The sequence below is a fragment of the Marinicrinis lubricantis genome, assembly GCF_042658665.1.
Classification (GTDB): domain Bacteria; phylum Bacillota; class Bacilli; order Paenibacillales; family KCTC-33676; genus Marinicrinis; species Marinicrinis lubricantis.
Genome location: NZ_JBHSQV010000032.1, coordinates 1 through 88,175 on the forward strand (window position 1 = coordinate 1; position 88,175 = coordinate 88,175).

An 88,175-nucleotide genomic window follows, 5' to 3' on the forward strand; every position below is an offset into this window, starting at 1 on the left:
CGTACGATCCAACAAGAATTCAGAGGAAGAAGCGTCGGTAAAAAGTATTGAATCGTTTGTCTTGCTCATCGATGCTTATATTTCAACGTCATCCGAAGAAATAAAAGTCATCACGTTACTGACTAATATGAATCTCCGAAGAGATCCGCACAGTTTCACTCGTTGTTCAGTTTTCAAAGAACAAATCACTTTTTTCACCGAGCCGCCTTAACGGCCGGATTTATAGTATATCATGATTAGGAGCTTATTTGCAAGTGCAACTTTTTTCCAGTTCGTAATGTTCATCTCATCGATGCTTACCACCCGAACTCATTCCATCTGCTCTCAAGCTTCCTTTCCTAACCGCCTCATCAGCGGCAGGAGTTATAATATATCACGTCGAGAAGTCGATTTGCAAGTGCAACTTTTTCCAGCGCGTGATGTTCATCTTCTCGATGATCACCACCCGAACTTATTCAGGCTGCAATCGAACTTTTATTCCAACCGCCTGTCCAACAGCGGGAAGGTTAATTTATCACATTGGGCATCGATAAATCAACCGTATTTTTTTCCAAATAACGAAAGGGATTCGCCTACACAGGTAGTCCGTTTTTGGGCAAATCCCTTACTCATTACTTCGATAAATCTAACCTTGTGAATGAACTTCATCCCAGAAACTGCAAATGGTTATAAGCCCTTTGTCATAATTTTCGAGATGGAAATGTTCATTCGGAGCATGCATATTTTCGCCAGGCAGTCCTAAATCAAGCATAACGACAGGAGCATTTAACAAACGGGAAAACACCTCAACGATTGGAATGGAGCCGCCGCTCTGAATGAACACCGGTTTTTGGCCAAATCCCGCTTCATACGCTTTAGCTGCTGCTTCAATATAAGGATGATCCGGAGCAATCGTATAAGGCTTACCTCGATCTCTGCGAATCAGCTGAACGGTGACTCCCTCAGGCTTATGCTTTTCAATATGTGCTTCAATTAAATCAAAAATCTCATCTGGGTCTTGCTGATCGACTAGTCTGCAGGACATCTTCGCCAAAGCTGAGGAAGGAAGTACCGTTTTGATGCCTTCTCCTTGATAACCTCCCAATATCCCATTGAGTTCTAATGTAGGACGGAGCGTCGTTCTTTCCATGAAAGAATATCCCGCTTCCCCATACAGCTTAGGAACGCCCAATTCATCCGCGGTCTTCTGTTCATTATCCTGTAATGCTTCATACGATTTGCGAATGGCCTCCGAAGGAGCAGAAACATGGTCATAAAATCCTTCAACAGCAATGCTACCATCTTCATTTCTCATCGATGCAACCAATTGTATTAATGCTGTAATCGGATTTGCTACACCGCCTCCATACAAACCGGAATGGAGATCGGAACGAGGCCCCTTCACTTCAATTTCAAATCCGCATAGACCTCTTAAACCGATACAGATAGAGGGCTGCTCCCGAGAATACATCGGTCCGTCCGAAATCACAATCATCTCCGCTTTTAGCATCTCCCGATGCTTCTCAAGAAAAGGAGACAAGTTAGGACTGGCTATCTCTTCTTCGCCTTCAAAACAAAACTTGATATTTACCGGCAAACTTCCTTCTGCATTCAGATAAGCTTCAACCGCTTTAATATGTAAATACAATTGAGCCTTATCATCTGTAGCGCCACGAGCAAAAATTTTATTATCGCGAATTTCTGGTTCAAAGGGCGGTGTCTCCCATAAATCAAGTGGTTCAGCCGGCTGGACATCATAATGGCCATATACAAGTGCAGTAGGTTTCCCAGGCGCATGGAGCCAATCCCCATAAACGACCGGATGCCCTTCTGTCTCCATGATTTTGACGTTTTCAATCCCAGCTTGTTTCATCGTATCTGCAAGCCATTCTGCCGCTTTTCTAACATCGGGTTTATGCTTCGAGCTAGTGCTGACACTTGGAATACGTAAAAAATCCAGTAATTGCGAGAGATGCTGTTCTCTGTGTTCTGCTAAATATTGTTGAATGGACATAGCCAAATCTCCTTTATCGCTTTGATTACAAATAGGGTTCCCTGAACCATTGGACATCACACACCCCGATTTCAGTCACACCTATTACATTTTTCTTTATTTTACCATAGGTAATTCCTCCTTTCATGGTGCTCAATAAGGAAAGCCTGCACTGATCAACAGGCAGGCTTTCCTTGACTTATTTCACCATTTCATTAGATGACAAAACCTGCTCCCAAGATGATAACCAACAAGATGAACAATACTAATACGAATGAAAATGCGCGATATCCACCGTATCCTGCTCCTGCGCTCATGTAACACCCTCCTTTCTTGATGAAGTGTTGTTGATCACGTCTTTAATCCTGTCGAATGGATTAGATGACGAAACCAGCTCCCAGGATGATAACTAACAAGATGAACAATACTAATACGAATGAGAATGCACGATAACCGCCGAAACCTGCTCCTGCGCTCATGTGACACGCTCCTTTCTCTTTAAAAGATCATCGGTTACGCTTTATTCAATCACGAGTAGATTAAATGACGTAACCTGCTCCCAAGATGATAACCAATAAGATGAACAATACTAATACGAATGCGGATGCGCGAAAACCGCCGTAACCTGCTCCTGCGCTCATGTATGATTCCTCCTTTAATTTTTAGTTTACATCTCACAACTTACAACAGTGTGCTACAGTATGAAACCTGCTCCAAGGATGATCACTAAGAGAATAAACAGTACAAGCACGAACGATGTGGCATAGAAACCGCTTCCTGTGCCGCAGCCTGCAGCAATTCCCATCGTAGAAACCTCCTTTTTGTAGATTTCATTACATTGATATATTATGTACTGTTGCTTCAATCGATTGGACACCCGTCTATATTGAGGTTAAATTAGTTGGACGCCCAAAGCTGCTGTGACCGAGATATATATTGATTCACCAAATAATAAAAACCCTCTGCCCATGCATCTCATAAGATAAGCGGCAATTTCTCAAACGACCATCATAAGCTTGCTCATTCTGTTAACGCAGCCTTTTATCTCAAGGAATGGTTTTGGTCATTGTAGGTTCTGAGATGAACTTCATCATTCAATGAACGTAAAAAACGGGATCTCATTCATGAGAATCCCGCTGCTCTGACGTGTAACCCACCATTCGTTCTGGCTTCACATACTGATCGAATTGCTCTGAAGACAAGAGACCGCTGCGAATGGCAGCCTCCCTTAACGTGATCCCCTCTTCATGAGCCAACTTCGCGATTTTAGCTGAGTTTTCGTAACCAATATAGGGATTCAAGGCCGTAACCAGCATCAAAGAACGTCCCATCAGATGTTCAATCACCTTCAAATTGGCTTCGATACCAATTAGACACCGATCATGGAATGAACTCATGGCGTCTCGAAGCAGTGTAACGGATTGTAAAAAACTATAGATGATCATCGGTTTAAAAACATTAAGCTCGAAGTTCCCTTGACTAGCTGCAATTCCGATCCCCGTATCGTTCCCCATCACCTGGCAAACCACCATGGTCAGTGCTTCACTCTGCGTCGGATTTACTTTACCTGGCATGATTGAGCTCCCAGGCTCATTAGCGGGAATCGAAATTTCACCAATGCCGCTTCGCGGCCCGCTGGCAAGCCACCTCACATCGTTAGCGATTTTCATTAAATCCGCAGCCAGCGCCTTTAATGCGCCGTGTACATAAACGATTTGGTCATGGCTGGTTAAAGCATGAAACTTATTCGCAGCGGACTGAAATGGCTGGCCAGTTTCTTCCGCAATATACCGAGCCGCCTGCTCTCCAAAACCAGAAGGCGCATTCAATCCGGTACCAACCGCAGTGCCCCCAATCGCTAATTCCAGCATGGATGCTGTACTTACTTCAATCATCTTCCTGGTCTTCTCTAACATTTCTCTCCAGCCGCTGATTTCCTGACCCAGTGTTAATGGTGTCGCGTCCTGTAAGTGTGTTCTGCCAATCTTGATAATCTGGTTAAATTGCTCGATTTTTTGCTGTAGTGTACTCGACATTTTCATGAGAACCGGAAGCAGTTGGCCACGGATCGCCAATACACCAGCAATATGCATTGCTGAAGGAAACGTATCATTCGAACTCTGAGAACGATTGACATCATCATTGGGATGGACCTTCTCAGAAGACCCTTTCGATTGAAGAATTTCCGATGCACGGCGGGCGATAACCTCATTTACGTTCATGTTCGTTTGTGTGCCGCTTCCTGTTTGCCATACCAATAATGGAAAGTGCTCATCCCACTTCCCTTCAATGACCTCATCTGCGGCCTGTTGAATCGCTTCTGCTTTCAGTAGATCGATGTTTTCAAAATCTACATTTGCTTTGGCGGCCGCTTTTTTGATGATCGCGAGCGCTTTAACGACATCTAATGGCATTTTTTCTGTACCGATATGGAAATTGTTCAAGCTTCTCTGAGTTTGAGCCCCCCATAATTTGTCTGCGGGAACTTGAATTTCACCCATCGTATCTTTTTCCATTCGAAAATTCATTCTCATGCAGCCTCCCTTTCAACAACACATATGCACTATAAGTTATGATGCCTAGTTCGACATTAATATAGCCATATCCAACAAAAAACGGCCTAAACTCCATAACTAGACAGAGCTTAAGCCGCTTGTTTTATTCGCATTCATTATGCGGATTTCGCCGCTTTCAGGATAAAAGCTTTTCCATATTCACCATGATCATGCAGGAGCGGGTGTTCAATTTGGATCGTCGAATGGACGATATTGTATTTTTCCTTGAGCATTTCATTTACAGCAAGTGTCACGCAGAGAGGCTGAATATCCTTGGATACGAATACGTGGGCAGTCAACGAAGGCTGATCCGTCGTAATGGCCCAAACATGCATCTCATGAACGTTCATTACGCCTTCAATCGCCATGATATCCTTTCTAATATTCTCTAATTGAATATCGTCAGGTACCGTATCCATTAAGATTTGGAACGATTCTTTTAAAATCTTGGCTCCACCTGTAAAAATGATTCCCGCGATAACCATACTGATGATTGGATCGAAAAGCAGAATACCGGTCCAGTAAATAAGGAGCGCAGAAGCAATTACTCCAATCGAGCTGATTAAATCACCGATAAAATGCCAAAGCGCACTTTGAACGTTCAAATTTTTTTCTTCCCCCATGCTTCGGCTTAATACGATGGTTAGTACCAAGTTCACAACAAGACCAATACATGCAATACCCAGCATTAACCCTAGCTGAATGGAGGATGGATGGATCATTCGAACAATACCTTGATAAAAAATGCCGCCCGCAATCATGATCAGAGCTAGGCCGTTCAAGAAAGAAGCGATAGTCTCAAATCGTACAAACCCAAACGTATATTTACTGTTGGGCTTCCTTGAAGCCATATAAATCGCCGTCATGCTGAGCCCCAAAGCGATGACATCCGACACCATATGGGCCGAATCCGACAGTAGAGCAAGTGAATTCGAAAGCAGACCTCCTACAAGCTCTACAATCGTAAAAGCTAAAGTTAACAATAAGGTGATCCATAATGTTTTCTTCGATTTCATTTGTTCTTTCGAGTGACTCATATGATGGTAATCTCTATCGTTCATAAGAATGCAACTCCTTATTTATAATAATTATAATTTAAAAGTTATTATAATCATATACTACTTTTTTGATTTTAGCAACCGAATATTGTATGTATCCTGCTTATAATAATCATTATCACCTCNACAAAAAAAAGAAGCTTAATGAAAAGCTTCTTCCTCGTCGTGCTTCCTGTCGTTATGCAGTTGGAATTAAATTTCTAGCTAAAATTTCTCTTTCCAACGTATCTTTAAAACGGGAAAGACAATGGCAAGTGTAATCGTTTCTGCAAATTGGACAAGGAACATTCGGCAGCCTGGACAATTCAGAAATCGTCAGCTGGTCATGAGTGTCTTTCGTAAATACGACCCGGCATTTGGTTTGATGCTGCATCGTGACAACAAACTGATAAATTTCCTTTTCCAAATTACGATCCACTAATTCAACTTCTTTAATACTCGGTTTAAATGTCAATGTCATATAATCACCTATCGGTTTAAGGATGTTATTGAACATGCCTTGTTATCATACCCTCTACCTATAGAGCATGTCAAGGGCGGCTTAAAAGCGAATTCATTCATTGGATTTTAGCGAGGATTCAGTGTTTTGACATCTTTTCGAACATTATTAGAAGGACTTACCTAGATATAGCTTATTCCATTATAATGAAACCATAAATGTGCGAAAAATCACAAAGGAGCTGCTGTTATGCTAAAAACTGCGATTGGTCGATTCCGGATTACCGGATTCGTTGAAGGATGGTCTTACCTGATCCTGCTCGCGATTGCGATGCCGTTGAAATATTTTGCAGATATTCCTCAGGCTGTTTCTGTCGTAGGCGCATTACATGGTTTATTATTCGTGCTGTACATTATGACCCTCATCCATGTAGTTATTGAGCATCGTTGGGGTATTGTGAAGATTGCATTCGCTTTTATTGCTTCATTTATTCCATTTGGAACTTTCGTTTTCGACGCTAAATACTTAAGGGACCAACCATCTTCTTAGTTTCATTGTTTTCATTATTATTGTGCTTACCGACAGAAAATTTATTTACTTATCTCATAAAAATAAAGCCGCGGCTTCGCGGCTTTATTTTATGAACTGCTCGGATATCAACTTCAGAATACGATCGGTCTCATGGACTTCCTGATCTTCCAGCTGTATAATTCGAATATCCACTGGATCCTCTGGGTTCGAGTCACGAAAGATCAGTTTGTGAGCGTCTTGAACATCTGCATTATAGCCACAGCTTCGCAAAAAAGATTGAATTTGTTCCACTTTTGGCGGCTGATCGTTCTCTGTCACAATTAAACCTTTCAAATTTCGCTCTTCACCCGTCTCCTTTAAATGATCAATTCGAAATAAAAAGTTCCATTCCATGCCATCCCGTCCTAAACTCATGTAGTTATCACTTGACATTCTCGTTAGGATACGTTTTTCAAAATAATGAATATCCCCGCTGTCATCACAATGAAGCTGATGACGATGAACACCTTTAAAAGTAATGCCGACATTTTATAATTCCCAGGATGCTCACTCATTTTACGCTTCAAAAATAAAAAACTGACAATGCTGATAACGAACATAGCGTCGCCTATCAGCCAAGTTAAATACGTCATAAACAATTATGCCCCTCTACGCCACATTGTTTCTACTATAGCATCGATGATAATTCATTACAAACCTGCTCATCTAACGGTTTTATGCAATACATAAGAAGCTGCACGATTTCGATCCGCTGCAAGTCGCGCAGCAATTGATCTGTTTCCTCATGGTGCAGCGTGGTCTCCTGAAGCTCGATCAGTTGAATGAAGCGGAAAGGATCCCAACGAGTTGACGATTTCAGATTCTCGGCATATTCCTTCACAGGAACAGGCAGATGTTCTAGAGAAATCGAACGAAAGTAAGATTGAACGGACTGAAGCAAGCTTGGAAACGCAGGATGCTCTCCTACTTGGCGAAACCAATATCCCGCATTGGGATAATCCTGTTCCATCCGATGCATGATCCCATGCCAGTAGCTCCCTGTCGGATTGTCAATATTCTGCGACAGCGTATGAGACAAATCCAAACTTTCATTCCATAAGTGCAGCCCCGACTGTACACACTTGAGAAGCAAACGTTTCTCTAAATCAACGGAAACCGATTGCTCTAGATTTTGTATAGCCTCATCCCATTCCGTACTCCATGGCTGTTTTGGGGACAATTGTGGCGTTATGCCTTTTAAGGCATGAATTATGGTTAGAAGTTTCTGTTCCATACATCCAAACCGCCTTTCAACAAATTTTATATTTAAACAAAACAACCTGCTGTTAAACTTAACGCGCCCGTAAGAACGGACGCGCTGTCAACTTATTCGTTCCAATCGAGTCGGACTTCTTTTCCGGTCTTGGACGATTCATAAATGGCATCGATAATGCGGTTATTGATGTATCCAGTCCATACGTTCGAAATAGGCTCTTGGCCGCTGCGTATACATTCTACAAAATGTTTGCTAAGTAGAACTCGCTCGTTCTCTTCCAAATCCGGCTTAGCTAAATCTATATCGACGACTTCATCGAAAATCTCAGCATGCAGCTGACCTTGGTTGCCCTTAATCGTTGCTCCGCCATCCGTTCCCATCAATTGTATCGTTGGACTAGATTGGATTTCGGTATGTCCAGCCCAGCTCACCTCCAGGAACAACGTTGCCCCGTTATCAAACTTGATAAAAGCTGCCGCCAGATCCTCTACATCAAAATAGCCGTCCCAATTCGGCGTTCCCCAATTTCCAATCCCTTTGCGGTGAGGGCCCATCTCAGCATATGCTGAGCCGACGACAGAAACAGGCTTCGGATTCCCCATCAGGTACAATGCCAAATCCAGCATATGTACCCCGATATCAATCAAAGGTCCGCCGCCTGCTTCATCCTTGCGGGTAAACCAGGAACCCCATCCAGGAATCCCTTTTCTCCGCAAATAGCTGGCCTTGGCATAATAGATGCGACCCATTCTGCCTTCTTCAATAAGTCCCTTAGCTTTGCGGCTGAACCATTCCCAACGCATTTGATGTGGAATCATCATCACTTTTCCGGATGATTTTTGGGCCTGTACAATTTCTTCAGCCGATTGTAAATCAATTCCCATCGGTTTTTCCAATAATACGTGCTTGTTGTGCTTCAGTGCATGAATCGCATACGGTGCATGCCACTTATTCGGCACAGCGATAATCACAGCATCTACTTCATTGCTTTCCATTAAGCTTTCCGGATTCGGAAATACTTTGCCAATGCCGTACTCCGAAGCCGTCTTCTCCGCCAAAGGCAGAAATGCATCCGTGATCGCAACCAGCTCGACATCTTCCAATTTACTGAAATTAGAAGCGTGCACCTTTGCAATAGCGCCTGCCCCGACAATTCCGAGCTTCAGTCTATCCATCGATTTATTCCCTCCATAACATAAAAATAGAAACGATTATGATCGTTTAAATCCCCAAACGCCTTACAAGGATTATTCTCCGCAGTATTCCCCCACAATATATCAAGGTTTGGTAGCGAATACAATGTTCGATCATAATCAGTTTCTATTCATTTTTGTTATGGATGACATTTAATAAGGACAGCTGTTCATTTCATGATGGGTAGAGCTATACAAGGTTAAGGCTGAGAAATATAAACGTATAAAGTTGCGAATTCATCAGGACTCTTTCTTCATCCGTCCCTCTACAATGTACCTGTCCAGCTCCGGAAGCTTTCTGCCTGTAGACGTACTGCGTATATAATCCTCAATGGATTCATGGCCTTCTCGCAGCAGCATATCTCTAAACTCCAGCATTAATTTAGTCGAGCAGTTTTTGCACAAATATCCTTTATGAATTCGTTCCTCGCAAAAATAGCACGGATAATTCAAATTGGGATAGTCCGAGACGAGGATACGGCCTTCCATTAAGTACTTCTTCACCATATGAAGCGTCAAACCAGTCTCATCACTCAATTGTTCTAAGCTGGCGGACCGATTTTTTTTCAAATAGGCTGAAATGATCTTCATGTTCCGGTCCAAATCTTGATTGCAGAACGGACATAAATTTCGTTGATTCAGCTGTTTCAGCTGGCCGCATCCCTCGCAGTGTCCTATCGTTTCCATCTATTTCATCACTCGATTCTTCTAAAATGTTAACACAGCGAACAAAAACGGCGAACAAGTTCACCGCCTTTGTCATCCTTATATTCTGCTCATATTACGATCCTGAATTTTGCAAAGACCATTCTTCGACATTCCAAACCTTTGTGACCCAATCCTCATAAAAATCAGGTTCGTGGCATACCAGCAATACCGTTCCTTTATAGGCCTTCAGCGCACGTTTGAGCTCTTCCTTGGCGGTCACGTCCAGGTGATTGGTCGGCTCATCCAGCAGCAGCCAGTTGGACTCATGCATCATCATTTTGCACAAGCGTACCTTAGCCTGCTCCCCGCCGCTCAATTTATTGAGCGGTCTTGTAATATGTTCGTTTTTCAATCCGCAGCGAGCAAGTGCTGCCCGCACTTCATGCTGATTCATGAATGGAAACTCATTCCAGACATCGTCGAGCGGAGTTGCGCCCGCTGCCTTTACCTCTTGCTCGAAATATCCGGGGAATAAGAAATCGCCTAAAAATACTTTCCCGCTGTATGGTTTGATTTTGCCAAGGATCGTTTTGAGAAGTGTCGATTTTCCGACACCATTGCAACCAACGACTGCAATTTTTTGTCCTCGTTCAATTGAAATACTCATTTTCGGCAGCAGCGGATGGCCGTAGCCGATTTCAAAATCGGTTCCTTCAAATACGTAACGCCCGCTGGCACGGGACTCCTTGAATTCAAACGTCGGCTTTACCGCTTCTTCCGGACGATCGATCCGCTCCAGCCTGGATAGCTGCTTTTCACGGCTCTTCGCTCTGCCGGAGGTCGAGTATCTAGCCTTATTTCTTTGAATAAAATCTTCCTGTTTCTTAATAAATTCCTGTTGTTTCTCGTAAGCATCTATATGCTGATTTTTATTGATTTCGGCCATCTCCAAAAACTTCTCGTAATTGGCCGTATATCGGGTCAATTTCGAAAATTCCAAATGGTAAATGACATTGACGACTTGATTCATAAATTCGGTATCGTGAGAAATCAGCATAAAGGCGTAAGGATACTCCTTCAAGTAATCCGTCAGCCACTGGATATGCTCCACGTCTAAATAGTTGGTCGGTTCGTCCAAAAGCAGTACAGTCGGCTTTTCGAGAAGCAGCTTCGCCAGCAGCACCTTTGTCCGCTGACCACCGCTGAGCGCCGTTACATCCCGGTCTAGTCCAATCGCCCCAAGACCAAGTCCGTTTGCGGTTTCTTCCACTTTTACATCAATCATATAAAAGCCGCTGGCATCCAAACGATCTTGAATTTCTCCCATCTGCTCCAGCAGAACCTCAAGCTGTTCAGGTGTCGCGTCGGCCATCTGCTCCGTAATTTGCAGCATTTCTTTTTCAAGCTCAAATAACGGAAGGAACGCATCCTTGAGTACATCCCGAATGGTTTTCCCCGCTGTCAGCTGTGCGTGCTGATCCAAATAGCCATACTGAACGCGAGGAGTCCACTCCACTTTGCCCTCGTCCTTCAGCAGCTTTCCCGTCAATATATTCATTAAAGTCGATTTGCCCGCACCGTTCGCGCCGACTAATCCGACATGTTCGCCGGCCAACAGCCGAAACGATACGTCTTTAAAAAGCTGGCGATCTCCGTAGCTGTGGCTTAAGTTTTCCACTGTTAACAAACTCATCTGATTCAATAACTCCTGTCCGTGTGATATATCTCTCAATACTCTCAATAGGTAACATTATATCACCTTGGACTGTTTTAACCTACCTCTAATTTGCCTAGAAAATGATGTATTTGCAAAGAAAAGCCTCTAACAAGTCGGTCCGGGTACGAATGACCGTATGCTAAAGGCAGCTAAAGTAAGACTATTCTTTTAACAGCGCGAATTGCGGTGAAACACGTTCAATACAATCTGGACCATCATAGTTGGTATTGGTCACAACGGAGGATACAGGGTATATCTCGAATTCAGCTTGCTGCAGTGCGCCAAATATAGGACGAAGCGCTTGTTTGTTCGTTATGGTACGATCCAGCCAAACATCGACGCCTTCGTTTTCCAGTACAACGGGAACCCGTTCGATGTATTCCGATACCTCATAGCTTGCGGGTGTCGTTAATATCGTACAGGTTCGAACGATTTCCCCGCCTGCCGTTCTCCATACATCATAAATGCCAGCCATACCGAATACCTTTTTGCCTTTCAATACGATGCGCATCGGCTGTTTCACCTTGCCTTCTTCTCTCCACCCGAAAAGGCCGCTACAAGGAATGAGACAGCGCTGCTTTCTCAAAATCCGTTCAAATATCGGTTTATGCTGAATTTCATGGCAATCGGCATTAATGGAATCCCTGGCCCAATACGGAACCAACCCCCATCTAAATTCCTCCAGCTGCCTTCCGTGCTCGTGAGAAATCACGGCAGGAATCGTAGTGGTTGGTGAAATATTATACCGATGCTTGTAAGACAACGCGATAGAGTCCACTCGAAACAATTGAGTAATTTCATCCAGCTCTGCATTTAAGGAAAAACGTTCACACATGAAGAAAGACACCTCTTTTTTTACCCTAAGTATCTGCCCGCGATCGAAAATTATGCAGATCATCCTCCTTTTTCCTATTAACAAATAAAAAACCAACCATACGAAATGGTTGGCGAAGATTTCAAATCAGAAGATGAAACAGCAGCGGCTCGTGATTGATTTCCTGATAATCGATTTGATGCTCTTGCATTCTGCAAATCAGCGGTTCGTAGTCTTCCTTTCTCTTCAATTCAATACCGACTAACGCGGGTCCGCTGTCCTTACTGTTTTTCTTCGTATATTCAAATCGGGTAATATCATCATCAGGTCCAAGAACCTTGTCTAGAAACTCTCGAAGAGCTCCGGCACGCTGCGGAAAATCAATGATAAAGTAATGCTTCAAACCTTCATAAATAAGCGATTTTTCTTTAATTTCAGGCATGCGGTCGATATCGTTGTTTCCACCGCTGATGACACAGACGACATTTTTACCCTTTATCTCATCCTTATAAAAATCCAAGGCAGCAACCGAGATTGCCCCTGCCGGTTCGGCTACGATAGCATTTTCATTGTACAGCTCTAAGATGGTTGTGCAAATTTTGCCTTCTGGAACGATGACGATATCATCCAATACTTCGCGGCATATATCGAAGGTTTTTTCTCCGACTCGCTTGACCGCTACACCGTCAGCGAATTTGTCCACCTCATCGAGCGTAACGATTTCGTTGTTCTTCATGGACGTTTTCATAGATTGTGCACCGAGTGCTTCTACACCTATCATTCTCGTATTGGAATTGAGTCTTTTCAAATAGCTGCCGATGCCTGAGATGAGTCCCCCTCCTCCGATGCCGGCGAACACAAAGTCCACATCAAATTGGAGAGCATCATAAATCTCGACCCCGACCGTACCTTGTCCCGCGATCACTTTATCATCATCGAACGGATGGACAAAGCTTTTGTTCTCCTTTTGGCAAAAATCAAGAGCTTCCTTCAATGCGTCATCAAACGTATCTCCCGTCAGAACGATCTCTACATTCGAGCCTCCGTAACGCTTCACTTGAGCTACTTTTTGTTTCGGGGTCGTATTTGGCATATAAATATGAGCGTGCAGATTCAATGTCTTGCAGGAGTAGGCCACGCCTTGAGCGTGATTGCCGGCACTCGCACAGACGACCCCCTTGGCCTGCTCATCGGGAGACAGCGAACTGATGAAATTATGGGCTCCTCGAATTTTGAATGATCTGACCACCTGCAGATCTTCCCGCTTCAAATATACCTTGCAGTCATATTTTTGGGATAAGATCGGATTGAATTGAAGCGGTGTTTCGTGAATAATCGATTTCAGCTCTTTATGAGCCTGCAGTATTTCTTCTACTGGTATCATAGCTTCTCCCTATCCTTTCTCTATGGATCAAACAACGAATGACTCGAGACTGCGAAAATCTGCTCATTCGCAAGTGAACCTAAGATCTTTAAATGGATTTGCTCTGCCGAGATTATATAAGAAAATAATTTATCATAAAATAAAGCGTAATACTAGGCCAATTTTCAAAAAACATTCAATATTCCCCATAAAACCGTTTTTCTTGATAAGGCTTGTCAGGTTATAATCAATATATAGTATAAATAATCTCAATCGCATACAAGTTGAAAAGGTGGTGTTCTATGAATTTTAATACCGACGACGCTATTCTTTTGTTCGCCGTCTTACTGATCATTGGCGTATTAACCACCAAATTTTCCAGCAGGCTGGGTATGCCATCCCTTGTGCTATATATTGTGGTCGGCATGGTTTTAAGCCGATTCATTTATTATGACAATGCGCAGCTCACACAATTATTTGGTATTTTAGCGCTCATCGTTATTCTATTCGAAGGTGGAATGCAGACGAAATGGAAGCAGGTCAAGCCGGTAATTGCTCCTTCCATTTCGCTTGCAACACTGGGTGTTCTATTCACGACGCTTACAATCGGATTTTTCGCCAAATATATTTTAGGCTTAAGCTGGGTTGAAGGTCTTTTGTTTGGTGCCATTGTCGGTTCTACAGATGCGGCAGCCGTCTTTGCCGTCCTGGGAAATAAAAACATAAAAAAACGGATCACAAGCACACTTGAAGCCGAATCCGGAACGAATGATCCCATGGCTGTATTTTTAACCATTGCATTAATTGAATGGATTCAAAATCCTGATGCAGCGTTCCTCTCTCTCTTATTCAGCTTTATTTTACAAATGGGAGTAGGACTCATTGCGGGAATCGTCTTCGGTAAGATTGCAGTATGGAGCATCAACCGTATTAATCTCGACTCTTCTGGTCTTTACCCTGTACTTGCAATGGCTTTCGCCGTCCTTACTTACAGCTCAACCGCATTATTACACGGATCGGGATTATTAGCGGTATATATTATGGCCCTCATTTTCGGAAACGCTGATGTCACATATCGGCATTCCATTTTCCGCTTCAATGAAGGCTTTGCCTGGATGATGCAAATATTAATGTTTATCCTGCTGGGATTGCTCGTATTTCCACATGAGTTGACCGAAATTGTTGGAGAAGGTCTCATCCTATCTTTCCTTCTGATGTTCATTGCCAGACCGATTGGGGTATGGATCAGCACATTATGTATGGGCTTCAACATGAAGGAGAAAGTACTAATCTCTTGGGCAGGTCTTAGGGGCGCCGTTCCAATCGTTCTTGCGACCTATCCACTGACAGAAGGCTTAGAAAACGGGCAATTGTTCTTTAATGTCGTATTCTTCGTCGTGTTCACTTCCGCTTTGATTCAAGGAGCTACCATCTCTCCACTCGCTGATAAGCTTGGTCTGGCAGGTGAAGCGAAACAACAGGTACCTTACACGTTAGAGCTGGTATCGATCGGTAAAACAAATTCGGAGATGGTCGAGGTTCAGATTGAAGCACTTGCACCTGTAGTGGATAAAGCGATTCACGAGATCAAACTGCCGCACGACTCACTCATTTCAGCTATTGTACGCGGCGAACAGCTTATAACCCCTAGAGGAGACACGGTTCTTAGAGAAGGAGATATTCTGTATATGATTGTATCAAAACAATCTCGAGATGAAGCGAAATTGATTTTTGCCGCAGCTGATTCCGATTCGTAAATATGAAATGTATAAAGGTCCTGCTCCACAGATTACTGTGATAGCGGGACCTTTTCGTATTCTTATTGATATGATTGGGGCTGTCTTTGCATTTGATATTGCGATTGTGCCGTCATCGATTGAACACTTTGCTGAAGCTGATTGCAGACGTTAGCCGCCATGCTCATTTGTTGAATCGCTTGCTGATGTCCGTTCAGAGCCATTTGGATATTTTGAACTGCTTGTCTTTCTTTTCTGGACAGTTCCTCCAAAATTTGTGCATTTTGCTGCTCCTGTTGAAGCATTTGCTGATACATGCGGCTTGCTTGTTCCGTCTGCTGAATCAATTGATGCAGCATTTGTTCACATTGAGCAATTTGCTGATTCACATTTTGGTACATACATATCCTCCTAGTTTTGGAAAAGGTGCATTTGGATTTACAGTTGTATTATTCCGTGCTTCAGTGAAAATATTCCATCCTTCAGCATATTCATCGATTTTACTGATCCGAATCGGCAGTTGAACAAGCTTCATGACATCGTAGATCGCACCAAATGATACATGTTTATCGTTTAAAGATGTCATTACAGAGAAGGATATCCTTACGTAATCTATGCTCCCTGTACATTCACCTAAATTCGTCATCCCGCATATCTTAATATACAAAAGAAAACCCCAATTCTATGGGGTTTTCCATTCTTTCAATTTAATCTCTTGTTGCGCTGACCGAATCCAGCCACTTAATCTTAGGTGAGACATGATTGTCCCATTCCACATACCCTTCCTGTTTAAGAAGCGTGACATGTCTAGATAACGTATTATAAGAACGAATTCCAGTGATTTGCTTAATATCTTCTATCGTTGGATCATCAAGATGCTGTTTACGATACTGCAAAATCGCCCGAGCGATCTGTATCCTTTTTTGCTCACCTTTCGTACTAGGTCGGGGGCCCCCGTCCATAACCTCACTCCTTTTCCTACTGGAAAAAATCTAGAACTGTTAATATTATTTTAAGAGGTTCTATATCTAATGTCAAAAGAAGGACATGATCCTATTCCCGAAGAAACGATAGAAAGTGCCTATCCATGCGTTGAAATTGAAGGAAAATAATGCCGTGTCACGTGAAAACGCTTTACGTGAAGTTGAAGTCAAGCAAATCGCTTCATTTCAACAAAGAACTGCCCACTCTCGGCTTCGTCGGATCACAATTGGGATCTGGGATGATTCCGAGCTGGGACAGCTTTTTCAAATAATAGCATTCCTCTCTGAACATATGATCCGGCATCAGTGGATGAATTCGATCCAAAGCTTCATTCTTTAGCTGCATTTCCTCTAGTTCCTGCAGGAAACTCATAAATAAACGGATTTCCAATTCCGCATCTCTATTAAATTTCTGCAGCGCGGGAAAATGACGAAGGCCTGTTCTCAAATATCCCGCCAATTCGGTGGCCTTTAAGTAGTAACCTTCAAAATGTTTAGCGAATTCATCACTGCTTAGGATCAGCTGTTTTTCCGTCAAATCAAAATCCGATTTCAGTGAAGCCGCGTGTCCTGCCGCATCCAAAAGCCACAGCATATGATGATGCAGCGGATGATATTTCGGTACAGGTTTTCCTTCAAGCAGGGCAATCAAGATGCGTACATATTCCTCGAGCTCGTTGAGCATATGATTGATAAACGTCGGCGGAAGCATGATCTGCACCTTTCCTTCCAGAAGCTCAGCAAGCAGCTTCTTTTTAAACTGCTCCAGAATGCGCGTCTGCTTCAATGCCTCTTGTGTCAATGACTTTAGCTCTTCACCGGAAACGCCTCTTCGTGCGGTCTCCAGCAGGCTATCAAATCGTTCCATGAGCTGAGTTGCCGTACGAATATGATCCGTTTCTTGTGGAGAGAGCGTATTGTAAATGAATCGGGTATGATCCCCGAGAATTTGCAGCCAAAAACGATGTTCAAATAGTGCCTCGTTCCATTCATGTTTGATAGTCAAGAAGATACCTCCCCTTCATGATCTAACAAAATGTATGTGCATCATATATAAAATATGTTAATCATCTCGTTTTCGGCTTTTCCAAAGTATACAATTCGTCTTCCAGCGCCAACATCTTCTCTTGAATGACTTTACGGCAATCCTGTACAGCATAGTTATATAAAATTGGACCTAGCGTTTGCATCTGTGCTTCCATAATTTGTTCTGCCGCAATCATACCAAATTCAATGCCGTGCTCTACCTGAAAGTATGTCTGAATTTCTCGTATGACTGCATCCTTTTCTTCCTTGCTTAATTTCAAACGAAACAATTGAAACCCCTCCCTTTTATTTCCCAAACTCATCTATACGCTTAAACATGAGGATATCGTCAACATATTTCCCATTAATGAAAAACTCGTCAATCAATCTGCCTTGAATCTTAAAACCGCATGCTTGATAAAACTTGATTGCCGTATGATTCGTAGCAAGAACTCGCAAAGACATCTTTGTTTTCCCGTGCTGTCTCGCCCACACGGCCGCAGACTGCAGCAGCTTTTTACCAATCCCCTGTCTGCGGACGCTCGGATCTACGCCTAGAGACACCTCTATGACGTGCTGATTGGAGAGCAGCGGCGTCGGATAGCGAAAGCCCACATAACCGCACACTTTACCGTGAAAGGCCGCAACGATCTGAGTCCCCGGTGGATGCATCTGTGCATAAGCTTGCGCCGAATTCCAGTATAGGGGACCGGGGGCGTTGTCCGTATTCCAAATCATGTGATCCAGCGCTACAAGAGCAGGGATATCCTCCGGAATCGACAGCCGGATTTGAACATCTGTCAATTTACGATCCTCCTTTACATCGTTATACCCATGTATCGTTATACATTTATCGGTGCCGTCGAACTTTCTTGAACCTGGTCAAATCCTGCGCTTGCCCGGGAAATGCTATTTCCCGCATTTCTATTATTCATCCGACTGCTTCCAAGGCCAGAAATCAAGACCATATGTACGTATCAAATACATATACATCGCAGTGCCTGAAATGAGACTTACAAACAAGGACATGAGAATACACTCTTTCCAATCAAACGCTTTGGAAAAGTAGGTTAAGAGAAAGGTAAGCAGCATACAGATCGTTTCTGTTACTGCCGTAATTATCAATATTCGGCTTTTCGTCATACGTTTTAAACTCCTTCAAAAAGCTAAGTGTATGTGAGGGAAGCGTATAAAATTCCATTCACAACAAGGACTCCAACTCTGAACATTTCTTCCTGCGATACCAATACGTATAAATTTCACGGTAGCCAATCTTCTCATAGAGCGCTTCTGCGGGCCTATTTTGTTTGACAACAAGGATATAGCTTTGCTTCGCACCCATCTGCTTCGCCCATTTCAGTATATGTAGAATGAGCTGCATTCCGAAGCCTTGATTTCGGTAAGAGCTGTCTGTGACGATATCATATAACCCGACCATACCTTGATCCAATACTCCTATCCCGCAGGAAACGGGGACCGAACGGCAGTATAAGGTGAAGAAACCCTTCACGAAATAAGAATTCGCTGCAATGTACCTTGTTGTCTCTTGATCCTCTTCAGTTAAGCCATTCATTCTCCCCATGGTACTCAGCCACTCGGCGGAGAGATGTTGTTCCATCTGAATTTCTTGGTGACTTGGCTCCAAGACGTCTGACAGATCTAATATTTGTACACTCGAAGGATCTACAACTGCATATCCCTCCCGATCCAAAATGCCGTCCAAATTCCCTGGCTGAACGAACGGAGTCACTTTGAAAACAGTGTCTAACCCACAGCGAACATAAGCACGTTCACAATAATGAATTTTACGAATGATGTCTGTCTCAATTCCCGAATAGATTGGACTAACGGAATTGGATCTTTTGGTGTAACCTTTCGCAAAACGCAGAAGCCATCCATCATGACAAAACGATTGCAAAACAGGCCAAGCATTGAGTGAATGCTCCTCAATAAATTTGTACATCTATCGCACCATCCCTCAGAAAGAATAAATATACAAATTATATAATATATATTCAATTCTCGGCAATTGTTTTACCGTTTTGAGTACATAAGGTTTCACCGTGCTCCAGAATCTTCAATTCTTTCGGTTCCAGATTTTCTTGCTTCCATGCCGCTTTTAAACGATCCAATGCTTCCTTCGGTGTATCGTCTGCCAGTCGAAATGCGCCGTAGTGCATCGGGATGAACATTCTAGCTCCCGTATCAATATACGCCTGTACGGCCTCCTCAGGACTTACATGCTGCATCTTCATAAACCATTCCGGTTCATATGCGCCAATAGGAATCAGTGCAATGTCGATATCAAATCGGCTTCCAATCTCCTTAAAACCTCGAAAATACCCGCTGTCGCCAGCAAAATAAATGCATTCTCCATGATGGCGGATGATCCAGCCACCCCACCAAGATCGATTCGTATCTGTAAGTGTTCGCTTCGTCCAGTGCTGTGCAGGTACAAAATAAAACTCCACACCTCCGACTGCTGTCGAATCCCACCAGCCATACTCCTCTGTTGGTTCGAAACCTTTTTTACGAAAACTCCGTTTTAAGCCTTCAGGAACAAGGTAACGAGGATTCCCATTCAACTTGCGCAGCGTTGGGTAATCCAGGTGGTCATAATGACTGTGCGATATTAATACGACATCCACCGGCGGCAGGTCTTTCAAGGGAATTCCCGGTGGCGCTAGTCTACGCTCGAACCCCATTCGATTAGCCCATACAGGGTCGGTTACAATATTCAATCCTCCGATTTGTATAAAAAAAGTACTGTGACCGATCCAGGTGATTGTCGTCTCCGCTTGGTTCGAGTGCAGCAGATCCAGTTCAACTCGTTCACATCTAGGTATCACGAATGATAAATCCTTAACTTTCGCTTTCCTTTCTTTCCTCCACTGGATCATATCCTTCATACTTGTTGTATTATTTACTTGATCCATGTTCTCATAACGTTTTCGCATCGGATTCGAATCCCCTCGGCTGAATGATTAATCTACTTCTTTCATTGTACCTCCTTGGTTATTCTTTTCAAGAGGAAGCCATCTTCTACACTATACTGCTGAAAAGACACAAAAGCCCCGATTGTGCATATGCATCCAATCAAGGCTTTTCCAAGTTGTTAAATATCTCTTCGGAGAGCTTTCAATACATCGATTTTCGTTGCTTTCACAGCCGGCCGCATACCTGAGAGCACGGCGACGATGAAGCTGATTCCCACACAAATGAGCGTTAAGCTTAAAGGGATATCTGAGAATATGAGGCCCTCAGGCGGCTTCGTATCCAAAAACTCTCGCATCATCAAAGGGAATGCTGCATTGACCGCCATACTGATTCCATAAGAAACAATTGTCCCTATGCACGCCCCAATCAACCCGATCGTACCGCTCTCGATGAGGAATATACGCTTGATGGTCCGAGGATGAGCGCCAATGGCTTTCATAATGCCGATCTCCTGCGTTCTCTCGGTTACTGCCATCGTCATGGTGTTATATATTCCAATGGAAGCTATAATCACGGCAATCGTTCCTACAAAAATGAGCCCAATCTTCATAATAAGAAATATGCTGTTGATTTCCTTCATTTCGTTCACAATCGAGTATGTGCTGTAGCTGCGATCATCAAGCTGTTTTGTAATATGCTTCACGTTCTCCACATCGTCCGCATAGATATTCACTCGATCATATGCCGTATTTTCAATGACCGCGGACTGCTCCTCCAGTTCTACCTCCGGGGAAACCGAGATCAGATAGCTGTCGATTGCTGATAATGTAGATTCGCTCAAATAAATCGTGTGGTCTTGCAAATACTCCCTTGAAGGTTTCGTTAACACGCCCGCAACCTTCAAATTGAACACGGTATGCTCTCTAACTTCGCTTTCATCGTCTGTGTATTCCCCAAATACCACCAATTGTATTGGTTTACCAACCAATTCATCGATCTCGTCAATTTGTTGCTGCTGTATTAGTTGATCTGCAAAATGATAGCCTACCCATATTTCGTCCCCATCACTCGGAAGACCTCCCGCTTCTAACTCTACCGTTCCGTTCAGTTCCGAAGGAAAATCAACACTCACGGCCGATCCTGTTAACGTCACATCTCCAACCTGAGATTCAATTTCCGCTGACACACCTTTTCGTCTAGTAACAGACTTCACATCCTCCAACGATTCGAACCACTTCACATCTTCTCGCGTTAATTCATGATATGTGCCCTCTTCTATTCTTCCATACACTTCAATTTCCGTTAGCAGTGAATCCTCCGTGACCTCCGAGACAACCGATTTCTGCAATCCAAATCCGACCGAAGCCAAAACAATCAGAAAAGAACAGCCCATCGCAGCAGCAAGTACCGTCATAAAGATTCGAGAACGGTTTTTCTTCATGTTTTGCCGGACAAACCGGAATTGATCTTTCCATTTCATTACGAAATCACCTCCTGCTCTTCCGTTAGACCTGCGATCTGACCATTTTTCAGCAGGACAGTACGATGCGCAATAGAAGCGACTTGCTCATCATGCGTAATCATCAAGAAGGTGATTCCGTGCTGTTCGTTCAGTTCCCGGATCAATTGGAGGATCTGAAGTTCGTTTTCTGTATCCAAGCTTCCCGTAGGTTCATCTGCAAGAATGAGCCGAGGCTCTAGCACTAATGCTCTTGCAATCGAAATTCTTTGCTGCTGCCCCCCCGAAAGTTCTCCGGGGTAATGTTCTGCGTATTCGAGCATGCCTAGACGCTGCAGAAGTTCGTCCACCTTTTGCTTGCGCTTTGGTTCGGTCCAACCCTTCAAGGTTAATGGCAGCTCTACATTCTCAAACGCCGTCATGCTTGGAATCAATTGGAAGCTCTGAAACACAAACCCCATATGCTCTAATCTAAAATTCGCCCACTGACCTTCATTAAAATGAGAAACCCTAGTATCTTGTATCCATATTTCACCTTCGGAAGGAGCCATATAACCTGCGATCAAATTGAGCAAAGTCGATTTTCCTGATCCGCTCCTTCCAACGATCGCAACAATCTCTCCAGCACCAACTTCTAAATCAATATGCTGAAGCACCGGGACACTTCGTTCCCTGCCTTTCTTTCCAATTCGAAACTCATGGCTCAACTGTTCTATACGTATCAACGTTGTCCCTCCGTTTTTTTCTATTCATGAAAGTACAACGATTCCCATACGCAAAAAGTTGGCAAATAAATAAACAGCCCATCTCTGCTGACGAAAACGACTGCAAACAAAAGACTGTTTCGTCATATGGCGGATTTTTTAATATGGATTATTCTTCCCCGTGCGACGGATCATCCTTCTCCGTACGGTGCTCCTCGATCATTTTCATTTTCAATAAATAAGCCTTCTCACTTAAGCTGACCTTATAAATTTCAGGATTCAGCTGACGTGTATATTCAGGCCAAAACATCTGAAGCTGGGCCTGATGATGCGAACGAATTTCATCCAGCTGAGGCAAATCATACACTAGCTTGCCGTCCCGGTAGATGTCACGAAGCAAGGATACGGCATGATATCTTTTGATTCCTTTCGAGATGAACGGATACGTAGGATGATACAGCTTGATGGGTTTACTCTCTTCGACGTCCTGTTCGTCGATCAAGGTCATATAATCGGCAATCGCCTTATTCGTCTTTGGATCGAAAATCCGATACAGCTTTTTCTTACCGGGATTTGAAATTTTCTCCGGGTTTCCGGAAATTTTTATCGCGGGTACGAGCTTCCCATTCGACTCACGGGCAACCAGCTTGTAGACTCCGCCCAAAGCAGGCTGATCATAGGCGGTAATCAGCTTCGTACCTACCCCCCATGTATCAATCTTGGCCCCTTGCGCCTTCAAATTCAGTATCGTCGCTTCGTCCAAATCATTCGAGGCGACAATCTTCACATCAGTTAAACCGGCTTCATCAAGCATTTTACGTGCTTCGATCGATAGATATGCAAGATCGCCGCTGTCCAAGCGAATACCTTTTAACTGCTTTCCCTGTTGTTTCATCATGAGACCGACCTGTATCGCATGAGGGACCCCGCTTCGCAAAGTATCGTACGTATCTACCAGCAGCACGACATGGTCCGGCATCGCTTTGGCAAAGCGTTCGAACGCTTCCAGCTCCGATTCGTGGTCCTGCACCCAAGAATGGGCGTGTGTACCGCTGACAGGGATTCCGAACTTCATACCGGCAAGCACATTGGAGGTTCCATCGAATCCTGCCACATAAGCGGCACGTGTCCCCCATAATGCGGCATCCTCTTCATGGGCTCGGCGTGAGCCAAATTCCAGGAAGGTGTCCTGCGGGGATACTTGTTTAATGCGCGAAGCTTTCGTCGCGACTAACGTCTGATAATTGATAAAGTTTAAAATAGCTGTCTCAATGAGCTGTGTTTCAAAAATCGTCCCCTCTACTCGGACGAGCGGCTCGCTCGGAAATACGAGCGTCCCTTCTTCTACGGCAGAAATGCTGCCGCTGAAGTGAAATTTCTTCAATTCTTGCAAAAAGGACTCAGGATAATTCTCGGGCTGCGTTCGCAAAAAATCGATCTCTTCATCCGTAAAATGAAGCTGTGAAATGTAGTCGATAATTCTTTCCAGCCCTGCAAAAACGGCATAGCCATTCCCAAAAGGAAGACTGCGAAAATATACTTCAAAGACCGCTTTTTGTTCATGCGTTCCGTTCACCCAATGGGCAAACATCATATTGATCTGATATTTATCTGTGTGAAGCGCAGATATTCGTTCCACCAAAACCACTCCTCGTGCTGTCGCAGATCCCCAGTGTCACCTTTCTGCGATGGGTATATGTATGATTATGTGAATTTTGCAACACTTGTCAAGCATACTCCAAAAGGAAGAACGATTCAATTCATTTTCCATAAGTTGTACGTCAGTCTAGCAGATAAAGCTGATGTTTGAATTCATTGACCAATATCGCTTTCGCAAAACTCGTAAAGTCTTCGTTGAATGTAATAAATGCGCCTAATTTTTGTAATGATTAGCATGACCATGCTATAATGAATGTTCATGATTTCATCATTTTACTATATTTTACAACTATTATACATGCATGGAAGAAGGATTTTTTCATGAAAACTGATTTATTGCTGCTCACGAAGCACGACTTCTCCGCTCTCTCTCCATCCGAGCAAAGGCAATTGTATGAGACTTTTTATCATTTGGTTTATGGATATATATTTTACTTGCTGAATGATCACTTGGAGGCCGAAGACATTATCCAAGAGTCTTTTCTGAAAACCATCCTAAAGGCGCCGATGGTGAAGGAGGAGAGCCAGCTCATTGCTTGGATTCGAACGGTAACGAGAAATCTCGCCTTTGATTACTTAAGAAAAAACAGACATCATCGTCATGTCCCCGATCTGGAGTCGATTCTCCCTTTAGAGCACCTCTCAACTTCCGCTGAACAGGTAGAACAGGAGGTAGAGACGGAGCAATTGAAGCAGCTGATCTTAGATCACCTTGCGAATGCCAATCCTGATCACCGTACGCTCATTGAACTCCGATGGAAGTATGGGTTGTCTTATAAACAAATGGCCAGTGCAATGGAAACGAGTGAAAACAAAGTGAAGCAGCGATTGCATCGTGCAAGACAGAACATCCGCAAGAAATTGAAGAACGATTGGGGATGAGCCTCAATTTCTTTCTTTTCGGTAGATGAGCCATTTTCTTTTGGCCAACACCAGAACAAACAACAACGGTATGTATACAAACACCAGCCAAAACCCAAATTCCGAGAAAACATCAACAAATATCGAGATCTCGACCCTTTCATTTAACCACATAGCCAGTAAAAAAAGGGCAGCCAACATAAAGATGAAACTCACCTTCATTCGTAAACCGAATACCTTTTTTATTCCTCTGCCAGCACTCCATAAAGCAAGACAGATATTCGGCATCACGGTCAGCAGCCAGATGGAGACCGCGATGTATTCAAATCGTTGAATGAAAGGTACTTCAATAATTTTCACCATCGTCAAGGTAGGCCATATCGTGTGTGAGAGCTGCCCGCTGCTGAAATATGCGAAAGTCAGCACAACGAGCAGTGCATACATCAGCGTGCAGACCCCAACGGACAAATGGGCCCACTTCAATGCTCGCTCCGCTTTTTTAATATAAGGATAATACATGAGCAGCACCTCAAAGCCTAAGTATTCGAAAACCAACACTCGCATTGAGATCAGCTGATCGGTCACCGAATGATTCATCAACGGCAGCAAATTGCTGAAATTCGCGTAATGGAAAGGATAAATAAATAAAAGCAGCAGCCCCCAGATCGGAATGAAAACACCCCAAAAGCATATTCCAACGATTGTTCGGAATCCTCCAGCCAACACATAATAAATCAATGGAATCAGTATAATACTGGTCTGCCAAGTTTTCATCGTCGGAAACATCCATACCTGTACAATCTCGATATATGCTCTATAAATGTTAAAGGCGCCGACAAAAAAATACATACAGAAACATAAGGTGAGCGCCCCTCCAATCCACTTGCCAAATAACCAACGATGAATTTCTGTAATATCCTTTTGTTCTTGCTTTAATACATAAAATATCATTCTAATGATGATGTGTACTACGATGCCAAGAAGCACGACAGCAATCCATGAATCATATCCTGCTCCAATTAGCAAAGATCTTTGAAATGCAAGGATACCCATGCCGATGATCATCGAGGTGGTGATATAAAAAACAAAAAACGGGGAAACCTGAAATCGTTCACCCACCTGATTATTCATTTCAGGTTCCTCCTTCCGAATCGCCTATTCTCCGACACCAGTCTGTAATATATTGACGTTCACCGATACGTGAAATTGTACCTCTGGATACATCTCAGCATATTGCTTCGGATTCCAGCTGCGTACCTTCGCCCTAAATTTTGCACCGATCCCGACAGGATCTACTTTCAGCTGTTGGCAAAGCTTAAGCAATTTGACCGTTTCTTCCTCAAAGTGTTCTTCGAACTTCTTTTCGATCCAGTTGATGTTGTCTTCTTGCGTTAAATTAAGCCATGTGGGGGAATCTTTAATTTTGGCGTCAATTTCAATCATGATATCCATCAACGGACGTTCATCCGGGCGGTTTATTTGAAGTTTAGACTTCGAATTCAAGTTTTGCAGCAATACGTACCCGGTCTGATTTTCGCGCTTTAGATGTACTTGATAGCGACCACCTTTTGTTTCGTTGAGCAGCAGCTTGAGAATAAATGCCTGCCTTAAATTAATCGTTGAGACCAGCTTGTCTTTTTTGAACAAAGCCAACCCGTCTAATTTAACCGCATTTCCTTCTGCAATTAAGTACGGAAGATAGGAATCCATACCTTCTCCGTAGTAGTGGTACAAAAAAATGTGCAAATTATTGGCCGGTATGTTTTGATTCTTAATATTATGCTCGATTAATTGCGACAGATGGAACGGATCGTTCAGTTTTTGTACAGCCATCAAAATTTGCTCTGCCTTTTGTTCCGCCACAGCCAGATGGAGCCGTGTTCCTATGACGGGATCTCGCACCATACTGTTTACAACCGTATTAATGCCCTCCTCAGCGAATTCCTTGCCAAATATGACGCTTTTTAGCTGTCCTTGCTCAATCGGCATGGAGGATTTTGAATTCAGCCTGGGAAGAATGTCATAATTCGAGGCGGAAACCGTTGACAATATATTGACCTTCACATTTCCCTTTTCTTGATAAGTCGGATAAAGCGCAGTTCCTACATACTCTGTATCCTTCTTATCGTAGCCGAGAGTATTGGCTAATTGGATTTTGTCAACCAATTTATTCGAGGTGCATCCGCTTAAGGCGACAATCATTATCAATAACAAAAGACACAACCTCATCAACCGGTCCCCCCCCCGACTATTCATCAATATCCTTTTTTTGACCTGCCTCGCGCTTGCTGTACTTCCATTTACTTTTCGGTCTCGAATAACTAGGTCTGCCTGCGTTATGCGGTAGAGATAAGCGAATGAGCGAATCCTTGAAATCTCCGGCACGAAATGGGTAAAACGGAAGCATATAGGGAGTTCCCAATGATTCAAGGCGCATGAGGTGAACGAACATGAATATGATCCCCATCACGATTCCTAACCCGCCCCATAAGGAAGCCAGCAAAATAAACGGAAAACGAAGAAAACGAATTGTATTGGACATTTTATAAATCGGTGTTGTAAAAGAAGCCAATGCGGCCAAAGCAACGATGATTAACAAAATGTTACTGGTTAATGCCGCTTCTACGGATGCTTGACCAATGACGATACCTCCAACGATACCTAACGTTTGGCCGACCTTCGTTGGCAAACGGGAACCCGCTTCCCGCAGCAGTTCAATCGTAATTTCCAGGAACAGCGCTTCGAACACCGGCGGGAATGGCACATTCGCCCGTGAATAGATGATAGGACCCAGCAAGTCCTCCGGGATCATTTCGTAATGAAAGGTAAGCACCGAGATATAGATCGATGTTGCAAGGATGGAAAAAAACACGCCGAAGATCCGTATAATGCGCAAAAAGGATCCAATGATCCAAGGCAAGTAATAATCCTCGGGCGTTGAGAAAAAGTCTAGAAGAGTCACGGGTCCGGAAATAGCATAAGGCGATCCGTTCGCCATCACTGATACTTGACCATTGACGAGCGAATAAATGACGCGGTCCACCCTCTCTGTGGTAAGAAATAGCGGAAAAGGTGTGTTGCTGTTATCGGCTACGAGTTGATCCAGCAGCGATGTATCCATTAAATGGTCGAACTCGATATTTTCCAATCGATTCAGCATCGTATTCACATGCTGCGGGTTCGTAATATTCTCCACATAAAGAAGAGCGACGCGAGTTTTGGATTGGCTGCCAACCGTTAGTTCGCGTACCACGAACTTATTTGTGCTCATTTGCTGACGGATTAAGTGCAGATTCACATCCAGATTCTCTACCAGCCCGATCTTCGGACCGACGACGCTGTACTCATTCTCGGTATTATTGTCCTTGCGCAGCCCCAAATTATCATTCGCTGCATTAATCAGTGCACAAACTTTATCTCCTTCGTTTAACTGTAAGACGATATAGCCCTTCAGCATCTTTTCGCCGATCGTTTGGAGATTATCCGTAATTACAATATTAGGAATAGGCAAATGCTGCTTTACTTCTGCAATATGATGGAAGTGATGAGCCTTTAAGCCGCCTTCCTTAAACACTTTCATAATGTATTCCTTGTATATGCGATCATCAATCATTGAATTATAGAACGAAGCAATAAGTCTTCCCTTATCATTTGAAATCGATGTTTGTACAAAGTCGGAAGATCGCTTGGCTTGTTCAATCAATTCATAAACGGATTTATAGGCAGGCGAGAATTGCCCTTTATTCTCATCCTGACGACTCGCTTCTTGATGATGTTTCGCCTCAAGCTTCACCTTCGATTTTGATTTTCGCCTTTTAATAAAAATCATGGTCATCTCTCCATGCTCTGCCATCTTTTACTCTTTAGCATGTGAAAATAGAAACAGCTTATACATTCAGCCTCGGATACATTTTTTCTTCTCAAATTTGGAATGTCTTCGAAAAAGGTTTAATATGAAAGGAGAAACTGCTTGTCAGAAAGGATGATCTCACATGATGCCATTTACATTTCATAATCCAACTAAACTGATTTTTGGTGATGGACAGTTGGAACAGCTGGAGAAAGAAGTTCCGATGTACGGTAAAACCGTACTGATGGTGTACGGAGGAGGGAGTATCAAAGCAAACGGTCTTTACGACCGCGTCCTTCAACATTTAAATCGCATTCAAGCAGCGGTATACGAATTGCCGGGCGTTGAGCCGAATCCAAGAGTTTCAACAGTTCGCAAGGGTGTGCAGCTTTGCAAAAACCATCAAGTTGATCTCATCTTAGCCGTCGGAGGCGGAAGTGTCATCGATTGCTGTAAGGCCATTGCTGTCGGAGCAAAGACCGAAATTGATGTTTGGGATATCATCACTCGCAAAAGTGAAGCGAAGGATGCACTTCCAATCGGCACCATTCTTACACTTGCTGCGACGGGCTCTGAGATGAACTCTGGTTCCGTTATCACCAATTGGGAGACGCAGGAAAAAATCGGCTGGGGCAGTCCTTTAGTATTTCCGCGGTTTTCCATTCTCGAGCCCAAAAATACAGTCAGTGTCCCTGAAAATCAGACCGTATACGGTATTGTAGATATTATGTCGCACGTCTTTGAGCAGTATTTTCGCCATACGGATAATGTGAAGCTGCAGGATCGATATTGCGAAGGACTGCTGCGAACCGTTATCGAAACTGCACCTCAGCTTATGAAGGATTTAAACAATGCTAAGTATCGAGAAACGATCTTGTACTGTGGAACGATGGCGCTGAATGGAACGATCAGCATGGGCGCCGGTGGTGATTGGGCTACACACAATATTGAACACGCGGTATCTGCTGTGTATGATATCCCGCATGGCGGCGGACTGGCTATCTTATTCCCGAACTGGATGAAGCACGTCATGGATGAAGGCTTAGATCGTTTTAAGCAATTCGCGGTTAGAGTGTTTGATATTGATCCAACAGGTAAAACGGATCGAGAGGTTGCACTGCAAGGCATTGAGGCGCTCCGCAGCTTCTGGAACTCCATCGGTGCACCTTCCCGTTTGGCCGATTATGATATCGATGAATCCAAATTCGATGCCATGCTTGATCATGCGATGGCGAACGGACCGTTTGGCCACTTTAAAAAACTGGAGCGCGAAGATGTCCGTGCAATCTACACAGCTTCACTATAATTCCATGTAGTAATGTAGAAATTAGAAAACTCCATCTCTGCTGTACAGCAGAAATGGAGTTTTTATCATGAAATCTTTTCCTCTTTCATACTTGCTTAACCTTTCCATCGAATCATTAAAGCAGCCTGAACGAGACCCCCTCCAAAGCCATAGAGCATCATCAGGTCTCCATCCTTCACCTTGCCATCGTCCAACCCTTTAAGTATCGACAGAGGTATCGTTGCCGCAGAGGTGTTTCCGTAATATTCAAGGCTGTAGAGTGTTTTATCAAAAGGCATGCCGCTCTTTTCACAAATCGATTCGATCATCCGAAGATTGGCACTGTGAGGTACGAACCAACTGACATCGTCCATCTTGAAACCAGTCTGATCTAGAAGCTTGGACATTCCCTCGGGTACGGTCGTCACCGCCCACTTATACACTTCTCTTCCGTTCTGATAAATGAGTCCATCGAATTCCATTTTTTCGCCTGCAAGTGTATTGGATAGGCCGCTCCGGTAAACATGCTTCGCGCCGCCGCCGTTAGAATATAAATATGAACCAAAAATCCCCGGCTCATCCGTATACTCGACGAGTGCGGCTCCTGCACCATCACCGAACAATATACAGGTGCTCCGATCCTCGTAATTGGTTACCTTCGAGAGCGTCTCCGCTGCAAAAACGATAATTTTGTGGTGCAAACCGGAAGTAATCAGGCCTGCCGCCATATGTATTGCATATGTAAAGCCCGCACATGTCGCATTCAAATCGATTGCGCCTACCTGAGGAAGATTCAACCGATCCTGCAGCAAAGCAGCCGTGCTGGGAAAGGCATAATCGGGAGTTGACGTACTGACCAATATCATGTCCACATCCGATAGGTCACAGTGATATCTGGCGATCATATCTTCTGCTGCCCGGACACACATATCGGAGGTAAACTCCTGTTCCGACGTAATTCTTCGCTCCTTCATCCCCGTTCGCGTAGTAATCCACTCATCATTCGTATCGACTAACCGTTCCAAATCGTCGTTGGTTAATATCTTCTCCGGAACATAACCTCCGATCGCCGTTATAGATGCGGTGAGTTTCGCCGTAATGTGATTGTGCATTCCTTGCATTCTCCTCTCTCTTAAGCAACCAATCTATTTCAATTGGACATTTCCGTTTCGATTTATCCTTCATCATCTTAACAAGAGAACGGATATGAAATCAAATCATTCCGTAAGCAGCGTACATTTTCTCATCTATTATTCATACATATTTGGATTTCCCAATTCCATTCCTATTCACTGTCCCTCCCGATTCTGAAGTAATGGAGAATACATCATAAGCGCGTGGTTCTCCGTCACATACTCATCATCCAAGATTTCCCCTGCCAGGTTATATACGTATCGGTGGATCCTATTATGCCTCACATAGCCGCCCCAAGACTCTGCGGTAATACGGTGTTCCTTCTCATACACTTCGAAGTGGTAGAAAGGTTTCTGAGAACATCTCCATTCCCCTACAAGATGTGTGTCTGTCAAATACAAGTGAAGCTGATACACCGAGCTAACCCGATTATCAATCTGCAGATCCAAATAATTATAGGCACATGTTGCCCCGCTGCCGAAGGGCTGAGTTCGAGATGAATCTGGGAATACATCATAGCTGTGACGATAGCGTTCATGAATCGTAAGCGGCGTGTGAAGGGTCATCCAGTAGATGAGGTTGGACAGCTGGCACAGCCCACCGCCTATTCCTTCTTTGAAAGTGCCGTAAAATAGAACCATCCCTTTTTGATAACCCTTTCTTTTGGAAGGTCGGCCAATCTGTCTCCAATAGGAAAACCTTTCACCAGGCTGTATGAGAAGTCCGTTTAATCGTCCAATCGCCAGCGATAAATTAGCGACCTTTCCTCGCTGCAATCTCATGTCAACATCTTTAAGCTTCCGGTACAACGGAGTTTCGTGGCGGAATACGACAAAAGGAAGCATGTCTTGCGATCTCATCCTGGCATATCGGTTTCCTCCTGTGTACCAATGCAGGTATCTCTTCCATGTGTAATACATCTTCCCCAACCTGATACGAAAAGGCGAACGTTTCTTTGGTTTCAAAGATGCATTCAATCTCATGAGCCATTCCCCTCCATATAAGAAGTAGCCATGGTATTCATCATTCCGGTGCAATGAACCGAAAAAAGCAAACATCCCCTATTCGTCAGGGGATGCTGTCGCTCAGGAAGCCATTTATTTTTTATAAAACAATATCAATGCCGCTCCTAGGCAGACAAGTCCTGCCGCACGGCGCCAATCGATTGGTATATGTTTCCCGCTAATCAATCCGTAGTGATCAATCAATGTACTGGCGGCCATTTGACCGAAAATAATCGCTAGAATCGTCGTTGCTACACCGAGCTTCGGAGTCATCGTTACACTGATAAACACGTATACCGCTCCCAGCAAGCCCCCAGTCAGCTGCCATTTGGGCAGATTCAACACATGCAGCGGATTGCCTTTTCCTAAAAAGATCATACATAGAAAAAGTGCCACCGTACCGATTAAAAAAGATACGAATGACGCTTCGATCGAACCAACCTGCTTGCCCATCATCCCATTAACGCCTGCCTGAACGGCAATGCATATACCTCCAATGACGGCAAACAGCATATACATCAAGCTCACATTTTCACCTTCTGTTGTTATGTTGATCGGATATGATTATGAAATTATTCAATCAATACTACCAAATTCGCTGAGCGGCCATATTCGAAATATAACTCTCCCTTCAATATCATCCTCATGAATCGGACCCAGCGCTCGGCTGTCCAAGCTAATTTGCCGATTGTCACCCAACACGAAATAATGATCTTTCGGCACAGTGTATGGAACTGTCATTCCATTCGGATACGTAACGCCTTTGGCATACGGCTCTTCCAGCTGCTCGTCATTTACATATACGTTTCCATCCTTCATATCAATCACGTCGCCAGGCAAGCCGATTACTCGCTTCACTAATCGATGCTCATACTCCGAACCGCTGATTATGACAACATCACCCTGTTTTGGATTTTGGAAATAATATGTAATTTTGTCCTCTATTAATCGCTGGCCTTCGAACAACGTGTTTTGCATCGAATCTTGTTCGACTTGTGTTTGTGCCACGGCGTAATTTTGAATCAGGATAGCAATGATGAAGGCGGCGGCAATCGAGATGACCCATTCCTTAACTTCCTTCCAGATTTTTGGTGTTTCCCGTTTTACACTCTGGTCATCGACATTCAATTCCGTTAACTGCTTCTCATCCATCACTACTCTCTCCTTATAGCTGGGCTATGGTTATATCAAATACCAAAACATTTTTTCAGGCAGGATGTCCCTGCCTGATCGATTCTAATCCGCTGACGTCGTAATAATCGGCTCATCCTCTGTAATGATGATCGTATGCTCGAATTGAGCGACAAAGCTTTGATCCGGCAGCTTTAACGTCCAGCCATCCGGCATTTCAATTACGTAATCCGCTCCGGTGGATAAGAATGGCTCAATCGTTACAACCTGCCCTTGTTTAAAGCGGCGCTTTTCATGGGGATCATAATAATGGACAATTTGCTGAGGCTCTTCATGCAGTGACTTTCCAATGCCGTGACTGCACAAATTTTGAATCACGTTATAACCACCCTTGTGAGCTTCCTGTTCGATCAATCGTCCAACCTCATTCAACTTCGTCCCTGCTTTAATGGAGCGTATAACCTTCATCATCGTTTGCTGCGTATAATCACACAGCTTTACAATTTCAGAGTTCCCTGGAGACAAGACGAACGAATATCCCGAATCACCGTAATAACCGTCGAATTCTGCGGAAACATCAATATTGACCAAATCACCAGCCTTCAGGATCCGGTCCCCGGGTATTCCATGTGCCACCTCTTGATTCACACTGATGCAGGTTGCACCTGGAAAATCATAAGTCACTTTCGGTGCAGATTTCGCTCCATGCTCATTCAGAAAACGTTCCCCGATCTCATCCAGCTCACGCGTCGATATTCCGGCTACGGCATGCTTCTTCATTTCCTGTATGGTGAGGGCAACGATACGCCCAATTTTTTTTAACCCGTCAATATCTTGCTGTGTTTTCACGATCATAAAGCTTCCTCCTGTTGTTAATCTTCAACCATCCGAATTTTTATCACTTCACACTATTATATCACATCAGAGCTTCATTTGACTTCATTCCTTACATTGTTTTTGGGAAACTAAGCGAGTCAGCGGTCTAGCGTACAATATGATTGCAAGGGAAATCACGGTCTTTAAACCCGCACTAATCAACTCATCCGCCAACCCTTCATTTCCAATGCGGAATGGATCCAGATCTCTTTCTGCAACGATTGAAATCAAACTGGAAATCAGCTCCGGCAAGCCGCTCACCAGCATGACCAGCCCAACGATCATTAAACTTAGGGGATACAGCCCATTCATTTCTATTTTTTCCACTTCGTCCTCTTTTGCCGGAACTAATTTATAAGCTAACGGTTTAGCGAGAAGCCACAACAATAACGATACACCGATCATGAAAATTCCAGGAATCAGCTGGAGCAGCAAATAACGTTCCAGTTCATGATCCTCTTGTGAAATCATAACATAGCCTAACCATTGCTGAACAAGGAAGAATAACGCCTGTATTCCGAAATAAATGGACAACAACCGTATCGCAACAAACGCAGCCGTCTGGAGCTTCATCCTTGTTCCCCTTCCCTCTTTGACTTGCTCTGCAGCCCTCGGTAAACCGCCGTTCTAAGTTCGGCGGCATACGGTTCAAGCAAGGGCATTCGTTCATCTTTTGCGAGCTGAATGGAAAGCTCAATATCATAGGAGACTCTTGCAAACTGAATCGTGAATGGAGCGGCTTCCCTGCACTTATACTCCCCTTCCATAATCACGTAAGAAGCACTTGTCATATCCAACGGATTGCCGACACTGCCGGTATTGAACAACGTTTTTCCATCCATATGCTGCATATACGCCTGATGAATATCACCATAACCCGCAACGTCGGGTCCTTCAACATAACAGGAGGATGGAGTGCTGTCCGTATTGTCGAACATCGTAAGCCTGTCCTCCCATGAATCCCACGGCTGTATGCGGCAGTACACACTTTGCGGCGAAGCATGAAAAAGTCGAACCCTTCTGCCACTCATCCAGTAATCATAACAGAATGGCAGCTCAGATAAATATTTCATCCGTTCTTCTCCAAGCCGGTTCTGGTGCCACTGAAGCTCTGGAGACGTTTGAGGCTTTACGATAAAATCGTCCCAATTTCCTCTTATGACGATGTCGCAGACCTCGCGAGTACGATCCACTGCTCGCTCGGAATGAGGCCCTTTGCCGACAAGATCTCCTAAACAAAAAATCCGTCTTATGCCGCGCCGCTGAATATCTTCTAGTACCGCATCGTAAGCTGGCATATTGCCGTGAATATCCGAGATGATCGCAATCTGCTCCATTAATTCCCCTCCTCTTCTTTTCTCTAAAACATCCTCATTCTGTATATTTTAACACACGCTTACACTCCATTTCCTACAATTGTAACAATCAAGAAAAAACGGCGGACCGAATCGGTCCGCCGCACTATGTCATGATCTTGAACTCATTATTCAAATACAGGCACAACTGCGCCTTGATACTTCTCATTGATGAATGTTTTCACGGCTTCGGAATTGAGCGCTTCTGCTAGCTTTTGGATAGCATCCGAATCTTTATTATCCGGTCTTGCCACCAAAATATTAACATATGGAGAATCGCTTCCTTCAATGAACAGTGCATCTTCCGTTGGTACTAAACCAGCTTCTAAAGCGTAGTTCGTATTGATCAATGCCATGTCTACTTCTGGAAGCATCCTAGGCAGCATCGCAGCTTCCAATTCCGTAAATTCTAGATTTTTAGGATTTTCCGCAATGTCATCGATCGTGGCTTCGATTCCGGCATCTTCCTTCATTGTAATCAGGCCGTTTTCCTGAAGCAGAAGAAGAGCGCGTCCGCCGTTCGTTGCATCATTCGGAATAGCAACTTTCGCCCCATCTTCCAACTGATCGATAGAATCGATTTTTTCTGAGTAAGCGCCGAAAGGCTCAACGTGAACTCCAACGACATTGACAAGATCCATGCCTTGCTCCTCATTGAATTGGTCCAGGTATGGCTGGTGCTGGAAGAAGTTCGCATCTAATGCACCTTCATATACTTGAACGTTCGGCTGTACATAATCTGTAAATTCTTGAATTTCCAGGGTGATGCCTTGCTCAGCCAAAATCGGTTGAACCTCTTTTAAAATTTCAGCATGAGGAACCGCCGTAGCACCAACCTTGATGGTTACCGGTTCTGCGGCATCCGTGTTCTCAGCTTCATTGCTGTTTTGATTTTCTGTTGCAGCCCCTTCATTTCCCCCGTTAGATCCGGAAGTACCGCTGTTGTTATTGTTCCCGCCGCCGCATGCTGCCAGAACAAAAACAAGGACTAAGGAAAGTAATGCCAATAATCCTTTTTTCATGATGATTTCCTCCTTTTGTTTCATCTATATTTATTTTTTAGTAAAATGCCGGACCAGACGATCGCCTAACATCTGCAATATCTGAACCAGCACAACTAACAGAATAACACAGACATACATTACTTCAGGTTTGAAACGTTGGTAGCCATAGCGTATTGCCAAGTCACCCAGACCGCCCCCGCCGATCGCACCGGCCATCGCCGTATATGATACGAGTGTGACAGCAGTAATCGTAATCCCCGCTATAATCCCGGGACGGGCTTCGGGCAGCATCACCTTCCAAATAATTTGAAGCGGTGAAGCTCCCATCGATTGTGCGGCTTCGACGACACCTTTATCCACCTCACGTAATGATGTCTCAACCAGTCTTGCAAAAAATGGTGCAGCCGCAATGACAAGCGGCGGTATCGTACCTTTCACGCCTATCGAAGTATCGACCAGCATTCGTGTAAAAGGAATGAGCATGACCATCAATACTATAAATGGGATCGAACGCAATATATTAATAACAAATGATAGAATCGAATAAAACCATTGATTTGAAAACAATTGACCTTTCGAAAATAAAAACACAAGTACGCCCAACGGAAGTCCAATGAGGAGCGTGAACAAGGTGGACCATCCTAACATGAGCAGCGTATTTTGGCTCTGCTCCCAAACTTCGTCCCAGCGAACCTCTTTCATCAGATCCGACGAATGAAACCAATCCATCACAGCACCTCCACCTCCAATCCCTTCTGCTTCAACAGTTCCGCAGTTCTGCCTGCATCAGCTGCCTCGCCATGAAGCTCGATGATCAGCTGACCATACGGAAGGTCCTTCATTTTGGAAATGGAGCCCTGCAATATGCTGAAGGATAATCCGGTATCTCGGATGGTCTCGAATAAGACAGGTTGGTAAGTTGTTTCCCCTTTAAAAGAAATTTTCAGGAGCGAGTGAAGAAGAGAGCCCTCAGCATAGCTCCGAACCTCCTCATGATCATTCACCTGTGAAACGAATTGGCGAGTTACCGGGTGCTGCGGACGCAGGAACACGTCGACGACTTTCCCCGATTCTACGATTTTCCCTTGATCAATAACCGCCACTCGGTCACATATATCTCGGATGACCTGCATTTCGTGCGTGATCAGGACGATGGTGAGATTCAATTTTCGGTTAATATCCAGCAGAAGCTGAAGAATCGATTTGGTCGTTTCCGGATCAAGAGCCGATGTCGCCTCATCGCAGAGCAGCACATGTGGGTGATTAGCAAGTGCTCTGGCAATCCCCACGCGCTGCTTCTGTCCTCCAGACAGCTGGGAAGGGTATTTAGATAGGTGCGCTTCTAAACCGACCAGCTGGGCTAACTCCTCAACACGACGCTTTACTTCGTTCCGGTTCGTCTTGACGAGACGCAGCGGAAACGCGATATTCTCAAATACAGTAGCGGAAGAAAGCAAGTTAAAGTGCTGAAAAATCATCCCGATATTACGTCGTTCCGCTTGAAGCTTCCGGCCCTTTAATGCGGTTAGCTCGACCCCATTCACATATACACGGCCTTCGGATGGCTTTTCCAATAAGTTGATACAGCGAATCAACGTACTCTTGCCAGCTCCGGAATGTCCAATAATACCGAAAATTTCGCCTTGAACAATGTCCAAATCCAGTTCATCCAGTGCCTTCAGCGTCTGCTTCCCGCTTTGATATATTTTGGTTAAACCTTCTAGTTTTATCAACGAACACACCTCTATAGAATTCTAGACTATGAAAATCACATTACATCAGTCATCATTTCTCGACAAAAAAACCTATTTCAGGCATGAAATAGGGTAACCTTGAAGTTCACGCCTATCTCATCTTTCAGTTCCCAAAGGTTCTGAAGGAATTGGCACCAGACGTCTGCAGTAAGGATGCAGACCGGTTGCCGGGCATCATAGGGCCTTTCCCTCCGCCGCTCTGGATAAGATAGAATCCATTTGAAATTCGTTAAAATAATATCAACATATGATCGAAGTATATCGGATCGAGAAGAGCACGTCAAGAACTATCCTGATTTCATTATTAGACATTAATTTGCATTAATTTACATATCCAAATAATGGTTTGTTATAAAAAAGAGACACAGTATAAAACTGCGTCTCTTCCCTTTCGTTTAACCGGGTAAATTGGCACCCTTCGCTTTTTGTTTGGCCAAGTACACGCTTCTTGCAGCTCTTTTTTCCTTGATCTTGCTGGCAGCTGCATTGGTAGCGAAAATTAAAGCCTCTCCTAAAATGATCGCAATAATGAGATCCGGTATATAGTGCTGCTTGACGAATAAAGTAGATAAATAAATGGAATAACATAAAATATTAATGGCGAGACGGAGCAGTTTCGGCATCGCAACCTTCTGGAACGATCTCATCAAAAGCCATGTCGTCAACACATGAATACTCGGAAAACAATTGTATGGCAAGTCGTTGCTGTATATATACTTCACAAGATTCAATAAGAACGTATCGTCCGTAATCTCGGGACGAGGTACATGCGTTTGATAGTTAATATAAACAATATAACAAATGATATGCCCAACCACGGAATTGACAATATATTTATAATACTCTTCTCGATTCAGAAAGCACATGAACACGAGGCTGATAAAGATAAACGGTCCCCATATAATGTATGGAATAATAAATGCTTCCCAGAAAGGGATGTAGTCGTCGATTCCGAATTTAATAATATGGATAGGACGATCCGCGCTGTTGACCAGACCGTACGTCGCACTGCAAGCTGAAATGGCCAGCATATAAACTAAAGGAAAGAGCTCTCTCCAGGTCAATCTTTGAAGCCATTGTTTCATGCTTGGGTTCTCTCCCTTGATCTTTTTTTGTCTATTTTGAACAACAATACTACTCATTCTAATCGCTCTTTAACTTTCCCGCAACATTTTTTTTCAAAAATATCGAGATTTCCACATCATATGACAAGGATTCTCAGCAACAACTTCATCTTCTCTTCATTTTTTAATTACAATAGTATAACGGATTACAACCACATAAAGTTGTTGCTGCTCCGAAAAAACGCAAAAAAATACAGCCTGCTTTATGAAGGCAAGCTGTGCGTCTCATCATGCGAATTCAACTGTATTGAGTTCTATAATGTATCCCTCTCAATAGAGGATACGATTTTAGATATCACTATTTCACTCCCCAACATAGGCGATTCCGTATTTTCATTTTGAGATTTTGCTCCTCGATGCGCTTCTCTGAATGCATCGCTTTGCTTCCAGGCCTCAAAGTCCTCCAAGGTTTCCCAATACATATTGACATGAAGCTCATCGTGCTCCGTTACATTTTGCCTAAGTGTCACTTCAACCTTGACGAACCCTTTCATCTGCTGCAATGGTCCAGGCTTAGTGAATCTCGGCGCCATTTTCTCCGCAAAACCCAGCTTTGTACGTATTCGATTCGTTACAATATACATGTGTAGGATCCTCCTCGTTCGGTGGTGTGGAATGATGACATGCTCATTCAGTTCAAAGTATACCTCTGTATCATTATACAAATCAAAAAACAGGCATTTCTGCCTGTTTTCTGCAAGACCGATGGTTCATTAGCCGAGCATTAATCGCTCGTCAGCCAATTTTTCGCCCCGTATCGATTCAAATTCCTTCAGTAGATCATCAACACCGAGATTTTTCTTTTTCTCAGGCGGCACGTCTAAAATGATCTTCCCTTTATCCATCATAATCAATCGATTACCTAATCGAATGGCCTGCTGCATATTATGCGTAACCATTAATGTCGTTAATTGAAATTCTTTAACGATCCGCTCCGTCAAATCCGTAATCAACTCTGCACGCGAAGGGTCAAGTGCTGCTGTATGTTCATCGAGAAGCAAGATCTTGGGCTCTGTAAAGGTAGCCATGAGCAGGCTGAGTGCCTGGACGCTCACCACCGGACAGCAGCCCTACTTTCGCATTCAGACGATTTTCCAAGCCGATCCCTATTCGCTGCAATTGCTCCTGGAAATAAGCCTTCTTCCGCGATGTTAAACCAAGGCTCAGCTTTCTCCTTCTCCCGCGTAAATAGGCAATAGACAAATTCTCAGCGATCGTCATATGCGGTGCCGTTCCCGCCATAGGATCCTGGAACACACGGCCAATCCAGCGGCTGCGAGTGTGCTCCCCCAACGTGCTTACCTTATTGCCGTCAATCTCCACCGTTCCAATATCCGGCTGCAAAACGCCGGAAATCACATTCATTAGGGTCGATTTACCGGCTCCGTTGCTGCCAATTACGGTCACGAAGTCTCCCGGCTGAAGCTCAAGGTCCACTTGTGACAAGGCAAGCTTCTCGTCCAGCGTGCTCGGATTGAACAATTTAGTAATCTGCTGAAGTTTAAGCACGGATCCCGCCTCCTTTTTGAATCGAGTCGCCTGCTGTACTGCTCAATTGACGGCCGCGTTCAGCTGCTACTTTCTTTTGCTGTATCGATTTACGAATTCTCGGTATGGTCAAAGCTATGATGACTATTAACGCCGTAATCAGCTTCATATATGCCGGATCCATATTGTATTCCAGTGCCAGTGCCAATACGAAACGATATACGATCGCGCCAAGCACCACGGCCAAGGTCGTGCGAAATACCGTCTTCAATCCAAACAGCGCTTCACCGATAATGACAGAAGCAAGGCCGATGACAATCATCCCGACACCCATTTGCAGATCGGCGAAGCCTTGGTATTGAGCAACCAGCGCTCCGGACAACGCGACGAGGCCGTTAGACAAGCTGATGCCTGTAATAATCGTCGTATCGGTATTTACTCCAAAGCTGCGGATCATCTTCGGATTATCCCCAGTTGCTCGAAGCGCCATGCCGACTTCTGTATGAAGAAACCAATCCAAAAGCAACTTCGCGATAATGACGACAACGCCCATTACCCATATCAGTGCTGATTCAGGAATATAACTAATAATCGTATCTTGACCAAAAAGCGGAGTATTCGCTTGACCCATGATTTTCAGGTTAATCGAATACAAGGCAATCATCATTAAAATACCAGACAACAGATTGTTAATTTTCCCTTTCGTATGCAATAATCCGGTAACTGCTCCGGCAGCACAACCAGCCAAAAATCCTCCGAAAGTAGCGATATAAGGCGAATAACCATTCGTCATCAAGACTGCGGCTACTGCAGCACCCGTCGTAAAGCTTCCGTCAACGGTCAAATCGGGAAAGTCCAAAATACGAAACGAAATATATACACCGAGAGCCATGAATGCATAAAGCAATCCTTGTTCTACGGAGCCGTTAAATGCATTTAACAATGCGTCAAACATAAGTTTCCTCCTTCTAAGAAGTAAAGAGTGACCGCAGTACACAGTCACTCTCCGTGATGTTATTCAATGATATTTTCCGGCTTCAGCGTCTGCAGCAGCTCATCACTGAATTCAACACCCTGCTCTTTGGCGTATTTCAGGTTCACAACCAGATCAAGATTTTCCGGGAATTGAACAGGCACTTCCGAAGGCGCTTTGCCATTCTTCAATATTTCGACTGCCATTTCACCCGTTGCATAACCAATTTCAAAATAATCTACACTGAACGTAGCAACGCCACCCCGTGCAAGAGAGTCCTTTTCATTTGTAAAGATCGGAATGTCTTTATCGTTCGCTACCTGTACAATGGCTTCCAACGCCGAGATGACTGTATTGTCCTTCGTAGTAAAGAACGCATCGACTTTACCGGCCAGCGAATCGGCAGCCTGCTTTACTTCGCTGCTGTTCGTAATATTGGCTCTTTCCAGCTTAATGCCCAAGGCTTCCAGCTCTTTCTCCGCTCTCTCCACGGCGACTAAAGAGTTTTGCTCACTCTGATTAATAATGACACCGATCGTTTTAATCTCAGGAAACTGCTCAGAAATAAATTTCATCATTTCTTCGATTTCTTCAGGATGCGTGTCAGACATCCCCGTCACATTGCTCTCAGGCTGCTCAAGATTTTCAACGAGTCCAGCACCTAAAGGATCGGTCACCGATGTAAATAATACCGGGGTCTCTTTTACTTGCTGCTTCAACGCCTGTGCAATCGGGGTCGCGATGCCAAGGACGAGATCTAAATCTTGTCCAGCAAATTTTTGTGCAATCGTCGCACTCATCGTTGGGTCGTTCTGCGCATTTTGATAATCAAGCTCTAAATTCACACCTTCTTCAATGCCAGCATCTTTCAGTGCTTGAATGAAGCCTTCGCGGGAAGAATCCAAGGATGGATGCTCAAGCAGTTGGGCGACGCCTACTTTATAAACCGTTTCGTCCTGACCTTCATTCGCAGTGCCGTTAACAGGCTGGTTTGCCGAGTTTCCTGCATTGTTCGCATTGTTTGTGTTTCCCCCGCCGCAAGCAGCTAAGAAAACCGTCAAGAAACATACCATCATGATGATAAGTCCTCTTTTCATCACATCGTCCCCCATCTTGTATGAAAATTGTTTTTTTACGCCTAAAAGAACCAAAGATTTAAAGGGTTAAAGCGGCGCAGAAGTATATGATTTATGATATAATGCGCGGTTTTTAACGTCAACCAATATTTTTACAAGATGTTAATAGAACAATTATCCATTGGTTATTATTAACAAATCAAAATATTGACATGTAAATACCCCCCTCCAACTCCACAAATGGAATCGAAGGGGGGGGACGTTATCTTATTCAACTGCTCATCACAGGAGCGACGCTGCTGTGTATCCACTTCAACATTTGGTCGCTCAGGCTTTTCGCATCTTCATAGCCTTGCTCATACAATTGCTCCAATTTGGGTTGATCTTTGTCGATACGCCCTACTTCCACTTTACGGGAAGGACGTATAACAAACACCTTACCTTCTTGTTCAAGCTGCTGAATGAGGTCCATCGTCCGATTATAAACTTCTGCTCTTCGAATCAGCGCCTGAACCAGACCTTTATATTTCGGGTAAATCATTTTCGCCATGCGCTGCTTCGTAAAAGGCTTTATACGGTAGCTTTCATCCTTGGTCAGCACCACAACGACTTTCTGATTCCCGTCCTGCAGCGCCTTCTCTACAGGAATAGGGTCCGAAACTCCGCCGTCAAACAACAGCTGGTCACCAATCCGTACCGCTTTTGAGATAAATGGCAGACTCATCGATGCCTTAATCGCCTCCATGATATCGCAATCGATTCGCTTCACTTCTTGGTGTTCAAAGTAGACTGGTTCCCCTGTATACGCATCTGTCGTTACGACGACGAACCGCTCGTTGCTGCTTCGAAACGTATCATAATCAAAAGGCTCCATCTCTTTCGGAAGCTTATCAAACAAGAAGCTAATTCCGAACATGCCGCCTTCTCGCAGCAGGTTTCTGTAGCTGAAATAACGAGGATCGTTCACATAGTTGATCGATACCTTCCGGTTTCTACCTGGTTGACGGGAAAGGTAAGACGATGCGTTGCACGCTCCGGCGGACACGCCAATCACATAAGGAAAATAAATCTGTTGTTCCATAAACCAATCCAATACGCCCCCGGTGTAAACTCCTTTCATCCCTCCGCCTTCCAGCACAAGGCCTACATTCTCCATTCCGATCCCTCACTATCCATTGTCTCTATTTCGTCTCTTTGGAATCACAGTCATTGTCCTTATTGTACCATATAATAAATGGGATAAAGCAAAGCGAAATTTCTCGGAAAAATGTTTTATTTTTTGAAAATTTGGACGAGATAATAAAGCAGCGAGACGATGATGCTGATCATGATCGAGGTCGTAATCGGAAAATAAAACCGGACGTTCTCCTTCTCTATTCGGATATCCCCTGGAAGCCGGCCGAGGGGCACATTTTTGAGCCCCAGCTGCCACAGCACGCCTAATATAACGAGTACAATGCCGCCTATGATCATCCATTTCGCTGCCGGATTCATATTTATTCACGATCCTTCATGCACATTTCTATTTAGTACGATTCTGCCCATCTAAGGAATACTTCAACCGCCACCAGCTTTACTGGAGCTGCGGCTTCCACCTCTCCATATTATGCCCTCTGCGAGAATGCCTGTGCAGCTCAGCGTAATATCCATTCCGTTTCATAAGCGCTTCATGATTTCCTTCTTCCACGATATAGCCGTTACGCATCACAATAATCCGGTCCGCTGAGCGAATAGTCGAGAGACGATGAGCTATAACTAGGGTCGTCCTTCCTTTTGACACCTTCGCCAGAGCATTCTGAATGAGTCTTTCCGTATGTGAATCTAAATTGGCGGTCGCTTCATCTAAAATGAGAATCTTCGGCCGGAACACAATAATCCGCGCGAAGGAGATCAGCTGCCGCTCTCCCGCCGACAATCCGCTTCCCCTTTCAGATACGACGGTGTCATAGCCTTCTGACAATCTTCGAATCATTCCATCCGCACCAACGAACGTACAGGCTCGAATGACATCCTCGCGAGAAATATCCTCACGGAACAGCCTGACGTTATCCAATATACTCCCTGAGTAAAGGAAAGGGTCCTGCTGGACAAGTCCGACAACCTGGTGCAGTGCATCCTGCGGCAGTCTTCGGACATCAATGCCGTCAATTTGGACATTGCCTTCATCGACATCGTAGAACCTGGCCAACAAATTGACAAGCGAGCTCTTTCCTGCACCTGTCGTTCCCACAATGCCTACGAACTCCCCCGGTCTAATATGGAGATCGAGGTCGTGAAGCACTTCTTCCCCTTTCGTATAGGAGAAGCGAATATGGTTAAAATCAACGCGCCCTTGAATATTCTCAATCGGTTTGTTCATCGTTATTTCCGGCTTCGGATCTTGAACCTCCGGCTCCACGGAGAAAATTCGCCACAATCGCTCGACAGATACGATTGTCGATTGCAATGTATTCCACTGCTGTGTAATTTGGTTGATCGGTTGGAAAAATTGACGTATGTAACTGATAAAGGCATACAACACCCCAAACTCCAGCGAATGATCCAGCACTGCTCTTCCGCCTAACCATACGACGACGGCAATCGAAACGTTGCCCAATATATCAAATGTACGATTGAACATAATCGATGTACGCACTTCTCGCAAATTTTCCTTTAAATAGGCCTTATTTTGCTCTGTGAATCGTTCCTGCTGCTCCTTCTCCTGATGAAACGATTGAATGAGACTCATCCCCGCCAAGTTCTCGGCCACGAAAGCAATACAGCGCGACAGCTGTGCCCTGCTGCGTTGATATACCGAACGGAGTGTTGAGCGGAAGGCTGCTGCAATCAATGTAATGATAGGAAATAAAATGAGACAATACAGAGCCAGCTGCACATCCAAATAAAACATGAAGCCGATGATTAAAATGATGGATAAGCCATCGCGAACAAGACTAAGCAGAACGGACGTAAAGAACTGATTGATCGTTTCCGTGTCGCTCGATTCATTCGTTACCAGACTGCCGATGGAATTGCGATCAAAGAACGACATCGACTGCTTTGAAATATGCTTGAATAAATCTTTCCTGAGCTGGCCCACAATGCTTTGGCCTGCCCGCTGCAGCAAATTGGCCTGTAAATAAGAGAATATAAATGCGATGATGGCAAGGAGCAAATATATCGCTCCGATGAAGACGATTTTGGCAGTCCCATGTTCACCGGTAATCAAGTTCTCATCAATTGCGATTTTAACCAGGTACGGCTGCAGCAAATCCGCTGCAATCGCAAAAAATGTACAGAAAAAGCTGGTCATAAATACGTAACGATGGGGCTTTGCATAAGCAAGCATGGCTCGAAACGCTTTACGTCTGTCTACCCTTTCTGAATTATCCACCTTGCTGCTCAATGCTGTCATCTCCTTCCTGAATGCTGTGCAGAGAAGCATAGTAACCGCCAAGTCGAAGAAGCTCTTCATGGGTACCTCGTTCTGTGATACGCCCATCATCAAGCACAATAATTTCATCAGCGTGCTTCACCGCACTAATTCGATGTGCGATCAGGAGCGTGGTTTTTCCTTGACGCAGCTTCTTCAAGTTCGATATGATTTTCGTTTCTGTCACCGCGTCAACTGCACTGACACTGTCGTCCATGATGAGTATCGGCGCATTCTTGATCATGCCTCGGGCAAGACTCGTACGCTGTCGTTGACCGCCCGACAAGGTAAGTCCTCTCTCCCCTAAGCGAGTCTCGAAGCCTTTTGGAAAACCTACGATATTTTCGTAGATCTCGGCATGCTTTGCAGCCTCCTCTACCCTTTCCATAGATGCTTTCCGATCATAGAAAGCAATATTGTCGCGAATAGTTGTACTAAACAGAAAACCATCCTGCGGGACATAGGCAATTTGAGAACGAAGCGACTCTAGTGTAATTTGGCGTATATCTTTGCCTCCGATCATTATCGTATGCTCAGGGGCATCGTACACACGCAGCAGCAGCTTCATTAAAGTGGTTTTTCCGCTTCCGGTTTTTCCGATAATCCCCAGCGTGCTGCCTGCTTTGATGCTAATATGAATATCCTGCAGCGATGGCCTATTTGCCCCAGGATATTGAAATGACAGACCATGAATTTCGATATCTGTTGCCGCTGGCTGCAGAGGAGTGGCCTCAGCAGCTTCGCGAATATCCGGCACTTCGGATAAAAGACGATTCAAACGATCCAATGAAGCACGCGACCGTTGAATCGTATTAATGACATTCCCAATTTGTTGAAGCGGTTGCATAATCATTCGCAAATACAATGTGATGGCTACGAAATCCCCGAGGGAGAGCGCCGACCTGCTCACTAATATCCCGCCATACGTAATAGCGACGACCATTGACATCGCTCCGACAAATGGAAGCACCGATTGAAACAAGGAGGTAGCCTTAACGAGTCGAAGCTGATTCGCGCGTATGCGATCTACGGTTTCGCTGAACCGTTCATGTGCAATCTGCTCCGTGGCGAACGTTTTTGTCACTTTAATGCCGCCGAACTGTTCCTCTGCCGATTCGGTCATCACCGCTAGCGATTCTTGAACATTCTTGGAGCGTTCGCGAATCCTCGGCCCAAAATAAATAACCAGAAAAGGAATGGAAAGCAGCGGAGCTACACTGATCGCGAGTAATGAGAAGGGAATGCCGCTGATCGAGATCATTACTATGACACTGATCAGTAATATCGAGGCATTCGTCATCTGATTCACACCGTTGGCAATCGATTCACGAACGGAGGTTACATCGTTCATGACGTAGCTGAGCATTTTTCCTTTTCCGTTTCTGGAGAAATAATCTTCACTAAGCACTGTGAAATGTCGAAACAGCTTTTGTCGTGTATTAAATTCAAAATAGCGGCCCATCCGATGATTAATATACTGCCCGATTCCAAAAAATAAACCATACCCGACACCGATCGCCAAGAGCAGCAGGCTGTACTTGACTACCGATTGCTCTGTTAAACCTTGAAGCTCAAGCTCGTCGGTAAATTGCCCTAGGACCCTGGGGAAAAAAGCATAGATGATGTTTGCCGCAGCCATGATAGTGACTGCCACAGCGTAGTAAGGCCAATGAGCCCGGATATGATCCCGCAGCAGCTTCTTACCTTTCATCTTCCAATCACTTCCCGTCTTCTTGTTGATGCGCCTTCATGCAGACGCAAATACCGATCGATTCCCTTGACAATTGTTGATTATATGTGGCATGTGTCAAAGATAGAATCTTTATATTTAAAAACCGACCAAGGGGCCGGTGGTTCGTCATGTCCGCATCTAAGAACCATTACATCCTAGGGCAACAATTGTATAGATTCGGTGCACTGCAAAAAAAGTTAACAAATTGTTCACAAACTCTATTATCTATCAACTTATTTCATTCTTCAATCCTATTTGCACATTTACATTTCATTTTCATAAAAATAATGAAGACCTGCACAAATAACAGGCCGCCCGGTTATGGCGCCCTGCTTATGTGTTAAGATTATGGGATTACTTTACCAGAGGTCCTACGGAACGGAACGTGCCGGTTGCCATGGCAAGCCGTCTGCCATCCTTGTCTTTCACCTGAGCCTCGATCGTAAGACTTTTGCGCGTCTCATGAACGATATTCGCATAGGTCCAAATTTCACTGCCTTCCGCCTGCGCGAGAAAATGCAAATTGAGATGACTGGTCACAACCTTTTCACCCGGACGAGCCATCATAGCTGCAATCCCCATACAATTGTCTATTAAAGTCGAGATCACTCCGCCATGCAGAATGCCCATGACGTTCAAATGATGAGGTTCTATTTCGAGATAAAGTGTTGCACTTCGCTTGTCCGCATGCTTTAACTTGCATCCGATGTAGCCCCAGAACGTAGAAGACGCCCATTGCTCCATTGCCTCAATATCCATCTGTTCAATACGAATCGGTTCGTTTTTTGAAATTCCTTGATCGTTTTGCTTAGTCATGCTATCCCCCATCTGATTGTTGCTGCGTTTTTTGCTCAACTAATGCTCTCTTAAGCACTTTGCCTACCATCGTTTTGGGCAGGACATCTCTAAATTCATACACTCTAGGCACTTTATACGCGGCGAGCTTTCGTCTGCACCAGCGATCCAGCTCCTGCTCATCTGCCTGATGGTCCGCTTGAACCACGATGAATGCTTTCACCGTCTCTCCACGGTAAGCATCTGGAACTCCAATGACGGCAGCCTCCAGCACTGCTGGGTGAGCGTAAAGCACCTCTTCTACCTCCCTCGGATACACATTGAATCCGCCGGCAATAATCATATCCTTCTTGCGATCCACGATCGAAAAGAAACCTTCTTTATCCATTGTAGCCAAATCTCCAGTGAATAGCCAGCCGTCCCTAAGAACCTTTGCCGTCTCCATCGGCTTCTTCCAATAGCCTTTCATGATTTGAGGACCTTTCACAACCAGTTCACCGATTTCACCAATTTGTACAGCTTCTCCAGTTTCCGGGTGGACGACTTTGGCTTCCGTATCCGGAAAGGGTATTCCGATCGTCCCATTTTTTCTTTTCTCCCATATGTTGTTAGCGTGAGTTACGGGAGATGCCTCTGTCAATCCATAGCCTTCAATCAGCTTACCGCCCGTTAATGCCTCGAATTGTTCCTGCACTTCTTGGGGAAGAGGTGCTGATCCGCTGATACATATATTAATGGAAGATAAATCATACTTTCTTATTCGCGGATGATGGATCAGGGCAATATACATCGTAGGTGCACCCGGAAAAATCGTTGGCTTATACTTGCGAATCGTCTCCAGTATGACATCGGGTTCAAACTTGGGGATGAGCAAAAGTGTTCCCCCGGTATAGACGGACTTATTCAAGAGTACCGTCAAGCCGAACACATGGAAACAAGGCAGTGCGGCCAAATAAACCTCTTCGCCCGGTTTAGCACCGTAGCTCCAATGAACACTTTGCAGTGTGTTCGAAATCAAGTTACGGTGAGTCAGCATGACACCCTTCGGCGTACCTGTCGTTCCCCCCGTATACTGAAGCAAAGCCAAATCCTCTTCTGCATTCACCTCATAGATGACAGCCCGCGGAGTCGATTGCCACAGCATATTCGAGAAGGGCAGTGTTTTCGGCCCGTAATCTTTCTTCAGGCGAATGCCTTCCTTACGCATCTTTAAAGGGTACAATATGTTTTTCGGGAAAGGCAAATACTCTTTTAGCGAAGTGAAGACAACCTTCCTCAATGAAGTACGCGGCTGAACCCGAAGCACTTTCTCAGTCAACAAATCGAGCGTTACTAAATACGATGCTTCGGAATCATTAAGCTGATGCGTTAATTCGTCCTCGGTATACAGCGGATTCGTCATCACTACAATGCCGCCAGCCAGCAGGGTGCCGAAATAGCTGATGAGCATTTGAGGGCAATTAGGCAGCATGATCGCCATGCGATCACCCGCCTTGAATCGGCAGCCATCCACTAAATAATTGGCAAAGCGGTAAGCTGAATCCAGCAATTGTTCATACGTCAACGATGTATCGAAAAAAATGGCGGCATGTCTTGCGGGGTACCGCTGTGCCGTGTCCACTAAAAATTGAGCGACATTTTGGTTCGGGTATTCGTAAGTAGGCTTCACTTCGTAGGGATAATGATCCAGCCAAATGTTCGAGCTGCTCATGAACAACCCTCCTCACCCGATTAGGCCTTTTCGGCTTTTCACTATACGATATATCTCTCGCTCGAGAGGACACGATCCGCAATGCTTTTTTTCGTCGCGAGCAAATTGGAAGGCGTGTAACGTGTGCATTTTTTCAATATGGATAAGTGCGTTCTCAGCGTATCTCCTTTCGCTAAAGCACTGATAGCCGTTTTACAAAGCCGATGCATCTCTTCAAACGCCTCCTCGGCATAAACCTGTGTCATTTCCAAATACGGTACCGCTTTTGGCTTGCCATGAGCCTCCAGCTGCTTCTTCGTCCGAAGCCATGCACTTTCCATGGCGTATACGCGTATCATCATATCCGCGAGCAGGGCCAGTATGTTCTGTTCCTCTTCCAGCTTTGTTCCAAGCGTCTGAACCGCAAGGCCGCCGCAGTATAAAAACAAGTTTTTCGCGGACTGAACAAAATACGCGATCCATTCCTCGCCGCTTTCCATTTCATAAGGCGGCATCCACTGCAGCAGTTCTTCCTGAAGCTGCTGTATTTTGTCCAGCAGAGCCAGTTCACCCTTCATTGCTTTTTTCATCAGCATACCGGGAATTAATAGTCGGTTGATTTCATTGGTACCTTCAAATATGCGGTTGATGCGAGAATCTCGATATACACGTTCAATCTTATATTCTTGTATATATCCATAGCCACCATGGATTTGTACTCCTTCATCCGCCACGAAATCCAGCGCTTCGGTCGCAAACACTTTGTTGATCGAGCATTCCAGCGCATATTCGGCAATACCTTTCGCATAACTAATTCCGTCTTGGCCCGGCAGCTGGCGCAGCATTTGGTCGATATAGCCGGAGGTGCGGTACACCATGCTCTCCATCACATAGGTGCGTACATTCATATCTGCCAGCTTCTGGCGTATGAGCGGGAACGAGGAGATCGGCTTTCCAAATTGAGTTCTCGTATTGGCGTATTTTGCGGACAGCTCAATCGCTTCTTTGGCTCCGCCCAAGCACCCCGCAGCCAGCTTGAATCTGCCAATATTGAGAATATTGAAAGCGATGAGATGTCCTTTCCCTTCCTCCCAAAGCAAATTTTCAGCCGGTACTTCGACATCCTCGAAAAACAGCGGCCGCGTCGAGGAGCCCTTGATTCCCATCTTCTTCTCCTCCGGACCCATACTAAAGCCCGGCATGCCCCTCTCGACAATAAAAGCGCTGAAATGTTTCCCGTCCACCTTGGCATAGACGATGAATATATCCGCAAATCCCGCGTTCGTAATATACAGCTTCGAGCCGTTCAGCACATAATGTCTTCCGTCTGAAGACAGCACGGCCGTCGTTTTAGCCCCAAGTGCATCCGATCCGGAGGCAGGCTCCGTCAAACAATAAGCAGCAATTTTCTCTCCTGTGGCCAGGAGCGGCAAATATTTCTGCTTCTGCTGTTCATTGCCGAAGAAAACGATCGGCAGCGTTCCAATCCCGACATGAGCTCCGATCGACAAGGCGAATGAAGAAGCTCTGGAGAGCGATTCATTGATCAAGGTGGAGCTCACTTTATCAAGTTCCAAGCCGCCGTAAGCTTCGGGAATGTCGGCGCTTAATAAACCAAGCTCTCCAGCTTTCCGCATAAGTTTAACCGTCAGCTCATAATCCAGCTTTTCGATCTGTTCATCATGAGGCAGCACTTCCCGCTGTACAAAATCCTTCGTCGTCTCAGCGAACATGTGCTGTTCGTCCGTAAAATCCTCCGGGGTCACGATGCGATCCAGCTGATCCTCCGTCAACAGAAATTCACCGCCGACGATTCCTGCCTTATTCATTCATACCGCTCCCTTTCTGCGCTTTTCCATCTCCGTATACTTCAAATACGCCTGCTGCCCCCATGCCGCCGCCAATACACATCGATACCACACCTAAGCCGCCGCCTCTTCTGCGCAATTCATGAATCAACGACACGGACAGTTTCGTGCCGGTACAGCCTAACGGATGGCCTAAAGCAATCGCCCCCCCGTTGACATTGACCCGCTCTGCTGGGAGTGACAGCTCCTTGGTGATATGAAGACATTGCGAAGCGAAAGCTTCGTTGATCTCAAACAGATCGATTTGATCTAAATTTACTCCCGCCATCTTCAATGCATTAGGAATGGCCTTCACGGGTCCGACCCCCATGATCTCCGGGTCCACGCCAGCCAGTGCAAACGAACGGAAGGCGGCAATCGGCGTCAGCTGTAATTCTTCAGCCTTTCTGCGGCTCATCACCAGCACAGCCGCTGCTCCGTCGCTCATCTGTGAAGAATTCCCTGCGGTAACCGTTCCTCCGCGGCTAAACACAGGCTTTAATCTGGACAACGATTCGATGGAAGTATCAAAGCGAACCCCTTCGTCTTGAGTCAATACTTTTCGCTCCGACCAGGCTCCTCTTGTCTCGTTAAAGCCTTTGTTCACAACCTCAACCGGAACGATCTCATCACGAAAGGACCCTCTGAATAGCGCCTCAGCTGCCTTTTGGTGACTGGATAAAGCGAATGCATCCTGCTCCTCTCGGGTAATTCCAAAACGTCCGGCCACTTCTTCCGCTGTGTGGCCCATTGTCATATACAGCTCAGGCATATGTTCCAATATAACCGGATGCGGTGACAGCTTGAAGCCGGTCATCGGCACATGACTCATGCTTTCCACCCCTCCGGCGATGATCATCTCCGCGGAACCAAGCATAATTCGTTCTGCTGCCAGAGCTATCGACTGCAGGCCAGAGGAGCAAAAGCGATTGACCGTCATCGCAGGTACACTAGAAGGCAGGCCAGCATACATTGAAATGATTCGGGCGACGTTCATGCCTTGTTCGCCTTCGGGCATCGCGCAGCCTAAAATGACATCATCCATTTGCTCACCTTGAACTCCTGGCGCTCGCTCCAGCACAGCCTGAAGAACAGCTTTCCCCAAATCCTCCGCACGTGTCTGCTGAAACATTCCTTTCTTTGCTCTGCCTACGGGGGTTCTGACGGCCGCCACAATTACTGCTTCCTGCATACGAAATCTCCCCTCATCCTCCTATTAATTTCGCAGCGGCTTGCCTTTAGACAGCATGTGCTGCATACGCTGTTGCGTCTTTGGCTCTCCGCACAGACTTAAGAACGCCTCCCGCTCCAAATCCAAAATATGCTGCTCGCTAACCATTGTATTTTCCCCGACCGCACCGCCGCTGAGTACCGCTGCAAGCTTGCTTGCGATCAACGCATCGTGTTCACTAATATATCCGCCCCTCAGCATCGTCTGAACCGCCGCCTTCAGCAGTGCAGCTCCGTTCTCACCGGTAACACGGATCATCGCCGGGTACGGTTGCGAATAGCCGGCACGGTTAAGCTCAAGCACAGACTGCTTCGCTTCATAGATTTGGCGCTCCTGCTGCATCACGACACGATCTGTCGGTCTGGCATAGCCTAAATTCGCCGCATCGAACCCGCTCGAAGAAACTTTAGCCATCGCTATCGTCTCGAACAGTGATTGGAGCTGGGGGGTCAAATCCTGCTCCAGGCCAGCTAGATCGGACATTCTGCGCAGCATTTCCTTGCAGCCTCCGCCAGCTGGGATGAGACCTACACCGGTTTCAACCAAGCCGAAGTATGTCTCCGCCGCAAAAACGGTACGATCCGAAGGCAAACATACCTCTACGCCGCCTCCCAGAGTCATCCGATGCGGCGCAGCGACAACAGGCCGCTTGCAGTATTTCAATTTCGTCATCGTATCCTGGAAATAACGAATAATGCGATCTACCTCATCCCATTCCTCATCCTGCGCCTCCATCAGAAGCAGCATGATGTTCGCGCCAACGCAAAAGTTCCGGCCTTGATTGGCGATAACAAGTCCGGCGTAGTCTTTCTCGACAATGTCTACGCTTTGCTGAATCATCGATAAGATATCCGCACCGATGGCATTGTTCGGGGAGTGAAATTCCAGACAGGCAACATCATCACCGATATCAAGCAGACTGGCTCCGCTGTTTCCGAGAATGACGCCGCCGCTGCGCTTTAGACGCGGCAGATGGATCCATTCGGGCGGCGTGTCCAGAGGCCTATATCCTTTTCCTTCAGCAACCTGCAGTGCACCTTCCAATTCCCGGTAAAACGCTGCCGTCCCCGCTTCAAGACGTTCTTTCACCCAATCCGGCACCTTTAACCCTTCCTGCTCCATCCGCCGAACCGATGGTTCTACTCCGATGGCATCCCATATTTCGAAGGGCCCGAGCTCCCAGTTGAAGCCCCACTTCATCGATTGATCGATGTCCTCAATTCGGTCCGCAATTTCTCCCAGTTTCTCTGCAGCATATACGAGAACATGCTTGAGGACATCCCACGCCAGCTTCGAATATTTATCGCTCCCCCCAAGCAGTGCCTTTATTTTGCTTGCCGTACCTTTCGCCTGTTTCGCTGCCTGCAGTGAAGAGGAAACTGGATGTTGACGCTCCCGATACTGCATCGTCTGTAAATCCAGTGTCTTAATGACACTGCCTGAAGCACCTTTTACCTTTTGATAAAATCCAGATCCGCTTTTCTCCCCAAGCCATCCTTGATCGACCATTTTTTGCAGCAGCTCAGGAATGTCAAACGCTCTGCGCTCGCTTTCGTCTAATGCCCGATCCCTTACATTGCCGGCTACATGCAAAAACGTATCCAGACCGACTAAATCGAGCGTTCGGAATGTCGCGCTCTTCGGCCTACCAAGAGCTGGCCCCGTAACAGCATCTACCTCCTCGATGGTATACCCGTGGCTTACCATTTCCTGCACAGTCATCATGAGGCCGTACGTACCGATTCGGTTGGCAATAAAATTTGGCGTGTCCTTGGCAATGACGACACCTTTCCCCAGTCTTTTCTCACAAAATTGTTTCATATCTTGCACCAGCGATGAATCCGTCATATCGCCTGGTATGATTTCCAACAGCTTCATATATCTCGGCGGATTAAAGAAGTGCGTCCCCATAAAATGCTGCCTAAACGATGGAGAGCACGACTTGCTCATCTCCTGAATAGATACACCCGAAGTGTTGCTGGAAACAATCGTCCCAGGCTTCCAAACCTGTTCGAGCCTGCTCAGCAGCTGCTGCTTCACATCCAGTCTCTCCACGACCGCTTCAATGATCCAGTCCATCTCAGAAAGCCGCTCCCAATCATCCTCTACGTTGCCCGTCTCGATCCGATGGATGAAACGCGCATCATACAGTGGGGCTGGGTTCATACGGACTAGCCGCTGCTTTCCTTGCTCCGCCAGGCGGTTTCGAACCGCTGAATGCGAAATTGTTAGCCCTTTGCGTTCTTCATCCGGAAGAAGTTGATGCGGAACCACATCGAGCAGCAGGCAGCGAATGCCTGCACCTGCGAGGTGACCTGCAATGGCCGCTCCCATCACGCCCGCGCCAATGACTGCGGCACGATCAATTTGTACGGCTGACATGTTACAGCCTCCTTCTTGCTTCATATTCCTTATGTCCCAAACATCGACATCTCTACTATTTCAGCGATATCCTTTACTCTCACCGTATCGTCACGGTCGAGCTGCTTCGTCCCATCCTCCAGCATCGTTAAGCAGTAAGGACATGCTGAGCCGATCATCGTTGGTGCAGTTTCCAACGCTTGTTCCGTTCGCGCGATGTTCACCCGTTTTCCTCGTTTTTCCTCTGTCCACATCATGCCGCCTCCTGCACCGCAGCACATGCCGTTCGAACGGTTCCGCTCCATTTCCGTCAAACGCAATCCCGGCACTGCATTCAATATGCGCCTGGGCGTCTCATACACGCCGTTATATCTTCCCAAGTAACAGGAATCGTGATATGTCAACGTTTCCTGAACAGGATGGGACATACGGATTCGTTCATCCTGGATCAGCTTCCAGATTAGCTCGGTATGATGGTACACTTCTGCTTCGAGTCCGAACTGCGGATATTCATTTTTCAGTATGTTGTACGTATGCGGGCAGCAGGTTACGATTTTTTTCACACCGTAAGACTGGAACAATTCGATATTTTGCAGGCAGATCTCTTGGAACAAATACTCGTTGCCTAACCTGCGCACCGTGTCGCCCGAGCTGGGTTCCTCGTTTCCAAGCACGGCAAAGGATACGCCGCCCCGCTGTAAAATGCGGGCAAAGCTCTTCGAGATGCTCCGGCTGCGATTATCATACGAACCCATGGAACCGACGAACCATAAATATTCAAATTCCGGCAGCTCCTTCACCGTATGAATTGCAGGGAAATCATCATCCTTCGCCAAGTCCTGCGCCCACTGGAAACGGTCGTTCCGGTTCATTCCCCAAGGATTGCCCTGCCGTTCAATATTCGTCATCGCCCGCTGCGTATCGGAAGGCAGCTCTCCCTGCATCAGGACCAAGTGCCTGCGCAAATCAATGATTTTATCCACGTGTTCATTGTCGACCGGACATTGATCCTCGCAATTTCTGCAGGTCGTACACGCCCATATTTCCTCAGGAGCCATCACATCTCCGATCAAATCCAGGGACTGAATATTCTCTTCTTCCTGAATCCAAGCTTGGGACTGTGCTTGCATCGTAGCTTGAATGCTAGTAACAGGCGCAGGCTGAAACGCATTCAAGCGGTGCTCCCCTGCTTGCGGTTTAAATCGGTGAACTGAGGCGAACGAATGGGCGAAGGCCGGCACCCAGGGTGACTTGGAGGTGATGGCAGCCCCTTTTTCCGTTAAATGATCTCTCAGCTTCACAATCATGTGCATCGGCGACAACCACTTGCCTGTACCCGAAGCCGGACATACATTCGTGCAGCGCCCGCATTCCACGCAGGCATATAGATCAAGCAGCTGCTTCTGGCTAAAATCCTCCACTTTGCCGACGCCGTATGCTTCCAGCGATTCATCCTCAAAATCGATCCTTGCCGGAACGCCGACAGGTCCTTGTCTTCCCAGCAGCAAATTCACCGGTGCGGTAATTAAGTGAAAATGCTTGGACTGGGGAACATAAATTAAAAAGCTGAATAATATAAGCAAATGAGCCCACCAGCTTGCATAAAAACCGGCTTCAACTGCCACATTCGGCCACTCGTCCGTCAGACTGCTCAATCCGCTCGTCAATGGTTTCATCATGCTGTAAGCATCACCATGCCGTGCATGATCAAATGCGAGGGTCAGCAGGACGGACAGCATCAAGAAGAAAATAAAAAACAGAACAATACTCGGTTTCCAGCCCCTCTTCAAACGCGTAAGCTGTTCCGCGTATCTGCGGAATCCCGCGTACCCCACCGCAATCAAAATCAAAACCACAGTAAGCTCCTGCATCAGCTCAAACCATCCATAAGCCGGCAGCGGCAGTCCTCGTTGGAACACCCCTCTCCATATGAGATCGAGTGCGCCAAACTGTAAAATGATAAATCCATAAAACATCACCGCATGCATCATCCCGCTCTTTCGGTCCTTCAGCAGCTTCGTTTGACCGAAGGTCTGAATGACAGCTTTTTTCCATCTGCCGCGCCAGCTGCCCTCAAGCTTCACTGCATTTCCAAGCCGAATATACGCCAATCTGCGGCTGATCACTTGAATAAACCAGAAACATGCCGTGCAGGTAACGATAACAAACAGGATAAGATGGATCCAAGTGCCCCACAACAATCCCTCGCCTCCTTTCGTCGTCACCGGACAAGTTGTAATCGCTTTCATAAAAGTTCGCCGCTAAAACTTATCCGCTCCTTTCCTCTACGATCGAATCATGCTCATAATCCTCCACACCTTCATCATATGATGGAGTATCACACAAAATGAATGAATCCTCATTCAGTACGAACTGTAGAAATAGGCTATACATGATCTGAGACGCAGCTTCTGCGGAGAGGAGGGAATCCATGCGAAATACAGGGGAAAAAGATCGACTGATTTTAAGCGGTGCACTGCGGGTCTTTTCTGAAAAGGGCTTCCATAAAGCAAGAATTTCGGATATCGCGAAAGCAGCCGGTGTTGCTGACGGTACGATTTACTTATATTTCAAAAATAAAGAAGATATTTTAGTTTCGCTGTTTCGTGCACGTCTAGGCGAGTTAGTTGGCAAATTTAAAGAATCGCTCAAGCCCGACGCTTCGGCTGTTGAAGCGTTAAAAATCATTTGCGATCTTCATTTCAAAGAAATGGAGTCGGATCCGGCTTTCGCGGTCGTGACTCAAATTGAACTGAGACAAAGCTCTATGCAGCTGAGGAAGGAAATCGGGATAGCGCTGAAGCCGTATATATTGCTCATTGAAGGCATTCTGCAAAAAGGAATTCATCAAGGACATTTTCACCCCCATATCAATATTAAGCTGCTCCGTTCACTGCTCTTCGGCGCTCTGGATGAAGCGGTCACTTCTTGGCTGATCGGCGGCCAGAAGTATCCGCTCACAGCGCTTTCCGAACCGACATTGCGTTTTTTTCTGAACGGATTGACAGCTTCGAAGGAGGATGCATATGAACATTGTCGTGCTGCTCAAGCAAACGTTTGATACTGAGGAAAAGATTCCTTTGGCCGATGGTCAAATCGCTGCGGATGGGATGAAATATATAATAAATCCTTATGACGAGTACGCTTTGGAACAGGCCATTCGGACGAAAGAGGAGCTTGGAGGCAAGGTTACCGTTGTTACTGCCGGTGCCGATCGAAGCGAAGAAGCTTTGCGTACAGCGCTGGCTATGGGAGCGGATGAGGCCGTACGCATGGCGGATATCGACGAGGACGCGGATGAAAGCGTGATCGCAGCGGTGCTCTCTAAATATCTTCAATCGATCTCTTACGATCTCATTTGGGCAGGTCACTTCTCGGTCGACGCCGGAGGGGGGCAGGTCGCTCTGCGAACAGCTTATCGGCTGGGCATCCCTCATGTCTCCGCCATCGTCAGCTTCCAGCTGCAGGAGCGACTCGTCCTCGCAGAACGAGATTCCGAAGGGGATACGGAGAAAGTGAAAGTGCAGCTTCCAGCGCTGTTTACCGCACAACAGGGACTGAATGAACCGCGCTACCCTTCCCTGCCAAACATTATGAAGGCGAAGAAAAAGCCGTTAACTGTCATTACTCCTCAGGATCTCGGGATACCCGATGAAAACCTTAAACCGAAAACGATCGTCATCGAACGAAAACTTCCCGCTTCAAGGCAGACTGGGAAACGACTCGAAGGAGAGCTGCATGAGCAGGTGAAACAATTAATACGGCTTCTGAGAGAAGATCAAAATTTACAAATCTAAGGAGGAACTTGAAGTGAGCAAACAAATTCTCGTCGTGGCGGAGACGAAAGCCGGCAAGCTCAGACAGGTCACCTTCGAAGCAGTTCATGCCGCTTCACGTATGATGCAGGACGGTGATACGCTCTCCGCTGCACTCATCGGTTTTAATACGAAAGGTTATATTTCTGCTTTCGAAGGAATTGGCATAGATCATCTCTATGTTGCGGATTCCACAGAACTAGAGCACTACCGCTCCGATGCTTATTTCACAGCACTGCAGGAGATCGTTTCCCAAGTGAATCCCGATGTCGTTATTTTCGGACATACCGCGGCAGGTAAAGATTTAGCACCTCTTACTGCAGAGCTACTCCAATCAGGTCAAATCTCAGATGTCATCCACATGGAACCGGATGAACAGAAGGAATGGCTTTTCACCAGGCCGATTTATACCGGAAAAGCGTTTGAGACGCGGGCTTTTCAAGCTTATCCATGGGTGCTCACCGTTCGCCCCAACAATTTCCCGGCAGCTGTATCTCAATCAGGCTTGGGGACACCCGAGTTGATCGCTGTCTCGCCAGATCTATCTCGGGCAAAATCCATACTCACCGGGGTTGAGCAGCGCAATACAGGTGCAAAGGATTTATCGGAAGCCCGTATCGTCATCTCCGGAGGCAGAGGCGTAAAAAGTAAAGAAGGATTCGTTCCGCTGGCAGAATTAGCCGAAGTGGTGGATGGTGCGATAGGTGCTTCTCGCGGCGCATGCGATGCAGGTTACTGCGATTATAGTCTTCAAATCGGGCAAACAGGGAAAGTCGTAACTCCCGACCTTTACATCGCCTGCGGAATTAGCGGTGCAATTCAGCATTTGGCAGGGATGAGCCAGTCCAAGGTGATTGTTGCGATCAATAAAGATCCCGAAGCGCCGATCTTTAAAATCGCCGATTACGGCATCGTCGGAGATTTATTCGAGGCTGTTCCTGAAATGATAAAACAATTGAAAAAGTAATCTCAACATAAAAGACAAGTGGCTCTTCATTTGAAAGCTCCACTTGTCTTTACGTTTATTTTTTCAAATATATGATTCCTATCGTATGAGGACCGCAATGGCTGGATATGACGCTTCCCGCCTCCGTAATGTAGATCGGATTCGTCAAGCCTTGTGAAGAAAGCTGCTCCCTGAGCCACTCCGCCTCTTCCTTCATGACCGCATGCGTCACGAAGATCGCCGCATCAGAGATATGCTCTTTGTCCGCTACAGCGCGGTCAAGCAGACTTTGCATCGTCTTTTTACGGCTTCCTCTCAATTTATCGGCCATGAACATTTGGCCGTCCGCTACCTGAATGAGCGGATGAATTTTCAACATGCTTCCGAGGAATTTCTGCAAGCCGCTTAATCTTCCGCCTTTGTGCAAATACTCCAGCGTCTCAATGACGAATTCCACATGAACCTTTTCCGTCAGCTGTATCAATTTCTCCGCGATCGTTGCAGCACTTTCGCCTTTTTCCCGCATACGAACGGCTTCAGTAACAAGAATTCCGATGCCCGTCGATAAGTTTTTAGAATCAACGACTTCGACAGACCCTTCCGGAAACTCTTGTGCAGCGAGATAAGCATTTTGAAAGCTGGAAGAGAGCTTAGAGGATAAGCCGATATAAATCACTTGGTTCCCTTTGGAGACTTCTTCTTCAAATGCTTGCATATAATCTGCAGGCGGAACTGCTGAAGTTTTCGGCATGCTGCCTGTCCGTTCCACTTGTTCAAAAACACCCGCGCCATTCAGCTCGATGCGATCTTTATATGTACGGTCCCCGATCGTTACATACAGCGGTAAAATTCGAATTTGTTGCGATTCTACGTAAGTAATGTCCAAATCCGATGTGCTGTCTGTCATGATGGTGATCTTTTCCATTGCTTGTCGCCTTCCTTCACTATACTTTCACGTATTCCGTTGTATTCGCCTCAAAGTATATTACCGTATTTATTCATTTTTGTGAACCGTTCTCCGGTGCAGATTCATGCAATCATCATGAGTAAACAGCGAAGGACGCTTCACGAAGAAGCGCCCTTCTGATCCAATTAGATGACGAAGCCAGCACCCAGGATAATGACTAACAGAATAAACAATACGAGTACGAAAGCAAATCCTGATCCGTATCCGTAACCGCCACCGTAACCCATTTTCATTCCTCCCACTCAAAATTGAATTTCAATACAATGTTATAGTATGTGAAAACGGACTAGGGGAATGGTTAGACGTCTAGTTCACGGACAAAAAGGGTTCTCGCCTATTAGATATCATTGCGGCTGGTCTATAGCTGGTGATCCTGGCGAATTTTGCTGAGCAACCGATCACATGCGTCGTCAATCAAGCGATACACAAGCTCGAAATTCCCAGTATAGTACGGATCCGGTACGTCTTTGCTCGTTTCTTCGACAAGCAAATCCAGCAGCCTGATCACATGGGCTCTCTGTCCGCCAAATATCCGCGAAATATCCTTTGCGTTTTGAGTATCCATGGCAATAATATAATCAAATCGGTCTGCATCCATTGCCGTTACTTGCCTTGCACGGATTCCATCGTATGGCACCTTGTTCTGATCTAATATATTTCTCGTTCCCGCATGCGGAGGCTTACCAATATGCCAATCTCCGGTGCCTGCGGAATCAACTGTGACCGCATGTTCGAGACCTGCCTCCTTTACTTTATGGCGCATCACCGCCTCTGCCATCGGTGAACGACATATATTGCCCAAGCATACAAACAGCACTCGAATCATTAGAAGCTTCCCCCTGTATGAAAGAAATAAATTCAGCTCTTATCCCATAACCATACCGTAAGCGGTGACTAAGTTTCAAGATGAAGTATGTCATGATCGAATTGATTCCTGGCCTTTGTTTTTGCTTTAATAGAGTTAAGCCATGGTCTAATTATGGAACGTGTCACCGATTTGGACTGGCGATGAACGTATGTATCCGTCAGGCGGACAAGACCCCGTTGCTAATATAAGACGGAACAGAACACATAAGGAGGAACGACAACATGTCTTCATTGTTTTCACCGATTACCATCGGTCCCATGACTTTGAAAAATCGAATCGTTATGTCGCCGATGTGCATGTATTCTGCAGAAGCACAGGACGGTAAAGTGACGGATTGGCATTTGGTACACTATACTACTCGTGCAGTTGGACAGGTCGGCTTAATCGTCGTTGAAGCCACTGCCGTTGTACCGGAAGGACGAATCTCTCCCCAAGATCTTGGTATATGGGAAGACGATCAGCTGGAAGGTCTGACGGAATTAACCCGTCAAGCTCATTTGTACGGAGCGAAAATCGGCATTCAACTGGCCCATGCGGGAAGAAAGGCTAACCTTGAAGGGACCATCTATGCCCCTTCGGCCATTCCATTCAATGAAAAAAGTAAAACGCCGAAGGAAATGACGAAGGAAGATATTCAGCACGTCATTTCTTCATTTCGATCCGCCGCACTGCGAGCGAAGAAAGCTGGATTTGATTGTATAGAAATTCATGCTGCGCACGGATATTTAATCAATGAATTCCTATCCCCGTTATCTAACCAACGTACGGATGAGTACGGCGGAACTGCCGAAGGACGTTACTTGCTGCTAAAACAAGTCATTGACGAAGTACGCAGCGTATGGGACGGTGCCTTATTCGTGCGGATATCCGCTTCGGATTATCATCCAGATGGCCTCACGGCCGAGGATTACGTGCAATACGCGCAGTCCATGAAACAACAGGGCGTCGATCTCATTGATTGCAGCTCCGGTGCTGTCGTTCCCGCTTCCATCCACACTTACCCCGGATATCAAGTTCCATTTGCAGAGCGTATAAGGCATACAGGGATCATGACCGGGGCCGTTGGGTTAATTACAGAACCCGCTCATGCGGAAGAAATTGTTCAGAACGGAAGAGCAGATTTAGTGTTTATCGCCCGTGAGCTGCTCAGAGACCCATACTGGCCTCGTACAGCCGCCAAACAGCTTGGCGTACCATTGCAGGGACCAAAGCAGTACGAACGTGGTTGGTAATCATATAACACGTGACATCATGTCATAACACAACAATGACGAAGCGGAGGGTTTCCCCTCCGCTTACTGTTTTATATGGTAAGCTCGTCGCCGATGCTCATCGCGTGCCCCTTCATCCCTTTTCTTTCGACCTCTCGGGCGAAGGCTGCAGCATCCTGCTCAATGACTGGGAACGTATTATAGTGCAGCGGGATGACATGCTCTGCACCGATCCATTCCGCCGCAATCAAGGCATCTTTTGGGCCCATGGTGAAATTATCTCCGATGGGCAGCGCTGCGGCGTCAATTTCATGAAGCTCTCCGATCATTTTCATATCGCTGAATAAGCACGTATCCCCGGCATGATATAGCGTCTTACCGCCAGCAGTAACCAGCAAGCCCACAGGTTGACCAGCGTATAGCAATTGCCCGTCGACATTTAAAGAAGAACTGTGAAATGCCTGGGTCATCTTTACCGTGAAGCCTGCGGTCTCAAAGGTTCCGCCCGGATTCATAGGATGCGCTTTCACACCGCGCTGCTGACAGTAAATCGCCAGTTCATTCACGGCTACGATGAGGCAATCGGACTGCTTCGCGATTTCAATGCTGTCGCCGAAATGGTCGTCATGTGCGTGTGTAAGGAAAATCGCATCAACCTTCAATTCCTCTGGCTTGAATGGACAGTGAGGATTCCCTGTCAGAAAGGGATCAATGATGACTCGTTTCCCTTCCGACTCGAGCAGTATGCAAGAGTGACCAAGATACGTCAAGTGCATAAACAAACCTCCTCTTTCGATTTCAGTTCATTTTGGCTTGGAATAAGCAAGGCTCCCCATGTATCGTACCATGAATCCTAGACGGGTTTCAAAATATTGGGGCGACCATTAATCAAAAATCGAATTTCGTTCTTCCTCGGTCAGCCTTCGGCCTACCGCTTCCACGACAATTCTTCCGTCCTTCATACCAATGATTCGATCTGCGAATTTTTCCGCAAGCTCCAGCCTGTGCAGCGTACAGATCAACGTAATATTGGCCCGTTCCGTCATGTTTTTGAAATCCTCAATGACCTGCCTTGCTCGCAGAGGATCCAGCCCCGAAACGGGTTCGTCGGCTATGATAATCGTCGCCCCCTTCGCGGTCGCTTTAGCAATCGCTACGCGCTGCTGCTCTCCCCCGCTCAGCTTGTTGACTTTCTTGTGGGCTAAATCCAATAAACCGAGCTTTTCCAAAATATCCATTGCTTCCATATGCGCATCCTGTGAGGTACCGAACAACCTTCCCCAGATCGGCTTGGCCTCCTTCACTCCATCCTTTACATTTTGGAGTGAAGTTTTATTGGGATTCAATCCTAAAGTATCTTTCAAGTAAGCGATTTCTTTCTTGAGTATTCTTTTCGCTCGGTATGTATTCGGCGTAAGATCCTTTCCGTTCAAATTATAGCTTCCGTCATGCCACAGCGTATTCATCGTCAAGCATTCCAGCAAAAGCGTTTTGCCGCTCCCGCTTGGACCGATGATGGTGACCAACTCCCCTTTAAACACTTGAAAATCAATATGTCTGAGTATCGATTGATTGTTGATGCGTTTTGCAAGATTTTGAATGCGGATCATCCGTTCTCCTCCCCTTTTTACGTCTCCACTCTATGATTCAACTGATGATGCTCAAAGAACAGCTCCGTGTTCAGATATGACTCGATCTTCTCTTTCGCGAGCGTCCCGTAAGAGTGCATCAGCTTCACTAGCGCGCATTCAGCCGAAATATTCTCCATAGGAACCGCACCATAATCAATCAGCTCGCTAGTCGATGAATACAATGCACCGTTCGGATTTTTAATCGGTACCAGATACACCGGAATTTGCTCTTGCACGCAGCGGCGTACGAGATCCGCGTACGATTGTCCCTCGTCAGCACGTATGCTCCCGGTACCGGAATGGTACGTATCCAGCAGGACAGCTTTCGGCTTCTTGTCTCCCCATTGTATGTATCTCGCTTGAAAGCCGGGATACGGTCTTAAGAACACAATATCGGATGTGAAATCCGGTTCTGTCATCCACGATGAAACGACTTGCCTGCGGTACTGCCAATGTTTCAATTGCTCTATAGAAGGATTAAGATCGTAGTCATTCCACTGAAAATGAGAGGCTGTCATCACGCCGAAAGGCTCATTATATGTACTTTCGAAATCATCGGTAAAATGCCTGCACTGTTGAATGCGAGAAGCGAGATGAATCTGACTCTGCCCGTCACGATTCTCGTATATGGTAAACACTCCAGGAAGAGATGTCTTACAAATGAATTCTACTGCATGCGTAAAGTTGAGCAGCCCATTGCTCCTCTCATGGTCGAGCGGATAATTGCCTGCAATGAGGATGATGGGAACACTTGAATCCGCAAACATCATGCTGAATGCAGCAGACGTATACGCCAGCGTATCCGAACCATGCGTAATAATGACGCCATCGTAACTGGACCAATCAGCTTGCTGTAGAGCTTGATGCATTTGCTTCCAATGATGCGGATGTAGGTTCTCGCTCAGTTGATTCATAGGCTGGATCGTGTGAAATTCAATGTCATCCCGATGCTCCGTCAGCTGCTTGTACAAATCAAGGATAAAATATGACGAGGACTCTACGTCAATAATTTGATCCGCCGTTTTTGAACCGATCGTACCGCCCGTAAACATCACCAATAGCTTGTGCAAACGCTCATCTTCCTTTCTTGTTCGTTGTTTTAAATATATCCTCATTACATTTTGAATTCAAGGGAACGCAAAGAATTGCTCTGCATCATCCTAATTCAAATATGCTCTTCTTTTCACATTTACAAGCCAACGGCAATGATATACGATGAGTGTAATTGCTTTCGAAAGAAAGGGGAATTGAATTTTGATGAACGAACTAGCCGTCATCGGACAAGGTGCCACCGCGGAAGTTTTTGAGTGGACGAACGGGGATTGCCTAAAGCTGTTTAAGCAAGGATATGAGGACAGCGCCCGCCAGGAATTCCATGTATCCCAGCAGATTATGCGAACCCCGCTTCGTATTGCGAAACCCAAGCAGCTTATCCAATATCAAGACAGAATCGGCATTATTTATGAACGGATCAGCGGCAATTCATTCGGCTTCATCATCATGAACGATCCGTCAAAGATGAAAGCTTGGGCTGAGCAGTTTGCAAGGCTTCATGCTGAAATTCATCAAAGTCCACTGCCTGATCTCCCCTCACCAGAAGAGCAGCTGAACGGATATATAGCACACTGCAGCCTGCTAAGCGATATGCAAAAGAGCAAGCTCCTCTCGTTCCTATCCTCTCGATCTGATATAAAAGCTCTGTGCCACTTTGACTTCCATCCGCTGAACGTTCTTCGCTCGGAAGAACAGGATGTCGTGATAGACTGGAACAATGGGAAGATATATCACCCGTTAGCGGATGTGGCTTTGACGACGGTTCTATTGAAAGTATCCGGATTCCCGGAGCAACTAGCCCTGTCATTCTGTAAAAACTATATTGATGCTTATCTTCAGTTGTCAGGCTACGATCCTCAGAGTTTTCTTCACTTCCAAATCGCCGCCGCCATCGCCAGATTAAACGAGAAAAAAGCACATGAGACCGAAGCGATCGAGCGTATAATTCAACATAATTTACAGCTGCTCCTTATGTAACGATAAAAAACCCGCCTCTCGGCGAGTTATCGATTCCGGTGCTTGCTGATTTGATTTAAGCTGGGGGGGAATTCCTTCTGTTTATCCGGTTTTAACGTTGTCGCCTCTTCCTGCATGGAATCACGTCTTTCCCGCTCATTCAACGATTCACTCTTGTTGTGCGGCATATAACAGTCACCTCCCTACGTGGCTAGGATAACCAGCCCACATCGTTTCCATTCCAATATCCTTCATTGCATCATACCTGTCCTCACTCTTCTCAGCATTTGGAGTCTGAAAAAGTTGGTATCTCGCCCTTCCATGTATTACAATAGAAGAAGTAAACAAATGAGGTGATTCAACGATGGAATACAACTTGCGTGAGGAAATCGCGAACGCTATTAGTCACGGCATCGGTGCGCTGCTCAGTATTGCCGCTTTAGTCCTGTTGATCGTATATTCGAGCTTGTACGGAGATACTTGGCATGTCGTCAGTTTTACCGTATTCGGCGCTTCGATGGTGCTCTTATACTTGTGCTCCACCTTGGTGCACAGTCTTCCGAAAGGGAAGGCCAAAAATGTCTTTGAAATTTTGGATCATTCCGCCATCTACGTCTTTATTGCCGGAACCTATACCCCGTTCCTGCTCGTTTCGCTAAGAGGGACGCTGGGGTGGACGCTATTCGGCATCATCTGTGGATTAACGATAGCCGGGATTATTTTCAAAATCTTTTTCGTCAAAAAATTTATTATTTTATCCACGCTGCTTTATATCGCCATGGGATGGATGATCGTATTCGGCTTCGAACCGCTGCAGGCGAACGTTCCTCCTGCAGGAATCGCATGGCTTGTGGCTGGCGGCGTGCTGTACACGGTCGGCTCCATCTTCTACGTATGGCGGCGCGTCCCTTATCATCACGCCATTTGGCACACCTTCGTGCTGGCCGGAAGTATATGTCACTTCTTCTCCGTCTTGTGGTACGTGCTTCCAATGCCATTTGTAAACGCGTGAACAGAAAAATGAATCTGGGGAACATCTACTCGATCACTTTCTTCTAAAGTGCAGCTCAGAGTGTAACCCCAGATTCATTTTTTTATAACTGATGATTAATATCGACTCTTCATTTTTTTCCCAAAAAAGCATAAAGACAGAACCCAACATACAGTTCTGTCTTCTTAATGAAAAGATATCAATAAGCAATCAATATGCCGCCTTCTCCCGCATAAGTACCGATCACCGGTCCCATCTCCGAGAAAACAACCTCCTTAAACGGATACTTGCTTTTAATCATCTCTAACACTTGTTGCGCCTTGCTCTCATCATTGCTGTGGGCAATCGCCAGAACCGCCTTCTCAAAGTCGATTTTCTTCTCCCCTATTTTTTCGACCATTCGTTTAATCGCATTTTGCGTACCGCGGAATTTATCCATCACTTCGATTTGGCCTTCTTCACTGGCACGCATCAGCAGCTTAATATTCAGCATTGAGGCGATTTTCCCCTTCACTTTATCCAGACGGCCGCCTTTGATGACATTTTCCAATGTATCTAAGAAAAAATGAGTGCGTGTTTGTTTAATTTGCTCGATGACAAATGTTTTAATTTGATCCAGTGGCATCCTTTGACCTGCCAGCTTGGCTGCGTGCAGAGCGATCAATCCTAAGCCCGCAGATGCCGTTTTCGAATCAATCACTTCAACGCGAGTCTTGTTCCCTTCCTCTAAGAGCATATCACGAGCCATCAAAGCATGTTGATGTGTACTGCTGAGCTGTGAAGTCAAAGTAAGGACTAACACGTGTTCATGCTCTCCTTGCTCTTTCATCGCTTCATAAAATTGATGAGGTGAAGGGCTTGAGGTTTTCGGCAACACTGCCGATTTTTTCATACGATCATAAAATTCGCTGTTTTCGATGTCAGAGCTCATGACCGCATCCTCAAACTGCACCGTCAACGGAACCACCTTAATGTTAAGTGCTGTGGCAAGATCCTTAGGTAAATCTGCGCTGCCATCGGTAATTATTTTAACCGTCAATCTATATCACTCATTTCCGCTGATGTCTATCCCTATAATAAAGGATGATACTATTTGTGCTCAATATACATCATTACTGCTTCGGTGTTGCCGTCCAAATCCGCCTGAAAACCGGATGCTCATGAATGAGTCTGCGAATCTGTTCCTTTTCGTTCAAAGTAAATTGAAATTCGCAGTCACAATCTTCGTCTTGAGGAACGATCTCGATGATTGTGCCATCTCTCATACAGATAACAAGTGCGCTTAATTCGGTGGTTCCTTTAGGAATTGGTCCCGTCTTCAGCGTAAGCTTGCAGCGGATATCCACAAAATGTTCATTGCGAAAATCCACCGAAGGAATCAAGTTCTCGATGACCAGTTCATTCACTTTACTAGAACCGTACTGAATCATGTTGCAATGCCTCTCCTTTCATGATCCTCTTTTGTTCACGGCTGACAAAGCCTAAACCTGCAAAAATAAAGTACATGCTCCCAAGAAGTATAAACATACTGTATGGATGAATGTGACCGATGCCCCACCCTCCGATGCTGGGTCTCAAGACTGGTAATGATGACCGCGATAATTAAATACGAAAACGAAAAGGAGTTAAGAGGGTGGAGCTCATGATGTCGATCTACCTTTCTTCCAGTAAAACAATGATTGTAAAAAAATAAAACATAGACGATTTTGGCATAATTTACTTGCATGCTGGTTACGTTATTATTGGACTGTTTCAGTCATATCAAAGTGAATCTCAGGAGGTTCAATCCATGCATTCCATAAATACCATAATAGAATGGTGCGAAAGTCATCAAGGACAAACCATTCAAATTCAAAAAAGAGAAGATCAAGATCTCGATATCGTCGTAATGGAACTGAGCAAAGCAACTGCTGGAGCACTGGATCCCCATAATGTTGACAGCTATTTATCAGACCAAGCCATATACTTGCACGGCTCTGCCGCGATTGACGGATCTGCCACTGCACAGATGGTAACGACAGAGCTGCCGGGAGATATTTACGTGATCCCTCTGGAAGGAAGCTTTGAAGTGCAGCCGCTGCACCACCAACTTGTCATTCGCTCAGAACGAGCCCAATACATACTCAGCAGTACATATTAATTGTTTTTTCTTAGCGGGATATCCGCCAATATATAATCATCATCGATTTCTGTAATATAGAAACGCGTACTGCAGCAAGGCAGCACCATCCAATATTTTTTGCCGGTTTGAATTTCTCGGACGTTCTTTTTCTTCAGCGGAAGCAGCACTCGTTCGCTTCCACAGGAAGGACATTCCAAAAAATAATAATCTCCCATAATCAGCTCGTACGGCCATGTATGACTGTAAGGTATCATTTGCTGTGTCTCCTTCCCGATTGAAACTTTAACCATCATAGCACGTATGTACCTACAAATAAATGGCCGGCCTTTTTTTCCAGGCTGTGAAGGGAGCCGCGATATGGATCATTTTGAAGATTATTATGAAGGAAGGGTTAAGAGGGAACTTGCGGAATGGGAAAAATCGTTGTTCGAGGAAAAAGGCTTCCTCTTTAAAGCATCCAAGCAAATGAGCATGAAAATGAATCAAGCCATTCCCAAAAAAGCACAGCAAGCCATCACCTCAGCCGTGAAGGTGACCGTGAAAAGCGTACTGACCGGAGCTAAATTCATTCCTAAAAACCCCGTTATTAAAGAGGCGTCCCTGTATGAACGAGATCAGAAAGCCATCGAATTTATGGACAAATACCGTAAAATCGCGGTTGCAGAAGGCGCAGCTACGGGTGCAGGAGGGATTTTGCTCGGTTTGGCGGATTTCCCTGCTTTTCTAGCGATAAAAATGAATCTTCTGTTCGAGATCGCACATATATACGGTTATGACACGAGAAGTTATGCAGAAAGAGTATTTATCCTGTATTTGTTCCAACTTGCGTTCTCTAGCAATGAAACAAGAAGAATCAGCTATGAAATTATATGCAGCTGGAAGGATCGGCTAACTCGCTATGATGCTCCGCCCGTGACCGAGCCGGAGTGGGAAACCTTTCAACAGGAGTACCGGGATTCCATTGATTTTCGCAAAATGCTTCAACTGCTGCCGGGAATTGGTGCGATCGTTGGCGCATGGGCAAACAATGGACTTACGAAGGAGCTGGGCCATACGGCCATGAACGGCTACCGGCTTCGCTATTTGGCTGATCATCCGGTCAAACATTAGCTGAAAGATACCCCTCATCCATTCAAAGCCACGTTATTTCTTAGGCTATGTAGATTGATCTTGCAGGAACCTATCTCTTAGTCCTTGCTTTGAATCACAAGGAGCAGACCGTCTCTGATGTTAATCGTACCCAACTCTTCCAACAGCTCATTGCTAACACCGATAGATTGACCCATCTCTATTTCCGCGTCGTTGAGCGGATATTTAAAGCCAGTTAGCGTAATTCCCGTCACCTTCGTCGTGAGCGGCAGCAGCGTAACATATTTGTAGCCGTCTTGCGAGATTCGCAGCATTCCGCGAGTCAATTGAATCTGGTTATGTTCATCTGTAATTTTACAAGGGATCTCCGCTTCCAGCGCTTTCTTCAACAAATGAATATTCGCCAAACTGTGATCGAGCCGTGTCCCAAGCACTCCTAGCATCATGATACTAGAGGGTCCAATAGATAGTGCTGTCTCGAACGCCATCTCCGTATCCGTATAGTCCTTCCATACAGGATCGCATTCTACCAATCGCCCGCTTCGTTCCCTAATGCTTTCCATCTGTTCCGGCAAAACCGAGTCGAAATCCCCAATGGCGATCTCCGGTTTATATCCCTGCTCAATGAGCCATAAGGCTCCCCGATCCGCTCCAATGAGAAGATCATTCGGCTGGATCAAGTTTTTCATCGATGGAGATACGCTTCCACCGCTAACGATCACTGCTCGACGCATGTTCATTTCTCCTTGCTGTATATGTGTTCCAATTGAAATTGTCCATTGTCAATCTTAAGAATCCCACAGGAGTATTGGGGCTGTCTCCGCTTGTCGGTAGGTGAGCCGGGGTTAAACAAACGAATGCCGTCTCTTATCTTATCCAGCGGAATGTGAGAATGGCCAAACATAATGATGTCCGGCTGTTCACTAGCAAATGCATCCCATGCCCTCGTTTCCGTTGTTCGACTTTTGCCATGCCCATGGATGAGTCCAATACGAATGCCTTCCAGCTCTATTGACTTTCGTTCAGGAAAATAAGACACCACTTCTTCATCATCGTTGTTGCCGTACACTCCGTAAATCGGAGCGAAAGCTTCCAGCTGCCTTACAACCTCCATCGTATTAAAGTCACCAAGATGAAGGATGACATCAGATTGTTCTAAAATGCTGACTAGCCATCCTGGCAGTGATTTCGCCCTCGGGGAAGGAATATGGGTATCCGAAACTATCGCTGCTTTTAACATAGAGATCCCTCAACTTTAATGATCAATTCGATTCCCTCCCCAAGCTATGGCACGATCAAGAATTTTTGCAGTAAAGCTTTCTTTAGCCTCCTGATATTGTTTTACGTCATCCGGATACTTCTCTGCCAGCTCCAGCTTCAGCTTTCCATAAGCATCTGCTTCCTCAGGGTGTGCGGTCAAGTACTGCTTGAAGAGCAGATGGTTTCTAGCGTGCATATCTCCTGTCTGGAAGATGTGCAGATGATGTGACCGATCGGCGCCGCCCTTCGTAAAATACCTTCGCCCGGCTATACCGTTCTCGCCTCTAGCAGTATAACCGTTAAGCGAAAGCTCCTCATCGTATAAGTCGATAAAGGTTATATCCTTGACTTCGGCCAATATATCAATGATCGGCTTAGCAAAGCCGATCGCTGGAACAGAAGTACTTCCGATATGATGTATAGCCGTCAATTCTTGTCCCAGCAAGCTGCGAAGCAGCCGTTCTTCCGCTGCATATAATAGGCTCCAGTTTGGATCATAAGGCTCAATTACCGTTAACCGCTTCACGCCTAACTCTTCCCTTCTCCCGAATATAACTCGATGACCGCTATCTCCGGGCGGCATAGATATCGCAAAGGAAGCTTCGTCGTCCCGACGCCCCGAGTGGTGAATACATATTTATCATCATCTATCCTGTATAAATGATCGATATATTTACGCCCTAACGGCGGCACCACTAGCGCGCCTATCAGAGGGATGCGGATTTGCCCGCCATGACTATGTCCGGAGAGCTGCAGCTGCCACGGATTTCGTCCTACGTAGTCTCCGAAATCCGGTTCATGCATCAGAAATATGGTGAACTCTGCTTCAGGCACCATTCCCCACGCATGCATGGGTTCAGGACGGCCGTTTAGTCCATCGTCCAAGCCGACGATCTTAATTGGCACATCATTTTTAGTTAAGAGGATGGATCGATTCGTCATCATTTGAAATCCAGCCTTCTCGAAAAGGTCTGTGATGAAAGGTGGACCAATGGCATAATCATGATTTCCCAGTACAGCAAACCTTTGTTTCGTCGCGAGCTGAGACAATACGCTGACCGCTTCATCATAATACGTCTTGGCTTCGTTAGAACCAACGCTGTGATCCATGAAGTCTCCAGTAAAGCAGATCAGATCCGCTTGTTCTAGATTGATCTTTTCTACAACCGTTCGCAAACGGTCGATTTCCTGAAAAAATCCGAGATGAAAATCTGAAAAATGTGCGATCTTCAACCCGTTCCATACCTTCGGAAGCGACGCAAAGGTCAGCTTTATACGTTCTATATGCAGCCATTTTCGTTCCAGCGCATAGGCGTAGAGTGGATTAGCCGCAGCGAAAATACCGAGGCCCGCCATCAGCTTCAAAAACTTCCTTCGCGACCGGTTGGTTGACGGAGGTTTTTGTTTTTTTCGTGAATGGGTTATAAGCGATGGTTTCTTTTCCACGAAGATCATCCCTATCCTGTTATGGTTTCTCCTCTTGTTTTACATCAAAGATGTCATCCAGCTCACTGCTGTATTCGAATCTATACAAACTTCTATTATCATACCATAAACTGCGGGATGGCTAAAAATGACTCATAACATCCTAAGACCGTTTCACGAAATAAGCCAATTCATACCCATAAAACACACAAAAACCGCCCTAAAGGACGGTTTTTTTATGATGACCATTTACGGTTGATATCGATATTGAAAAGCGGATTCCTGTTCGGCCACGCGTCGCTGCAAAATAGCCAATGCCTGTGACAGCGGTTCTTCCTTCACCAACTTTTGCTTAATACTCCGCATCATTTCTTCGCATAGTTCCATAATCATCTGATATCCTGTTTCTCTCACTTGCTGTTCTCTTGCGGTCTCTTGTGGATACACATCAGAGAGCTGCTCATGCCACGCCTGTTCCCACTCATGATGCGCACCGTAATCCTCCATAAAATCTCGAATTCTCTCCATCAGCGACTTCGCTTGATATGGAGTCGAATCTTCTTCCTTGTACCTCGCGCACATCGCGCATATTTCCTCCAACTCGTTGCTTAAGGCAGCATGCTCCCTCTTCATTTGAATCCAAATTTCGTTCACGTCTACTTTCGTTCCAGGGTTCTCTTCATTCGGAACAAAAGGCTGTGTCATGATTCAATCCCTCCTTCATTTTTCACGGTGCCCTATCTCCATTGTACATCAACATTTCTCGAAAGTTTGTGACTTAATTCACAATCGTCATAGAATATCCCTGTTATGCTAATATCATTGAATGTTCGGAGGAGATACACAGATGCTGACAAATGCGAGTGATGCTCAAACACGAATGTACAATCTCCGCAGTCTATTGATCTTTTTAGTCGTCACCATGAACATGCTGGAGCCGATCGCGAAAAACCATGAATCGATCGGCGGGATATATACTTTGGTTTTCACATTTCATATGCCGCTTTTTGTGTTTGTCACCGGATACTTTGCAGGCAAACAAGCCTTAAGAAATATTCTGCCTGTCATTGCCTACCAGTATACTGTATTTCAAAGTCTATATTGTATCTTAGATCTTATTTTTTTTCAAATGCAGAAAGACGTTTATTCATACTTTATCCCTTACGCTTTCCTATGGTTTCTGTTTAGTCACATCGGGTGGAGAATCATGCTGCACTTCATTGAGAAGTTGAATCACCCCGTTGCGGCATCTATCGGAATAGGTCTAGTCAGCGGGTTTTTGCCGCTTCATTCGATGTGGATGAGTTTGTCGCAAATGCTGTTCTTTCTGCCTTTCTATGTGATCGGTCATCAAATGTCGTGTCACCCTTCATCAGTCAATGCTTTCAAAAGCAGGGCCATCCGATGGACAGCTCTTCCCATAATGGCGCTCGGCTTTGCAGCGGTCAAGCTGTCTTTTAGCTTTGCTGTTCTGTCATCCCTTACAGGCTTGGACTTCTACCATGAGGATCATCTTAGCTTCGCTTCGGGCATCGGTTTACGCAGCTTAACGTATATGCTGGAAATATTCATGTCTGCCGCTGTTCTTTCGCTCATCTCACACAAAAAATCCCGCATCACCGATGCGGGAAAACGAACATTGTACGTGTATTTGCTCCATGCATTGATCGTTCGAACTCTCATAAGGTTGCATATCTTCGAAACGTTCGACACCGTCTTGGAGTGGCTGTCCATCCCGTTGATCGCAGCAGCCATTGTTGCACTTCTTAGTTCCCGGAAAGTGGAATTTTTCCTTCAGCACATGATGGAGCCGCCTTTTCTTAAAGGACCTGTTCTAAAGAATTGGTTGGTTAAAGTGAAGCCTCACTGATCGCAAGATTTCAAATTCAATCAAACGTTCTCATGACTTCAGCAGGAGATTGAGCTTCCGCTTTTTTTGCTGGGATCAAAGTGCACAGTATAGTTAATACCACTGCCCCCAACTCGTACAGCGCCATTTTCAGCCATGGAAGTTCAATGCCAGAGCGAATCACTTCCGTATTACCATCCTGCATGAAAGCCTGCACCATTATAGCTCCTCCGTAGCTGCCAACGACAGCACCCAATGTCATACCGATGATCGCGACCACGCTTCCTTCCACGACGAAGGCCCATTTGATATATGTCGATGGAATTCCGATCGTCCGAAGCATGCCGAACTGCCGCCGCCGATCTCTAAACGTTCTCAGCAAGAGAATCATGAGTCCTGCAATACCAATAATGGCCGCCAGCGCATTGAAACCTTCAAACAATCCAAAGAACATTCGGAGAAATGCAGTACCATCGCTGTTGATTTCTTCCGGCAGCTGAAGTGGATAAATATTCAACGAAGTAAGTGCTTGCTCCACTTCTGCAGCCTCCTCTTCTACTAAACGAGAGTCTGCCCATTGGAACAACATCATCCGCTCGGAACCTTGCAGCAGCAGCTGCTCCTGTTCAAACATCTCAGCGGATACCCAAATCCCCCTTGCAGCCGGAAAGCTGGACATATTATCATGTACATCAACAACACCCGCGATTTTCTTCTGCAGCACGATACCGTCGCGATCGATGTGAAGCATCTCCCCTGCTTGCACATCCATTCCCATCGCATCCAAAAAAACGCTGCTGACCATCATCCAATCCGCTTCTTTGGCAACCGTGTTCCACGCCTCTGCCTTATCCGAGAAGCTTGCGTCCACTTCCAGCAGCTGAAGCTTCTGCAGCGCCGCATACTCTTCATCGATGCCATACACCGATTGGTTATAAACAAATGGAATTTCTTTTTTATATATAGTTACAGTTTCAGGCTGGTCATCATCCCAAAAAGGAGAATGCAGCAGCTGTTCTTTCAATTGACCAGGCGGCGCTTGCTGCGTGGTGACGGCATAAGCATCAAAGCCACCTGTGGCGTTTCTAGAATCGAACTGTCCAAAAAATCCGCCGGCAGTTTTACCGAAAACGGCTGAAAAACAAGTTAAAAACAATACGAATGAAAACATAAGCAGTACAAACATCGTTCTTCGTTCATACTGCATCGGGTAACGCAATGCAATATTCAGCATCCCTCTCCATCTGTTCAGAGGTGATGCGATCAATGAAATCACCTTCAATATGAACGGAAGCATGACCATGACTGTCACTGTCAATAAGACGAGCAGTAAGAAACAGAACATCATAATTTGCAGCGGATTGGCGGAAGGAAAACTAATCGATTCCATAAAATCATCCGTCATGGAATAAGCGATGATCCCAGCAAGTACCGCGACACATATCATTCCTATAATAAAGCGATTCCGCTCCGCGTTTCGTTTCGTTCTATTCTCCTTCCCCTGATTCACCTGCTCCGGCTTCAAAGCGTCCACGATAGACATTTGATTAACACGGCGGCTCGCCCAAATCATACAGAATAGAATCAGCAAAAATCCACTGGCGACTCCTAAAGCTAGAATAGAAGGCTGGACATAAGCTTTATATTCGATCAAGATCCCATTCTCATTCAGCATTAATGTACTGAACATTCGACCCAGTCGTCTTAACAGGAAGTGTGACAATATCATTCCTGCTCCTGTACCGATCACTCCGGATAGCAAAGCATACCAGAACCCTTCCATAAGGAGCAGCTTCTTCAAGTCACCTCGCGTCATTCCGATCGCTCTGAGCACACCGATTTCCTGTTTGCGTTCCTCTGCCAGCATATAGAAAACATTAATGGTGAGCAGCAGCCCTATGCAGACCGCTGTTATACTTGCGATCGTAAAAATCGGCATAAGTTTCATAGTATCCTGCAAATGATCATACGCAGCCATAGCCGTCCATTGCATCTGCCATGCAGATCCCAACATGTAACCGACCTCATAATCGATACCGTCTGTTTCATTTGCAAGCAACAAATATCGATTCACTTCATGGTCAGGAACGGTAAACCAGTTAGCTGCCTGCTCTGGATGAACAACAAGTGAGGAGCGGGTTTTCTCGCTTCCCCGATATGCTGTCATACCCGATTCCGGTATGAGCTTGCCAATGCGAACGGTAAACTCCTCTTGACCTGTACGAACGTGAATGGAGTCCCCGACCGCTACATCCATATTCGCTGCAGCAGCTTCACTTAGCCATCCTTCGCCACGCTCTGGATGCAGGGATCGGATTTGCTCCACATATTCCCTTACGAAGGGTCCATCATTGACTGCATAGATCTCTTCAGGGAAAGCAAAGACCATGGTCTTCGGCACCACCGCCTTCGGTATTCCCTGCTGATCCTGCAATGCCAAAGTCACCTCTCCCATAATGGCAGGAATATAACCGTTATATACAGCCCCTCCGTCTGCATCCACATCTAAGCGCAGCTGCTTCTCATCCTCGGCGGAGAAGGAAGTTAATCCGTGCGAAGCTGCTGATATTTCAGCAATGATTGGCCCGAATGCCTGCTCCATCTGACGATCTATACTCTGGGATAGCGAGGACTGTAGCTGTAATGAGCTCGTCACAAGAGCAATCCCCATCATACTGCCGATAACAGCGAGTGTCGTCCTTTGGCGATGTGTCCATAAATGCCGGAACGACATTCGAGCGAGATGAGGTTTACCTTGCATCAAATTCAAAATATATAAAATGACGATAAGTGCAGCCGACAAAATGATCCACTTCATCCCCATCACCGTTCCGTAACGGTCCGTTTTTCATGGATGATGCTGCCGCTGTCCATATAGATGATACGACCCGCACGGGCTGCCACGTGTGGATCATGAGTCACGATGACGAAAGTCATCCCTTCTTCTTTATTGAGATAATCCATTAAATCAAGCATTTTATCGGACGTTTGACGGTCCAGAGCTCCCGTCGGTTCATCCGCCCAAACGATGAGCGGCTTATGTACAATGGCCCTGGCGAGCGCTACCCGCTGCTGCTGACCACCAGACATTTGTGACGGCTTATGGTTCTGTCTGTCGAACAACCCCACTTTCCCCAGTGCGTCCAGCGCGATGGATCTTGATTTTTTTCTTGAGTAGCCTTTCGTCAGCATCGGCAGCTCCACATTCTCCACAGCCGTCAACACCGGAATCAAATTATAGTTTTGAAATACGAAGCCCATCGATTCTGCACGCAGCGCATCCTTCTCATCTTCCCCCATACGATGCACCGCTTTTCCGCGGAACCATATCTCCCCTTCGGTAAGATCGTCCATTCCGGATATACACTGAAGCAGCGTCGTTTTTCCGCATCCGGATGGACCCATGATTGCGGTAATTTCGCCCTGTGCAAGGTTCACATTGACCTGTTTTAGTGCTTCCGTCCGATGTTCTCCATAGCCGTATATCTTGCTAAGCGACCTGCAGTAAATCAATCCATTCGTTTCAGTTTCTGAATGAGTGTAGTTGTACATTTCCTGCATCAATTGCTTCCTCCCTTTTTCGAACTGCTCTCATCCTAACAAAACCTTTTCCAGACCTGATGAAGAAGTTGTTAAGAAAGTATCAAGATGAAGGAAACAAAGGCATGTGAAATCGAAACTCGGTATAATTCCCAAGGTCACTGTCCACGCTAATCCATCCATCATGTGCCTCTACGTAATGCTTTGCAATAGCAAGACCTAGGCCCATGCCGCCGCTGCCTCGCTGTCTGGATGCGTCAGCTCTGTAGAAACGTTCAAAAATATAAGGTAAATGTTCAAGTGAAATGCCATCACCCGTATTTCGAATATGAACCTGAAGCTTGTATTGATCCACTTTGGCTTTCACTACTACTTCCCCATTGTCTGGGGTGTAGAAAACTGCATTGCCGATTAAGTTCATGAACACCTGCTCTAGTCGCTCAAGATCGCCGTATATCTTCACCTGCTGCATATCTAAAAGCACACAAATGCCTTTTTCCTCAATATCCGCTGCAAAACGTTCCATCACCTTATGTACCAGATCTGCAACAGGGAACCAACTGTAGTTCAGCTTTAATTGACCCGATTCAGCAAGGCTAAGCTGACGCAAATCATAGATAAGCCTGCTCATTCGCGTCACTTCATCGTGCAACGGAAGCAGCTGCTCCGGCTGAAGCGGTATCGTTTCCTCCAATATACCTTCTATACGGCTTTTCATCACCGTCAGCGGAGTTCTCATTTCATGAACGGCATCAGCTAATATTTGTTCTTTTAAGTCCGAACTGTGCTGCAGCTGTTCCCAAAGCTTGCGAATTTGATTGACTGACCATTTCCATTCATCCTCCTCGGATGCCGGCATCCCTTCTGGATATCTTGTTAGCTGGCTTAATTGTTCGATATCGTCTCTCATGGATTGGCGCACTCTTCGAGAGGTTTCCAAAAATACTGCAAATAGAACGGCCAAGCTGCATAGAAGCAGCCACAGCTCCCACCGCATAAGCGGATGAAAGCCTGCTGCAGCACACCAGCGAAGCAGCAAAGCAACGCAAAGAATGGACAAAACCAATTGAATTCCCAGCACCGTCCAGTACCAACGCCTGATTGTATTCATTGGATCGCCTCAAACTTATAACCGATACCAAATACTGTCTTCAGCATTTCGGGTTCGTCTGGATTGTGCTCCAGTTTTTTTCGCAAGTTACGAATATGGGTATCAATTGTCCGTTCATATCCTGCATACGTTTCTCCCATTGCGTGCTCCAGAAGCTGCAGTCTGCTGTACACTCTTCCTGGAACCTTACATAGCACGCAGAGTATTTTAAATTCCGTTGGCGTCAATATCATCTGCTCCTCATGCACAAAAACAGCAAAACGGCCATGATCAATTCGAAGTTTCCCTCGCTCCCATATCGTGTCCTGATCATTCGATACGCCGTCGTTAATCTCTGTTTCACCCATAAGGTAAGCCCTGCGGAGCAGCACCTTAATTCGAACCGCCAGCTCCCGAATGCTGAAGGGTTTGGTTAAGTAATCGTCTGCACCTAATTCTAGTACAGAGAGCTTGTCCAGTTCTTCCGATTTCGCGGTCAAAAAAATAACTGGCGCATAGGTACGCTCTCTAATTTTCCTGCAAAGTTCCACGCCATCCATCCCAGGGAGCATCCAATCCAGCACGTATAAGTGAACGGTATCAACAGCAGCTGCGAGACGAAGAGCCTCTTCCCCATTCGCAGCTTCCAAAACGGTGTAGCCTTCTCTTCGTAAAAATTCAGCCGTTATACTGCGCAGCTGCTGCTCATCCTCTACCATCATGATCGTATACACTCCAAAACACTTCCTAACAAAATAAAAATCGTACAGCCCGTTATCAGCTATACGATATAATAAATAGACCATCTTGTCATCTAAATTCGTATCTTCTTCCACCTATCTGCACATGAAATAAGAGTTATACCCCTCTCTGGAAACCACCGGATCGAACCGTACGCATACGCAAGATCATCCATACCGGAATCCAAGCGATGATAAACAGCACGGCTGCTGTGATCGGCAGTGCGGACCACTCAAATATTGTATAACCTAAGTAAGTCTGCCAGCCCACGACGACTAAACCGAGCAAATATGCGATACCTGTTGTATGGATTAATATCTGACGAACTTGAGCTGAAAGCGGTCTTCTTTCTGCAAACCAAGCTACAAAAGGTACCGCCTGCAAGGCATGAAATCCAAGGCCATGAAGCCAGATGATGTTCCCTTCAAGGCCGACAATGCTTCCCTGATTTACAGATATCCAAATCCCCGCGGCAAACGACAAAAATGTGGCCGCCATCGCATATCTAATGCCGAGTACCATTCCAGGCCATCTCGTATAGGTCTTCCTCCGGAAAAATGAAATTGCGATTCCAAGATAAAACAAAACGAGCAGCAGGGCAACAAAAGCAAAAATATTACCTACAGCCGAATCGAACTTGCTGCCGTCCTCGACGAATCTGGGATTCACCCCTCGAAAATGCTGTACGGTCTCTGCAAAATAAGAATATAGTGCCAGCATGATGTAACCCCAGCGAAATACGCCTCTGCCGCGCTTACCCAGTCCAGTTAACGGAACAATAGCAGCGGTGGACAGCAAGAACAAACCTAATGCGGCATTGAACGAAAATGCCTTTGAAACATCGCCATCCGGAGTCACTTCTCCCCCGAATAGGATGACCCACACAGCACAAACAACTGCAAGCCCAAACCCTAGCAATCCGGTGAGTACCAGCCACTTCTCTCCTTCAAAAAGCTTTACACTTCGGGAATGTTCTCCTTGTCGTTGATTCATTTCAGATCAACCCTTCCTTTTTCACTTCTTATCATTCATCTTAAGGGAAGGATACTTTGATCTGAACGGTCGCCCGATGGATCATGTACTGATGCCGGGACATGATTTTTCTTCCATCTCGCGCCTTACATCTTGAGAAGGAAAGCATCCACAACTCTGGTGGAGTCTTATACTTATGTAATCACGAAAAAATCCCTACCGGACGGACAGCGAACAACCTGCCGTTCAGTAGGGATTTCATATTTTCATTAGGTAAAATAGATCAATGCGATAACACCTGCGAGAACGATTCGATAAATCGCAAATGGAACTAATTTAATACGGTTAATCAGCTTCAAAAAGAATCGAATCGAAATGAGTGCAAACACAAAGGCGCTAATAAAGCCTACAATGAAGAACGGAAGAGCATCCAGCGTGAAATATTCTAGATTCTTATAAAATGATATTGCGCTTGCACCAAACATAATCGGAACCGCCATAATGAACGTGAAATCAGCCGCGGTTCGATGGCTTAATCCTGCGAGCACCCCACCGGAGATCGTTGCTCCAGATCTGGAGAATCCGGGCCAAAGCGAGAAACACTGCACCAAGCCAATCGTGAAGGCATGTTTATACGTAATCTGGTCAAGTGTTTGAATTTTGGGCTCTTTCGGGCCAAACCTGTCTGCAGCAATCATCAATATGGCGCCAATCACGAGTCCAATGAGCACCGTTTCCGTTGAGAACAAATGCTCATCAATATAATCTTCGAACAATACGCCCAAGATTCCAGCAGGGATAAGACCCACAATCACCTGTGACAGCTTTAAACGGCCAGGACCTACCGTTGTTTTGTTCAAGCGCCCACCAAGCCCTAACAAATCAATGAACCGATCCTTAAATACGACAACCGTCGCTAGAATCGAACCTAGCTGAATCATCACTTTAAAGGTATTGGCCACATATTGAGTCAGAAATTGTTCTGATTTCAGCCACATATCATCTACAATAATCATGTGTCCCGTCGAAGAAACAGGAGCGAATTCAGTTAATCCTTCAACGATTCCCAGAACTAGCGCTTTAAACAATTCAATGATATCCATGGTTTAACTCCTTTTATGTGGTTCTCCGTTTCCGAATATATAGAATAACGAACAATATCACGCCGATTCCGATCACAGCATAGGCAATATTGGAGTATACATCCATGAAGCTGACGATATCCTCCCAGTTGTCTCCTACTGCCGCACCTACGCAAACAAGGATCGTATTCCATATCACGGTTCCAATCGTTGTAAACAACAGAAACAGAGAAAATTTCATTCGAGCCATGCCGGCAGGAATTGAAATCAAGCTGCGGATTAGCGGGACCATTCGGCAGAACAGAACTGTCCAATATCCGTACTTATCAAACCATGCATTCGCCTTATGTATGTCCTCTTTTTTCACGCGAAGAACATGTCCCCACCGCTCAACAATCTTCTCTAATCGTTCTACACGAAGCAAATACCCCACGCCGTAAAGAATCACAGCCCCGATGACCGATCCGATCGTTGCAGCCACAATAACTCCGAACACCGTCATATTCGTATTCGTTGTCATAAAACCGCCGAACGTCAAGATGACTTCGGAAGGAATCGGTGGAAACACATTTTCTAAGGCGATCATCAGAAAGATCCCTAGGTAACCGAACTGCTCCATAAATTCTGTTATCCAGTTTTGCATTCTCTACCTCCTACGAATTCTACTACGATTATATTATCGTATCCTATGAAAAAATATAATAAAATAGTCCCATTCCTGAGCCAAGCCCTTATGAATTGTCGTTTCATGTTCATCTACAAACTCAAGATGAAGACAAACTTTCGCTTCTTGTGGATTCTCATTGTATAGACGCACATCAACCTAAAAAAGTTATTCACTGCCGAAATGGAATCACCAGAGCAAATGTCAGGGCCTGCCGCATTTCGGTTGCAGCAGGCCCTTGCAATGCCGACCTAATCATCTTCTAATAATGGTTCAATTAATCGATTTTCCTCGACTCTCGCGACGAGTGCACTCTTGCATACTGCTTCAGGAAGCGCAGCATACGCCATGCCTGGATGCAGAGCCGCATGAGAAGCAATTCCCTCCTGATTGGACAACAAAGCCGTCACCCCTTCAGTTCTTTGCTCCAGCTTCCAATATTGAAATGCATTCAATATTTGCATTGCCGAATATATGACTGTGGAGTAATTTGGAACCCTCTCCAATTCATCCGAGCCGATCTTCCCTTTTATTGACGCATTCTTTCTGTAAACAAAGTCTTGTTCATCTCCATCGCCCATCTCGATCACATGATAGCCGAAAACATATTCCGCAACTAAAGCGTCCAGCGCCCTTCCGCATTCCATCTCACGGATTCGATGAAGTTGTTTTTCCTTCAGCTGTCTGCGAATTTTCTCTATACTCTCACTCAACGAATCGCACTTCCTTTAGAAAATGATTGCCTATCTCAGCGCACATATACTAAACGATTCAAACAAGAAAAACGTTTCATCAATTCAATAAAAAGAGTTATTTGATTCGTTCATACACTTGAAACTCATAATCGTATGGGTTTCGCTCATTCTTTTCTCCCGGTGCTGCGGAAATCTGTCTCCACTGTGACCAGTTAATTTCCGGGAAGAATGTATCTGCAGGAAACGATTGCTTAATCTTCGTGACATAGAGACGGTCTGCATATGGGAGAAACATTCGGTATATTTCCGCTCCTCCGATCACGAATATTTCCTGCACATCTTTTAGCTGCTCTACAGCCTCTTCCAGCGTATAAACCATACGACACCCAATTGCTGTATATCCGCGATCCCTTGTCAGCACCCAATTCTCTCTTCCAGGGAGCGGTTTCCCAATCGATTCGAATGTCTTCCTTCCCATAAGTACAGGTGAGCCCATCGTTGTTTTTTTAAAATAGGCTAATTCTGCAGGAAGCTTCCACGGCATATCATGATCTTTGCCAATCTCCCTGTTTTCCCCCATCGCCCATATTAATGAGATCATACAGATACCTCTCCTTTGATATGAGGATGCGGATCGTAACCTTCCAGCACAAAATCTTCATATTGGAAGTCAAAAATCGATTCCACTTGTCGGTTGATTTGGAGGGTTGGCAATGGGCGAGGTTCACGTGTCAACTGCAGCTTTACCTGCTCCACGTGATTCGAATAAATATGCACATCTCCAAACGTATGAATGAAATCTCCAAGCTCCAAGCCTGTAACATGAGCGATCATCATAGTCAGCAGCGCGTACGAGGCAATATTAAACGGAACACCTAAAAACAGATCCGCACTTCTTTGATACAGCTGACAGGACAGCTTTCCATCAGCGACATAAAATTGGAATAAGCAGTGGCATGGCGCTAAAGCCATCTTAGGAATATCCGCTACATTCCATGCACTCACAATCATTCTGCGGGAATCTGGATTGTGCCGAAGATCATGGATAAGCTGGCTGATCTGATCGACCGTTTCCCCGTGCGCACCTGTCCATGATCTCCACTGCTGGCCGTAGACCGGTCCTAATTCACCTTGATCATCTGCCCATTCATTCCAAATTCTAACCCCGTTTTCTTGCAAATAACGTACATTCGTATCGCCTTTTAAAAACCAAAGCAGCTCATATATGATCGATTTTAAATGCAATTTTTTAGTTGTAACAAGAGGAAAGCCCTCCTGCAGGTTAAACCGCATCTGATATCCGAATGTGCTGATCGTGCCAGTTCCAGTACGGTCTGTTTTGGGTACTCCTGTATTCAGTACATGTGCACAAAGCTCCAGGTATTGTTTCAAATGTCATACTTCCTTTCGGTCATTCTACTATAGTATTCTATCATGCCCGCACCATTCACGGAAAGGCAAAAGATGTATGTCTATTCTCCTGGTCGTTTTCTTTGACATTATTCCTTGGTCATTCGACATTCACTCGGCCGAGGTAACTTAGATTCTCGGTTTATACGAATTCTCACGTTTCCTTTTCAGAATAATCCATTCGGTTTCGATGCATACTACGGAAAACATACTTAAAGGAGCTGTGACGTCATGCCGCTCATTCCGTATGATTCCTTTAAAGACTTAGATCGTTTCCGCAAGCACGTAGACTCTTTTTTTGAAAATGTAGGATTTGGGTTTCAGCAGGAGTTCGGCTCTCCCCGGCTCGATTTACATGAAACGGGTAAGGAAGTCATCGTGCATTGTGACCTTCCCGGCCTAAAAAGCAAAGAAGATGTCCATATCGACGTTCATGACAATATGCTGACCATCCACGGGACGATTCAGCGTCATGAAGAAATGGATGAGAAGAAAATGCATCGCAAAGAAAGATTTATCGGAACATTCGAGCGGACAATCAAGCTTCCTGCCAAAGTACAGGCGGAAAGCACGAAGGCATCTTATCACAATGGAATATTAGAGATCCGCATGCCTAAATCGGCAGATGCTCAGCAGCATCGAATCGATATTGAGTTTCATTAAGTGTGCAAAAAAAGGCCTTCATTCGAAATGAGGGCCTTTTCCCGCGTTATCAGTTACGATGTACCGGTTCCTTCCAAGGTGATTGTTTCTTCTATATATTCAACAGGCTTATCTGCATGGGTCTGATATTTCAGCCCGCTTATACTCGTCTGGATTTCTTCCTCCGTTTGCTCCGATCCATAAGTGAATTTATCGAATTCAACCGAGGTGACGAGCCAACGATCCTTTATCCTATCGAACGTGTACTTTCTATTGGTTTTTGTGAAGGCTTTACCGTTCAATACTTTATCTTCGGTCGTATAAATATATATCTTTTTTGACGCCTCATCTTCATATACTTTTGAAAATGAAATCACTGACTTCTGGTTGTCCATGCCGATTCCTTGAATGAGAGGAAGCATATGATCCTTGTGCTCCTCCCACTCCTGAGTGGACATATCTACGAGATCTGCACGGGTATACTTTTTATCATCGTAACCAAATATGATTTGATCCTCTATTGATTTCAAATACGTATCATCTATGATGCCGTTCACTTGTTCTAGATACTGCTGATAGTTTATGTTGAAGTACACGAGATCGTATTCACTTGTTTCCAATATTGTGATTTGATCAATGATGTCCTGTCTCTCCTCTTCACTGAGCATAGGATCCGAGCATGCCGAGAGGCTGAGCATTCCCCATAACATGATTGCGGTCAAGCATATCCACTTCTTCATTTTATCATTCACTCCGTTCCAGTTGGAATTCATTCCCTCATTATACCGTAAATCTTGTAAATTCATGAACATATATGCATATTTTTAAAATTTACTCAGGTCTGAAGAGCAACAAAACAAAAATTCTATGTACTGCACGGTTCTTAAGTTGGCTTGATGGCGTCCTTCCGCACCGAGCATCCCCTTCTTCGCTTTACTACGAGGTCGGCATCGGTTTCTTCGCTTTACTACGAGGTCGGCATCGGTTTCTTCCTCCATTTCACGGATATCCTCCGTTGGAGTTACTTCGATCGGAAGAAACCGTATACTCTCCAAACGGTGTAGGACGGGACGAGCAACAACATAGAAAAAGACCCGTGCAGATGCACGGATCTTTAGGTTAG

At 45.5% G+C, this 88,175-nt stretch carries 95 protein-coding genes, 1 pseudogene and 1 riboswitch; of the genes and pseudogenes, 14 read left to right on the forward strand and 82 right to left on the reverse strand.

Going from position 1 to position 88,175, the window contains the following annotated elements; genetic code table 11:
- Nucleotides 1-625 precede the first annotated feature (625 nt).
- The 8 genes from ACFPXP_RS04965 to ACFPXP_RS05000 all read right to left on the reverse strand — a co-directional run bounded on the left by ACFPXP_RS04965 (nucleotide 626) and on the right by ACFPXP_RS05000 (nucleotide 6,039).
- Nucleotides 626-1,999: a dipeptidase gene (locus tag ACFPXP_RS04965; protein ID WP_379893134.1), complete on the reverse strand. Its 1,374-nt coding sequence runs from the start codon at nucleotides 1,997-1,999 to the stop codon at nucleotides 626-628.
- 188 nt (nucleotides 2,000-2,187) lie between these two features.
- Nucleotides 2,188-2,289, reverse strand: coding sequence for a sporulation protein YjcZ (gene yjcZ / locus ACFPXP_RS04970; RefSeq protein ID WP_379892971.1), 102 nt, complete (start codon nucleotides 2,287-2,289; stop codon nucleotides 2,188-2,190).
- A gap of 60 nt (nucleotides 2,290-2,349) precedes the next feature.
- Complete coding sequence (gene yjcZ, locus ACFPXP_RS04975; protein ID WP_379892973.1) at nucleotides 2,350-2,451, reverse strand: sporulation protein YjcZ; 102 nt, start codon at nucleotides 2,449-2,451, stop codon at nucleotides 2,350-2,352.
- A gap of 60 nt (nucleotides 2,452-2,511) precedes the next feature.
- A complete protein-coding gene (locus ACFPXP_RS04980) occupies nucleotides 2,512-2,613 on the reverse strand; it encodes a YjcZ family sporulation protein (RefSeq protein WP_379892975.1) in 102 nt (33 codons plus the stop codon).
- A 53-nt stretch (nucleotides 2,614-2,666) separates the two neighbouring features.
- Nucleotides 2,667-2,777 carry a YjcZ family sporulation protein gene (locus ACFPXP_RS04985; RefSeq protein ID WP_379892977.1) on the reverse strand — a complete coding sequence of 37 codons (111 nt, stop codon included), beginning with the start codon at nucleotides 2,775-2,777 and terminating at the stop codon, nucleotides 2,667-2,669.
- 313 nt (nucleotides 2,778-3,090) lie between these two features.
- Nucleotides 3,091-4,500, reverse strand: a complete 1,410-nt coding sequence (fumC, locus tag ACFPXP_RS04990) for a class II fumarate hydratase (protein WP_379892979.1) — start codon at nucleotides 4,498-4,500, stop codon at nucleotides 3,091-3,093.
- Nucleotides 4,501-4,643: 143 nt separating this feature from the next.
- Nucleotides 4,644-5,588: a cation diffusion facilitator family transporter gene (locus ACFPXP_RS04995; RefSeq protein ID WP_379892981.1), complete on the reverse strand. Its 945-nt coding sequence runs from the start codon at nucleotides 5,586-5,588 to the stop codon at nucleotides 4,644-4,646.
- Between the two features lie 175 nt (nucleotides 5,589-5,763).
- Nucleotides 5,764-6,039 carry a hypothetical protein gene (locus tag ACFPXP_RS05000; protein WP_379892983.1) on the reverse strand — a complete coding sequence of 92 codons (276 nt, stop codon included), beginning with the start codon at nucleotides 6,037-6,039 and terminating at the stop codon, nucleotides 5,764-5,766.
- A gap of 234 nt (nucleotides 6,040-6,273) precedes the next feature.
- Here ACFPXP_RS05000 and ACFPXP_RS05005 point away from each other — a divergent pair, with 234 nt between their 5' ends.
- Nucleotides 6,274-6,573, forward strand: a complete 300-nt coding sequence (locus tag ACFPXP_RS05005; protein ID WP_379892985.1) for a DUF3817 domain-containing protein — start codon at nucleotides 6,274-6,276, stop codon at nucleotides 6,571-6,573.
- A gap of 84 nt (nucleotides 6,574-6,657) precedes the next feature.
- Here the strand turns inward: ACFPXP_RS05005 and ACFPXP_RS05010 are convergent, their stop codons facing one another.
- The 8 genes from ACFPXP_RS05010 to ilvA form a co-directional block, all read right to left on the reverse strand.
- Nucleotides 6,658-6,948 carry a hypothetical protein gene (locus ACFPXP_RS05010; RefSeq protein WP_379892987.1) on the reverse strand — a complete coding sequence of 97 codons (291 nt, stop codon included), beginning with the start codon at nucleotides 6,946-6,948 and terminating at the stop codon, nucleotides 6,658-6,660.
- Between the two features lie 44 nt (nucleotides 6,949-6,992).
- Complete coding sequence (locus ACFPXP_RS05015; RefSeq protein WP_379892989.1) at nucleotides 6,993-7,187, reverse strand: hypothetical protein; 195 nt, start codon at nucleotides 7,185-7,187, stop codon at nucleotides 6,993-6,995.
- 35 nt (nucleotides 7,188-7,222) lie between these two features.
- Nucleotides 7,223-7,828 (reverse strand): hypothetical protein, encoded by a 606-nt coding sequence (locus ACFPXP_RS05020; RefSeq protein WP_379892991.1) that lies wholly within the window; start codon nucleotides 7,826-7,828, stop codon nucleotides 7,223-7,225.
- A 92-nt stretch (nucleotides 7,829-7,920) separates the two neighbouring features.
- Entirely contained in the window at nucleotides 7,921-8,985 is a 1,065-nt protein-coding gene (locus ACFPXP_RS05025; protein WP_379892993.1) for a Gfo/Idh/MocA family protein, read from the reverse strand.
- Between the two features lie 258 nt (nucleotides 8,986-9,243).
- The gene (locus tag ACFPXP_RS05030; RefSeq protein ID WP_379892995.1) at nucleotides 9,244-9,690 is read right to left on the reverse strand and encodes a hypothetical protein; all 447 of its coding nucleotides are present in this window, start codon (nucleotides 9,688-9,690) and stop codon (nucleotides 9,244-9,246) included.
- A gap of 94 nt (nucleotides 9,691-9,784) precedes the next feature.
- Entirely contained in the window at nucleotides 9,785-11,344 is a 1,560-nt protein-coding gene (locus tag ACFPXP_RS05035) for an ABC-F family ATP-binding cassette domain-containing protein (protein ID WP_379892997.1), read from the reverse strand.
- Between the two features lie 184 nt (nucleotides 11,345-11,528).
- Entirely contained in the window at nucleotides 11,529-12,203 is a 675-nt protein-coding gene (locus tag ACFPXP_RS05040) for an SOS response-associated peptidase (RefSeq protein ID WP_379892999.1), read from the reverse strand.
- Nucleotides 12,204-12,324: 121 nt separating this feature from the next.
- Nucleotides 12,325-13,566, reverse strand: coding sequence for a threonine ammonia-lyase IlvA (gene ilvA / locus ACFPXP_RS05045; protein WP_379893001.1), 1,242 nt, complete (start codon nucleotides 13,564-13,566; stop codon nucleotides 12,325-12,327).
- A 281-nt stretch (nucleotides 13,567-13,847) separates the two neighbouring features.
- Here ilvA and ACFPXP_RS05050 point away from each other — a divergent pair, with 281 nt between their 5' ends.
- Nucleotides 13,848-15,302: a potassium/proton antiporter gene (locus ACFPXP_RS05050; RefSeq protein ID WP_379893003.1), complete on the forward strand. Its 1,455-nt coding sequence runs from the start codon at nucleotides 13,848-13,850 to the stop codon at nucleotides 15,300-15,302.
- 62 nt (nucleotides 15,303-15,364) lie between these two features.
- On the opposite strand, the gene ACFPXP_RS05055 is transcribed toward ACFPXP_RS05050, so the two are convergent.
- The 11 genes from ACFPXP_RS05055 to ACFPXP_RS05105 all read right to left on the reverse strand — a co-directional run bounded on the left by ACFPXP_RS05055 (nucleotide 15,365) and on the right by ACFPXP_RS05105 (nucleotide 24,029).
- Nucleotides 15,365-15,682, reverse strand: coding sequence for a hypothetical protein (locus ACFPXP_RS05055; RefSeq protein WP_379893005.1), 318 nt, complete (start codon nucleotides 15,680-15,682; stop codon nucleotides 15,365-15,367).
- A gap of 306 nt (nucleotides 15,683-15,988) precedes the next feature.
- A complete protein-coding gene (locus ACFPXP_RS05060) occupies nucleotides 15,989-16,243 on the reverse strand; it encodes a LexA family protein (protein ID WP_379893007.1) in 255 nt (84 codons plus the stop codon).
- Nucleotides 16,244-16,445: 202 nt separating this feature from the next.
- Complete coding sequence (locus ACFPXP_RS05065; protein ID WP_379893009.1) at nucleotides 16,446-17,270, reverse strand: DUF2935 domain-containing protein; 825 nt, start codon at nucleotides 17,268-17,270, stop codon at nucleotides 16,446-16,448.
- A 61-nt stretch (nucleotides 17,271-17,331) separates the two neighbouring features.
- Complete coding sequence (locus tag ACFPXP_RS05070) at nucleotides 17,332-17,580, reverse strand: DUF2164 domain-containing protein (protein ID WP_379893011.1); 249 nt, start codon at nucleotides 17,578-17,580, stop codon at nucleotides 17,332-17,334.
- Nucleotides 17,581-17,596: 16 nt separating this feature from the next.
- Nucleotides 17,597-18,094, reverse strand: coding sequence for a GNAT family N-acetyltransferase (locus ACFPXP_RS05075; RefSeq protein ID WP_379893013.1), 498 nt, complete (start codon nucleotides 18,092-18,094; stop codon nucleotides 17,597-17,599).
- Nucleotides 18,095-18,217: 123 nt separating this feature from the next.
- Nucleotides 18,218-18,433, reverse strand: a complete 216-nt coding sequence (locus ACFPXP_RS05080) for a hypothetical protein (RefSeq protein WP_379893015.1) — start codon at nucleotides 18,431-18,433, stop codon at nucleotides 18,218-18,220.
- A 58-nt stretch (nucleotides 18,434-18,491) separates the two neighbouring features.
- Nucleotides 18,492-19,253 (reverse strand): GNAT family N-acetyltransferase, encoded by a 762-nt coding sequence (locus tag ACFPXP_RS05085; RefSeq protein WP_379893017.1) that lies wholly within the window; start codon nucleotides 19,251-19,253, stop codon nucleotides 18,492-18,494.
- Nucleotides 19,254-19,305: 52 nt separating this feature from the next.
- On the reverse strand, nucleotides 19,306-20,247 hold the full coding sequence (locus ACFPXP_RS05090) for an MBL fold metallo-hydrolase (RefSeq protein WP_379893018.1): 942 nt from the start codon (nucleotides 20,245-20,247) through the stop codon (nucleotides 19,306-19,308).
- Between the two features lie 158 nt (nucleotides 20,248-20,405).
- Nucleotides 20,406-21,707, reverse strand: a complete 1,302-nt coding sequence (locus tag ACFPXP_RS05095; protein WP_379893019.1) for an ABC transporter permease — start codon at nucleotides 21,705-21,707, stop codon at nucleotides 20,406-20,408.
- Nucleotides 21,707-22,411 carry an ABC transporter ATP-binding protein gene (locus ACFPXP_RS05100; RefSeq protein ID WP_379893020.1) on the reverse strand — a complete coding sequence of 235 codons (705 nt, stop codon included), beginning with the start codon at nucleotides 22,409-22,411 and terminating at the stop codon, nucleotides 21,707-21,709. The genes ACFPXP_RS05095 and ACFPXP_RS05100 overlap by 1 nt, the downstream gene beginning before the upstream one ends.
- 148 nt (nucleotides 22,412-22,559) lie before the next feature.
- Nucleotides 22,560-24,029, reverse strand: a complete 1,470-nt coding sequence (locus ACFPXP_RS05105) for a nicotinate phosphoribosyltransferase (RefSeq protein ID WP_379893021.1) — start codon at nucleotides 24,027-24,029, stop codon at nucleotides 22,560-22,562.
- A 341-nt stretch (nucleotides 24,030-24,370) separates the two neighbouring features.
- On the opposite strand from ACFPXP_RS05105, the gene ACFPXP_RS05110 reads away from it, so the two are divergent.
- On the forward strand, nucleotides 24,371-24,931 hold the full coding sequence (locus tag ACFPXP_RS05110; RefSeq protein WP_379893022.1) for an RNA polymerase sigma factor: 561 nt from the start codon (nucleotides 24,371-24,373) through the stop codon (nucleotides 24,929-24,931).
- Nucleotides 24,932-24,934: 3 nt separating this feature from the next.
- Here ACFPXP_RS05110 and ACFPXP_RS05115 read toward each other — a convergent pair whose 3' ends face one another.
- Genes ACFPXP_RS05115 through ACFPXP_RS05125 form a run of 3 tightly spaced genes read right to left on the reverse strand, consistent with a single transcriptional unit; the run spans nucleotide 24,935 to nucleotide 28,739 of the window.
- The gene (locus ACFPXP_RS05115; protein ID WP_379893023.1) at nucleotides 24,935-26,041 is read right to left on the reverse strand and encodes a GerAB/ArcD/ProY family transporter; all 1,107 of its coding nucleotides are present in this window, start codon (nucleotides 26,039-26,041) and stop codon (nucleotides 24,935-24,937) included.
- Between the two features lie 24 nt (nucleotides 26,042-26,065).
- Nucleotides 26,066-27,166 carry a Ger(x)C family spore germination protein gene (locus ACFPXP_RS05120; RefSeq protein WP_379893024.1) on the reverse strand — a complete coding sequence of 367 codons (1,101 nt, stop codon included), beginning with the start codon at nucleotides 27,164-27,166 and terminating at the stop codon, nucleotides 26,066-26,068.
- Complete coding sequence (locus ACFPXP_RS05125) at nucleotides 27,159-28,739, reverse strand: spore germination protein (RefSeq protein WP_379893025.1); 1,581 nt, start codon at nucleotides 28,737-28,739, stop codon at nucleotides 27,159-27,161. Before ACFPXP_RS05125 ends, ACFPXP_RS05120 begins: the two co-directional genes overlap by 8 nt.
- 163 nt (nucleotides 28,740-28,902) lie before the next feature.
- Between ACFPXP_RS05125 and ACFPXP_RS05130 the strand changes: the two genes are divergently transcribed.
- Nucleotides 28,903-30,066, forward strand: a complete 1,164-nt coding sequence (locus ACFPXP_RS05130) for an iron-containing alcohol dehydrogenase (RefSeq protein ID WP_379893026.1) — start codon at nucleotides 28,903-28,905, stop codon at nucleotides 30,064-30,066.
- Nucleotides 30,067-30,161: 95 nt separating this feature from the next.
- Here ACFPXP_RS05130 and ACFPXP_RS05135 read toward each other — a convergent pair whose 3' ends face one another.
- The 25 genes and pseudogenes from ACFPXP_RS05135 to ACFPXP_RS05255 all read right to left on the reverse strand — a co-directional run bounded on the left by ACFPXP_RS05135 (nucleotide 30,162) and on the right by ACFPXP_RS05255 (nucleotide 58,281).
- Nucleotides 30,162-31,157 carry a ketoacyl-ACP synthase III gene (locus ACFPXP_RS05135; RefSeq protein WP_379893027.1) on the reverse strand — a complete coding sequence of 332 codons (996 nt, stop codon included), beginning with the start codon at nucleotides 31,155-31,157 and terminating at the stop codon, nucleotides 30,162-30,164.
- A gap of 177 nt (nucleotides 31,158-31,334) precedes the next feature.
- Nucleotides 31,335-32,162, reverse strand: coding sequence for a VanW family protein (locus ACFPXP_RS05140; protein WP_379893028.1), 828 nt, complete (start codon nucleotides 32,160-32,162; stop codon nucleotides 31,335-31,337).
- 114 nt (nucleotides 32,163-32,276) lie between these two features.
- Entirely contained in the window at nucleotides 32,277-32,702 is a 426-nt protein-coding gene (locus ACFPXP_RS05145) for a DMT family transporter (protein WP_379893136.1), read from the reverse strand.
- Between the two features lie 57 nt (nucleotides 32,703-32,759).
- Complete coding sequence (gene lepB / locus ACFPXP_RS05150; protein WP_379893029.1) at nucleotides 32,760-33,335, reverse strand: signal peptidase I; 576 nt, start codon at nucleotides 33,333-33,335, stop codon at nucleotides 32,760-32,762.
- 84 nt (nucleotides 33,336-33,419) lie between these two features.
- On the reverse strand, nucleotides 33,420-34,169 hold the full coding sequence (gene map, locus ACFPXP_RS05155; RefSeq protein ID WP_379893030.1) for a type I methionyl aminopeptidase: 750 nt from the start codon (nucleotides 34,167-34,169) through the stop codon (nucleotides 33,420-33,422).
- 84 nt (nucleotides 34,170-34,253) lie between these two features.
- Entirely contained in the window at nucleotides 34,254-34,763 is a 510-nt protein-coding gene (locus tag ACFPXP_RS05160) for a hypothetical protein (RefSeq protein WP_379893031.1), read from the reverse strand.
- Nucleotides 34,760-35,527, reverse strand: coding sequence for a metallophosphoesterase family protein (locus tag ACFPXP_RS05165; RefSeq protein WP_379893032.1), 768 nt, complete (start codon nucleotides 35,525-35,527; stop codon nucleotides 34,760-34,762). Before ACFPXP_RS05165 ends, ACFPXP_RS05160 begins: the two co-directional genes overlap by 4 nt.
- 146 nt (nucleotides 35,528-35,673) lie before the next feature.
- On the reverse strand, nucleotides 35,674-36,567 hold the full coding sequence (locus ACFPXP_RS05170; RefSeq protein ID WP_379893033.1) for a MetQ/NlpA family ABC transporter substrate-binding protein: 894 nt from the start codon (nucleotides 36,565-36,567) through the stop codon (nucleotides 35,674-35,676).
- Between the two features lie 30 nt (nucleotides 36,568-36,597).
- On the reverse strand, nucleotides 36,598-37,278 hold the full coding sequence (locus ACFPXP_RS05175) for a methionine ABC transporter permease (protein WP_379893035.1): 681 nt from the start codon (nucleotides 37,276-37,278) through the stop codon (nucleotides 36,598-36,600).
- Nucleotides 37,278-38,282 (reverse strand): methionine ABC transporter ATP-binding protein, encoded by a 1,005-nt coding sequence (locus ACFPXP_RS05180; RefSeq protein ID WP_379893037.1) that lies wholly within the window; start codon nucleotides 38,280-38,282, stop codon nucleotides 37,278-37,280. The genes ACFPXP_RS05175 and ACFPXP_RS05180 overlap by 1 nt, the downstream gene beginning before the upstream one ends.
- Before the next feature lie 114 nt (nucleotides 38,283-38,396).
- Nucleotides 38,397-38,513, reverse strand: a riboswitch (SAM riboswitch).
- Nucleotides 38,514-38,698: 185 nt separating this feature from the next.
- Nucleotides 38,699-39,388: a phosphatase PAP2 family protein gene (locus ACFPXP_RS05185; protein WP_379893039.1), complete on the reverse strand. Its 690-nt coding sequence runs from the start codon at nucleotides 39,386-39,388 to the stop codon at nucleotides 38,699-38,701.
- 293 nt (nucleotides 39,389-39,681) lie between these two features.
- Nucleotides 39,682-40,011 (reverse strand): heme oxygenase, encoded by a 330-nt coding sequence (locus ACFPXP_RS05190; protein WP_379893041.1) that lies wholly within the window; start codon nucleotides 40,009-40,011, stop codon nucleotides 39,682-39,684.
- Nucleotides 40,012-40,140: 129 nt separating this feature from the next.
- Nucleotides 40,141-40,936, reverse strand: a pseudogene (locus tag ACFPXP_RS05195) (ABC transporter ATP-binding protein).
- A complete protein-coding gene (locus ACFPXP_RS05200; protein WP_379893043.1) occupies nucleotides 40,929-41,870 on the reverse strand; it encodes an ABC transporter permease in 942 nt (313 codons plus the stop codon). Before ACFPXP_RS05200 ends, ACFPXP_RS05195 begins: the two are co-directional and overlap by 8 nt.
- Nucleotides 41,871-41,929: 59 nt before the next feature.
- On the reverse strand, nucleotides 41,930-42,985 hold the full coding sequence (locus tag ACFPXP_RS05205) for an ABC transporter substrate-binding protein (RefSeq protein WP_379893045.1): 1,056 nt from the start codon (nucleotides 42,983-42,985) through the stop codon (nucleotides 41,930-41,932).
- A gap of 250 nt (nucleotides 42,986-43,235) precedes the next feature.
- Nucleotides 43,236-44,120, reverse strand: coding sequence for a patatin-like phospholipase family protein (locus ACFPXP_RS05210; protein WP_379893047.1), 885 nt, complete (start codon nucleotides 44,118-44,120; stop codon nucleotides 43,236-43,238).
- A gap of 116 nt (nucleotides 44,121-44,236) precedes the next feature.
- On the reverse strand, nucleotides 44,237-44,458 hold the full coding sequence (locus ACFPXP_RS05215) for a DUF2905 domain-containing protein (protein WP_379893049.1): 222 nt from the start codon (nucleotides 44,456-44,458) through the stop codon (nucleotides 44,237-44,239).
- A gap of 79 nt (nucleotides 44,459-44,537) precedes the next feature.
- Nucleotides 44,538-46,292: an ABC transporter ATP-binding protein gene (locus tag ACFPXP_RS05220; protein WP_379893138.1), complete on the reverse strand. Its 1,755-nt coding sequence runs from the start codon at nucleotides 46,290-46,292 to the stop codon at nucleotides 44,538-44,540.
- A gap of 37 nt (nucleotides 46,293-46,329) precedes the next feature.
- Nucleotides 46,330-48,087, reverse strand: coding sequence for an ABC transporter ATP-binding protein (locus ACFPXP_RS05225; RefSeq protein ID WP_379893051.1), 1,758 nt, complete (start codon nucleotides 48,085-48,087; stop codon nucleotides 46,330-46,332).
- A 375-nt stretch (nucleotides 48,088-48,462) separates the two neighbouring features.
- On the reverse strand, nucleotides 48,463-48,924 hold the full coding sequence (locus tag ACFPXP_RS05230; protein WP_379893053.1) for a PaaI family thioesterase: 462 nt from the start codon (nucleotides 48,922-48,924) through the stop codon (nucleotides 48,463-48,465).
- Between the two features lies 1 nt (nucleotide 48,925).
- Complete coding sequence (locus ACFPXP_RS05235; RefSeq protein WP_379893055.1) at nucleotides 48,926-50,614, reverse strand: AMP-binding protein; 1,689 nt, start codon at nucleotides 50,612-50,614, stop codon at nucleotides 48,926-48,928.
- A gap of 41 nt (nucleotides 50,615-50,655) precedes the next feature.
- Nucleotides 50,656-52,422 carry an acyl-CoA dehydrogenase family protein gene (locus ACFPXP_RS05240; RefSeq protein ID WP_379893057.1) on the reverse strand — a complete coding sequence of 589 codons (1,767 nt, stop codon included), beginning with the start codon at nucleotides 52,420-52,422 and terminating at the stop codon, nucleotides 50,656-50,658.
- Nucleotides 52,415-53,632: an acetyl-CoA C-acyltransferase gene (locus ACFPXP_RS05245; RefSeq protein ID WP_379893059.1), complete on the reverse strand. Its 1,218-nt coding sequence runs from the start codon at nucleotides 53,630-53,632 to the stop codon at nucleotides 52,415-52,417. Before ACFPXP_RS05245 ends, ACFPXP_RS05240 begins: the two co-directional genes overlap by 8 nt.
- 24 nt (nucleotides 53,633-53,656) lie before the next feature.
- Nucleotides 53,657-56,053, reverse strand: coding sequence for a 3-hydroxyacyl-CoA dehydrogenase/enoyl-CoA hydratase family protein (locus ACFPXP_RS05250; protein WP_379893061.1), 2,397 nt, complete (start codon nucleotides 56,051-56,053; stop codon nucleotides 53,657-53,659).
- Between the two features lie 29 nt (nucleotides 56,054-56,082).
- The gene (locus ACFPXP_RS05255; protein ID WP_379893063.1) at nucleotides 56,083-58,281 is read right to left on the reverse strand and encodes a (Fe-S)-binding protein; all 2,199 of its coding nucleotides are present in this window, start codon (nucleotides 58,279-58,281) and stop codon (nucleotides 56,083-56,085) included.
- Nucleotides 58,282-58,463: 182 nt separating this feature from the next.
- On the opposite strand from ACFPXP_RS05255, the gene ACFPXP_RS05260 reads away from it, so the two are divergent.
- From ACFPXP_RS05260 to ACFPXP_RS05270, 3 genes are read left to right on the forward strand one after another with little or no spacing between them, the layout of a single operon-like run.
- Complete coding sequence (locus ACFPXP_RS05260; RefSeq protein WP_379893065.1) at nucleotides 58,464-59,093, forward strand: TetR/AcrR family transcriptional regulator; 630 nt, start codon at nucleotides 58,464-58,466, stop codon at nucleotides 59,091-59,093.
- Entirely contained in the window at nucleotides 59,059-59,829 is a 771-nt protein-coding gene (locus tag ACFPXP_RS05265) for an electron transfer flavoprotein subunit beta/FixA family protein (protein ID WP_379893067.1), read from the forward strand. Before ACFPXP_RS05260 ends, ACFPXP_RS05265 begins: the two co-directional genes overlap by 35 nt.
- Nucleotides 59,830-59,842: 13 nt before the next feature.
- Nucleotides 59,843-60,814: an electron transfer flavoprotein subunit alpha/FixB family protein gene (locus ACFPXP_RS05270; RefSeq protein WP_379893069.1), complete on the forward strand. Its 972-nt coding sequence runs from the start codon at nucleotides 59,843-59,845 to the stop codon at nucleotides 60,812-60,814.
- A gap of 55 nt (nucleotides 60,815-60,869) precedes the next feature.
- Here the strand turns inward: ACFPXP_RS05270 and ACFPXP_RS05275 are convergent, their stop codons facing one another.
- The 3 genes from ACFPXP_RS05275 to ACFPXP_RS05285 form a co-directional block, all read right to left on the reverse strand.
- The gene (locus ACFPXP_RS05275) at nucleotides 60,870-61,718 is read right to left on the reverse strand and encodes a DegV family protein (protein ID WP_379893071.1); all 849 of its coding nucleotides are present in this window, start codon (nucleotides 61,716-61,718) and stop codon (nucleotides 60,870-60,872) included.
- 167 nt (nucleotides 61,719-61,885) lie between these two features.
- On the reverse strand, nucleotides 61,886-61,993 hold the full coding sequence (locus ACFPXP_RS05280) for a YjcZ family sporulation protein (RefSeq protein WP_379893073.1): 108 nt from the start codon (nucleotides 61,991-61,993) through the stop codon (nucleotides 61,886-61,888).
- Nucleotides 61,994-62,118: 125 nt separating this feature from the next.
- Nucleotides 62,119-62,586: a low molecular weight protein-tyrosine-phosphatase gene (locus tag ACFPXP_RS05285; protein ID WP_379893075.1), complete on the reverse strand. Its 468-nt coding sequence runs from the start codon at nucleotides 62,584-62,586 to the stop codon at nucleotides 62,119-62,121.
- A 263-nt stretch (nucleotides 62,587-62,849) separates the two neighbouring features.
- Between ACFPXP_RS05285 and namA the strand changes: the two genes are divergently transcribed.
- The gene (gene namA, locus ACFPXP_RS05290; RefSeq protein ID WP_379893077.1) at nucleotides 62,850-63,860 is read left to right on the forward strand and encodes an NADPH dehydrogenase NamA; all 1,011 of its coding nucleotides are present in this window, start codon (nucleotides 62,850-62,852) and stop codon (nucleotides 63,858-63,860) included.
- 71 nt (nucleotides 63,861-63,931) lie between these two features.
- On the opposite strand, the gene ACFPXP_RS05295 is transcribed toward namA, so the two are convergent.
- From ACFPXP_RS05295 to ACFPXP_RS05305, 3 genes are all read right to left on the reverse strand, one after another.
- Nucleotides 63,932-64,615, reverse strand: coding sequence for a metal-dependent hydrolase (locus ACFPXP_RS05295; RefSeq protein WP_379893079.1), 684 nt, complete (start codon nucleotides 64,613-64,615; stop codon nucleotides 63,932-63,934).
- Nucleotides 64,616-64,723: 108 nt separating this feature from the next.
- A complete protein-coding gene (locus ACFPXP_RS05300; RefSeq protein ID WP_379893081.1) occupies nucleotides 64,724-65,449 on the reverse strand; it encodes a phosphonate ABC transporter ATP-binding protein in 726 nt (241 codons plus the stop codon).
- 17 nt (nucleotides 65,450-65,466) lie between these two features.
- Nucleotides 65,467-66,540, reverse strand: a complete 1,074-nt coding sequence (locus ACFPXP_RS05305; protein WP_379893083.1) for an asparaginase — start codon at nucleotides 66,538-66,540, stop codon at nucleotides 65,467-65,469.
- Nucleotides 66,541-66,727: 187 nt separating this feature from the next.
- Between ACFPXP_RS05305 and ACFPXP_RS05310 the strand changes: the two genes are divergently transcribed.
- The gene (locus tag ACFPXP_RS05310) at nucleotides 66,728-67,501 is read left to right on the forward strand and encodes a phosphotransferase family protein (protein ID WP_379893140.1); all 774 of its coding nucleotides are present in this window, start codon (nucleotides 66,728-66,730) and stop codon (nucleotides 67,499-67,501) included.
- A gap of 26 nt (nucleotides 67,502-67,527) precedes the next feature.
- On the opposite strand, the gene ACFPXP_RS05315 is transcribed toward ACFPXP_RS05310, so the two are convergent.
- Complete coding sequence (locus ACFPXP_RS05315) at nucleotides 67,528-67,668, reverse strand: hypothetical protein (RefSeq protein WP_379893084.1); 141 nt, start codon at nucleotides 67,666-67,668, stop codon at nucleotides 67,528-67,530.
- 176 nt (nucleotides 67,669-67,844) lie between these two features.
- On the opposite strand from ACFPXP_RS05315, the gene trhA reads away from it, so the two are divergent.
- Nucleotides 67,845-68,492 carry a PAQR family membrane homeostasis protein TrhA gene (gene trhA, locus ACFPXP_RS05320; protein ID WP_379893086.1) on the forward strand — a complete coding sequence of 216 codons (648 nt, stop codon included), beginning with the start codon at nucleotides 67,845-67,847 and terminating at the stop codon, nucleotides 68,490-68,492.
- A gap of 178 nt (nucleotides 68,493-68,670) precedes the next feature.
- On the opposite strand, the gene ACFPXP_RS05325 is transcribed toward trhA, so the two are convergent.
- On the reverse strand, nucleotides 68,671-69,510 hold the full coding sequence (locus tag ACFPXP_RS05325; protein ID WP_379893088.1) for a DegV family protein: 840 nt from the start codon (nucleotides 69,508-69,510) through the stop codon (nucleotides 68,671-68,673).
- 73 nt (nucleotides 69,511-69,583) lie between these two features.
- A complete protein-coding gene (locus ACFPXP_RS05330) occupies nucleotides 69,584-69,901 on the reverse strand; it encodes a hypothetical protein (protein WP_379893090.1) in 318 nt (105 codons plus the stop codon).
- 359 nt (nucleotides 69,902-70,260) lie between these two features.
- Between ACFPXP_RS05330 and ACFPXP_RS05335 the strand changes: the two genes are divergently transcribed.
- Nucleotides 70,261-70,611, forward strand: a complete 351-nt coding sequence (locus ACFPXP_RS05335; RefSeq protein WP_379893092.1) for a hypothetical protein — start codon at nucleotides 70,261-70,263, stop codon at nucleotides 70,609-70,611.
- Here ACFPXP_RS05335 and ACFPXP_RS05340 read toward each other — a convergent pair.
- Complete coding sequence (locus tag ACFPXP_RS05340) at nucleotides 70,608-70,847, reverse strand: hypothetical protein (protein WP_379893094.1); 240 nt, start codon at nucleotides 70,845-70,847, stop codon at nucleotides 70,608-70,610. The genes ACFPXP_RS05335 and ACFPXP_RS05340 overlap by 4 nt on opposite strands.
- Before the next feature lie 103 nt (nucleotides 70,848-70,950).
- On the opposite strand from ACFPXP_RS05340, the gene ACFPXP_RS05345 reads away from it, so the two are divergent.
- Nucleotides 70,951-71,703: an EcsC family protein gene (locus ACFPXP_RS05345; protein WP_379893096.1), complete on the forward strand. Its 753-nt coding sequence runs from the start codon at nucleotides 70,951-70,953 to the stop codon at nucleotides 71,701-71,703.
- A gap of 77 nt (nucleotides 71,704-71,780) precedes the next feature.
- On the opposite strand, the gene ACFPXP_RS05350 is transcribed toward ACFPXP_RS05345, so the two are convergent.
- The 5 genes from ACFPXP_RS05350 to ACFPXP_RS05370 all read right to left on the reverse strand — a co-directional run bounded on the left by ACFPXP_RS05350 (nucleotide 71,781) and on the right by ACFPXP_RS05370 (nucleotide 75,072).
- The gene (locus ACFPXP_RS05350; protein ID WP_379893098.1) at nucleotides 71,781-72,416 is read right to left on the reverse strand and encodes a thiamine diphosphokinase; all 636 of its coding nucleotides are present in this window, start codon (nucleotides 72,414-72,416) and stop codon (nucleotides 71,781-71,783) included.
- Between the two features lie 2 nt (nucleotides 72,417-72,418).
- Entirely contained in the window at nucleotides 72,419-72,922 is a 504-nt protein-coding gene (locus ACFPXP_RS05355; RefSeq protein WP_379893100.1) for a metallophosphoesterase family protein, read from the reverse strand.
- A 15-nt stretch (nucleotides 72,923-72,937) separates the two neighbouring features.
- Complete coding sequence (locus ACFPXP_RS05360; RefSeq protein WP_379893103.1) at nucleotides 72,938-73,468, reverse strand: GrpB family protein; 531 nt, start codon at nucleotides 73,466-73,468, stop codon at nucleotides 72,938-72,940.
- A gap of 2 nt (nucleotides 73,469-73,470) precedes the next feature.
- Nucleotides 73,471-74,298, reverse strand: a complete 828-nt coding sequence (locus tag ACFPXP_RS05365) for a metallophosphoesterase (RefSeq protein ID WP_379893142.1) — start codon at nucleotides 74,296-74,298, stop codon at nucleotides 73,471-73,473.
- A 318-nt stretch (nucleotides 74,299-74,616) separates the two neighbouring features.
- Nucleotides 74,617-75,072, reverse strand: a complete 456-nt coding sequence (locus tag ACFPXP_RS05370; RefSeq protein WP_379893105.1) for a hypothetical protein — start codon at nucleotides 75,070-75,072, stop codon at nucleotides 74,617-74,619.
- Between the two features lie 142 nt (nucleotides 75,073-75,214).
- Between ACFPXP_RS05370 and ACFPXP_RS05375 the strand changes: the two genes are divergently transcribed.
- On the forward strand, nucleotides 75,215-76,237 hold the full coding sequence (locus ACFPXP_RS05375; protein WP_379893107.1) for an acyltransferase family protein: 1,023 nt from the start codon (nucleotides 75,215-75,217) through the stop codon (nucleotides 76,235-76,237).
- A gap of 16 nt (nucleotides 76,238-76,253) precedes the next feature.
- Here the strand turns inward: ACFPXP_RS05375 and ACFPXP_RS05380 are convergent, their stop codons facing one another.
- The 10 genes from ACFPXP_RS05380 to ACFPXP_RS05425 all read right to left on the reverse strand — a co-directional run bounded on the left by ACFPXP_RS05380 (nucleotide 76,254) and on the right by ACFPXP_RS05425 (nucleotide 86,392).
- Nucleotides 76,254-79,034, reverse strand: a complete 2,781-nt coding sequence (locus ACFPXP_RS05380; protein WP_379893109.1) for an ABC transporter permease — start codon at nucleotides 79,032-79,034, stop codon at nucleotides 76,254-76,256.
- Nucleotides 79,035-79,039: 5 nt separating this feature from the next.
- A complete protein-coding gene (locus tag ACFPXP_RS05385; RefSeq protein ID WP_379893111.1) occupies nucleotides 79,040-79,777 on the reverse strand; it encodes an ABC transporter ATP-binding protein in 738 nt (245 codons plus the stop codon).
- Between the two features lie 82 nt (nucleotides 79,778-79,859).
- Nucleotides 79,860-80,867, reverse strand: coding sequence for a sensor histidine kinase (locus ACFPXP_RS05390; protein ID WP_379893113.1), 1,008 nt, complete (start codon nucleotides 80,865-80,867; stop codon nucleotides 79,860-79,862).
- Nucleotides 80,864-81,580, reverse strand: a complete 717-nt coding sequence (locus ACFPXP_RS05395; RefSeq protein ID WP_379893115.1) for a response regulator transcription factor — start codon at nucleotides 81,578-81,580, stop codon at nucleotides 80,864-80,866. Before ACFPXP_RS05395 ends, ACFPXP_RS05390 begins: the two co-directional genes overlap by 4 nt.
- A gap of 124 nt (nucleotides 81,581-81,704) precedes the next feature.
- Nucleotides 81,705-82,580, reverse strand: coding sequence for a hypothetical protein (locus tag ACFPXP_RS05400; protein ID WP_379893117.1), 876 nt, complete (start codon nucleotides 82,578-82,580; stop codon nucleotides 81,705-81,707).
- Nucleotides 82,581-82,828: 248 nt separating this feature from the next.
- Nucleotides 82,829-83,662 carry an undecaprenyl-diphosphate phosphatase gene (locus ACFPXP_RS05405; RefSeq protein ID WP_379893119.1) on the reverse strand — a complete coding sequence of 278 codons (834 nt, stop codon included), beginning with the start codon at nucleotides 83,660-83,662 and terminating at the stop codon, nucleotides 82,829-82,831.
- A gap of 13 nt (nucleotides 83,663-83,675) precedes the next feature.
- Complete coding sequence (locus ACFPXP_RS05410) at nucleotides 83,676-84,284, reverse strand: DedA family protein (protein WP_379893121.1); 609 nt, start codon at nucleotides 84,282-84,284, stop codon at nucleotides 83,676-83,678.
- Nucleotides 84,285-84,556: 272 nt separating this feature from the next.
- A complete protein-coding gene (locus ACFPXP_RS05415) occupies nucleotides 84,557-85,018 on the reverse strand; it encodes a hypothetical protein (RefSeq protein ID WP_379893123.1) in 462 nt (153 codons plus the stop codon).
- A 97-nt stretch (nucleotides 85,019-85,115) separates the two neighbouring features.
- Entirely contained in the window at nucleotides 85,116-85,601 is a 486-nt protein-coding gene (locus ACFPXP_RS05420; RefSeq protein WP_379893125.1) for a dihydrofolate reductase, read from the reverse strand.
- A complete protein-coding gene (locus tag ACFPXP_RS05425; RefSeq protein WP_379893127.1) occupies nucleotides 85,598-86,392 on the reverse strand; it encodes a thymidylate synthase in 795 nt (264 codons plus the stop codon). Before ACFPXP_RS05425 ends, ACFPXP_RS05420 begins: the two co-directional genes overlap by 4 nt.
- Before the next feature lie 249 nt (nucleotides 86,393-86,641).
- Here ACFPXP_RS05425 and ACFPXP_RS05430 point away from each other — a divergent pair, with 249 nt between their 5' ends.
- On the forward strand, nucleotides 86,642-87,073 hold the full coding sequence (locus ACFPXP_RS05430; protein WP_379893129.1) for an Hsp20/alpha crystallin family protein: 432 nt from the start codon (nucleotides 86,642-86,644) through the stop codon (nucleotides 87,071-87,073).
- Nucleotides 87,074-87,126: 53 nt separating this feature from the next.
- Here the strand turns inward: ACFPXP_RS05430 and ACFPXP_RS05435 are convergent, their stop codons facing one another.
- Complete coding sequence (locus ACFPXP_RS05435) at nucleotides 87,127-87,792, reverse strand: hypothetical protein (protein WP_379893130.1); 666 nt, start codon at nucleotides 87,790-87,792, stop codon at nucleotides 87,127-87,129.
- 84 nt (nucleotides 87,793-87,876) lie between these two features.
- The coding region (locus tag ACFPXP_RS05440) for a hypothetical protein (protein ID WP_379893132.1) at nucleotides 87,877-88,175 on the reverse strand (299 nt) is incomplete at its 5' end.

Coding starts and splice junctions, on each gene's coding strand:
- ACFPXP_RS05090 (WP_379893018.1), bottom strand. CDS start 20,247: ATGCGAAAACGTTATGAGAACATGGATCAAGTAAATAATACAACAAGT.
- ACFPXP_RS05160 (WP_379893031.1), bottom strand. CDS start 34,763: ATGAAGCTCCAGACGGCTGCGTTTGTTGCGATACGGTTGTTGTCCATT.
- ACFPXP_RS05410 (WP_379893121.1), bottom strand. CDS start 84,284: ATGCAAAACTGGATAACAGAATTTATGGAGCAGTTCGGTTACCTAGGG.
- ACFPXP_RS05340 (WP_379893094.1), bottom strand. CDS start 70,847: ATGATACCTTACAGTCATACATGGCCGTACGAGCTGATTATGGGAGAT.
- ACFPXP_RS05235 (WP_379893055.1), bottom strand. CDS start 50,614: ATGAGCAGCTCGAACATTTGGCTGGATCATTATCCCTACGAAGTGAAG.
- ACFPXP_RS05140 (WP_379893028.1), bottom strand. CDS start 32,162: ATGAGATTGAATGCATCTTTGAAACCAAAGAAACGTTCGCCTTTTCGT.
- ACFPXP_RS05115 (WP_379893023.1), bottom strand. CDS start 26,041: ATGAATAATCAGGTGGGTGAACGATTTCAGGTTTCCCCGTTTTTTGTT.
- ACFPXP_RS05365 (WP_379893142.1), bottom strand. CDS start 74,298: ATGGCGGGCCTCGGTATTTTCGCTGCGGCTAATCCACTCTACGCCTAT.
- ACFPXP_RS05405 (WP_379893119.1), bottom strand. CDS start 83,662: ATGGATATCATTGAATTGTTTAAAGCGCTAGTTCTGGGAATCGTTGAA.
- ACFPXP_RS05080 (WP_379893015.1), bottom strand. CDS start 18,433: ATGACGAAAAGCCGAATATTGATAATTACGGCAGTAACAGAAACGATC.
- lepB (WP_379893029.1), bottom strand. CDS start 33,335: ATGGATGAGAAGCAGTTAACGGAATTGAATGTCGATGACCAGAGTGTA.
- ACFPXP_RS05230 (WP_379893053.1), bottom strand. CDS start 48,924: ATGACTAAGCAAAACGATCAAGGAATTTCAAAAAACGAACCGATTCGT.
- ACFPXP_RS05385 (WP_379893111.1), bottom strand. CDS start 79,777: ATGCAGGAAATGTACAACTACACTCATTCAGAAACTGAAACGAATGGA.
- ACFPXP_RS05225 (WP_379893051.1), bottom strand. CDS start 48,087: ATGAAAGGTAAGAAGCTGCTGCGGGATCATATCCGGGCTCATTGGCCT.
- ACFPXP_RS05130 (WP_379893026.1), top strand. CDS start 28,903: ATGATGCCATTTACATTTCATAATCCAACTAAACTGATTTTTGGTGAT.
- ACFPXP_RS05400 (WP_379893117.1), bottom strand. CDS start 82,580: ATGAATCAACGACAAGGAGAACATTCCCGAAGTGTAAAGCTTTTTGAA.
- ACFPXP_RS05295 (WP_379893079.1), bottom strand. CDS start 64,615: ATGCACTTGACGTATCTTGGTCACTCTTGCATACTGCTCGAGTCGGAA.
- ACFPXP_RS05335 (WP_379893092.1), top strand. CDS start 70,261: ATGCATTCCATAAATACCATAATAGAATGGTGCGAAAGTCATCAAGGA.
- ACFPXP_RS05175 (WP_379893035.1), bottom strand. CDS start 37,278: ATGGATTGGTTTCATTCGTCGGATCTGATGAAAGAGGTTCGCTGGGAC.
- ACFPXP_RS05110 (WP_379893022.1), top strand. CDS start 24,371: ATGAAAACTGATTTATTGCTGCTCACGAAGCACGACTTCTCCGCTCTC.
- ACFPXP_RS05250 (WP_379893061.1), bottom strand. CDS start 56,053: ATGTCAGCCGTACAAATTGATCGTGCCGCAGTCATTGGCGCGGGCGTG.
- ACFPXP_RS05245 (WP_379893059.1), bottom strand. CDS start 53,632: ATGCAGGAAGCAGTAATTGTGGCGGCCGTCAGAACCCCCGTAGGCAGA.
- ACFPXP_RS05060 (WP_379893007.1), bottom strand. CDS start 16,243: ATGGACGGGGGCCCCCGACCTAGTACGAAAGGTGAGCAAAAAAGGATA.
- ACFPXP_RS05040 (WP_379892999.1), bottom strand. CDS start 12,203: ATGTGTGAACGTTTTTCCTTAAATGCAGAGCTGGATGAAATTACTCAA.
- ACFPXP_RS05185 (WP_379893039.1), bottom strand. CDS start 39,388: ATGAAACAATGGCTTCAAAGATTGACCTGGAGAGAGCTCTTTCCTTTA.
- ACFPXP_RS05095 (WP_379893019.1), bottom strand. CDS start 21,707: ATGAAATGGAAAGATCAATTCCGGTTTGTCCGGCAAAACATGAAGAAA.
- ACFPXP_RS05435 (WP_379893130.1), bottom strand. CDS start 87,792: ATGAAGAAGTGGATATGCTTGACCGCAATCATGTTATGGGGAATGCTC.
- yjcZ (WP_379892971.1), bottom strand. CDS start 2,289: ATGAGCGCAGGAGCAGGATACGGTGGATATCGCGCATTTTCATTCGTA.
- ACFPXP_RS05135 (WP_379893027.1), bottom strand. CDS start 31,157: ATGCACAATCACATTACGGCGAAACTCACCGCATCTATAACGGCGATC.
- ACFPXP_RS04980 (WP_379892975.1), bottom strand. CDS start 2,613: ATGAGCGCAGGAGCAGGTTACGGCGGTTTTCGCGCATCCGCATTCGTA.
- ACFPXP_RS05255 (WP_379893063.1), bottom strand. CDS start 58,281: ATGAAAGCGATTACAACTTGTCCGGTGACGACGAAAGGAGGCGAGGGA.
- ACFPXP_RS05005 (WP_379892985.1), top strand. CDS start 6,274: ATGCTAAAAACTGCGATTGGTCGATTCCGGATTACCGGATTCGTTGAA.
- yjcZ (WP_379892973.1), bottom strand. CDS start 2,451: ATGAGCGCAGGAGCAGGTTTCGGCGGTTATCGTGCATTCTCATTCGTA.
- ACFPXP_RS05205 (WP_379893045.1), bottom strand. CDS start 42,985: ATGAAAAGAGGACTTATCATCATGATGGTATGTTTCTTGACGGTTTTC.
- ACFPXP_RS05050 (WP_379893003.1), top strand. CDS start 13,848: ATGAATTTTAATACCGACGACGCTATTCTTTTGTTCGCCGTCTTACTG.
- ACFPXP_RS05315 (WP_379893084.1), bottom strand. CDS start 67,668: ATGCCGCACAACAAGAGTGAATCGTTGAATGAGCGGGAAAGACGTGAT.
- ACFPXP_RS05430 (WP_379893129.1), top strand. CDS start 86,642: ATGCCGCTCATTCCGTATGATTCCTTTAAAGACTTAGATCGTTTCCGC.
- ACFPXP_RS05260 (WP_379893065.1), top strand. CDS start 58,464: ATGCGAAATACAGGGGAAAAAGATCGACTGATTTTAAGCGGTGCACTG.
- ACFPXP_RS05190 (WP_379893041.1), bottom strand. CDS start 40,011: ATGTATATTGTAACGAATCGAATACGTACAAAGCTGGGTTTTGCGGAG.
- ilvA (WP_379893001.1), bottom strand. CDS start 13,566: ATGATACCAGTAGAAGAAATACTGCAGGCTCATAAAGAGCTGAAATCG.
- fumC (WP_379892979.1), bottom strand. CDS start 4,500: ATGAATTTTCGAATGGAAAAAGATACGATGGGTGAAATTCAAGTTCCC.
- ACFPXP_RS05010 (WP_379892987.1), bottom strand. CDS start 6,948: ATGGAATGGAACTTTTTATTTCGAATTGATCATTTAAAGGAGACGGGT.
- ACFPXP_RS05055 (WP_379893005.1), bottom strand. CDS start 15,682: ATGTACCAAAATGTGAATCAGCAAATTGCTCAATGTGAACAAATGCTG.
- ACFPXP_RS05285 (WP_379893075.1), bottom strand. CDS start 62,586: ATGATTCGAGTGCTGTTTGTATGCTTGGGCAATATATGTCGTTCACCG.
- ACFPXP_RS05210 (WP_379893047.1), bottom strand. CDS start 44,120: ATGGAGAATGTAGGCCTTGTGCTGGAAGGCGGAGGGATGAAAGGAGTT.
- ACFPXP_RS04995 (WP_379892981.1), bottom strand. CDS start 5,588: ATGAACGATAGAGATTACCATCATATGAGTCACTCGAAAGAACAAATG.
- ACFPXP_RS05025 (WP_379892993.1), bottom strand. CDS start 8,985: ATGGATAGACTGAAGCTCGGAATTGTCGGGGCAGGCGCTATTGCAAAG.
- ACFPXP_RS05200 (WP_379893043.1), bottom strand. CDS start 41,870: ATGTTTGACGCATTGTTAAATGCATTTAACGGCTCCGTAGAACAAGGA.
- ACFPXP_RS05145 (WP_379893136.1), bottom strand. CDS start 32,702: ATGTATATGCTGTTTGCCGTCATTGGAGGTATATGCATTGCCGTTCAG.
- ACFPXP_RS05370 (WP_379893105.1), bottom strand. CDS start 75,072: ATGACACAGCCTTTTGTTCCGAATGAAGAGAACCCTGGAACGAAAGTA.
- ACFPXP_RS05215 (WP_379893049.1), bottom strand. CDS start 44,458: ATGAATCCGGCAGCGAAATGGATGATCATAGGCGGCATTGTACTCGTT.
- ACFPXP_RS05330 (WP_379893090.1), bottom strand. CDS start 69,901: ATGATTCAGTACGGTTCTAGTAAAGTGAATGAACTGGTCATCGAGAAC.
- ACFPXP_RS05420 (WP_379893125.1), bottom strand. CDS start 85,601: ATGATCTCATTAATATGGGCGATGGGGGAAAACAGGGAGATTGGCAAA.
- ACFPXP_RS05275 (WP_379893071.1), bottom strand. CDS start 61,718: ATGGAAAAGATCACCATCATGACAGACAGCACATCGGATTTGGACATT.
- ACFPXP_RS05375 (WP_379893107.1), top strand. CDS start 75,215: ATGCTGACAAATGCGAGTGATGCTCAAACACGAATGTACAATCTCCGC.
- namA (WP_379893077.1), top strand. CDS start 62,850: ATGTCTTCATTGTTTTCACCGATTACCATCGGTCCCATGACTTTGAAA.
- ACFPXP_RS05015 (WP_379892989.1), bottom strand. CDS start 7,187: ATGACGTATTTAACTTGGCTGATAGGCGACGCTATGTTCGTTATCAGC.
- ACFPXP_RS05220 (WP_379893138.1), bottom strand. CDS start 46,292: ATGCTTGCTTATGCAAAGCCCCATCGTTACGTATTTATGACCAGCTTT.
- ACFPXP_RS05310 (WP_379893140.1), top strand. CDS start 66,728: ATGAACGAACTAGCCGTCATCGGACAAGGTGCCACCGCGGAAGTTTTT.
- ACFPXP_RS05120 (WP_379893024.1), bottom strand. CDS start 27,166: ATGAATAGTCGGGGGGGGGACCGGTTGATGAGGTTGTGTCTTTTGTTA.
- ACFPXP_RS05030 (WP_379892995.1), bottom strand. CDS start 9,690: ATGGAAACGATAGGACACTGCGAGGGATGCGGCCAGCTGAAACAGCTG.
- ACFPXP_RS05125 (WP_379893025.1), bottom strand. CDS start 28,739: ATGATTTTTATTAAAAGGCGAAAATCAAAATCGAAGGTGAAGCTTGAG.
- ACFPXP_RS05240 (WP_379893057.1), bottom strand. CDS start 52,422: ATGAATAAGGCAGGAATCGTCGGCGGTGAATTTCTGTTGACGGAGGAT.
- ACFPXP_RS04985 (WP_379892977.1), bottom strand. CDS start 2,777: ATGGGAATTGCTGCAGGCTGCGGCACAGGAAGCGGTTTCTATGCCACA.
- map (WP_379893030.1), bottom strand. CDS start 34,169: ATGATCGTGAAAACACAGCAAGATATTGACGGGTTAAAAAAAATTGGG.
- ACFPXP_RS05350 (WP_379893098.1), bottom strand. CDS start 72,416: ATGCGTCGAGCAGTGATCGTTAGCGGTGGAAGCGTATCTCCATCGATG.
- ACFPXP_RS05345 (WP_379893096.1), top strand. CDS start 70,951: ATGGATCATTTTGAAGATTATTATGAAGGAAGGGTTAAGAGGGAACTT.
- ACFPXP_RS05165 (WP_379893032.1), bottom strand. CDS start 35,527: ATGGAGCAGATTGCGATCATCTCGGATATTCACGGCAATATGCCAGCT.
- ACFPXP_RS05035 (WP_379892997.1), bottom strand. CDS start 11,344: ATGAGTTTGTTAACAGTGGAAAACTTAAGCCACAGCTACGGAGATCGC.
- ACFPXP_RS05280 (WP_379893073.1), bottom strand. CDS start 61,993: ATGAAAATGGGTTACGGTGGCGGTTACGGATACGGATCAGGATTTGCT.
- ACFPXP_RS05020 (WP_379892991.1), bottom strand. CDS start 7,828: ATGGAACAGAAACTTCTAACCATAATTCATGCCTTAAAAGGCATAACG.
- trhA (WP_379893086.1), top strand. CDS start 67,845: ATGGAATACAACTTGCGTGAGGAAATCGCGAACGCTATTAGTCACGGC.
- ACFPXP_RS05380 (WP_379893109.1), bottom strand. CDS start 79,034: ATGAAGTGGATCATTTTGTCGGCTGCACTTATCGTCATTTTATATATT.
- ACFPXP_RS05265 (WP_379893067.1), top strand. CDS start 59,059: ATGAACATTGTCGTGCTGCTCAAGCAAACGTTTGATACTGAGGAAAAG.
- ACFPXP_RS05170 (WP_379893033.1), bottom strand. CDS start 36,567: ATGAAAAAAGGATTATTGGCATTACTTTCCTTAGTCCTTGTTTTTGTT.
- ACFPXP_RS05300 (WP_379893081.1), bottom strand. CDS start 65,449: ATGATCCGCATTCAAAATCTTGCAAAACGCATCAACAATCAATCGATA.
- ACFPXP_RS05390 (WP_379893113.1), bottom strand. CDS start 80,867: ATGAATACAATCAGGCGTTGGTACTGGACGGTGCTGGGAATTCAATTG.
- ACFPXP_RS05355 (WP_379893100.1), bottom strand. CDS start 72,922: ATGTTAAAAGCAGCGATAGTTTCGGATACCCATATTCCTTCCCCGAGG.
- ACFPXP_RS05085 (WP_379893017.1), bottom strand. CDS start 19,253: ATGTACAAATTTATTGAGGAGCATTCACTCAATGCTTGGCCTGTTTTG.